Annotated in this window: 115 protein-coding genes and 1 tRNA gene (1 of these 116 only partly in view); 40 read left to right on the top strand and 76 right to left on the bottom strand. The window is 37.8% G+C overall.

Annotation, left to right across the window (positions count from 1 at the left end):
* Positions 1-51: 51 nt before the first annotated feature.
* From nusG to H4J67_RS06000, 3 genes are all read right to left on the bottom strand, one after another.
* Positions 52-648: a transcription termination/antitermination protein NusG gene (gene nusG, locus H4J67_RS06010; RefSeq protein ID WP_220463275.1), complete on the bottom strand. Its 597-nt coding sequence runs from the start codon at positions 646-648 to the stop codon at positions 52-54.
* Positions 649-650: 2 nt separating this feature from the next.
* Positions 651-1031 carry a preprotein translocase subunit SecE gene (secE, locus tag H4J67_RS06005; RefSeq protein ID WP_182173940.1) on the bottom strand — a complete coding sequence of 127 codons (381 nt, stop codon included), beginning with the start codon at positions 1029-1031 and terminating at the stop codon, positions 651-653.
* Positions 1032-1118: 87 nt separating this feature from the next.
* Positions 1119-1195, bottom strand: a tRNA-Trp gene (locus tag H4J67_RS06000).
* 251 nt (positions 1196-1446) lie between these two features.
* Between H4J67_RS06000 and H4J67_RS05995 the strand changes: the two genes are divergently transcribed.
* Positions 1447-1851, top strand: a complete 405-nt coding sequence (locus H4J67_RS05995; RefSeq protein WP_182173943.1) for an OsmC family protein — start codon at positions 1447-1449, stop codon at positions 1849-1851.
* 39 nt (positions 1852-1890) lie between these two features.
* Here the strand turns inward: H4J67_RS05995 and H4J67_RS05990 are convergent, their stop codons facing one another.
* The 37 genes from H4J67_RS05990 to H4J67_RS05810 all read right to left on the bottom strand — a co-directional run bounded on the left by H4J67_RS05990 (position 1891) and on the right by H4J67_RS05810 (position 24213).
* On the bottom strand, positions 1891-2790 hold the full coding sequence (locus H4J67_RS05990; protein WP_070375054.1) for a phosphoribulokinase: 900 nt from the start codon (positions 2788-2790) through the stop codon (positions 1891-1893).
* 151 nt (positions 2791-2941) lie between these two features.
* Positions 2942-3346 carry a 50S ribosomal protein L17 gene (gene rplQ, locus H4J67_RS05985; RefSeq protein ID WP_070375055.1) on the bottom strand — a complete coding sequence of 135 codons (405 nt, stop codon included), beginning with the start codon at positions 3344-3346 and terminating at the stop codon, positions 2942-2944.
* A 42-nt stretch (positions 3347-3388) separates the two neighbouring features.
* On the bottom strand, positions 3389-4378 hold the full coding sequence (locus H4J67_RS05980) for a DNA-directed RNA polymerase subunit alpha (RefSeq protein ID WP_070375056.1): 990 nt from the start codon (positions 4376-4378) through the stop codon (positions 3389-3391).
* 24 nt (positions 4379-4402) lie between these two features.
* On the bottom strand, positions 4403-5023 hold the full coding sequence (gene rpsD / locus H4J67_RS05975; protein WP_070375057.1) for a 30S ribosomal protein S4: 621 nt from the start codon (positions 5021-5023) through the stop codon (positions 4403-4405).
* Between the two features lie 33 nt (positions 5024-5056).
* Positions 5057-5446: a 30S ribosomal protein S11 gene (rpsK, locus tag H4J67_RS05970; protein ID WP_070375058.1), complete on the bottom strand. Its 390-nt coding sequence runs from the start codon at positions 5444-5446 to the stop codon at positions 5057-5059.
* 13 nt (positions 5447-5459) lie between these two features.
* On the bottom strand, positions 5460-5816 hold the full coding sequence (rpsM, locus tag H4J67_RS05965) for a 30S ribosomal protein S13 (RefSeq protein WP_070375059.1): 357 nt from the start codon (positions 5814-5816) through the stop codon (positions 5460-5462).
* Positions 5817-5974: 158 nt separating this feature from the next.
* Positions 5975-6088, bottom strand: a complete 114-nt coding sequence (rpmJ, locus tag H4J67_RS05960; RefSeq protein WP_083277954.1) for a 50S ribosomal protein L36 — start codon at positions 6086-6088, stop codon at positions 5975-5977.
* Positions 6089-6126: 38 nt separating this feature from the next.
* A complete protein-coding gene (gene secY / locus H4J67_RS05955; RefSeq protein ID WP_070375060.1) occupies positions 6127-7455 on the bottom strand; it encodes a preprotein translocase subunit SecY in 1329 nt (442 codons plus the stop codon).
* A 6-nt stretch (positions 7456-7461) separates the two neighbouring features.
* Complete coding sequence (gene rplO / locus H4J67_RS05950; RefSeq protein ID WP_070375061.1) at positions 7462-7896, bottom strand: 50S ribosomal protein L15; 435 nt, start codon at positions 7894-7896, stop codon at positions 7462-7464.
* Positions 7897-7898: 2 nt separating this feature from the next.
* Positions 7899-8078 carry a 50S ribosomal protein L30 gene (gene rpmD, locus H4J67_RS05945; RefSeq protein WP_070375062.1) on the bottom strand — a complete coding sequence of 60 codons (180 nt, stop codon included), beginning with the start codon at positions 8076-8078 and terminating at the stop codon, positions 7899-7901.
* Positions 8079-8084: 6 nt separating this feature from the next.
* On the bottom strand, positions 8085-8594 hold the full coding sequence (rpsE, locus tag H4J67_RS05940; protein ID WP_070375063.1) for a 30S ribosomal protein S5: 510 nt from the start codon (positions 8592-8594) through the stop codon (positions 8085-8087).
* A 9-nt stretch (positions 8595-8603) separates the two neighbouring features.
* Positions 8604-8957 (bottom strand): 50S ribosomal protein L18, encoded by a 354-nt coding sequence (gene rplR, locus H4J67_RS05935; protein ID WP_070375064.1) that lies wholly within the window; start codon positions 8955-8957, stop codon positions 8604-8606.
* A gap of 9 nt (positions 8958-8966) precedes the next feature.
* Positions 8967-9500 carry a 50S ribosomal protein L6 gene (rplF, locus tag H4J67_RS05930; protein WP_070375065.1) on the bottom strand — a complete coding sequence of 178 codons (534 nt, stop codon included), beginning with the start codon at positions 9498-9500 and terminating at the stop codon, positions 8967-8969.
* Positions 9501-9510: 10 nt separating this feature from the next.
* Positions 9511-9900: a 30S ribosomal protein S8 gene (gene rpsH, locus H4J67_RS05925; RefSeq protein WP_146799770.1), complete on the bottom strand. Its 390-nt coding sequence runs from the start codon at positions 9898-9900 to the stop codon at positions 9511-9513.
* A 19-nt stretch (positions 9901-9919) separates the two neighbouring features.
* On the bottom strand, positions 9920-10225 hold the full coding sequence (gene rpsN, locus H4J67_RS05920; RefSeq protein ID WP_070375066.1) for a 30S ribosomal protein S14: 306 nt from the start codon (positions 10223-10225) through the stop codon (positions 9920-9922).
* A 4-nt stretch (positions 10226-10229) separates the two neighbouring features.
* Positions 10230-10775 (bottom strand): 50S ribosomal protein L5, encoded by a 546-nt coding sequence (gene rplE, locus H4J67_RS05915; protein ID WP_070375067.1) that lies wholly within the window; start codon positions 10773-10775, stop codon positions 10230-10232.
* A gap of 15 nt (positions 10776-10790) precedes the next feature.
* Positions 10791-11105 (bottom strand): 50S ribosomal protein L24, encoded by a 315-nt coding sequence (gene rplX, locus H4J67_RS05910; RefSeq protein WP_070375068.1) that lies wholly within the window; start codon positions 11103-11105, stop codon positions 10791-10793.
* Between the two features lie 12 nt (positions 11106-11117).
* On the bottom strand, positions 11118-11486 hold the full coding sequence (rplN, locus tag H4J67_RS05905; RefSeq protein WP_070375069.1) for a 50S ribosomal protein L14: 369 nt from the start codon (positions 11484-11486) through the stop codon (positions 11118-11120).
* Between the two features lie 333 nt (positions 11487-11819).
* Complete coding sequence (rpsQ, locus tag H4J67_RS05900; protein ID WP_070375070.1) at positions 11820-12071, bottom strand: 30S ribosomal protein S17; 252 nt, start codon at positions 12069-12071, stop codon at positions 11820-11822.
* Positions 12071-12262, bottom strand: coding sequence for a 50S ribosomal protein L29 (gene rpmC / locus H4J67_RS05895; RefSeq protein ID WP_070375071.1), 192 nt, complete (start codon positions 12260-12262; stop codon positions 12071-12073). Before rpmC ends, rpsQ begins: the two co-directional genes overlap by 1 nt.
* Positions 12262-12675 (bottom strand): 50S ribosomal protein L16, encoded by a 414-nt coding sequence (rplP, locus tag H4J67_RS05890; protein ID WP_070375072.1) that lies wholly within the window; start codon positions 12673-12675, stop codon positions 12262-12264. The genes rpmC and rplP overlap by 1 nt, the downstream gene beginning before the upstream one ends.
* Before the next feature lie 10 nt (positions 12676-12685).
* Entirely contained in the window at positions 12686-13381 is a 696-nt protein-coding gene (rpsC, locus tag H4J67_RS05885) for a 30S ribosomal protein S3 (protein ID WP_070375073.1), read from the bottom strand.
* Between the two features lie 12 nt (positions 13382-13393).
* Complete coding sequence (gene rplV / locus H4J67_RS05880; protein WP_070375074.1) at positions 13394-13726, bottom strand: 50S ribosomal protein L22; 333 nt, start codon at positions 13724-13726, stop codon at positions 13394-13396.
* Between the two features lie 10 nt (positions 13727-13736).
* Positions 13737-14012: a 30S ribosomal protein S19 gene (rpsS, locus tag H4J67_RS05875; protein WP_070375075.1), complete on the bottom strand. Its 276-nt coding sequence runs from the start codon at positions 14010-14012 to the stop codon at positions 13737-13739.
* Positions 14013-14100: 88 nt separating this feature from the next.
* Positions 14101-14925, bottom strand: coding sequence for a 50S ribosomal protein L2 (rplB, locus tag H4J67_RS05870; RefSeq protein ID WP_070375076.1), 825 nt, complete (start codon positions 14923-14925; stop codon positions 14101-14103).
* A gap of 12 nt (positions 14926-14937) precedes the next feature.
* Positions 14938-15240 (bottom strand): 50S ribosomal protein L23, encoded by a 303-nt coding sequence (rplW, locus tag H4J67_RS05865; RefSeq protein ID WP_070375077.1) that lies wholly within the window; start codon positions 15238-15240, stop codon positions 14938-14940.
* Positions 15237-15842: a 50S ribosomal protein L4 gene (gene rplD / locus H4J67_RS05860; protein WP_070375078.1), complete on the bottom strand. Its 606-nt coding sequence runs from the start codon at positions 15840-15842 to the stop codon at positions 15237-15239. Before rplD ends, rplW begins: the two co-directional genes overlap by 4 nt.
* A 15-nt stretch (positions 15843-15857) precedes the next feature.
* Positions 15858-16496 (bottom strand): 50S ribosomal protein L3, encoded by a 639-nt coding sequence (gene rplC / locus H4J67_RS05855; protein ID WP_070375079.1) that lies wholly within the window; start codon positions 16494-16496, stop codon positions 15858-15860.
* 12 nt (positions 16497-16508) lie between these two features.
* On the bottom strand, positions 16509-16820 hold the full coding sequence (rpsJ, locus tag H4J67_RS05850; RefSeq protein WP_070375080.1) for a 30S ribosomal protein S10: 312 nt from the start codon (positions 16818-16820) through the stop codon (positions 16509-16511).
* A gap of 246 nt (positions 16821-17066) precedes the next feature.
* On the bottom strand, positions 17067-17540 hold the full coding sequence (locus H4J67_RS05845) for a hypothetical protein (protein ID WP_182173949.1): 474 nt from the start codon (positions 17538-17540) through the stop codon (positions 17067-17069).
* Between the two features lie 73 nt (positions 17541-17613).
* Positions 17614-19641 carry a hypothetical protein gene (locus H4J67_RS05840; protein ID WP_182203181.1) on the bottom strand — a complete coding sequence of 676 codons (2028 nt, stop codon included), beginning with the start codon at positions 19639-19641 and terminating at the stop codon, positions 17614-17616.
* Positions 19625-20170, bottom strand: a complete 546-nt coding sequence (locus tag H4J67_RS05835) for a hypothetical protein (RefSeq protein WP_182173955.1) — start codon at positions 20168-20170, stop codon at positions 19625-19627. The genes H4J67_RS05840 and H4J67_RS05835 overlap by 17 nt, the downstream gene beginning before the upstream one ends.
* Positions 20160-20699 (bottom strand): RNA polymerase sigma factor, encoded by a 540-nt coding sequence (locus H4J67_RS05830; RefSeq protein ID WP_182173958.1) that lies wholly within the window; start codon positions 20697-20699, stop codon positions 20160-20162. The genes H4J67_RS05835 and H4J67_RS05830 overlap by 11 nt, the downstream gene beginning before the upstream one ends.
* Before the next feature lie 244 nt (positions 20700-20943).
* On the bottom strand, positions 20944-21375 hold the full coding sequence (locus tag H4J67_RS05825) for a hypothetical protein (RefSeq protein WP_182173961.1): 432 nt from the start codon (positions 21373-21375) through the stop codon (positions 20944-20946).
* A gap of 151 nt (positions 21376-21526) precedes the next feature.
* Entirely contained in the window at positions 21527-23164 is a 1638-nt protein-coding gene (locus H4J67_RS05820) for a PDZ domain-containing protein (protein ID WP_182173964.1), read from the bottom strand.
* On the bottom strand, positions 23148-23669 hold the full coding sequence (locus H4J67_RS05815; RefSeq protein ID WP_182173967.1) for a hypothetical protein: 522 nt from the start codon (positions 23667-23669) through the stop codon (positions 23148-23150). The genes H4J67_RS05820 and H4J67_RS05815 overlap by 17 nt, the downstream gene beginning before the upstream one ends.
* The gene (locus H4J67_RS05810; RefSeq protein ID WP_182203179.1) at positions 23656-24213 is read right to left on the bottom strand and encodes an RNA polymerase sigma factor; all 558 of its coding nucleotides are present in this window, start codon (positions 24211-24213) and stop codon (positions 23656-23658) included. The genes H4J67_RS05815 and H4J67_RS05810 overlap by 14 nt, the downstream gene beginning before the upstream one ends.
* A 256-nt stretch (positions 24214-24469) precedes the next feature.
* Between H4J67_RS05810 and fusA the strand changes: the two genes are divergently transcribed.
* Positions 24470-26575 carry an elongation factor G gene (gene fusA / locus H4J67_RS05805; RefSeq protein ID WP_182173973.1) on the top strand — a complete coding sequence of 702 codons (2106 nt, stop codon included), beginning with the start codon at positions 24470-24472 and terminating at the stop codon, positions 26573-26575.
* Positions 26576-26671: 96 nt separating this feature from the next.
* On the opposite strand, the gene rluF is transcribed toward fusA, so the two are convergent.
* The 4 genes from rluF to metB form a co-directional block, all read right to left on the bottom strand.
* Positions 26672-27487, bottom strand: coding sequence for a 23S rRNA pseudouridine(2604) synthase RluF (gene rluF / locus H4J67_RS05800; RefSeq protein WP_182173976.1), 816 nt, complete (start codon positions 27485-27487; stop codon positions 26672-26674).
* A 191-nt stretch (positions 27488-27678) separates the two neighbouring features.
* Positions 27679-29130, bottom strand: a complete 1452-nt coding sequence (locus tag H4J67_RS05795) for a hypothetical protein (protein ID WP_182173978.1) — start codon at positions 29128-29130, stop codon at positions 27679-27681.
* A gap of 193 nt (positions 29131-29323) precedes the next feature.
* Positions 29324-31774, bottom strand: coding sequence for a bifunctional aspartate kinase/homoserine dehydrogenase II (gene metL / locus H4J67_RS05790; protein WP_182203177.1), 2451 nt, complete (start codon positions 31772-31774; stop codon positions 29324-29326).
* Positions 31775-31814: 40 nt separating this feature from the next.
* Positions 31815-32972, bottom strand: a complete 1158-nt coding sequence (gene metB / locus H4J67_RS05785; RefSeq protein ID WP_182203175.1) for a cystathionine gamma-synthase — start codon at positions 32970-32972, stop codon at positions 31815-31817.
* Between the two features lie 183 nt (positions 32973-33155).
* Here metB and metJ point away from each other — a divergent pair, with 183 nt between their 5' ends.
* The gene (gene metJ, locus H4J67_RS05780; RefSeq protein ID WP_070375088.1) at positions 33156-33485 is read left to right on the top strand and encodes a met regulon transcriptional regulator MetJ; all 330 of its coding nucleotides are present in this window, start codon (positions 33156-33158) and stop codon (positions 33483-33485) included.
* A 22-nt stretch (positions 33486-33507) separates the two neighbouring features.
* On the opposite strand, the gene H4J67_RS05775 is transcribed toward metJ, so the two are convergent.
* From H4J67_RS05775 to H4J67_RS05710, 14 genes are all read right to left on the bottom strand, one after another.
* Complete coding sequence (locus tag H4J67_RS05775) at positions 33508-33861, bottom strand: hypothetical protein (RefSeq protein ID WP_182203173.1); 354 nt, start codon at positions 33859-33861, stop codon at positions 33508-33510.
* A 321-nt stretch (positions 33862-34182) separates the two neighbouring features.
* Positions 34183-35424 (bottom strand): malic enzyme-like NAD(P)-binding protein, encoded by a 1242-nt coding sequence (locus tag H4J67_RS05770; RefSeq protein ID WP_182203171.1) that lies wholly within the window; start codon positions 35422-35424, stop codon positions 34183-34185.
* Positions 35425-35980: 556 nt separating this feature from the next.
* On the bottom strand, positions 35981-37279 hold the full coding sequence (locus tag H4J67_RS05765; RefSeq protein ID WP_182203169.1) for an adenylosuccinate synthase: 1299 nt from the start codon (positions 37277-37279) through the stop codon (positions 35981-35983).
* 144 nt (positions 37280-37423) lie between these two features.
* The gene (locus tag H4J67_RS05760; protein ID WP_182203168.1) at positions 37424-37612 is read right to left on the bottom strand and encodes a DUF2065 domain-containing protein; all 189 of its coding nucleotides are present in this window, start codon (positions 37610-37612) and stop codon (positions 37424-37426) included.
* A 21-nt stretch (positions 37613-37633) separates the two neighbouring features.
* Positions 37634-37783: a DUF2065 domain-containing protein gene (locus H4J67_RS05755; RefSeq protein WP_182203166.1), complete on the bottom strand. Its 150-nt coding sequence runs from the start codon at positions 37781-37783 to the stop codon at positions 37634-37636.
* Between the two features lie 198 nt (positions 37784-37981).
* Entirely contained in the window at positions 37982-38869 is an 888-nt protein-coding gene (gene hflC, locus H4J67_RS05750; RefSeq protein ID WP_182203164.1) for a protease modulator HflC, read from the bottom strand.
* Positions 38870-38872: 3 nt separating this feature from the next.
* The gene (gene hflK / locus H4J67_RS05745; protein ID WP_182203162.1) at positions 38873-40018 is read right to left on the bottom strand and encodes an FtsH protease activity modulator HflK; all 1146 of its coding nucleotides are present in this window, start codon (positions 40016-40018) and stop codon (positions 38873-38875) included.
* A 54-nt stretch (positions 40019-40072) separates the two neighbouring features.
* Positions 40073-41380, bottom strand: a complete 1308-nt coding sequence (hflX, locus tag H4J67_RS05740) for a ribosome rescue GTPase HflX (protein ID WP_182203161.1) — start codon at positions 41378-41380, stop codon at positions 40073-40075.
* 88 nt (positions 41381-41468) lie between these two features.
* Complete coding sequence (gene hfq, locus H4J67_RS05735; protein ID WP_182203159.1) at positions 41469-41726, bottom strand: RNA chaperone Hfq; 258 nt, start codon at positions 41724-41726, stop codon at positions 41469-41471.
* Positions 41727-41828: 102 nt separating this feature from the next.
* Positions 41829-42725 carry a tRNA (adenosine(37)-N6)-dimethylallyltransferase MiaA gene (gene miaA, locus H4J67_RS05730; RefSeq protein WP_259368504.1) on the bottom strand — a complete coding sequence of 299 codons (897 nt, stop codon included), beginning with the start codon at positions 42723-42725 and terminating at the stop codon, positions 41829-41831.
* Between the two features lie 73 nt (positions 42726-42798).
* Positions 42799-44706 carry a DNA mismatch repair endonuclease MutL gene (gene mutL / locus H4J67_RS05725; RefSeq protein WP_182203155.1) on the bottom strand — a complete coding sequence of 636 codons (1908 nt, stop codon included), beginning with the start codon at positions 44704-44706 and terminating at the stop codon, positions 42799-42801.
* A 31-nt stretch (positions 44707-44737) separates the two neighbouring features.
* Positions 44738-46042 (bottom strand): N-acetylmuramoyl-L-alanine amidase, encoded by a 1305-nt coding sequence (locus tag H4J67_RS05720; protein ID WP_182203154.1) that lies wholly within the window; start codon positions 46040-46042, stop codon positions 44738-44740.
* Between the two features lie 38 nt (positions 46043-46080).
* Positions 46081-46554, bottom strand: a complete 474-nt coding sequence (gene tsaE, locus H4J67_RS05715) for a tRNA (adenosine(37)-N6)-threonylcarbamoyltransferase complex ATPase subunit type 1 TsaE (RefSeq protein ID WP_404842778.1) — start codon at positions 46552-46554, stop codon at positions 46081-46083.
* Between the two features lie 19 nt (positions 46555-46573).
* Positions 46574-48196, bottom strand: a complete 1623-nt coding sequence (locus tag H4J67_RS05710; RefSeq protein ID WP_182203152.1) for an NAD(P)H-hydrate dehydratase — start codon at positions 48194-48196, stop codon at positions 46574-46576.
* Between the two features lie 44 nt (positions 48197-48240).
* On the opposite strand from H4J67_RS05710, the gene queG reads away from it, so the two are divergent.
* Positions 48241-49401 carry a tRNA epoxyqueuosine(34) reductase QueG gene (gene queG / locus H4J67_RS05705; RefSeq protein WP_182203150.1) on the top strand — a complete coding sequence of 387 codons (1161 nt, stop codon included), beginning with the start codon at positions 48241-48243 and terminating at the stop codon, positions 49399-49401.
* Here the strand turns inward: queG and H4J67_RS05700 are convergent.
* The 5 genes from H4J67_RS05700 to orn all read right to left on the bottom strand — a co-directional run bounded on the left by H4J67_RS05700 (position 49388) and on the right by orn (position 56207).
* Positions 49388-51052: a response regulator gene (locus H4J67_RS05700; protein ID WP_182203149.1), complete on the bottom strand. Its 1665-nt coding sequence runs from the start codon at positions 51050-51052 to the stop codon at positions 49388-49390. The two genes, queG and H4J67_RS05700, sit on opposite strands and share 14 nt — an antisense overlap.
* A gap of 12 nt (positions 51053-51064) precedes the next feature.
* Positions 51065-51268, bottom strand: a complete 204-nt coding sequence (locus H4J67_RS05695) for a DUF1289 domain-containing protein (protein ID WP_182174030.1) — start codon at positions 51266-51268, stop codon at positions 51065-51067.
* A gap of 205 nt (positions 51269-51473) precedes the next feature.
* On the bottom strand, positions 51474-54827 hold the full coding sequence (locus tag H4J67_RS05690) for a hypothetical protein (RefSeq protein WP_182203147.1): 3354 nt from the start codon (positions 54825-54827) through the stop codon (positions 51474-51476).
* Between the two features lie 176 nt (positions 54828-55003).
* Positions 55004-55489, bottom strand: coding sequence for a DUF4442 domain-containing protein (locus tag H4J67_RS05685; RefSeq protein ID WP_182203145.1), 486 nt, complete (start codon positions 55487-55489; stop codon positions 55004-55006).
* Positions 55490-55661: 172 nt separating this feature from the next.
* Positions 55662-56207 (bottom strand): oligoribonuclease, encoded by a 546-nt coding sequence (orn, locus tag H4J67_RS05680; protein WP_070375104.1) that lies wholly within the window; start codon positions 56205-56207, stop codon positions 55662-55664.
* Between the two features lie 325 nt (positions 56208-56532).
* Here orn and rsgA point away from each other — a divergent pair, with 325 nt between their 5' ends.
* From rsgA to H4J67_RS05660, 4 genes are all read left to right on the top strand, one after another.
* On the top strand, positions 56533-57570 hold the full coding sequence (gene rsgA / locus H4J67_RS05675) for a small ribosomal subunit biogenesis GTPase RsgA (RefSeq protein ID WP_182174039.1): 1038 nt from the start codon (positions 56533-56535) through the stop codon (positions 57568-57570).
* A 68-nt stretch (positions 57571-57638) separates the two neighbouring features.
* Positions 57639-58472: an archaetidylserine decarboxylase gene (gene asd / locus H4J67_RS05670; protein WP_182203185.1), complete on the top strand. Its 834-nt coding sequence runs from the start codon at positions 57639-57641 to the stop codon at positions 58470-58472.
* A gap of 527 nt (positions 58473-58999) precedes the next feature.
* Positions 59000-59380 (top strand): BlaI/MecI/CopY family transcriptional regulator, encoded by a 381-nt coding sequence (locus tag H4J67_RS05665; protein ID WP_070375106.1) that lies wholly within the window; start codon positions 59000-59002, stop codon positions 59378-59380.
* A gap of 71 nt (positions 59381-59451) precedes the next feature.
* Entirely contained in the window at positions 59452-61434 is a 1983-nt protein-coding gene (locus tag H4J67_RS05660; protein ID WP_182203143.1) for a M56 family metallopeptidase, read from the top strand.
* Positions 61435-61439: 5 nt separating this feature from the next.
* On the opposite strand, the gene H4J67_RS05655 is transcribed toward H4J67_RS05660, so the two are convergent.
* A complete protein-coding gene (locus tag H4J67_RS05655; protein ID WP_182203141.1) occupies positions 61440-61937 on the bottom strand; it encodes a Spy/CpxP family protein refolding chaperone in 498 nt (165 codons plus the stop codon).
* A gap of 241 nt (positions 61938-62178) precedes the next feature.
* Here H4J67_RS05655 and H4J67_RS05650 point away from each other — a divergent pair, with 241 nt between their 5' ends.
* The 3 genes from H4J67_RS05650 to H4J67_RS05640 are packed head-to-tail and all read left to right on the top strand — an operon-like array spanning position 62179 to position 65396.
* Positions 62179-62892 (top strand): response regulator transcription factor, encoded by a 714-nt coding sequence (locus H4J67_RS05650; RefSeq protein WP_182174050.1) that lies wholly within the window; start codon positions 62179-62181, stop codon positions 62890-62892.
* Positions 62892-64295, top strand: a complete 1404-nt coding sequence (locus tag H4J67_RS05645) for an ATP-binding protein (RefSeq protein ID WP_182174053.1) — start codon at positions 62892-62894, stop codon at positions 64293-64295. The genes H4J67_RS05650 and H4J67_RS05645 overlap by 1 nt, the downstream gene beginning before the upstream one ends.
* A 60-nt stretch (positions 64296-64355) precedes the next feature.
* Positions 64356-65396 carry an alpha/beta fold hydrolase gene (locus H4J67_RS05640; RefSeq protein WP_182203139.1) on the top strand — a complete coding sequence of 347 codons (1041 nt, stop codon included), beginning with the start codon at positions 64356-64358 and terminating at the stop codon, positions 65394-65396.
* 8 nt (positions 65397-65404) lie between these two features.
* Here H4J67_RS05640 and H4J67_RS05635 read toward each other — a convergent pair whose 3' ends face one another.
* Complete coding sequence (locus H4J67_RS05635; RefSeq protein ID WP_259368501.1) at positions 65405-66337, bottom strand: cation diffusion facilitator family transporter; 933 nt, start codon at positions 66335-66337, stop codon at positions 65405-65407.
* 95 nt (positions 66338-66432) lie between these two features.
* On the opposite strand from H4J67_RS05635, the gene trmL reads away from it, so the two are divergent.
* Positions 66433-66897, top strand: a complete 465-nt coding sequence (trmL, locus tag H4J67_RS05630) for a tRNA (uridine(34)/cytosine(34)/5-carboxymethylaminomethyluridine(34)-2'-O)-methyltransferase TrmL (protein ID WP_182203137.1) — start codon at positions 66433-66435, stop codon at positions 66895-66897.
* Positions 66898-66940: 43 nt separating this feature from the next.
* Here trmL and gpsA read toward each other — a convergent pair whose 3' ends face one another.
* Genes gpsA through H4J67_RS05610 form a run of 4 tightly spaced genes read right to left on the bottom strand, consistent with a single transcriptional unit; the run spans position 66941 to position 69275 of the window.
* The gene (gene gpsA / locus H4J67_RS05625) at positions 66941-67948 is read right to left on the bottom strand and encodes an NAD(P)H-dependent glycerol-3-phosphate dehydrogenase (protein ID WP_182174062.1); all 1008 of its coding nucleotides are present in this window, start codon (positions 67946-67948) and stop codon (positions 66941-66943) included.
* A gap of 55 nt (positions 67949-68003) precedes the next feature.
* Positions 68004-68522 carry a protein-export chaperone SecB gene (gene secB, locus H4J67_RS05620; protein WP_182174064.1) on the bottom strand — a complete coding sequence of 173 codons (519 nt, stop codon included), beginning with the start codon at positions 68520-68522 and terminating at the stop codon, positions 68004-68006.
* Between the two features lie 43 nt (positions 68523-68565).
* Positions 68566-68820 (bottom strand): glutaredoxin 3, encoded by a 255-nt coding sequence (gene grxC / locus H4J67_RS05615; protein WP_182174067.1) that lies wholly within the window; start codon positions 68818-68820, stop codon positions 68566-68568.
* Positions 68821-68846: 26 nt separating this feature from the next.
* A complete protein-coding gene (locus tag H4J67_RS05610; protein WP_182174070.1) occupies positions 68847-69275 on the bottom strand; it encodes a rhodanese-like domain-containing protein in 429 nt (142 codons plus the stop codon).
* 251 nt (positions 69276-69526) lie between these two features.
* Between H4J67_RS05610 and gpmI the strand changes: the two genes are divergently transcribed.
* The 3 genes from gpmI to H4J67_RS05595 all read left to right on the top strand — a co-directional run bounded on the left by gpmI (position 69527) and on the right by H4J67_RS05595 (position 73349).
* On the top strand, positions 69527-71068 hold the full coding sequence (gpmI, locus tag H4J67_RS05605) for a 2,3-bisphosphoglycerate-independent phosphoglycerate mutase (protein WP_182203135.1): 1542 nt from the start codon (positions 69527-69529) through the stop codon (positions 71066-71068).
* 28 nt (positions 71069-71096) lie between these two features.
* Entirely contained in the window at positions 71097-72248 is a 1152-nt protein-coding gene (locus tag H4J67_RS05600) for a peptidoglycan DD-metalloendopeptidase family protein (RefSeq protein ID WP_182203133.1), read from the top strand.
* Between the two features lie 336 nt (positions 72249-72584).
* On the top strand, positions 72585-73349 hold the full coding sequence (locus H4J67_RS05595; protein WP_259368500.1) for a divergent polysaccharide deacetylase family protein: 765 nt from the start codon (positions 72585-72587) through the stop codon (positions 73347-73349).
* Positions 73350-73355: 6 nt separating this feature from the next.
* Here H4J67_RS05595 and H4J67_RS05590 read toward each other — a convergent pair whose 3' ends face one another.
* Positions 73356-74132: a serine protease gene (locus tag H4J67_RS05590; RefSeq protein WP_182203132.1), complete on the bottom strand. Its 777-nt coding sequence runs from the start codon at positions 74130-74132 to the stop codon at positions 73356-73358.
* Between the two features lie 152 nt (positions 74133-74284).
* Here H4J67_RS05590 and H4J67_RS05585 point away from each other — a divergent pair, with 152 nt between their 5' ends.
* The gene (locus H4J67_RS05585; protein WP_182174085.1) at positions 74285-75109 is read left to right on the top strand and encodes a patatin-like phospholipase family protein; all 825 of its coding nucleotides are present in this window, start codon (positions 74285-74287) and stop codon (positions 75107-75109) included.
* Between the two features lie 112 nt (positions 75110-75221).
* Positions 75222-76028: a PEP-CTERM/exosortase system-associated acyltransferase gene (locus tag H4J67_RS05580; protein WP_182203130.1), complete on the top strand. Its 807-nt coding sequence runs from the start codon at positions 75222-75224 to the stop codon at positions 76026-76028.
* Positions 76029-76141: 113 nt separating this feature from the next.
* Here the strand turns inward: H4J67_RS05580 and prsT (H4J67_RS05575) are convergent, their stop codons facing one another.
* The gene (gene prsT, locus H4J67_RS05575; protein ID WP_182203128.1) at positions 76142-78889 is read right to left on the bottom strand and encodes an XrtA/PEP-CTERM system TPR-repeat protein PrsT; all 2748 of its coding nucleotides are present in this window, start codon (positions 78887-78889) and stop codon (positions 76142-76144) included.
* 195 nt (positions 78890-79084) lie between these two features.
* On the opposite strand from prsT (H4J67_RS05575), the gene H4J67_RS05570 reads away from it, so the two are divergent.
* The 18 genes from H4J67_RS05570 to H4J67_RS05485 all read left to right on the top strand — a co-directional run bounded on the left by H4J67_RS05570 (position 79085) and on the right by H4J67_RS05485 (position 103427).
* Positions 79085-79939 (top strand): ThiF family adenylyltransferase, encoded by an 855-nt coding sequence (locus H4J67_RS05570; RefSeq protein ID WP_182174094.1) that lies wholly within the window; start codon positions 79085-79087, stop codon positions 79937-79939.
* Between the two features lie 80 nt (positions 79940-80019).
* On the top strand, positions 80020-82743 hold the full coding sequence (gene prsT / locus H4J67_RS05565) for an XrtA/PEP-CTERM system TPR-repeat protein PrsT (protein ID WP_182174097.1): 2724 nt from the start codon (positions 80020-80022) through the stop codon (positions 82741-82743).
* Between the two features lie 32 nt (positions 82744-82775).
* The gene (gene xrt, locus H4J67_RS05560) at positions 82776-84146 is read left to right on the top strand and encodes an exosortase (protein ID WP_182174100.1); all 1371 of its coding nucleotides are present in this window, start codon (positions 82776-82778) and stop codon (positions 84144-84146) included.
* Positions 84147-84333: 187 nt separating this feature from the next.
* Positions 84334-85347, top strand: a complete 1014-nt coding sequence (locus tag H4J67_RS05555) for a THxN family PEP-CTERM protein (protein ID WP_182174103.1) — start codon at positions 84334-84336, stop codon at positions 85345-85347.
* A gap of 214 nt (positions 85348-85561) precedes the next feature.
* Complete coding sequence (locus tag H4J67_RS05550; RefSeq protein WP_182174106.1) at positions 85562-87907, top strand: hypothetical protein; 2346 nt, start codon at positions 85562-85564, stop codon at positions 87905-87907.
* An 8-nt stretch (positions 87908-87915) separates the two neighbouring features.
* Positions 87916-89025, top strand: coding sequence for a glycosyltransferase (locus tag H4J67_RS05545; RefSeq protein ID WP_182174109.1), 1110 nt, complete (start codon positions 87916-87918; stop codon positions 89023-89025).
* A gap of 79 nt (positions 89026-89104) precedes the next feature.
* A complete protein-coding gene (locus H4J67_RS05540) occupies positions 89105-90301 on the top strand; it encodes a glycosyltransferase (RefSeq protein ID WP_182174112.1) in 1197 nt (398 codons plus the stop codon).
* Positions 90288-90803 carry a serine O-acetyltransferase gene (locus tag H4J67_RS05535; protein ID WP_182174115.1) on the top strand — a complete coding sequence of 172 codons (516 nt, stop codon included), beginning with the start codon at positions 90288-90290 and terminating at the stop codon, positions 90801-90803. The genes H4J67_RS05540 and H4J67_RS05535 overlap by 14 nt, the downstream gene beginning before the upstream one ends.
* On the top strand, positions 90800-91942 hold the full coding sequence (locus H4J67_RS05530; protein ID WP_182174118.1) for a glycosyltransferase family 2 protein: 1143 nt from the start codon (positions 90800-90802) through the stop codon (positions 91940-91942). The genes H4J67_RS05535 and H4J67_RS05530 overlap by 4 nt, the downstream gene beginning before the upstream one ends.
* Positions 91942-93102, top strand: a complete 1161-nt coding sequence (locus tag H4J67_RS05525; protein ID WP_182203126.1) for a hypothetical protein — start codon at positions 91942-91944, stop codon at positions 93100-93102. Before H4J67_RS05530 ends, H4J67_RS05525 begins: the two co-directional genes overlap by 1 nt.
* Before the next feature lie 7 nt (positions 93103-93109).
* Positions 93110-94105: a polysaccharide deacetylase family protein gene (locus H4J67_RS05520; RefSeq protein WP_182174124.1), complete on the top strand. Its 996-nt coding sequence runs from the start codon at positions 93110-93112 to the stop codon at positions 94103-94105.
* Positions 94090-95262 (top strand): hypothetical protein, encoded by a 1173-nt coding sequence (locus tag H4J67_RS05515; protein ID WP_182174127.1) that lies wholly within the window; start codon positions 94090-94092, stop codon positions 95260-95262. Before H4J67_RS05520 ends, H4J67_RS05515 begins: the two co-directional genes overlap by 16 nt.
* A gap of 17 nt (positions 95263-95279) precedes the next feature.
* A complete protein-coding gene (locus H4J67_RS05510; protein ID WP_182174130.1) occupies positions 95280-97004 on the top strand; it encodes an asparagine synthetase B family protein in 1725 nt (574 codons plus the stop codon).
* Positions 96994-98079: a GNAT family N-acetyltransferase gene (locus H4J67_RS05505; RefSeq protein WP_182174133.1), complete on the top strand. Its 1086-nt coding sequence runs from the start codon at positions 96994-96996 to the stop codon at positions 98077-98079. Before H4J67_RS05510 ends, H4J67_RS05505 begins: the two co-directional genes overlap by 11 nt.
* Before the next feature lie 10 nt (positions 98080-98089).
* A complete protein-coding gene (locus tag H4J67_RS05500; protein WP_182174136.1) occupies positions 98090-99034 on the top strand; it encodes a sulfotransferase in 945 nt (314 codons plus the stop codon).
* A 73-nt stretch (positions 99035-99107) separates the two neighbouring features.
* Positions 99108-100133: a glycosyltransferase family 4 protein gene (locus tag H4J67_RS05495; protein WP_182174139.1), complete on the top strand. Its 1026-nt coding sequence runs from the start codon at positions 99108-99110 to the stop codon at positions 100131-100133.
* A 28-nt stretch (positions 100134-100161) separates the two neighbouring features.
* On the top strand, positions 100162-101658 hold the full coding sequence (locus H4J67_RS05490) for a lipopolysaccharide biosynthesis protein (protein ID WP_182203124.1): 1497 nt from the start codon (positions 100162-100164) through the stop codon (positions 101656-101658).
* A 74-nt stretch (positions 101659-101732) separates the two neighbouring features.
* Entirely contained in the window at positions 101733-103427 is a 1695-nt protein-coding gene (locus H4J67_RS05485; protein WP_182174145.1) for a hypothetical protein, read from the top strand.
* Between the two features lie 8 nt (positions 103428-103435).
* On the opposite strand, the gene H4J67_RS05480 is transcribed toward H4J67_RS05485, so the two are convergent.
* The 4 genes from H4J67_RS05480 to H4J67_RS05465 all read right to left on the bottom strand — a co-directional run bounded on the left by H4J67_RS05480 (position 103436) and on the right by H4J67_RS05465 (position 108388).
* Positions 103436-104632 carry an O-antigen ligase gene (locus H4J67_RS05480; RefSeq protein WP_220471616.1) on the bottom strand — a complete coding sequence of 399 codons (1197 nt, stop codon included), beginning with the start codon at positions 104630-104632 and terminating at the stop codon, positions 103436-103438.
* 235 nt (positions 104633-104867) lie between these two features.
* A complete protein-coding gene (locus H4J67_RS05475) occupies positions 104868-105839 on the bottom strand; it encodes an NAD(P)-dependent oxidoreductase (RefSeq protein WP_182174151.1) in 972 nt (323 codons plus the stop codon).
* A complete protein-coding gene (locus tag H4J67_RS05470; protein WP_182174154.1) occupies positions 105836-106903 on the bottom strand; it encodes a Gfo/Idh/MocA family protein in 1068 nt (355 codons plus the stop codon). Before H4J67_RS05470 ends, H4J67_RS05475 begins: the two co-directional genes overlap by 4 nt.
* Positions 106904-106984: 81 nt before the next feature.
* Positions 106985-108388 (bottom strand): TIGR03013 family XrtA/PEP-CTERM system glycosyltransferase, encoded by a 1404-nt coding sequence (locus H4J67_RS05465; protein WP_182174157.1) that lies wholly within the window; start codon positions 108386-108388, stop codon positions 106985-106987.
* 212 nt (positions 108389-108600) lie between these two features.
* Between H4J67_RS05465 and H4J67_RS05460 the strand changes: the two genes are divergently transcribed.
* The 5 genes from H4J67_RS05460 to H4J67_RS05440 all read left to right on the top strand — a co-directional run bounded on the left by H4J67_RS05460 (position 108601) and on the right by H4J67_RS05440 (position 114452).
* The gene (locus tag H4J67_RS05460; RefSeq protein WP_182174160.1) at positions 108601-109236 is read left to right on the top strand and encodes an XrtA/PEP-CTERM system exopolysaccharide export protein; all 636 of its coding nucleotides are present in this window, start codon (positions 108601-108603) and stop codon (positions 109234-109236) included.
* Positions 109237-109297: 61 nt separating this feature from the next.
* Entirely contained in the window at positions 109298-110896 is a 1599-nt protein-coding gene (locus H4J67_RS05455) for an XrtA system polysaccharide chain length determinant (RefSeq protein WP_182174163.1), read from the top strand.
* Positions 110893-111765 carry an XrtA-associated tyrosine autokinase gene (locus H4J67_RS05450; RefSeq protein ID WP_182174166.1) on the top strand — a complete coding sequence of 291 codons (873 nt, stop codon included), beginning with the start codon at positions 110893-110895 and terminating at the stop codon, positions 111763-111765. The genes H4J67_RS05455 and H4J67_RS05450 overlap by 4 nt, the downstream gene beginning before the upstream one ends.
* Positions 111731-113329, top strand: a complete 1599-nt coding sequence (locus H4J67_RS05445) for a TIGR03016 family PEP-CTERM system-associated outer membrane protein (protein ID WP_182203120.1) — start codon at positions 111731-111733, stop codon at positions 113327-113329. Before H4J67_RS05450 ends, H4J67_RS05445 begins: the two co-directional genes overlap by 35 nt.
* Before the next feature lie 4 nt (positions 113330-113333).
* A complete protein-coding gene (locus tag H4J67_RS05440) occupies positions 113334-114452 on the top strand; it encodes an XrtA/PEP-CTERM system-associated ATPase (RefSeq protein ID WP_182174172.1) in 1119 nt (372 codons plus the stop codon).
* A gap of 58 nt (positions 114453-114510) precedes the next feature.
* Here the strand turns inward: H4J67_RS05440 and prsR are convergent, their stop codons facing one another.
* Positions 114511-115343 carry the 3' portion of a PEP-CTERM-box response regulator transcription factor gene (gene prsR / locus H4J67_RS05435; RefSeq protein WP_182174175.1) on the bottom strand. It continues 520 nt past the right edge of the window, so the window shows 833 of its 1353 coding nt (coding positions 521-1353); the start codon falls outside the window, past its right edge; its stop codon occupies positions 114511-114513.

Raw genomic sequence — 115343 nt, 5'->3', positions numbered from 1 at the left:
CTAGAGATTCGCATCTCTAGCCTTTTCAAATTATTATTTGTTATTGAGCGGTTAGCCTTTTTCGACTTGTCCGAACTCTAAATCTACTGGTGTTGAACGACCAAAGATTAATACTGATACTTTAATACGGTTTTTATCGTAATCTAATTCTTCAACAACGCCGTTAAAGTCAGCAAATGGACCATCAATAACACGAACCACTTCGCCGGGCTCAAACAATGTTTTAGGACGAGGCTTATCGGTATCTTCTAGTCTTTGTAAAATACGGTCAGCTTCTTTTTGTGAAATAGGTGCTGGGCGATCACTGGTACCACCGATAAAACCTAAGACACGCGGGACACTTTTAACTAAATGCCAAGCTTCAACATCCATTTCCATTTGTACTAATACATAGCCAGGGAAAAACTTACGTGAACTCTTACGCTTTTGACCAGCACGCATTTCAACGACTTCTTCGGTAGGCACAAGAATTTGACCAAACTTCTCATGCAAACCTTGAATCTCGATATGCTCAACCAAGGTTTTTTGCACGCGTCCTTCATAGCCAGAAAAAGCTTGCACAACATACCAACGTAACTTCGGGTTTGTGTTAATTACTTTTTCTTCGTTTTGTTCATTCTCTTCAGGAGATAAAATTTCTTCAGTCATGATTACACCTTCAAACCTGTAATAAAGCCAACTACCCAAAATAGCGTAGAATCAAGTCCCCACATAACTAAAGACATAATAAAAGTAGCGAACAATACGATACCTGTAGTTTGTATCGCTTCTTGGCGTGTTGGCCAAACAACTTTACGAATTTCAGTACGTGATTCTTTCGCAAATGCAACGGCGTTCTGGCCTTTAACAGTTTGCATGGCGATTACACCAGCAATAACGATACCGACAACGGCACCTATTGCACGGTATAAAACGGATTCATCACCGTAAAAATAATTGGCGAAAACGACTCCGGCTAAAAGCAGGATGACGATCATCCATTTTAGCGAATCAAGAGATCCGTTTGGCTGGCTTTCTGTACTTGCATTCATAATATTGACCTGTAAATATTTGCCTATGGCATGTTAACTTCATCACTGAAGTTACTTCAAAAGTATTAAAAAATACTTTATAAAATATGGCAGGGGTAGAGAGATTCGAACTCCCAACCGTCGGTTTTGGAGACCGCTGTTCTACCAATTGGAACTATACCCCTAGTTTACTTTCCATCTAAGATGAAGAGTTACACTTTTCTGGTGAATCTTAGTTTGTTTGGGAATTTAAAGAGACTCAAGAAGTGAGGCGCCATTATACTAATGATATTACTTTTCTCAAGTGATATTTTCTTTTGTCTGCTGTTTGTTGGCTTGAAGGTTCTTTTTCTGATTATCTAGATGAAGGACTAGTAAATTTCAGCCGATGCACGTTAATATATTACCCGTTAATAAGTAGATATAAGGTCTAATAATGAAAGCAAGTGTAAAATGGATGGGTGAAGAGTTATTCATGGGTACTTCGCAAAATGGTCATACGATTGTTTTGGACGCTAACGCCGGTGCATCTGCACCTAGCCCGCTAGAGAATGTATTGATTTCATTAGGGGCGTGTTCCTCAGTAGATGTTGTCAGTATTCTTGATAAATCTAGGCAAAACGTCAGTGGTTGTAAAGTGGATATTGAAGCTAAGCGTGTAAACTCAGTGCCGAAACTGTTTTCTGATATTCATCTACACTTTGTGATAACAGGTCAGGAAGTTTCAGGAAAACACGTCGAGCGGGCCGTTAAACTCTCTGCTGACAAATACTGCTCAGTAGCATTAATGCTACATAACACTGTACGAATCACCCATGACTTTGAAATAGTCGAAGAGTAAATGCACCATGTGCTGTAATTTACGTTACAGCACAACTTACTACAAATCAGTCATCCAATCTAATTGCTTATTGGCGCGATGCTTTTTCTCCATTAAATCTCTGATCAATGGTGTTAACAGTAATTCCATGGCAAGCCCCATTTTACCACCCGGCACAACTAAGGTATTGATACGTGACATAAAAGCACCGTCAATCATCGATAAATAGTAAGGAAAGTCAACACCCGTAGCTTCGCGAAAGCGTATCACCACAAAACTCTCATCAAGGCTCGGTATGGCTTTAGCACTAAAAGGGTTCGAGGTATCTACTGTCGGTACGCGCTGGAAGTTGATATGTGTCTTTGAAAATTGTGGCGTTATGTAAGAGATATAGTCTTCCATACTGCGCACTATGCTTGCTGTTACCGCTTCTCGACTATGCCCACGTTGATTAGTATCACGTATTATTTTCTGTATCCATTCTAAGTTAACTATCGGTACCATACCAATTAACAAGTCGACATGTTTTGCTACGTCATTTTTTTCGGTAACTACACCGCCATGTAACCCTTCATAGAAGAGTAAGTCAGTGCCATCACCTAGTTTTTCCCAAGGTGTAAACGTTCCCGGCATTTGGTTGTAGGGAACGGCTTCATCAAATGTGTGTAGGTATCGACGCATCTGGCCTTTACCCGTTTCGGAGTAAGTGCTAAAAAGTTTTTCTAAGGCGTCAAAATCGTTAGCTTCATCACCAAAATAACTAATGTTTCTTCTGTCTTCTCTCGCTTTACGCTTTTCGAGGTCCATTTCTTGTCGAGAGTAGCGATGAAAACTGTCTCCCTCAACTGTCGCTGGAGTGATACCCAATGAACGAAATATATGTGCAAACGACTCTATCGTTGTCGATGTACCTGCTCCTGATGATCCGGTTACAGCAATGATAGGATTACGTGATGACATAATTAATTCTCTTAAGAGTGGGGGTAAATGTTATACGGAGAATTTAAAGGTTGGTCAAGTTTACAATATAGTTCATTATCATTATTTTTAAAAACAAAAAACGAAGCCGAAGCTCCGTTTTTAATTTTAAAGTAAATTTAGCTAGGCTAAATTAAGCTTCTGCTGACTCTTCAACTTCTTCTGCAACAACATCTGATGCAGGACGGTCTACTAATTCAACATAAGCCATAGGCGCTTTATCACCAGTACGGAAACCACATTTTAAAATGCGAGTATACCCACCTGGACGTTCTTGGTAACGTGCACCAAGTTCGTTAAATAAAATACCTACTACTTCTTTATCTTGTGTACGAGCAAACGCTAAACGGCGATTTGCAACACTGTCGGTCTTGGCCAATGTAATCAGTGGCTCTACAACGCGACGTAGTTCTTTAGCTTTAGCTACGGTCGTTTTAATAACGCCGTGCTTAACTAGTGAACTTGCCATATTACGGAACATCGCTTGACGATGACTGCTATTACGGTTTAACTGGCGACCGCTTTGACGATGGCGCATAAGTTAATCCTTCTCTCAAACTATTAAAAAACGATAAACGAATTAGTCGTTATCAGCGATGCTTTCAGGCGGCCAATTTTCAAGGCGCATACCTAAAGATAAACCACGAGACGCCAAAACGTCTTTGATTTCTGTTAAAGACTTCTTACCTAAATTAGGTGTTTTAAGAAGCTCTACTTCTGCACGCTGTACTAAATCGCCAATGTATTGAATTGCTTCTGCTTTTAAGCAGTTTGCTGAACGAACTGTTAATTCAAGATCATCAACTGGACGAAGCAAAATAGGGTCAAATAAAGGTTTCTCTTCTTTTGGCTCTACTTCTTTAATATCACGCAATTCTACAAACGCATCTAGCTGTTCAGCTAAAATTGTTGAAGCACGACGAATAGCTTCTTCTGGATCCAATGTACCATTGGTTTCCATATCAAGTACAAGTTTGTCTAAATCAGTACGCTGTTCTACTCGGGCAGAGTCAACATCGTAGGCAATTCTTACAACTGGACTGAACGAAGCATCAACTAACAAACGTCCGATTGCACGATCTTCATCCTCGGCATCGCGTCTAACTGAAGCAGGAACATAACCACGTCCCATTTCAATTTTGATTCGCATGCTGATAGAACCTTCACCTGTTAAATTACAGATTACATGATTAGGATTTGCGATTGTTACATCTCCGTCATGTTGGATATCAGCTGCCGTTACAGGGCCTTCACCGGATTTAGTTAAAGTAATAACAGCTTCGTTTTTACCTTCTAAACTTATAGCTAATCCCTTAAGGTTCAACAATATTTCGATGATGTCTTCTTGCACACCCTCTTTACTACTGTATTCGTGTAGAACGCCGTCAATCTCAACTTCAGTTACAGCACAACCTGGCATTGAAGATAGAAGAATGCGACGTAAAGCATTACCTAAAGTATGACCAAAACCACGCTCTAATGGCTCTAAAGTTACCTTAGCACGAGTCGCGCTAATGGTTTCAATACCAACCAATCGCGGTCTAAGGAATTCGGTTACAGAACCCTGCATATATTTCCTCTCTTAAGTGCTACTTTACTTAGAGTAAAGTTCAACAATTAACTGTTCATTAATTTCGGCAGACAAGTCAGAACGATCAGGAACACGTTTGAAAACGCCTTCAAGTTTCTTGTTATCTACTTCAACCCAGACTGGCTTCTCACGTTGCTCAGCTAATTCTAAAGCAGCGATGATACGCGCTTGAGTTTTAGATTTCTCACGAATAGAAACTGCATCTTCAGCTTTAACATTGAAAGATGGAATATTAACAACTACGCCGTTTACTACGATAGCTTTATGGCTAACTAGTTGACGAGCTTCAGCACGAGTGCTTGCATAGCCCATACGGTATACTACGTTATCAAGACGAATCTCTAAAAGTTGTAACAAGTTTTCACCTGTATTACCTTTCAAACGAGCCGCTTCTTTGTAGTAATTACGGAATTGCTTTTCTAGTACGCCATAAATACGACGAACTTTTTGTTTTTCACGAAGTTGAATACCGTAATCAGACAAACGACCGCGACGTGCGCCGTGCTGACCTGGTATTGTTTCGATTTTACATTTAGTGTCAATTGCTCTAACACCGCTTTTAAGGAACAAATCTGTTCCTTCGCGACGACTAAGCTTTAACTTAGGACCTAAATATCTAGCCATTTTCTTTCTCCAACTATCCTAAAAAAAGTACGATTAAACGCGACGTTTCTTAGGAGGACGACAACCATTATGAGGAATAGGCGTTACGTCAGTAATGTTGGTGATTTTAAAACCAGCAGCATTTAGGGCACGGATTGCAGACTCACGTCCTGGTCCAGGGCCTTTAACGAAAACTTCAATATTCTTCAAACCAAACTCTTTTGCAGCGGCGCCAGCGCGGTCTGCAGCTACCTGAGCAGCAAATGGGGTAGATTTACGTGAACCACGGAAACCTGAACCACCTGCAGTTGCCCAAGATAAAGCATTACCTTGACGATCTGTAAGAGTTACGATTGTGTTGTTGAAAGAGGCGTGGATATGAGCCATGCCATCAGCAACTTGTTTTTTAACGCGTTTACGCGTACGTACAGGTGTTTTAGCCATTGTCTAGTTCCTCTTACTTCTTAATTGGCTTACGAGGACCTTTACGGGTGCGCGCATTAGTTTTAGTGCGTTGACCACGTAATGGAAGACTGCGACGATGGCGTATGCCACGGTAACAACCTAAATCCATAAGACGTTTAATATTCATTGAAACTTCACGGCGTAAATCACCTTCTACGGTGTATTTATCCACTTCAGCACGTAGCAAATCTATTTTTGCTTCGTCTAATTCACTGATCTTCGTTGATTCTGCGATACCTGCTGCTGCACAAATTGCTTTTGCGCGAGTCGCTCCGATACCGAAAATCGCAGTAATGGCGATTACTGCATGCTTACGATCAGGGATGTTAATGCCAGCGATACGGGCCACTAACACATCTCCTATTTAAGGTTAAAATTATCAGGTTGGAAAGCCCGTTAGGATACCCAACCCGTCTTCTTTTCTGCAAATCGAAGCGGCATTATACAGAAATCTCTGCACAATGCTACTTCTAAAAGATATTGCTGTCAGCTTAGATGAATCTAAGCTTAACCTTGTCTTTGTTTGTGCTTTGGTTCTACACAAAGAATGCGTACTACGCCTTTGCGTTTAACCACTTTACAATTACGACAAATCTTTTTTACGGATGCACGTACTTTCATTTTATACTCCGTTTACCTATTGAGTTAAGTCTAACGACCTAACCTTTTAAGTTAGCTTTCTTAAGCACATTGTCATATTGATGAGACATCATATGCGTTTGTACTTGTGCCATAAAGTCCATAATAACCACTACTATAATAAGTAATGATGTACCACCGAAATAGAACTGAACGTCCCATGCGATGATCATGAACTGAGGTACCAAACAGATAAAGGTAATATACAACGCACCCGCTAAGGTTAAGCGTGTCATCACTTTATCTATATATTTAGACGTTTGCTCACCAGGACGAATCCCAGGAATAAACGCACCTGATTTTTTTAGGTTATCTGCTGTTTCACGCGGATTGAAAACAAGAGCCGTGTAGAAGAAACAGAAAAATATTATCGCTGCGGCAAGTAACATAACGTACAACGGCTGACCTGGAGAAATAGCAATAGATACTTCTTGTAGAAAGTCAGCAACTGCACCTTCACCTTGTCCAAACCAACTCGCTAGAGTGCCGGGGAACAAGATAATACTTGATGCAAAGATAGGTGGTATAACACCAGCCATATTAACTTTAAGCGGTAAATGCGTGCTTTGCGCGGCGAAAACCTTACGGCCTTGCTGACGCTTAGCATAGTTAACAACAATACGTCGTTGACCACGTTCTACAAATACTACAAAAAAGGTTACAGCGAATACTATGACACACATCAGCAATAATACTAATAAGTGCAATTCACCTTGACGCGCCATCTCTGCTGTTTGTGCAACAGCTGAAGGCATGCCAGCAACAATACCTGCAAATATTAAGATAGATATACCGTTACCAATACCACGTTCAGTAATTTGTTCACCTAACCACATTAAAAACATGGTACCGGTTACTAAACTTACTACAGCGGCAAAGTAGAAACCAAAACCTGCGTCCATTACTAGACCCGGCATCATTCCTGGTAAACTTCTTGCAATTGCAATTGATTGTACTGTCGCTAGAACTAACGTGCCGTAGCGGGTGTATTGACTGATCTTACGACGTCCAGCTTCACCTTCTTTTTTCAGCTCTGCCATTGCGGGATGAACCACAGTAAGCAATTGCATGATAATTGAAGCTGAGATGTACGGCATAATACCAAGTGCCAATACAGAGGCTCGCTCAAGTGCACCACCAGAGAACATGTTAAACATTTCTACGATGGTGCCCTTTTGTTGTTCAAACAACTGAGCTAATACAGCGGCGTCAATACCAGGGATTGGCACAAATGATCCTAAACGGAACACAATTAGTGCGCCGAGAACAAACCATAATCTTTGCTTGAGCTCAGACATTCCGCCTGCGCCTTTACTACCTTTTGAAGGAGCCATTCCTGGTGTAGCCATGCTGTACTATTCCTCGATTTTTCCGCCAGCAGCTTCAATAGCTGCACGTGCGCCTTTAGTAACACCTAAACCACGAACCGTAATTGGACGGTTAATATCACCAGACAACATAATTTTTGCTGTTTTGATGTTACGTGTGATTAGGTTTGCATCTTTAAGAGCAAAGATATCGACAACATCACCTGTGATGTTGTTTAGTTCATGTAAACGTACTTCAGCGCGAACTAAAGATTTACGTGACGTGAAACCAAACTTAGGTAAACGTTGTTTCAATGGCATTTGACCACCTTCGAAACCTGGACGTACACTACCGCCAGAACGAGACTTCTGACCTTTGTGGCCACGTCCGCCTGTTTTACCAATGCCAGAACCAATACCGCGCCCACAGCGCTTCTTAGCTTTCTTTGCACCTGGTGCAGGAGATAAAGTATTTAAATGCATAATTAATCCTCCACCTTAACCATATAAGATACTGTGTTAATCATACCGCGTACAGATGGAGTGTCTTCTAACTCTACTGTATGACGGATACGACGTAATCCAAGACCTCTTAATGTAGCTCTATGCTTCGGTAAACGACCGATAGAACTTTTCATTTGAGTTACTTTTACTGTTTTAGCCATGCTCAATTACCCCAGTATGTCTGCAACGGTTTTGCCACGCTTAGCTGCAACACCTGCCGGCGATTTCATATTCGCAAGAGCTGAGACAGTAGCACGAACTACGTTGATCGGGTTAGTAGAACCGTATGCTTTTGACAATACGTTCTGAACACCTGCAACTTCTAGTACTGCACGCATCGCGCCACCGGCGATGATACCTGTACCTTCAGAAGCTGGTTGCATGTAAACTTTAGAACCAGAATGCTTGCCAATGATGACATGCTGAAGAGTAGTACCCTTCAAATCTACGGTTACTATGTTACGGCGTGCTTTTTCCATTGCTTTCTGGATTGCAGCAGGCACTTCACGTGCTTTACCGTATCCAAAACCAACGCGTCCAGCACCATCACCAACTACTGTAAGTGCAGTGAAACTGAATATGCGACCACCTTTAACCACTTTTGAAACGCGGTTAACGGCAATTAGCTTTTCAGCCATATCACTTTGTTGTGAGTTTTCTTGATTATGATTAGCCATTATCAACTCCTAGAACTGCAGACCAGCTTCACGAGCTGCTTCTGCTAACGCTTTTACGCGACCATGATAACGGAAACCAGAGCGATCAAAAGCAATGCTAGTGATCCCTTTAGCTACTGCACGTTCAGCAATTGCTGTACCGACTGCAGTTGCTGCGGCAACGTTACCTGTTTTATCTAACTGAGCACTGATTTCTTTGTCTAAAGTAGACGCAGATGCGATTACTTCAGAACCCGTTGGAGCGATCAATTGCGCGTAAATATGGCGAGGAGTACGAAATACAACTAAACGATTCGCACCCAACTCGCTAATTTTTGCACGAGCGCGTTTAGCGCGGCGCAAACGAGATGTTTTCTTATCCATAGTATTATCCTACTTCTTCTTAGCTTCTTTACGACGAACATGCTCGTCACTATAACGTATACCTTTACCTTTATAAGGCTCTGGCTTACGGTAAGAACGAATGTCTGCAGCAACTTGACCAACCAACTGTTTATCAGCACCTTTCAGTATGACTTCAGTTTGACTAGGAGTTTCAACAGTAATCCCATCAGGGATTGCGTGGTTAACTGGGTGTGATAAACCTAAAGATAAGTTTAAAGACTTACCATCAGCTTTTGCACGATAACCAACACCGTTTAATAACAATGTTTTTACATAACCTGTACTTACACCTTCAACCATATTCTGGATTAAAGCACGTGTAGTACCGGCTTGAGCCCAAGCGCCTTTAACATCGGCAACGATATTAGTAATGATGCTATTTTCTTCTTGAGAAATAACAACGTCACTATGGATCGTGCGAGATAATTCGCCCATTGGACCTTTAACTATAATGTCTTGACCTGATAACGTAACAGTAACGCCAGCAGGAACAACGACAGGTGCTTTTGCAACACGAGACATATATTTCTCCTTACGCTACGAAACCGATGATTTCACCGCCGATACCCGCAGAGCGAGCAGCGCGATCAGTCATCAGACCTTTAGAAGTAGATACGATCGCAATACCCATACCTGCAAGAACTTTAGGAAGTTCATCACAGCTTTTGTATATACGAAGACCAGGACGTGAAACACGCTTGATCGTTTCAATTACTTCTTTACCTTCAAAATATTTCAAAGTTACAGATAACTCAGGCTTAACTTCGCCTGATACTGAAAACTCTGATACATAACCTTCTTCTTTAAGCAAGTTTGCGATAGCAACTTTAACTTTAGAAGATGGCATTGTAACTGCAACTTTTGCTGCAGATTGACCGTTGCGAATGCGTGTAAACATATCCGCGATAGGATCAGTCATCATAACAATTTACTCCCGTGAATTACCAACTAGCTTTCTTAAGACCTGGAACTTCACCACGCATCATTGCTTCACGCAATTTGATTCGGCTTAAACCGAATTTACGTAAGAAACCATGAGGACGACCAGTAATGTTACAACGGTTACGTTGACGACTACTTGATGAATCACGAGGTAAACTTTGAAGTTTCAATACAGCATCCCAACGATCTTCTTCAGAAGAATTATCGTTAGAGATGATTGCTTTTAATGCACTACGCTTTTCAGCGTACTGTGCTACTAATTTGGTTCTTTTAGCTTCACGAGCTTTCATTGACGTTTTAGCCATAACTCTACACCTTGTTCTTAAACGGGAAGCTAAAGGCAGACAACAATGCGTGTCCTTCTTCATTATTCTTCGCGCTAGTAGTGATAGTAATATCCATCCCACGAATTTTATCGATTTTATCGTAATCGATTTCAGGGAAGATTATTTGCTCACGTACGCCCATGCTGTAGTTACCACGGCCATCGAATGACTTAGGGTTTAAGCCACGGAAATCGCGGATACGAGGAATAGAGATCGAAATTAAACGCTCTAAAAATTCCCACATACGTTCGCCACGTAGAGTTACTTTTGTACCAATAGGATAACCTTCACGAATCTTAAAGCCCGCAACAGATTTGCGTGCTACAGTCGTAACTGGTTTTTGACCTGAGATTGCAGTAAGATCATTTGTGGCATGGTCTAATACTTTTTTATCAGCAATAGCTTCACCAACACCCATGTTAAGGGTGATCTTTTCAATCCGAGGGACTTGCATGACACTTTTGTATTCGAACTTCTTCTGAAGGTCGTTTACAACAGTATCTTTGTAAAAATCATGCAGTTTCGCCATCGTTTACTCCAATAATTAAACTAGTTCGTTGTTAGATTTGAAGAAACGAACTTTTTTGCCGTCTTCAATTCTAAAGCCTACACGATCTGCTTTACCCGTTTTAGGGTTAACAATCGCTACGTTTGAAACTTGTAAAGAAGCTTCTTTTTCAATAATCCCACCAGGCTGCTGTAACTGAGGTACAGGCTTAGTGTGTTTCTTGATCAAGTTTATGCCTTCTACAAATACTTTGCCGTCATCAACAAGAACTTTAGTGACTTTACCAGTCTTACCCTTGTCTTTGCCAGCTAGTACAATAACTTCATCATCACGACGAATCTTAGATGCCATTATCGTGACTCCTTATAGTACTTCAGGTGCAAGTGAAACGATTTTCATGAACTTTTCATTACGAAGTTCACGCGTCACTGGACCAAAAATACGAGTACCAATTGGTTGTAAGTTAGCATTTAACATTACAGCCGCGTTTTCATCAAAACGGATGGTTGAACCATCTGAACGACGAACACCTTTCTTAGTGCGCACAACTACCGCAGTCAGAACATCACCTTTTTTAACTTTGCCGCGAGGATTTGATTCCTTCACTGCAATTTTAATGATATCACCGATACGCGCGTAGCGACGGTGCGAACCACCAAGAACCTTTATACACTGTACACGTCGAGCGCCGCTGTTATCAGCTACGTTCAGTTGTGATTGCATTTGGATCATTGAGTTTTACTCCGCTATTTATCTAAACAAACTTAGATATAATTTAAGGCCAGAAATTTGACCCGTCACTGCCTTCTACTGCCCTCATAGAAACGTCAGACGAATCTGGAGGGCGCGAGATTATAACACCACCAAAATGAAAGTGATACCTTATTTAGTTAAAAAATAAACAATTGCTAAGCATTCACCCTAGTAAAATATCCTTTAACACCACTGGCATCTCATCATCAAGCCATTAGTTGTCGGCAATATTTTAAGCAAAAAAAAACCCTATCACATTGTGATAGGGTTTTTATTTAACACGTTCGTTAAAACAAATTTACAAAAAGTAAATTATGCTTTAGTAATTACAGCAACTAAAGTCCAGTTTTTAGACTTTGAAATTGGTGCAACTTCACGAATTGTTACTAAATCACCAGCATTACATTGGTTAGTCTCATCATGCACTTTCAACTTAGTTGAACGTGTAAGGTACTTACCGTAAATAGGGTGCTTAACACGACGTTCAATTAATACAGTGATAGACTTATCCATTTTATCACTGACAACACGACCTTGTAGTGTGCGGATTTTAGCTTCGCTCATTACTTACCTGCCTTTTCAGTTATGATAGTCTTTACACGTGCAATATTGCGACGTACCGTTCTTAGCAAATGAGTTTGTGCTAATTGTCCTGTGCTTGCTTGCATGCGATAGTTAAACTGTTCGCGTAATAATGCAAGCATTTCAGTATTTAGCTCTTCAATGCTTTTATCTTTTAATTCACTAGCTTTCATTACATCACCGTTCTAGTTACGAAAGATGTTTTGAACGGAAGTTTAGCCGCTGCTAAAGCAAATGCTTCGCGTGCGATTTCTTCCGATACACCTTCCATTTCATAAAGAACACGGCCAGGTAGAATTTGGCATACCCAATATTCCACTGAACCTTTACCTTTACCCATACGAACCTCAAGAGGCTTTTTAGTAATTGGCTTATCAGGGAATACACGTATCCAGATTTTACCTTGACGCTTTACGTGACGAGTCATTGCTCGACGTGCCGCTTCAATCTGACGCGCAGTCATACGACCACGTTCCATTGATTTTAAACCGAAAGTACCGAAGCTAACTGAGCTACCGACGTGTGCAAGACCACGGTTGCGCATTTTAAATTGCTTACGGAATTTAGTACGTTTTGGTTGTAACATTACTTAGCTCCTACTTAGGCTTGCGGTTGTTTTTTCTTTTAGGTTTAGCCGCTGGTACTTCTGCCTGTAGAGGCATGTTACCAATGATTTCACCTTTAAAGATCCACACTTTGATACCAATAACACCATAAGTTGTGTTACCGCGTGCAATAGCGTAATCGATGTCAGCACGTAAAGTGTGTAGTGGTACACGACCTTCACGATACCATTCAGCACGTGCAATATCTGCACCGCCTAAACGACCACTTACTTGTACTTTAATACCCTTTGCGCCTAGACGCATAGCATTTTGTACAGCACGTTTCATAGCGCGACGAAACATCACACGACGTTCTAATTGACTAGCAATACTGTCAGCAACAAGCTGCGCATCCATTTCTGGCTTACGTACTTCAGCAATGTTGATTTGAGCAGGAACACCAGCAATTTTAGAAACTGCTAAGCGTAGTTTCTCAACATCTTCGCCTTTCTTACCGATAACAACACCCGGACGAGCCGTATGAATTGTTACGCGGATAGATTTAGCTGGACGCTCAATAACTACTTTTGATAATGATGCACGAACAAGCTTCTCTTTCAAATATTCGCGAACCAAATGGTCACCGCGTAAATTTTCAGCGAAGTCTTTGTTACTTGCAAACCACGTAGACGCGAAAGGTTTCGTGATACCTAAGCGAATACCGTTAGGATGAACTTTTTGACCCATACTAATATACTCCTAAGAATCAGACACGATCACAGTAATGTGACTTGTGCGCTTAATTATACGATCCGCGCGGCCTTTTGCACGAGGACGAATACGTTTCATTGTAGGACCATCGTCAACTGTAATAGTTTTTACGATAAGTTCATCAATGTCTGCACCTTCGTTATGTTCAGCGTTAGCAATTGCAGAGTTAAGTACTTTTTTAACTAATTCAGCAGCTGATTTGTTGCTAAAAGTTAAAATTTCAAGTGCTTTCTCTACATGTAAGCCGCGGATTTGATCCACAACTAAACGTGCTTTCTGAGCAGAACCGCGGGCAAATTTATGTATAGCGATAGCTTCCATTCAATTTCCCCTATTTCTTCGCTTTCTTATCAGCGATATGACCGCGATAAGTACGAGTTGGTGCAAATTCTCCTAATTTGTGACCGATCATTTCATCAGTTACAAATACAGGTACGTGTTGACGGCCATTATGGACAGCTATGGTCAATCCGATCATCGTTGGGATGATCATTGAACGACGGGACCAAGTCTTAATTGGCTTTTTATTCCCGCTTTCCAGAGCTTTCTCTACCTTCGTCAGCAAGTGTAGGTCTATAAATGGACCTTTCTTGAGAGAACGTGGCATGGTGAATCCTCTTTATTTACCCTTCATGTTGAACTTAACTTTACCGAAGCAAACCAAGTTCAAACAATCAGAGTATTAATTAAATGTACTATTTAGTACGACGACGCACGATAAATTTATCAGTACGTTTGTTTGAACGAGTCTTGTAACCCTTAGTTGGTACGCCCCAAGGGGATACCGGGTGACGACCGCCAGACGTTTTGCCTTCACCACCACCGTGTGGGTGATCAACTGGGTTCATGGCAACACCACGAACAGTTGGGCGAACACCGCGCCATCTTGAAGCACCAGCTTTACCCAAAGAGCGAAGCATGTGTTCAGAATTGCCGATTTCACCTAAAGTAGCACGACAGTCAGACTCAATTTTACGCATTTCGCCAGAGCGAAGACGTAAAGTGACATATGCACCGTCTTTAGCAACTAGTTGAGCGTAAGTACCAGCAGCACGTGCTATTTGAGCACCTTTACCTGGTTTAAGTTCGATTGCATGCACAACACTACCTAATGGTGTGTTGCGTAAAGCCATAGTATTACCAGCTTTGATTGGAGCGTCAACACCTGACTGGACTGTATCTCCAGCGCTTAAGCCTTTAGGGGCTAGGATGTAACGACGTTCACCATCAGCATATAATACTAGTGCAATATTAGCAGAACGGTTTGGATCATATTCCAAACGTTCAACTTTTGCAGGGATACCATCTTTATTACGTTTAAAATCGATCATGCGGTAATGTTGTTTGTGACCACCACCAATATGACGAACCGTAATACGACCGTTATTATTACGACCACCAGACTTAGACTTAGTGTCTAGTAATGGTGCGTAAGGCTTACCTTTATGCAACTCCGTGTTTACCACTTTAACTACGTGGCGACGACCCGGAGAAGTAGGTTTACATTTAACTATAGCCATTTTCGTAAACTCCTATGATTCCGCGCCGACGAAGTCGATGTCGCTGCCTTCAGCAAGAGTAACGTATGCTTTTTTCCAGTCGCTTCTGCGACCAAAACGAGCACCAGTACGTTTCACTTTACCTTTAACATTTAATGTGCGAACACCGTCTACTGAAACTTCAAAAAGTTTCTCAACAGCAGCTTTGATTTCAGCTTTAGTAGCAGTAGTAACAACTTTGAAAACAACAGTGTTGTTTGCTTCAGATGCCATAGTGCTTTTCTCAGAAATGTTCGGTGCTAAAAGCACTTTTAACAAACGTTCTTCGCTTATCATCCTAACATCTCCTCAAGTTGTTTAACTGCAGTAGCAGTCATCAAAACTTTTTCGAAACCAACCAAGCTAACTGGGTCAATACCGTCTACGTCACGAACGTCAACTTTGTACAAGTTGCGTGCTGATAAGAACAAGTTCTCATCAACTTCTGGAGTGATGATTAATACATCTTTTAACTCCAAGCCGTTTAGTTTAGCTACTAATTCTTTAGTTTTTGGTGTTTCAACAGTAAAGTTTTCTACCACTACTAAGCGATCTTGACGAACAAGCTCAGATAGGATGCTTTTAATCGCACCACGGTACATTTTACGGTTTACTTTCTGGCTGTGGTCTTGAGGTTTAGCAGCGAATGTTACACCACCAGAACGCCAAATTGGACCACGGCTAGTACCAGCACGAGCACGGCCAGTACCTTTTTGACGCCAAGGTTTTGCACCACCGCCACTTACTTCTGAACGAGTCTTTTGAGCACGAGTACCTTGACGAGCGCCAGCTGCATATGCAACTACTACCTGATGTACTAATGCTTCGTTAAACTCAAGTCCAAAAGTTGCTTCAGAAACTTCAAGAGCACCTGCAGCGTCTTTTAATGATAATTCCATCACGAATCTCCTGGACTAAGCTTTAACAGCTGGTTTGATGATTACGTTACCGTTGATAGCACCCGGAACCGCACCTTTAATAAGGAGCAAGTTACGTTCTGCGTCAACGCGAACCAATTCAAGGTTTTGTGTAGTACAGCGCACAGAACCCATGTGACCAGACATTTTTTTGCCTTTGAAAACGCGACCTGGTGTTTGACACTGACCTAACGAACCGTTTGAACGGTGAGAGACAGAGTTACCATGAGTAGCATCTTGCATAGTAAAGTTCCAGCGTTTAATACCGCCTTGGAAGCCTTTACCTTTAGATGTACCGGTTACGTCTACTAATTTAGTGTCATTAAAAATTGAAACAGTGATTTCACCGCCCAATTCTAAACCTTCGCCTTCATTTTCGTTTAAGCGGAATTCCCACAGGCCACGGCCTGCTTGAACGCCAGCTTTAGCGAAATGCCCAGCTGCTGGTTTTGTAACACGGCTAGCCTTACGGCTACCTGTTGTAACTTGAAGCGCCGAGTAACCGTCAGTTTCTAAAGTTTTCACTTGAGAAATACGGTTGGCTTCAACTTCTAGAACGGTTACAGGTGTTGAAACGCCATCTTCAGTGAAGATACGAGTCATGCCTACTTTACGTCCAACTAGACCAATAGTCATTGTTAAAACCCCTTAACCCAAGCTGATTTGAACGTCAACGCCAGCTGCTAGATCTAAACGCATTAATGCGTCTACAGTCTTTTCAGTTGGCTCTACGATATCAATCATGCGTTTGTGAGTACGAATTTCATACTGATCACGCGCATCTTTGTTAACGTGTGGAGAAGTCAAGATAGTAAAACGCTCTTTACGTGTAGGAAGTGGAATTGGACCACGAACCTGAGCACCAGTGCGCTTTGCAGTATCTACGATTTCAGCTGTTGATTGATCAATCAAACGATGATCGAACGCTTTCAAACGAATGCGAATTCTTTGATTTGACATTAATCAAATCCCCATTTTTAAAGAACAACAAAATACATCCCATCACCTTTTATATGTAAAAGGGGGGTGTATCGCTAATAACATTCAACTCCCTATCGGAGCTGCTGTAAACCTTAACCGTAAAGGCTAAAGTGAAAATCCGCACAAAGCGTGAGCGATGTGCGGATGCATATTATACATAACTGATAATATTTATCAAGCCTAAATATTTTTTATCACTAAAGCTCAGATGCGGTGGCGATCAGACTAAATTGATCCCGACTCACATTGCTCAGTTCTCAATGATTTTTCAATAAGCAAGGGTCTAAGGAGTTCAGTGATAATAATTTCTGAAACAATATTTTTAGACTGTTCTTCTTCGATCCAAATGGAAATATTATTATCATCATCAAAAGAGCGGTTCAATTTATAACTCAGGCCTGCTTTTAACGTTACGTCAAATTTAACGAAGGCATTCTTTTCACGAATGCTCATGCCATTTTGGTAAATTTGCGCTTTTACCCATAATTGGTGATTACCTGCTTGATACTGCTTAGGTAGATTCCATTCAATTGGCCTTTTATACAGACACATAAGATGGATATACTCAAATTGCTTACCCCGTTCTTTTTCAAAGTTAACAAAGCGAAATTTACCTTCATCAACATCGGCTTTGATTTGATAAGCGCTACATCCAGCCAGTATTAATGATAACGCGGTTATAATTGTAAATTTATTCATCAGTTGTCTCCGTTATTGATTGTTAATATAGGTTATCTGCTTTTTAGTACAAATGGCTATCCCTATTATCAGCTTAGTTTGAACTGTTTATCCGATCCAAAGCCTGTTGGGCTTGTGCTACAGAGGTCATATCTACTGACAAGAAGAAAGCAGGAAGATCTTTTTCTTGGTAAACCGCAACGAACTCACGTTGTTCATTTTCTCTTAAAATAAGTAATGTATAGACTTCATCCGCTTTTAACTTTGCTATACCGGCTAAAAATTCACTTGGCTTGTTATCAATAAAAATGGTGTTGTTTAAAGCCAATATTTTATCTCCCGCCAACAAACCTGCCCGACTTGCCATGCTATTACTACTGACTTGTTTAACTAACAAGGCATAACCTGCTCGATAATCAGTCATCTTACCAATAAGGCCATACTTATTATCGAGCTTTTTCTCGCGGTAAATATCAACAATACCGGTGTTAATACCACTGACCTGATAATAAGAGGCCACTTCCAACAACAATTGATCTAACTCGTACTGAAGTGAAGGCGTTAAGGTCTGACTATTTATTAAGGACTGCGTTGTTAATGGCGGCGATAAAATTGCCGATAAGACAGTTTCAGCACAATCTATTTCACTTAACGTAGCTGTTGACGTAATTTCATAAATCGACTGTCTAGACTCAGTAGATTCCTGTGCTAGCGTTAATTTATATTGCTTAGCCTGTTCAACATTTAGGGTAACATTCAGTAATGGCCGCCCCACCATTGGCTCAATGATATAATCGTCGACTATCGTACCATTGGTTCTGGCTGAATTACGATCAGTAGGATTACCAAACCAACCATTAATCGAACCTGCTCTTGTACGGATTAAGGTTTTAATACCCGCTTCACCCGCTCGGCTCCCGCCCGATATTCTTGGGGCAATATCAAGGGTACTCCCCATTTGACTATTAATGGCACGAGTAGGTCGAGGAGAAAATACCGCTTGAAATCGATGAACGCCTGGCGACAGGCTTAACCTTGTTGGAGCTGAATTTCCATAAAGCTCACTCAGTGACTGACCATTATGGCTAATTATCTTATAGCCTTTTATCCCCGTGAAGTATCGACTTAACGATGCACATTGCTTATCGTCGAATGAATCTACAATGGCAGTACCATTTATTTTATAGTGGCTTTCAGGCAATATTTTTGGCTGGTAATTACCTTTTAATAGCCGTTCTTTATTATCTCGTCGAACGGTAATCTCTATATCCTCGCCAATAACTAAACGGTTAACATAGTGTTGAAACTTCTGATTGGGTGAAGCTTTTACCGTTAAGTCACTTTTATTGTTTAGATTTACAATCACATCACCACTGGCTAATTTTAAGGTATGGGCGACGGAGAAAGGATGAACGGTTAATACCTTCAGTGTGTCATTGTTGGTATCATTACCTTGGTCAAACGTCAGACCAAAACTCCCCATTAATCTAAGCGGCACTATATTACTTGTTGCTACTGAACCCTTAATACTTGTTGAGTTCTCAAGCGCTAACTTTCCCATTAAATTATATAAGCGTATCTCAAGATCTCCGGGTAAGGAGACCGAATTTATCATCTGGGATGTTAATGGCTGATGCTTAGCTACTAACACGCTGCGAGTGTCTGGATGACAATTTTGCAGATTTTTTTCTAAGACGAGTACACTTCCATCCTCTTCGTTTATCGGTAACAGTTGATAGTTAGCGTCGGCAACCACGGTTATTAATAGCTGGTGGTCAACAGTTTTTTTAATCAATGCCTGCTGTTTATTTACATCAATACCATTGTGGTAACTGAGATAATCGGCTGTCCGCCAAGCCCTCACCTTTAAGCTATGTTGTCCTGGAGCGATAAACACGGCTTGGTAGCTATTATCTAAATAGGCGTTGTTATCAATCGCACTATTGTTATGTGACAACAGCTGGTAGGTTATCGCCTGGCTTTGTTGATTATTAGCGGTCAGCGCTAGCGTTGCACATTCATGCGTTTGTGGCGTTGCGGCGAATAAGGGCTTTGATAAAAGCAGCACTAATAACACACCACTATACTTATTAGTGAATAAGGCCTTAAATACTAAACTCATCGTTACCTCCTTGTTGATACTCGAGCACTTGTTGCATTAATGCGCTCCTGTGTTTTAATATCGCTACCTTAACTTTCAAAGATGGTTCGTTAAGCAGCTTGGCTTCCACCGCAGAGATTTCTTGCAATAGATAGTATTGATTTACTTGTAGCTGGCTATATTCAGCGAGTTGTAATTCCATGCTTTGGTTAGTTTTTAATGCCATAACTAACTGTTGTTGTAATTGATAGTTATACCAACTCAAACCACCTATAAATAAAAATGACAGCGACGCAGCCATAGCGAGTAACGGTTTTTTCTCTGTAAATATATTTATAGATTTACTCTGCCCCCTTGTACGATGAGTTGAAGCGGCTAAACGATGATTAATTTTCTGCCAATTGAGTTCATCGGGTGTTTCTAGCGCTATTTCATCTGCCGACTGTTGCAATGCAGTTATTTCTTTACGTACCGAATCAAGGGTTAAATATGAATCAAGCTGACGCGTTTGCTCAGTTAAGTCATCACCATTTATTTTGCTAATTAGCATACTTTTTTACCTCTGCATTCGCCCTTAACTTTTGTAAACATCGACAGACAACTGATTTGGAATAACTTGGCGTTTTTCCAATAACTTCCGCGATTTCACTATGCTTATATTGCTCTGCTATATATAGCCACATAATCAAACACTCCATTTCGGACAATCGCTCGAACAAGTAAAGTAATAAATTGCGGCTCTCATAGTCGCTTTCAATACTATTTTCCAAAGACACCGCCTCGGGTATATGGTCAGTGCCAATTGTTAAGCGTTTAATTTTTTTTAAAAAATTAAACGTATTATTAAAGGCTATTCTTTTTAGCCAAGCAATAAAAGGTACCTGTTGATGAAAAGAAGCTAAATTGTCAAAAGCATCTACAAAGGTATCTTGTAATAGATCATTAGCATCATGGCGGTTTTTACAAATCTTAAGAATTGCAGTAAAGATAATAGGAGAGAGTAACCGGTAGCATTGCTCGAATGCACCTTGCTCTCCTTCTTTCATTTTATCTACTAGATTTTCATTCCATTTCTGCAAAACATATCCTTTCATTCACTTATTAATAGGTATAACAATTTAGTCATATAAAAGGTCGCAATTATTTTTACTAACGTGTATTCAAAGACAATAATTGGCAACGGCTGTATGGCAAAACCAATCATTATCTAGTTCTCAGGTTAGGTATAACAATTTAGTACTGTATAGGAAAAGGTCGCAATTATTTTTGCGAATGCTGTTATAACCATTTAATGGATATAGTAGGGACAAGTATTTTAAAAATTTAATATCCGAGTGTGCTTCTAGCAACAGCATTACTCCCTTTTACTGGCAGAGTCATTCGTTCCGGTAAATTTCCTTGAAAACTATGCCTAACTCTTTGCTTTAGTATATCTACTTTATTTTCAGATAATGTGGTCAGGTGATAAAAGTGCAACTTCAAAAATAAATGATGGTTACCTTCAGAAGGCATATGCGAGTAATTGCCCTCTTTTATATCTCGATAGTTGAATAAATCGAGTGGAACACCAATGCCATTATCGCCTTTAACCACAACATATTCATTATTTTCAATGTTTTCTTGAGAAAAGTGAATAGCTGCACATTCATTAGCCGTTACTTCATTTGAAATAAACAGGGATAGGCTAATACCTAAAATCAACCAAGTTATTTTATTAACTAGTGTATTTATTGCTCTGTCCTTTTTGCTATTCATATAACATACACCTACATTGAATACCCATTATGTAAGTGCTAATTGATAAAAGTTACGTTTATTCAAAAACGTAACTTGATGACATACCGTTGACCAACACATCGTCTACCTTTGGAGGTGTAGGTTTACATTGGCTTTTACTACTTATCTATCAATGGTCATGTGTCTTCCCTTGCAAGTCTGTATAGCCTTTTTTTTGCGATTTTTTGTCGCTTAATGTTTTTAATGGAATTGTCCCTCCTAGATTTCTAATATAGAACCCGTCCCTGTTTTCTGTACTAGATCTTATTAACGTAGCATTCTCTAATGATAAGGAGTATCTATTCATGGAATACATAAAATCGAGTTTAACCTCAATACTTTGCGGTGAAATAAGTGTTATATCTAGGGTGAATGCAGGAAACGCTCTTGGCTGATAATTATCATTTAACACTGTTACTTGCCGACTTCTACTAACCTTAATTGAATAGTTTTCACCAACGGTTAAGCTGGTCAGAAGACTGCCCAGTTCCTCTATCTTCATGTTAGTCAGTGGCTGGTTATTGATCGCCAACAGTACATCACTCTTTCTTAGTCCTAACTTAGCTGCGGGGCTATACGGTTCTATAGCAAGAATCTCAATCCCTCCTTTTTTGTTAGTCGGGATTAAAACATCAATGCCAAAACTTTTGTCAAAAGATGCTGCTCTAACGAGCGTTATCACACCATCACTCGTTTTTATTCCTTGAATGTAATCGTTTATTGCTAACCTTAATTGTTTATATTGATAATCTAAGGCGGCTGGTAAAGCATAACCATTTATTAACATCCCTTTTTTTATCAAAACTTTGCCTTCTTTACGTTGATTATAGATTTGATAACTCGCTTCTGGAAAAGCCAAAGGTAAGTATTGATGACTTAATTGGATTGATTCATCATTTCTTTTCACCACCATTGTTAATGCATCATTGTGTTTGACCGAATACAGGTATGAAAGTACGATATCTTCGGCAGACGTCCCTTTTAAATCAACCGGCTTACCGCCCATAGCAATAATAATATCACTGCTTACTAATCCTAAAGCATCCGCTAAGGAGTTAGGTAATACAGCTAATAGTTTAATACGTGTATTGTCATCATCTAAAACAATGCCAAAATCGGTATCAACTTCTAACGGAGCTATATTGGCAATAACGGCAACTTTAACTTGATTGTCATGTTTTAAAGTATCGTCAGCGATATCGGCCATCAATCTAGCCAATCGATATTCTAATACTTCGGGTAATTCTGGGTTATTAGCAATTGTTTCATCGTCTAAAAACAGCTGACTTGGCATTAAGTTGCTTGGATTACACTTTTCAGACGATTCGTTAGTTAATTCAAAATTAGCATTTACTCTAGGCCCTGAAAGTGAAAACTGAAGAAATTGGTCTGTAGTTACTGAAACTTTTATTAGCCTAGTTAGTGTAGGCTCAGGTTTAACAGCATCGGGGTGAAAAGCAATCACTCTTTTCCAAGTGCGATACATTCTGCTAAAGTCTTTTTTTAACCAGATGTCCAATATAAGGTTATGATCGCCTGCCGCTAAAATATATCGGTACTCACCTTCGACAATATCTCGATATTTTCCTAGGTCCATGACACTTACACCATTGTCTGCTCTAACAACAACAACATATTGTTGGTCGTTGATAACTTCATTAGAAAAATGGATCGCTCCACATTCAGTGGCAAACACTTTATTTGTTATAAGTATAGATAGAGCGACATATAAGCTCAGTGAAACCATTTTATTAAATACTGTATACATTGCTATTTCCTTTTTGCAAGTTAACTATTTTACTGACGAGTTGTTGGCGCTCTTTTAATAGGGCTAATTTTTCAACGGTTGTTGCCCCGTGTAATCGATATTCTATTTCCCTTACCAGGGTGATTAACTGTGCTTGTTTGAAGGTAGGCATTTTATTTAAAGTTAATTGCAATTCTAAGGATTGATTCACTTGTAACACTAGTTCTAACTGATTTTGCAATTGGTAATTGTTAAACATCAACCAAGTAAAGCTGATGAAACTGGTTGAGGCCGCTACAGCAGCGAAAAAGACCCACTTACGCACTCTTTTTTTACGTTTAACAACAGAAGAGCGAGCTAACTTTTCCCAAACTGCCACTGGTGGCTCAATTAACTCCATGGTATTCACATTATTGTTAAGATCTGTCATTAATTGGTGTTGATATGCGCACTCTTGACACTGCGCTATGTGCACGCGCTCTATATCATTAAGATTTTTCCCTAAACGGTTTTCACATATATGCATCTTTATTCTCCTCAACATCATTGCGTAATGCTTTTAAACAGCGCGATACTATCGATTTAGAATAGCTTGCCGATTGATTCACTAATAAAGCAATTTCATCGTGACTGTATTGCTCAACAATAAATAGCCATAATATTAATCGTTGCCTCTCAGGAATATTTGTTAATAACTTAGTTAATAAATCTTTATCCCCTGCCATACTTGTCATAGATTTAGGCTGTGCTTTTTCAGTATTTGCTATCTGATCGAATAGCTTTAAAGTATTTTTTTGTTTTTTAAGATGATTAAAACTGTTATTAAAGGCAATGCGCTTTAACCAAGGGATAAAGTTATTATCGGTATCAAACTGCGCTATATTTTCAAAAGCGTCTATAAAGGTATCGTGTAACAGATCACAAGCTGTTTCGCGATTTTGGCAAATTTTAAAAATTGCCGTATAAATAGCTGGAGAGTATAATTGATAACATTTTTCAAACGCATTCGGGTCACCTTTTACCATCCCTTTAATTATTTCATTTATTAATTCAGCATTCCTTTGTTCCAACTTTATCTCCTTAAAAATTAATACTGATACTTATATAACAACTGAGCTTATTATATCGTCGCAACACAACTCGATATTTTTCTTAATTTATACCATTAAATATAAGTAATAACGTTAATAAACCACCTTCATTCTTTTATTGTTTATCTTAAATAATTTATATTTTTTTATGTAGATTCACGTTAACCATGGTATACTCGCGCGCAAATTTTCAACAATTCCGCTTTTTTAGTAGCGACTTAAATAGAGTAAAGTAATGGCAGATTTATCTAAATATAGAAATATTGGTATCTTCGCTCACGTTGATGCTGGTAAAACCACAACAACTGAACGTATCCTTAAATTAACCGGTCAGATCCATAAAACTGGTGAAGTACATGATGGTGAATCTACCACTGACTTCATGGAACAAGAAGCTGAGCGCGGTATTACCATACAGTCTGCTGCGGTAAGCTGTTTTTGGAACGATCACCGTTTCAATGTCATCGATACTCCTGGTCACGTTGATTTCACTGTTGAAGTTTACCGTTCACTTAAAGTACTTGATGGTGGTATCGGCGTATTCTGTGGTTCTGGTGGTGTTGAACCACAATCAGAAACTAACTGGCGTTACGCGAACGACTCAAAAGTTGCTCGTATTATCATGATCAACAAACTTGACCGTTTAGGCGCTGATTTCTACCGTGTTTGTAAGCAAGTTAAAAACGTTTTAGGTGCTACGCCACTTATTATGACTTTGCCAATTGGCGAAGAAGATGACTTTGTTGGTGTTGTTGACCTTCTTAGCGAAAAAGCTTACATCTGGGATGACACAGGTCTTCCAGAAAACTTTGAAATTACTGATATTCCAGCGGATATGGTAGAAAAAGCTGCTGAGTACCGTATACAGTTAATCGAAACAGCTTTAGAAGTTGATGAAGATATGTTGATGGAGTTCTTAGAAGGGGAAATGGTTCCTACTGTAGAACAAATCAAAGCGTGTATCCGTGCTGGTACTCGTGATATGACTTTCTTCCCAACTTACGGTGCATCTGCATTTAAAAACAAAGGTATTCAATTAATTCTTGATGCTGTTGTTGATTACTTGCCTTCGCCTACAGATGTTAATCCTCAACCACTTACTGATGAAGAAGGTACGCCTAATGGCGAATTCGCAATCGTTTCTGCAGAAGAAACATTCAAAGCGTTAGCATTCAAAATCACTGATGACCGTTTTGGTACATTAACTTTCGTACGTATCTATTCAGGTACATTGAAGAAAGGCGATACCATTCTTAACGCTGCTACAGGAAAAACTGAGCGTGTTGGACGTATGTGTGAAATGCAAGCTGATGACCGTAACGAACTTACTTCAGCACAAGCTGGTGATATCATCGCGATTGTTGGAATGAAAGGTAATGTTCAGACAGGTCACACATTATGTGATCCTAAACACCCTATCGTTCTAGAAGCTATGGTATTTCCTAAGCCAGTAATTTCAATCTCTGTAACACCAAAAGATAAAGGTTCAACTGAGAAAATGGGTCTAGCTATCGGTAAAATGGTTGCAGAAGATCCAACGTTTATGGTTGAAACTGATATTGATTCAGGTGAAACAATTTTATCTGGTATGGGTGAGCTTCACTTAGATATCAAAGTAGATATCTTAAAACGTAGCTACGGTGTTGAATTAGAAGTTGGTAAGCCACAAGTTGCGTACCGTGAAACAATCACTACCGCAATTGAAGATTCTTACACACATAAGAAACAATCTGGTGGTTCTGGTCAGTTCGGTAAAATTGATTACCGTATTAAGCCCGGCGAACCTGGTTCTGGTTTCGTATTCAGCTCTGTTGTTGTTGGTGGTAACGTTCCTAAGGAATTCTTCCCAGCAATCGAGAAAGGCTTTAAAGGCATGATGGATACTGGTGTTCTTGCTGGTTTCCCTGTACTTGACGTTGAAATTGAATTATACGATGGTGGTTTCCACGCGGTCGATTCATCTGCTGTTGCCTTTGAACTCGCTGCTCGTGGTGCTTTCCGTCAGTCAATTCCAAAAGCTGGTGCTCAGTTAATCGAACCTATCATGAAAGTTGATGTGTTTACGCCTGATGATCACGTTGGTGATGTTATTGGTGATTTAAACCGTCGTCGTGGCATGATCGCAGGTCAAGACGCAGGTGTTTCTGGTGTTCGTATTAAAGCTGACGTACCTCTTTCAGAAATGTTCGGTTACATCGGAACATTACGTACAATGACATCAGGTCGTGGTCAATTCTCAATGGAATTCTCTCATTACATGCCTTGTCCTAACAACGTAGCAGAAGTTGTTATCGCTGAAGTTAAAGCAGCTAAAGCAGCTAAAGATGCCGCTAGAAAATAGTAAGCATTAAAGTAAGAAAACAAAAAAAGGACGCTTAGGCGTCCTTTTTTATTGTCTTAAAAACCAAACGTAATTAACGTTTAGTATGACTAAGCTTTATTTTTTAACATCATTTTCTATGTCTGTTACTGCAATAACGGTTGCCCATGGATCACCCGATTCATCGATTTCTTTTGGTAAAGCTGTTTTCGTCGACGTGGCTACCGCTGCATTAATTTCAACCATTTCCGCTGTGGTTAAATCTCGCCATTGTCCTGGTCGTAAATCACCCAACTCGACACTCATAATACGCGAACGTTTCAGCTGTAAAACTTCGTAATCTAAATATTCACACATCCGGCGAATTTGACGATTTAAACCTTGCGTTAAGATAATACGAAAAACAAATTTACTTTCTACTTTAACAAGACAGGGTTTAGTGATGGTACCCAGTATAGGTACACCTTTTGACATCCGTTGGATAAAGCGCTCACTGATGGGTTTATCAACCGTGACAATATATTCTTTGTCATGGGCATTTTCAGCGCGCAAAATTTTATTAACGATATCACCATCACTGGTCAAGAAAATTAATCCTTCTGAAGGCTTATCTAAGCGCCCTATCGGAAAGATCCTTTCTTTGTGACCAATAGCATCAATAATATTACCTCTAACATGTAGCTCGGTCGTACAGGTAATACCCACTGGCTTGTTATAAGCAATGTAAACCCGGTCAGATTTATTAGCCGGCATAGCACCAATTTGTTTACCATCAACAAAAACCACATCACCCGCTTGTACTTTAGTACCTAACTCAGGGCTTTTACCATTGATCGTAACTCGACTTTCTTCAATCAACTTATCAGCAGCTCGGCGCGAGCAGTAACCTGATTCACTGATAAATTTATTCAGTCTTTTTTCTTGATCGCTCACGAGATATTCCAAAGTTATGCAAAGTAATAAAGGCCATTTTACCTGAACTTTAACAGACAATGAAAAAGCATTATGGTTATTTAGCCTTATTTGACAGTTTTTGATTAATATTTACTGTAAATACCCCTCTTTGGTAACAACAACAGAGTCAGTGTTTTCATTATGGAGTTGTGAAAGCAAAGACTGTAACGTTATTTAGCTTTGTTCCACAGCTTTTGATTAATATTGACTGAAAAAAATTCTCCTGGCTGCCAACAGCGAGGAAGTAGATCTAGTTGTTTACGCTCATGAGAATTTGACACTAACAAATCTAATATTTCATGGAGGCGCTCTTTACTGATAGTAGAGAAACTTTTAGCTGTTTCAGTAAAATATAAATTAGCAGATTTTTTAATGACTATCTCTTGTCCATGACTTATGAAAGCTAAGTTGCGCGTTACCGTTCGGCAAATAGGATAATCAGCATTCTCAGGATAAAGCTGGCTAACGACAGCATATTCATAGCGGTCATTAATATCTTGTTCATACGGAACATAGGTAACACCATAACCTTGTGGAAAATGGCCAGTAATTTTTGTCAGTGCATTAACCACTACTTGACAACAAGCTCCCCGCTCCGCGTTTTGATTAAGAACATGATAAACTTTCGGTAATAATTTGTAGTTATAGCTATCTTTTGTCGACAAGATAATAGAACTGTATATTTGTGGTACTTTAAGAAGGTTGCCAATACCCTTTTTTGGGTTGACGGCACTTTTGAGTAAATGCTTAATGAACAATAGTTTTTTATGCTCAATTACATTGTACTCGTCGCGATCTTTCTTTGAATTACCAATATATATACCGGCGCCAATACCATCAATAAGATACTTAACCGTTTCCCGATAATTTATTTGTAAGAGTGCTTTTCGCTCCTCAATAGGTAGAGTTCGATGGGGATCTTTTTGATAATCTGCACCACGTAAAATGGCTAGCGACTCGGGGTGGTTATTACCGATATCTTGTAATAGCGCCGCCATGACCAGTGGAATTTTTACTTTTTCTACAAAGGCTTGATAGGCCTTGGGGTTATCTTCAGCCAACATTTGATATTGCTCTGCGTTGATATCCCCCAAAGCAATCTTGATATAAGGCTCAACAATATGATGATCCATGCATAGTCGGTCAAATAAACGCAAACATAACACACTTTTATAAAGCGGTTTATGTTGCTCGTTGGTTAAAGCAATTTTATGCCCCTGGGTGGGACTCACTAATTGTATGGTACCTAAAAGCTGGCTAGATTTACGATTACTGTCTTCAAAGCAATCACCCTCAGACAACTTGATGATCTCTTTAGAGAGTTTATAGAGATGTTGATGACGCTCATTGCGTTCAAAGCGTAATTCCTCGTAATAATTGCGTTGTTCACGTTCGAGTCTTACCCGTAAAGTTTTAGCTTTATCCGTGGCTGTTTGCCTACTAACTTTTTCAATATTTTGCTTGAGCTCATCTAACTTATGCTCAATAAAAGATTGTTTTTCATAGTACTCAATCGCACGCTCAAGAACGGAATCATTTAATTGGCTGTGGCCATAAATTCTGCTTAAAAGACTTTTTACTTGGCTGGTAAAATAGCTGTCGCTATAGGTTTTATTTTCCATGTAAATACAACTTGGTGCCTGTGCTAAGTAGCTAATTTTTTTAATTATCTAAATGCTAGTTAATAATGCGATAACAGACAAGTGTTTATTAGTATTGATTGAGAAAAAGCACAACCTACCGGTCGTGCTTTTTCTCATTTAGCGTATTAATGCCTTAGTGCAGTAATAATGATGACAGCTAGATTATGCTCATTTAACTTAGACCTTTGATTTTAACTTGATGTTTTTTACCGGCAAGTTGCTGGCAAATACTCACTAAGTCTGAATGTAGGCCACCCGCAGTAACATCACGACCCGCACCGGGTCCACGAATAATAAGGGGGTTATCTTGATACCAATGGCTCTTAATTAAAAAGATATTATCACCCGGAGTCAAAGAGGCAAAGGGATCATTCTTAGCAAGCGTCGCAAGATAAACCTTAGCGCTCAGTTGGCCTTGTTCGTTGACACAGAACTTTGCAATATAACGAATACAGGCTTGCTGTTTAGATGCGGTAGTCAGTTGTTCAGCAAAGTAACTGTCCAAGTCTGCTGACTTTGCTAAAAATTCTGCCGTTGATAACCCTTGTAAAGATTCTGGCACTAAATTTTCGCATTGAATATCATCAAGTGATAATTCAAAACCTGCCATACGCGCTAAGATCAGTAATTTTCGTTGTACATCCCGTCCAGAAAGATCTTCTCGTGGATCGGGTTCAGTGATCCCTTGTGATAAGGCATCCATTAATAAGGTTGAAAACGGTACACTGGCGTCGTAGGTTTCAAATAACCAAGAAAGCGTGCCTGAAAAAACCCCTGATATTTCTGTTATCTTATCGCCACTTTTCAATAAATCGTTAATGGCAAAATTAACCGGTAACCCAGCGCCAACAGTAGTACTTCCTAACCATAAGCTTTTATTTTCAGCCGCGGTTAATACTAAGTCATTATAGCGAACGGTACTCGCAGAAGCCGCCCATTTATTAGCACCAATAACATGAATACCTTTTTTAAAGAACTCACTGTATAAATCACTAAAATGTTCGCTAGGGGTAATATCGACAACAATTAATTCGTCGTAAGGATGGTTCGTTAACCACGACATCAATAAGGTATTATCACAAGGTGTAGCATCTCTTTCATAGAGCGACATTGCTTGATTAACATCGATACCATCGGTATTAAGCAATGCTTTTTTAGAGGTGACTAAACCCACTAAATGAACGTTCTCTAAAACAGAGACTCTATTGAGTTGCGCGGGTAACAAGTCTAAAAATCGTTGACCTATATTACCAAGCCCTGAAACAACAACACCTATGTGTCGAGCGTCTTTAGTCATATCATAATGAACATTATTAAGTAACTCACCAGTACAACTCTGCTGAAGAATGGCAATAATACTATGCTCACTTAACGAGTTCACCACATGCAGTACATGAGTATGTTTGAGAGCGCGTTTAAAGCGCGCTTGGATATTACCTTGATTTACCACGCTATGACCAACAATCGCTATAATAGACACCGGTGTGAATGACACTTCGGTATCATGACTTGTCAGCCACTGACTGACTAATTTTTGTTGCGTTTGGTGGATAACCATAAAACCTTGCTGAACATCACTACATATCGCAGAAAACTCATTACTGGCTTGTTCACCAAACGAACCGGCTAAACTGGTCGATTTTACCAGTAACAGATCGTTAAGCGAGGTGACCGACAATTCCTGTTTAGCAATTTGACCAAATTTTCCTATCTCTGTACCAGAAATTTCAGGATCAAAGCTACTTGCTACATGAAGGTGTGTGCTGTGGTTAGTAAGCGGCTGTAAGGTTTTTGCATGCAAAACCGGGTTACCTAAGCGCCCCAATTCTTTCGCGACACCATTAGGTAAGCGATGTAATTTACGGGCAAGTGGCACAATACGAGGATCGGCACTATATATGCCATCAACATCAGTCCATAAGGTAACATTCAGCGCGCCCGACAGTGATGCAATAATTGTTGCTGAATAGTCACTACCATTTCGGCCTAAGGTACAGGTTTCACCTTGAGAATTTTTAGTGATATAGCCAGTAATAACCGCCAACTTTCCTTTTTGTAACTTCTGCTGAAAATTTTGACTACTTTGCTGATTGTCGACTGCACAGTCTTTATCATTATTGATAACCAGAAAGTCACGCGCATCAATAGCATAACTTGGACAAACTTTTTCACTTAACACCGCCGATAATAAACGCGCCGACCACAGTTCTCCAAATGCCAGCATATCAGCATGGTGCTGGCTTGGCTGGTCAGATAACCAAGCCGTTAACTGTGTTATATCATCAGACAACCCCTTGATAAGGTCTGCTGCACTGCTAGGGTTCAATAACTCACCAATTAATGTGCTTTGTGATTTCTCTAGTGTTTCAATAGCCAAAAACAGCTCGTCACTTTTTTCAAGTGCGAGTTTATAAATATTGAATAAGTCATCCGTCGTGTTTCCATTTGCCGAAACAACAACTAAATCATTTAGTTGACAGTTTTGACGAATAATATCAACCACACGTTCAATACATTGGGTAGTTGCTAAGCTGCTGCCACCAAATTTATGTACATGAATAGCATGCTTCGCCAGTTGATTTTTCCCTGATGATAATTGTCCTACTGTATTTGACTGTGTCATTTTCACTCGTTAATTTTTCTACTAAAAATAGTCTATAACTTTAAATTTGGCTTGCCGATAAAGCTTGTTCTAAGTCATTAATAATATCACTAACATCTTCAATACCGACAGAAATTCGGATTAAAGATTGAGTGATACCTGCTGCAATTTGTGCTTCAATTTCCATACCTGCATGGGTCATCGTTGATGGATGACTGATTAAACTTTCAACGCCACCTAATGACTGTGCCAAGGTAAAGAGTGATAAGTTGTCAAACAGTACTTTAACCGCTTCAACACCGCCTTTTATTTCGAAACTCATCATAGCGCCAAAATCTGTTTGCTGACGCTTAGCAATTTCGTGTCCCGGGTGATTTTTTAAACCAGGAAAGTATACCGCGTTAATTGCTCGATGATTTTCTAAGTATTTTGCAACAGCATTAGCATTTTCTTGATGCTGTTTCATACGCAGCGGTAGGGTTTTTAAGCCACGTAATGCCAGATAACTGTCGAAAGGTGAACCCGTGATACCAATACAATTTGCCCACCACGCTAGCTCTTCACCCAGTTCTTTTTCTTTTGTTACTAACACTCCACCCACAACATCACTATGACCATTAATATATTTAGTTGTCGAGTGAAAAACAATATCAGCACCTAATAATAGCGGTTGCTGTAACAAGGGAGAAAGAAACGTATTATCTACTGCCACTAAAGCACCAACAGCATGACTGGCTTGAGTAACCTTTTTTATATCAACCAACCGTAATAATGGATTACTGGGTGACTCAATCAAAACTAATCTTGGCTTTTGTTCAAGCGCTTGCGCTAAAGCTAGATCATCGTTTTGATCAACAACAAGCACATTAAATAAGCCACGTTTTGCTAGGTGGGTAAACAAGCGATAACTTCCACCATAGCAATCATGTGGAATAACAACCGTATCTTTTGTTGTCAGTAACTGACAGATTAAGTGCACCGCTGACATTCCTGTGCTGGTAACAATGCCAACAGCACCCTGCTCTAAATCAGCGATAGCTTGTGCAAACGTGCTTCGAGTTGGGTTGCCTGTTCGGGAATAATCAAATTGGCGCTTATTGTTGAAGCCTTTTAAAGCATAAGTACTCGATAAATGAATGGCAGGAACAACCGCACCGTGATGTTCATCACTATTAATGCCGGCTCTAACAGCTAATGTTGCTGGTTTTTTGCTTGTCATTTTTTGCTCCAATCGGGCAGTAAAATCAAATAGATGTTTGGACGTCTATAACTCTAAACACTTTACTTTTGTCGGTCAAGAACTTTAGACTTCTAAACTTCTACACATTCGTTATTGACTCAACGCCAACAACCAGTAAAATCTAACTTATAAAAAGTAATTTAGCTAAACAAAGGTAATTAAATGGCAAAGTGGAATGGCGATTATATAAAACCATACGCCGAACATGGTAAAAAAAGTGAGCAAGTTAAGAAAATCACGGTCTCAATCCCGTTGCGGGTACTGAAAGTGTTAACGGATGAACGTACTCGTCGGCAAGTTAACAACTTACGCCATGCAACTAACAGCGAATTGTTATGTGAAGCTTTTCTGCATGCTTTTACCGGACAGCCTCTTCCTGATGATGGCGATTTAACAAAAGACAATACAGAGATGTTACCTAAAAGTGTGCGCGAAGCGTTAATAGCCAAAGGTATTACCGACTTCAGTCAATTTGAAATTGAAGACGAGTAGCTAAGGGTTTTAATGCACTTACTCAAAAAGACGCTCCGGCGTCTTTTTTTATGCCCATACGATAAGCATCTACAATCGCCAGTACCCAGCAAGTTAATAGCATATAAGTTAATGTACTCATTAGGATAAGGTCAACAATAATGGGATTTCTTGCCATCTCAGCGATCAGTGCTTGGCTATTTAGCGCAACTTCACCTGATTTAACTTTATTGATAAGTGGCTGATATTGCCTCATCACTTCTTCAATATACAAATATGCCGTCACAGAAAAACTTAAAATAAATAACGTAGCCCGTCGATAAGCGTGACAAATTAGTTGGCCAATACCCGGGTAAACAAGTGCTGAGAGTAAAGCGGCTTTCGTTGGAGTTTTCATTGTTATTCGTTCTACTCAATATTGTCACACTTTGAAATCGGTGACATTGCCTGAAGAGGTGCAAGTATTAATGATTTGTCAGGAACATAGATGACGTACAAGAGTAATAATGCAGTTAATACATCGATGCCTTGGAGTCACCATGACCAATCACCCTTAATAACCTACTCTTTACCATCTCGGTAACTGCTGCGTTACCCTACTTTCTACTCCCTACTTCCTGCGTAGATACAGTCACTGGACCATAACATACTATTTGTCATAAATATAAAAAGGAGAGTCGAGCTCTCCTTTTACAGCGTTGTTAATAAATACTACTGATTATGCCATATAGTTTTCAGGTAATTCTAGGGCTGCCACTCCAGACTCAACCGCCGCTTTAGCAACGGCAAGCGCTACTCGACCACACAAACGAGGATCCATTGGCTTAGGAATAATATACTCCTTACCAAAGGTCAAACTTTTCTCACCACTAGCATCTAACACTTCTTGTGAAACCGGTTCCTTTGCTAATTCACGAATAGCATGAACAGCAGCAATTTTCATCTCATCGTTAATCGTTCTAGCGCGAACATCTAAAGCGCCACGAAAAATAAAAGGAAAACATAACACATTATTGACTTGGTTAGGGTAATCAGAGCGACCCGTAGCAATAATAAGATCATCACGAACAGCAAGTGCTAATGAAGGTTTTATTTCAGGGTCTGGGTTTGAACAAGCAAAGATAATTGGATTTGGCGCCATTAATTTTACATGCTCAACAGAAAGCAAATTGGGTCCAGAAACACCAACAAATACATCTGCACCATCGATAACATCTTCAAGGGTACGTTTATCCGTATTATTAGCAAACATCCGCTTATATTCGTTAAGATCATCACGTCGGGTATGAATCACACCTTTAGTATCAAGCATGTAGATTTTTTCGCGCTGAGCGCCACATTTGATTAATAGTTCCATACAAGCAATTGCTGCTGCGCCTGCGCCAAGACAAATAATGTTGGCATCTTTAATACTTTTACCTTGGATTTCCAAGGCATTGATCATCCCAGCAGCAGTAACAATAGCGGTACCATGTTGATCATCATGAAATACCGGTATTTTACAACGTTCAATAAGTGCCTTTTCAATAGCAAAACACTCTGGTGCTTTAATATCTTCTAAGTTAATACCACCAAAACTGTCAGCGATATTGGCGACCGTATTTATAAAGTCTTCAACTGTCTTATGTTTAACTTCGATATCAAATGAATTAATACCGGCAAATCGCTTAAATAATAATGCTTTGCCTTCCATTACCGGCTTAGCAGCCATACCACCTAGATTACCTAACCCTAAAATAGCGGTACCATTGGTAATAACAGCGACGGTATTGCCTTTGCCCGTATATTTGTAAACATCATCGGGATTTGCCGCAATTGCGCGAACGGGTTCAGCAACACCGGGGCTATAGGCGAGTGCTAAATCACGGGTAGTTTCAGCGGCCGTGGTTAATTCAACACTTATTTTTCCAGGTGTTGGGAATTGATGGTAATCAAGAGCTTGTTGGCGAAAGTCAGTCATGATTGATCCTATGCGTTAGGTGAATTTATTGTCTTATATATGCCATTTTTCACGTTTTTTTTTGTTTATATACAGCATAGTTATATAGACTCGTTGTCAATCAAGATACACCTTTGTCTGTGATCTTTAAATAGTAACGGGTATATACTATGGTAATCTTACATTTTGTTCCAACGTTATTCTTATATAAAAAAGTGCTAGAAGCTATAACAAACATACCCTTAGCCCTTTTGTATTGCACATCATAAAACTAAATATTCGCTATACAGCTTAATCTATTCACCCTATTTTATGACCATTTTTATAAACTTCTTTGACTTAAAAAGTTTAGCCGTCGATTTTTCTTTTTTTCAACACACAACAACGAATTTATCGGTGAAGTTATCCAATTAATAATTAATCTTCATCAACGTTGTCACTATCGCTTATAACCTTGATTAATTGCTTTTGCATTTATATTCAATAATGGCCATTGAAATAATTTATTTTAGGTAAAAAAAAACCACCTCAGTGGTGGTTTTATTCGTCTTATTTTAGAAAAAATTATTCGCTGTAATTACTCAGCAAACGGGTTTACTAAAATAATGGTTTCATTACGATCTGGACCTGTTGAAATAATATCAACCGGGACCCCTGTTAATTCTTCAATGCGCTTAATGTAAGCGATCGCATTAGCAGGTAAAGCGTCACGAGAAGTTGCGCCAACAGTAACTTCAGACCAACCTGGCATTTCTTCATAAACAGGTGTAATTCTGTCATAACCTTCAGCAGCTGTAGGCGGTACAGTAATAATATCGCCTGCTTCAGTACGGTAACCTGTGCATATTTTAAGGGTTTTTAAACCGTCTAAAACATCAAGTTTGGTTAAACAAAATCCTGTTACGCTGTTAACTTGAATGGCACGGTGCATAGCAACCGCATCAAACCAACCACATCGACGTTCACGTCCCGTAGTCGCGCCAAATTCATGGCCTACAGTACCTAAATGTTCACCGACTTCGTCATCTAATTCTGTAGGGAAAGGACCAGAGCCAACACGTGTCGTGTATGCTTTAGTAATACCTAAAATATAATCTAAATGGCGAGGTCCAAAACCACAACCGGTAGCAACGCCACCTGCAGTAGTATTTGAAGAAGTTACATAAGGGTAAGTACCGTGATCAATATCAAGTAAAGTCCCTTGAGCACCTTCAAACATAATTGAGTCGCCGTTTTTACGGGCTTGATCAAGAATTTCAGCTACATCGGCAACCATTTTAAGAATAACGTCACGAACTGATAAAGCATCAGCAAGCACAGTGTCATAACAAACTGGCGCAACTTTGTAGTAATGCTCTAAAGAGAAATTATGGTAATCAACAATTTCTTTTAATTTAATCGCAAATGACTCAGCACAAACTAAATCGCCAACACGTAAACCACGGCGAGCAACTTTGTCTTCATAAGCTGGACCAATACCACGTCCTGTCGTACCAATAGGCTTATTACCACGAGCGATTTCTCGCGCAGCATCTAGAGCATTATGATAAGGAAGAATTAACGGACAAGCGTCACTAATAAGTAAACGTTCACGTACAGGAACGCCTTTGGCTTCTAACATTGCGATTTCTGTCATCAAGGCTTTCGGGCATAAAACTACGCCGTTGCCGATTAAACATTTCACATTGTCACGTAATACGCCCGATGGAATTAAATGAAGTACGGTTTTTTCACCGTCTATTACCAAAGTATGACCTGCATTATGGCCTCCTTGATAACGTACGACGTACTTAGCTTTATCTGTGAGTAAATCAACAATCTTACCCTTACCTTCGTCACCCCATTGGGTGCCTAGAACTACGACGTTTTTGCCCATGTTTTCAATTTCGATAAAAAATTAGGCCGAGATTTTATCAAAAATCAAATAGTAGTCCAAGTAATAAATGATGATTTTTAATGCAATTTAAAAATATTCAATTAACTAAAGGGGTTATGAAAAACTTTTATGACATTCTTTAGTCTAATAACTGAGTAACCATAAAATAAATGTGCCAACCACAAGTAAACTAATACCAATATTACGAATAGATAAGCTTGATTGTTGTGCTAACTTTTCCATTGTGTCGCGCCACTTATTCGGAAAAAGTGCCGGAATGAGTCCCTCAATAATCAGTACCAAAGCAAATGCCGTTAATAGTGTTTCTACCATGTTATTACCCCTCAATCACTTCTATAGGTAACTAGCAGATACGAAAAAGCCATAACGAGTCATAGCTTTTTTATCAAAAAAATTGTCGCGCCACTTATTTGGGAAAAGTGCAGAAATGAGTCCATCAGTAATCAGTACCAAAGCAAATGCCGTTAATAGTGTATTTACCATGTTATTACTCCTCAATCACTTCTATAGGTAACTAGCAGATACAAAAAAGTCCAGGAATGAGTCCATCAGTAATCAGTACCAAAGCAAAGGCCATTAATCGTGCCTCTACCATGTTACTCCTCCTCCATCACTTCTATAGGTAACTGGCAGATACGAAAAAGCCATGACAAGTCATGGCTTTTTTATCAAAAAAGTAGGCTACTTTTTAATTTTAGCGCCTTCTTTTAAGTAGTTAAAGAAATCACTATCGGGTTTAACCACCAAGATATCACTTTTACTACTAAAACTTTTTTCATATGCTTCAAGGCTACGGTAAAAACTGAAAAACTCTGGATCTTGTCCATATGAATCAGCATAAACTTTAGCCGCTAACGCATCACCTTCACCACGCATTTCTTGTGCTTCTTTTTGTGCTGTCGCTAACATAACTGTTACTTTAGCATCTATCGTAGCACGGATAATTTCCGCTTGCTCTTGACCTTTAGAACGATGCTCTTTTGCTACAGCTGTTCGCTCTGCTCGCATACGGTCATAGATAGAAGCACTGACTTCAGCAGGTAAGTTAATTGCTTTAATACGTACATCAATAACCTCAATACCTAAGTCTTCACGACTACTTGAGGCACTTGCTAACGCTTTGGCCATAATGCCGTCACGGTCACCTGAAACAATTTCTTTAATGGTGCGCGTACCAAACTCAGTACGTAAACCATTATTTACTTTTTGTTTCAATAACGCACGAGCATTTTCTACTGAGCCAGAAGTACGTAAATAGAACGTTGAGAAGTCCACAATACGCCACTTAACAAATGAGTCGACCATTAAATCTTTTTTCTCAGATGTTACAAAGCGATCAGGGGCTTCATCAAGCGTTTGAATACGAGCATCAAGTCTGCGAACGTTGTTAATAAAGGGTATTTTAAAGTGCAAACCCGGTTCATAAACAATCATTTCACCTGTGTTAGCATCACGTTTAATTTTTGTAAACTGAAAAACGATACCACGTTGTCCTTCAAAAACAATGAAAACAGAAGAGACGGTTAATACTGAAAATAATACAATTAGGGCAATAATAAAGTTTTTCATTGCTTAATTTCTCCCTTCGTTAAATCTGTCTGCACGACCTGATAAATCAGGCGCAGTACTTTGGGTATTAATCGATTGGTTCGCTCGAGTTTGACTCTCAGTTAAAGTACGTTGACCAGAAGACTGATTTTGCATCATTTTATCTAATGGTAAATACATCATGTTATTGCCACCTTCAACATCAACCATAACCTTACTGGTGTTGGCATACACACTTTCCATTGTTGATAAGTACATACGTTGGCGAGTAACTTCTGGAGCGGCAAGGTATTCGGGAAGTAGTTTATTGAATTTAGCAACTTCACCTTCAGAATCTAATACCGTTTGTTGTTTATAGGCGATGGCTTCTTGTTCCATACGTTTCACTCGGCCACGTGCTCTTGGTTCAATACCACGGGCATAGGCTTCCGCTTCACGTAAAAAACGAACTTCATCTTCTTGTGCTGAAATAGCATCATCAAAAGCATCTTTGACTTCTTCAGGAGGACGAGCGTCTTTAAAGTTGACATCGACAACAATTAAACCAAGATTATACGGGGCAATAATGTCATCTAATTCTTTCCAGACATCTTGACGCACTTTTTCACGGCCACTTGTTAAAATATCGTCCATTTTAGAGTCACCAATAACGAAGCGTAAAGCACTGTCTAGTGACTGGCTTAAACTGTCATCGGCATCAGTAACACTGAAAATATAATCACGGGCATCAACAACACGATACTGTATCTGCATTTCAACACGTACCACGTTCTCATCTTTGGTTAGCATAAAACCAGATGCAGGTAAGTCGCGTGTTGTTTGCATATCGACAGGAATAATACGTTCAGCGAATGTCCATTTCCAGCGTAAACCTGGCTCAACTGTGCCATCGTATTGCCCAAAACGTAATACGATACCTTTTTCAGCTTCTTTGATAGTGTAGAAACCACTAAAAGCATACACAAGAATACCCACAATTACCGCAATAGCGATACCAACATTCGATGCGCCTTTCTTGCTGCCATCTTTTGATGATTTTCCACCAAAAATACCGCCAAACTTATTACCAATATCTTTTAGTAAGTCGTCTAAATCTGGTGGCCCTTGATTCTTATCATCTTTCTTTTTCCAGGGGTCTTTATCATTATTCCCCGGTTCATTCCACGCCATGGTCTTCTCCACTAACTATAAATTTAAATAAGTGCTAAAACTACTATTTACCCATTACGGTAATATATCAGTCTGTTTACGTTCAATAAAGCCTTCTATATCAGCTTCACTCAGTTTAATTAATCTATCCCACTCTCTTGCAGGTAATTTAATTTTCAATAAACAATTTCCATCTTCGTCATACCGTTCATCAACAATAGAATTTAATTGATAAAACACACCACGTAATTTACCTTCACTAGGAGGTAAGCATAAGCTATGCTTGACTATTTTCTTTCCGAGTCGTTCAGCTAGCGCTTGAAAAAGTAATTCAATCCCTATGCCTTTTTGTGCAGATAACCATACTCGTATAGGTAGACCTGTGTCGTCTCTGTCGATGCGTGGTTCAATATCGTCCAAAACATCTATTTTATTACAAATTAATAATTGTGGTACATCGCCCGCTTCGATCTCTTTCAAAACCGTTTCAACCTGTTCAATATTTTCAGTTCGCCTATCATCTGAAATATCAATGACGTGCAGTAATAATTCAGCTTCACGAGTTTCAGTCAATGTTGCTTTAAAAGCGGCGACTAAATCATGAGGTAAATGACGAATAAAGCCAACGGTATCAGCTAAAATGGCCCGGCCAACATCCTCAATTTCAATTTTTCGTAATGTGGGATCTAAGGTTGCAAATAATTGATCTGCTGCGTAAACGTCTGCCTGAGTAATAATATTAAACAGCGTCGATTTACCTGCGTTGGTATAACCCACTAAAGAAATTGTTGGTATTTCAGCGCGTGTTCTTGCTCTTCTACCTTGTTGGCGTTGCTTTTCAACACGTTCTAAACGTTTACGTATATTTACCATACGATCGCGAAGTAGACGGCGATCAGTTTCTAGCTGAGTTTCACCAGGTCCTCGCAGACCAATACCACCTTTTTGCCTTTCAAGGTGTGTCCAACCACGGATCAAACGCGTACTCATATGACGTAGTTGAGCAAGTTCTACTTGCATCTTACCTTCATGTGTTCGAGCGCGCTGGGCAAAAATATCTAAGATGAGTGTTGTTCGGTCAACAACGCGGCACTCACATAATGCTTCAATATTTTTTTCTTGTGAAGGAGAAAGTGCATGATTAAAAAGTACCACATTGGCTTGATATAACTTTACCGCCTCGGCAACTTCTTCAGCTTTACCACTACCAACAAAGAATTTAGTATGAGGTGTAGTGCGTTTACCTGTAACAATTGCAAGCGCATTGACGCCCGCAGAGCTAACAAGCATTTCAAATTCTTGTAAGTCTTCGCGCGCATTTTCATCGGGAAAATCGAGGTGAACAAGAATAGCTTGTTCACCTGCTTGATAACGATCAAACAATTGAGTATTACCTATAAACTAAATAGTTAAACCAAAAGAAACTTTTGGACACGTAATATTTGGTGTACGTCCAAACTCAACGAAATCATTAATCTTGCTGTTCCTGACTATAATCACCAGTTTGTGGTGTTGGCATCGTAGAAACTGCCCTTGAAGGAACAACAGTAGAAATGGCGTGTTTATAGACCATTTGACTCACTGTATTTTTAAGTAAAATAACAAATTGATCAAAGGACTCTACTTGCCCTTGTAGTTTAATGCCATTAACTAAATATATTGCTACCGGAATGCGATCACGTCGTAAAGCATTCAAAAATGGGTCTTGTAAAGATTGCCCCTTTGCCATTGTTTGGCCCCTTTTTTGTTATTTTAAATAAATGTATGTAAGAGTTTTTTCTCTAGAAAACTAGTTACTTACTATGCAACTGTTTTTATTATACATCAAGGTTTAAAGTTTGCTTACTGAAGACATAATTAGTTTCAAATTATTTTCGTCTTCCATATGCAACCATTGTAAGTTTGGCCAATTTCTCAACCAGGTTAACTGTCGTTTAGCCAATTGTCGTGTCGCACAAATGCCTTTGAAAACCATTTCATCATGGTCGACTTTACCATCTAAATATTGCCACATCTGTCGATAACCCACACAACGAATAGCCGGTAAATTTTCATGTAAATCGTCACGTTGTTTTAACTTAACAACTTCTGATTCAAAATCTTGTTCAATCATCTGTTCAAACCTAAGCGCAATACGAGCATGCAAGTCTTTACGCTCTTTCGGTGAGATAGCAAATTGTAAAACATCACCACTGAGTCGATCACCCTTAACTTTCGTTAAGTCGGTCATACTTTTGCCCGTTAGGCGGTAAACTTCTAATGCCCGCATTAATCGTTGCGGATCATTTTTGTGAATACGTTCGGCAGAAACAGGGTCTACGCTAGCAAGTTGTTGATGGATGTTTTCCCAGCCAAATTGTTCAGCTTCTTCGGCTATGCCTTGGCGAATTTTTACATCGGCCGCCGGCAAAGGCGAAATACCATCAATCAGGCTTTTAAAATACATCATAGTACCGCCAACCAATAAAGGTATACGGTTATTTGCCCTGATTTTCTCAATTTCTACTAAAGCGTCACAACAAAAGTCAGCGGCAGAGTAACTTTCACTGGCATCAATTAAATTAATTAATCGATGTGGATACTTTGCTAATTCTTCTGCTGTTGGTTTTGCAGTACCAATATCCATATCACGATAAACAAGCGCAGAATCAACACTGATAATATCGCATGGCAAAGCATCATGTAATGCCATTGCTAACGCTGTTTTACCCGATGCAGTAGGCCCCATCAAACAAATGACTGGCGGTAATTTACAGTTTTTACTGTCAATATTGTTTGTTGATAAAGCGTCAGAAATCAATTTAAGTAGCATTCGTTAACGTTCTTACTGATGATGTGAGGTCAATCAATACCGAATTCAAGCGTAGCTGCTGCTCAAAGGAGGATTTTAATTGTTGCTGACTTAAACAGAGTAGGTTTTTAGCTTGTTGGTTATCGTAAGAATCAGCGGATAATAAACTTGCAAAGGCTTGTTGCCAATCACTATTTGTTAATTCTTGCCCATCTTCTAAACACAAAAGTGTTAAGAGGTTATTAACACTTAAATTTACATCTTTATTTCTTAACAAGGCCGGAAACTCTCGTACTTGTATACTGCTCTTGGATAAAACACTCGCAACAATACCTATTTTTTTCAATGCATCAGTCTGCGCTTCAACAAAAGTAACTTGTGCTTGCGTCAACGATATCTTAATCGGCAATAGTAACGGCTGGCTAACAAAATTATGCTGCCATCTGTTTTTTACTTCGAAGTATTTAACCGCTTGCTCTATTTTTTTTAATGCCAATAAACGTAGTTCATTGTCTAAGGTTATCACCGCATATTTTTCATCAATAATCTTGGTTAACACTAAGTGCTCATTTTCATTCACCTCGTGTATTGGCAGAGCGGCACTTTCTTCATCTGACTTTCCACCAGACAAAGGCGTCATCAATGTTTGATAAGCTTGCGCAGCATTTCTGCTCACTTGGTTATTACTGTGTGTATAAGATGAATAATTTTTTTGACTACCTGGCTTGCTACTTTGATAGGGTTCGCTTTGAACATCGGTAACTTTCGTCAATGGCTTAATATAGTCACGCGTTAATTGCTGTCCGGTTTCATGTGATTCAAGCTGATTATCTTGTCTATAATTTACCGCACTATTTTCAGACTGAAGTGGTAAAGTAGCCGTTGGTTGACTTTCTGATCCAGGCAATAAGCCAATATTAGCATTTTCGCTTAACGCGTTATGACAAACCGAATAAATAAAATCATGAATATAACGCCCTTGATGAAACCGTACTTCATGTTTTGCTGGATGAACATTTACATCGACTTCTCGGACATCAAGCACTAGAAACAGCACAAAAGCTGGGTAAGTATCCACAGGTAACAAATGACTGTAAGCTTGACGAATGGCATGATTAATTAACTTGTCTCGCATCATACGGCCATTCACGTAACTAAAGCATAAATCATTTTGGTTACGAGCAAAGCTTGGTAGCCCTACCCAACCTGATAATTTTAAATCGCCATGTTGGCAGTCAATTTCCAGTGAATGCTCAATAAACTTTTGACCACAAATTTGTGCTACCCGTTTTGCGTATAAACTTTTATTATTAACTGATTTAAAATGCTTAATCACTTTCTGATTATGTGACAAAATAAAACTAACATCAAAGCGCGCCAAAGCGATACGCTTAATAACCTCTTCAATATGAGTGAACTCTGTTTTTTCAGTACGAAGGAACTTTCGTCTCGCGGGGGTATTAAAAAACAAGTCGACAACATCAATTGTCGTACCATTGGGGTGTGCAGCGGGTTGTAAGGCTACCGCCATATCTCGCCCTTCGGCAATGGCTTGCCAAGCTGATTCTTGCTCGGCAGGTTTTGACGTCAACGTTAAGCGAGAGACTGAGCTAATACTTGCCAGTGCTTCGCCACGAAACCCTAAACTACAAATACCTTCTAAATCATTTAAATCTTTAATTTTACTGGTGGCATGACGACTTAGCGCTAACGTTAGTTCATCTTTAACAATACCCGAGCCATTATCACTAATACGAATACGTTTAGCGCCACCTTTTTCAATATCTATTTTAATGGTCGTTGCGCCAGCATCTAAGCTGTTTTCAACTAACTCTTTCACGACTGATGAAGGACGTTCTACGACTTCACCGGCAGCAATTTGGTTAGCTAGGCGTGCTGGAAGGATTTCTATGGTCATAAATTTTGATCTGTTAATTATTTATAATAAATTAATCGGCGCGAGGTATGGTTAAGGTTTGACCTATGCGAACAGTATTCGAGGTTAAACTATTCGCCATTTTTAATTCTTGGACTGAAACACTATAGCGTTGTGCAAGAACAGATAACGATTCACCGCGAGTAATTTTATGTTGTTGTGTTTCAATAGAAGCATAATAACTGCCCATAGGTGGTTGAATCATAAAATGGTCTTTAATACCTTTAAAAATACCTTTAGCGAGCTTACGCTGATGAGCACTAGAGTTTAAATTTTGTTCTTCTCTATGGTTAGAAATAAAACCTGTTTCAACTAAAATCGAGGGGATATCTGAAGATTTCAACACACCAAAATTACCATGCTGAGGAACTTTCTTGTGCATTTTAGTAATTTTTTTCAGTTGTTTTAGTACGCTATTCGCCATGCTAATACTAACACCCTGCGAATGCTCTTTATTCATATCTGCTAAGGTTTTTGCCAAGTTGTCATCGCGGGTATTTTTAATAACACCACCGCCACCACCTAAGAGCTCGGAGTTGTTCGAGCGGTTACGCAACCATTTGGCCATTTCTGACTCAACCCGTTTGTGCGACACAATCCAGACTGATGCGCCACTAGGTTGGGATGTTTCAAATGCATCAGCATGAATTGAGACTAAAAAATCAACCTGGTTTTTACGAGCAATTTCACTACGGCGGCTAATAGAAACATAATAATCTCCATCGCGCACCATTACCGCTTTCATGCCTTTTTCATTATTAATATAGGTAGCAAGTTTTTTAGCAATCGCTAACGTAACACGTTTTTCATAGCTGCCTTTACCCCCTATAGAACCCGGGTCCTCACCACCGTGGCCAGCATCAATGGCAATAAGAATATCTCGATGATCATTTTTGGGGGTATGGTCACCTTGGCTGATTTTCTCTTCATCGAATAAATCAATCACTAAACGGTTACCGTATTGTCCAGCTGGTGCAAGCGGAAAAACAGCCAAAGAGTAATTATTCGCTAATTCTAATACTAAACGTGTTGTGCCTTTAATACGCGATTTACTGGTGCGGATCAGTTTTATGCGTTTGTCCTTTTTAAGGATATTATTTAACGAAACATGATTCTTACTGTTGTTAAAGTCTATGACTAAACGCTGAGGATTCTGTAAACTGAAATATTTATAATCAGGCTGTTCACTGAGATCAAAAACAATACGGGTATTTTCTGGGGCTGGCCAGACACGAACGCCATCGATGCTATTACCGTACGCTTCAAAGAAAACACTAACGGTCAATAACATAGCTAATAATAACGATCGAATATTCATTTACTGCTGCCCTTTCCTTTTGCGTCTATTAGCCCACATTAACTAAGCGCATTTACTACGAGCTCACCCAAAGGGGTCTTTGCTTGTATGTTGATGGTTCTTTGCTCATCACTATACGCTAAGTCGATACGCAAATCAGGTGCCTTGATCATACCTAGTCCCTTTTCTGGCCACTCAATAAAGCAACAGCAGTTATCTGCAAAATAATCTCGAATGCCCATATATTCTAGTTCTTCAGGATCTGACAAGCGATATAAATCAAAATGATAAACTAACCAGTCATCTAATTCATAAGGTTCAACTAGGGTATAGGTTGGGCTTTTTACGTGGCCAATATGCCCCATACCTTGTACAAAACCTCGAGTTAAGGTGGTTTTTCCCGCACCTAAATCACCGTAAAGATATACAACGATACCTTGTTTTAGTTCTTTTTTTACAATATCAGCTAGTTTATTACCCATAGCTATAGTTGCTGATTCATCAGCTAAAAAGTAGTTTTTGTTTGTAAGCATTTCTTTCATCGATTATTTTCTAAAATTTATTATTTATAAGCTGCCGTATAATTGGCAATAGGTCACTTGCTAGCATACCAATTTTTCCATGCTTTTGCGCAATAATGTCAGCAGCCTTACCATGAATATAAACGGCCAAGGCTGTAAGCTTTGCAAAATCAGTTCGCACTTGCAATTCCTCCTCTTTTTTTGGCGAGCTTTTTTGCATTAGCAATGCCGCAATAATACCTGATAACACATCGCCCATGCCTCCGCTTGCCATACCTGAATTTCCCGTTGTGTTCACCCAAACCTGTTGGCCATCACTTATCAAACTCCCTGCACCTTTCAATACGCTCACGCATTGATATTGTTGGGCTATTTTTTTTACAGCACTAAAACGATCTCGCTCTATTTCTGTCACAGTGCAATTTAACAGCGCTGCAGCCTCACCAGGATGTGGTGTTAAAACCCAACGGTTACTTTTAATTTTATCCGTCAATAAATTTTGTTGGTAAGCTTGCGCCAACAAACTCAAACCATCGGCGTCAATTACACATAATTTTTTTTGAGCCAGTACTAAATCAAATAATGCCTGACTCCACTCATTTTGACCCAAACCAGGGCCAAGCACATAAGCCTTAGCTTTACTTAATGTCATTGATCCCAAAAGTTGTTCTGCGCAACTAGGCGCTAACATTAATTCTGGGCGGCCATTAAAGACTAATGCTCGATTATTTTTATGACAGCAAATACTCACTAATGCAGCGCCACTGCGCAACGACGCCTCTGCCGACAAACGTATCGCACCAGCAAAACCTTCTCCACCCCCAACTGCCAGTAATAATCCAATATTTCCTTTATGGCTGCTTGCTTTGCGTTTAGGTAAAGCCATAAAAACTTCGTTACCAAAAACCGTGATATTGGTATTCACTTGCTCTGTAAATGCGTGACCTAATGCTAAATCAGCAAAATATATTCCCCCAACATGGTTAATTGCTTGTCCCGTCACTAAACCACACTTTAGAGCAATAAAAGTTACAGTACTGTTAGCAATGATTGCAGTATTTTCAACAACACCTGTAGTTGCACATAAACCTGAGGGCACATCAACACTGATCACTTTTGCCAAATGCTGATTAATAGTAGCAACTAGTATAACCAAAGTTTCTGGTAGGCGTCCTTTAAAACCAATACCAAATAGTGCATCAATAATTAACTTACCTTGAAAATTCGCTACCATATCAACGTTAGCCGTTTTTTGATCAAATATAATCAAGCTATTTTCAACTTTATTAACATTCATGTAAGCTTGATAAGCGCGTAAGGCATCGCTGGATAATTCTTCTGGTTTTGCCGTTAATAGCACAGAAACCTTAAAACCAGCTTGCACAGCTAAACGCGCAATCACAAACCCATCACCACCGTTATTACCTTTTCCACAAATAACTAACAGTCTTTGGGTAGCTATTTTTTGACCTATATCATTTTCATTTTGAAGATATTTTTGCTTGATATGCTGAAAAACAGCCTGACCTGCATTTTTCATCAATGAATACATTTCAATATTTTCTATAGCTGCAACTTTTGCTTCATTAGCTAACACTTGCTTCGCGGAAAAAGCAGCTTGTGGTAAGCTTGCATTCAGTAGTTTTATTTCCATTTCTATCTCCCTTTACCAAATTGTACTGCGATGACATGTTAACTATGACAACACCTAATATTAACTATCAAGAATTAGCTGAAAAAATCAAGCTTTGGGGTCAAGAATTAGGCTTTTCGCAAGTAGGTTTCAGTGATATTGACTTATCAAGTCATGAACAAGCCTTAACAACGTGGCTAGAAAATAATTATCACGGTGAAATGGATTACATGCAAAAGCATGGTTTAATGCGCGCTAGGGCCCAAGAGCTTGTTGAAGGAACAACGCGAGTGATCAGTGTACGTATGGATTATTTACCCCCCGAAGCAAAATTTGCCCGTACGCTCAAAAAGAAAGACCATGCTTATATCAGCCGCTATGCCTTGGGGCGTGACTATCATAAATTAATGCGCAAACGTCTAAAACAACTCGGTGATAAAATTAGTGAGTGCTGTGAAACCTTCAACTTTCGCCCATTTGTTGACTCAGCACCTATCTTAGAGCGACCTTTAGCAGAAAAAGCGGGGTTAGGCTGGGTCGGTAAACATTCGCTATTAATTAACAAAAGTGCCGGCTCATGGTTTTTCTTGGGTGAACTATTGGTTAATATTCCGTTACCGACTGATGATAAAACAGCCAATGAATGTGGTAGTTGTGTTTCTTGTATTAAAATTTGCCCAACCCAAGCGATAGTGGCTCCTTATGTCGTAGACGCTCGCCGTTGTATATCCTATTTAACCATCGAATTACGTGACGCAATTCCAGAAGAGTTTAGGCCGTTAATTGGCAATAGAATTTATGGCTGTGATGATTGCCAACTCATTTGCCCATGGAATAAATTTGCTAACATCAGTCACGAAGGCGACTTTTCCCCTCGCCAAAATCTTGATAATGTTGAATTATTAACCGTATTTAGCTGGGATGAAGTGACCTTTCTCAATAAAACAGAGGGGTCTCCTATTCGCCGTATTGGTTTTAATAGCTGGCAACGAAATATTTCCGTTGCAATCGGTAATGCGCCATATAGTGCAGAAAATGTTAACGCGTTAAGAAATAAGTTAGCAACCGCAGAGCCTATGGTTGCTGAACATATTAATTGGGCATTGCATCAACAAGACAATAAGCGAATCGCTGCAGAACAGCAAAGTGACTTTCCAATAAAAAATCAACGATTAACCGAGCGCTTGATCCGCAGTGTTGAAAAAGGTTTACCTAGAGATGCTTAGCAGGCTCGGCTGATTCAGCTTGCTGCCACTTTATTTTTAACTGCTCTATAGACCCAACACCGCTGCCTTTAATGTTGGCAGACAAGAGTAAAGCAAGCGCTTCATCGCCCAGTTTTTGATGACCTTCATCAAATTCATTACTTTGTTTAATCACCACCAATATTTTTAACATACGCATCGTTAATTTAATATTATGAGGTGTTAATCTTAGAGCTTGCTGAATGGTTTTAAGCGCGGGCTGCAAACGATTTTTTTCGAAATGTTCTATGGCCATATCATTCAGTTGTTTGGGTGAAAAATTAATTTCAGCACGCTCAAGACTTTCTTGCTCAATATATTTATTGATCACTTGGCTCGTTAATGAATCACCTGAGACTTGTTTACTGATAATCTCTAACATTTTTAGCGCTTCTTCGCGCATACCCAATTCGTGAAAGACTTTCACTTTATCTAGGTTGTCTTCAATATGCGGTGACGCAATAAAATTAACATGGTTTTCAACAAGTTTAGTGGCCTTCTCTTTTTGTTCACGAACAATATATAGCCGTGCTTGGATCACTAATAACTGCTGTTTAAACTCATTTGCGTCGCTATATTCATTTTGAAGTTGCTTAATATGCCTGTCTGTTTGCTGTAAAACTTTAAAGGATCGTTCGTCAGTAATAGCCGCCGCTAAATCAATGCCCGAACGAATAACATTTAAAAGCAATTCGGGGGAATCATGAATAGAGTTTTTCGCTTGCTGGGCGATATTTCGTGTCGCTATATATTGTCCTTCATGGTCATGATTGAGTCGTGCTAAATCCCATGATTTTTTATTACGTTCAATATTTCGTGGCGACAACGCAGTTGCTTTTTTTATCTCATCGTAGGCTCTTTCATACTGCTCATGCTCAATATAATATTGCGCCAGCATATCATGAGCCCCAAATCGAGTAGCGGGTTTATTGATTAACTTCTCAATCAGTTCATTAATTTCGTTTATACGCCCTTGCTTTAACAACGACTTTACATAGCCTAAATAAACCCAAGCATAGGTATAGGTTTTCAATAGGCTTTTAAAAAAAGATTCTGCCGTTTCAAATTCTAAAAGACTTAAGTAAGCCTCACCTTTCATCCGCAATATATTGGGATGATATTTGTGTAAACTTTGATTAACAAGATGACGGTCAGCAAAATATATAACTTTCGAAAAACTTTTAATATCAGTCGCTCGATACATGTTGAATAATTGCTTTTTGGTTTGCAAGGTATGAATTAAGCGTTGTTGCACTGTTTTAGGGGCGAGTGGTTTTACCCAAAAGTCATCGGGCTGTAATTCTACAATTGAATTAACAAGAGACTCATTCGTTTCAGTACTGAGAAAAATAAGAACCGTGGTTTTATTAACATGACCTCTGAATTTTAATTCTTCAAGTAAATGAAAACCGTCTTTATCACTATTTACATTGAATGAGCAAATAACAATATGAAAACGTGTTGTTTCACATAACCTTATACCGTAATAAGCACTTTCTGCACATTTTACGTGATTAATGCCGATATCATACAATCCTCTTTTTAGGGTGTCATGAACTAACCGGTTATCGTCTATTATCAGCACGGTAAGTTGTGAAAAATCGTCTAATTCACTTTGTTCAGTAATTTCCATTTAACTTTTACCTTAATCGTGCTTCGCTTGAATCACTATTCGTCTTTGTTGACAGTTATTAATTACCGTTATTTTTTCTTTACTTTTATAGCTTGTCCACGCCAAAATCTCATCAATATGGCGGAAACAACCAAGGCAGACATCATCGGCATTTAAGCAGCAGTTTCTAACACAGGGACTAGCAACATCCATTTCTTTTTCAGCTTTAAAACTCATTTAACTAGTATCCCTGTAAACACATAAAAAAAGCATTTAAAAAAATCCCAACACAAGGACTAGCGACATCTAACTCTTTTTCAACTTTAAAACTCATTTAACTAGTATCCCTGTAAACACATAAAAAAAGTCCAACACAAGGACTAGCAACATCCATTTCTTTTTCAGCTTTAAAACTCATTTAACTAGTATCTCAGTAGTCATATCATATTGCCTCAGCAAACTCATTTAACAGGCGTTGCTGTTCGCTTAATTGACTAAATAACGACATAACTTGTTGATGTTCTATGACCGTATTTGACGTAAGACTAAATAATAGCTGTTGGCTAATATCAATAAAGTCGTTAGCGGTTAATATTTTACTGGTTGTAAACATACTACTCGTTAAACTCATCGCTAATGGATAATTATGCGCCGCTAGTGCCGTTGGTAATTTTTTCATCGCATCATCAATATCAGCAAGGTAGTCACCTAGCATTAACATTGCCAATTCTGCAGAACCCTGATTTTTTGCATAGTGTTCAAGGTTAAAAGGTTCAGGTTGATTTGTTTTCGCAGTAGGTGTTAAATCTAAGTTTGATAATACGTCATCAAGCTTTTCAGTTGTTTTTAACAGTTCAGCGTCAATATTAATATACTCTCTAGTCTTATTACTTTGTGCTTTTACTGTATTAATAGCAACCACTTTAGTTGGCTTTGCTTTTAACCAAGGCTGTAGAAGTAGCACCAAAGCATCGACATCATACAAAGCAGGTAGAATAGAAACAGCCCACTTATCTGCCAATTTTGGTGACTCTTCAGCGAAGAAATTACTTTGATTAAAAGTAAAAATGTCACGACGTACACTTTTTCCAGCAGACATTTTAATAAAAGGTGATTGTTCAAATTCGGTAAATAACAATAAGTATCTTCCAGAGCTCCACAATTGAGTCATCGTTTTAGGCTGACAGACAATTTTCACCTGTAATCCTAGCCATTGTAAAATACGCAGCAAAGTTAACTGTTTACTTGGATTTTCTACCGCAAAGAGCACTTCAACTTGGGTCGATAAATACTGATGTTTATTAAACACACTGGCAGGAAGTTGATGGTTAGTCGTTTGTTCTGTCGTTAAAAAATCAGCTAAGCTTTGCTGAAGTGTGAGTATTTGCAATGGCGTTTCTGTCTGTTCAAACAAGCCGTATCGCTCTAAAGGCGCATTAAGATAGGGTTGCATAACAAAAAGCTTTGGCTGAATATCTATCGATAAACTTGATATCTGTTGCTGTATTTTTTCGAATAACGTTACATAAAGATCACTGGCTAACATAACAACATCAATGCTTTTATCAATTAACTGCGCCGTACTCAGTTGTTCAATAATTTGTTCAGGATCGGCTAAGGTAGTCATTATGCCATTAGCTGAAATAATCGCTTTTTCTGTAATACTGCAAATGTCGTCATCACTTGCTAACAACAAAATATTGGCTTGATTTAAATTAACACGCTCTACCGATATCTCTTGTGCAACATCAGCAAAACCTATCGGCAGAGTAAAGCAGAACTGGTAACCCTTTTCTTGTAACTGTACATTTTTATCTGTGACATTAAGTGAATCAAACAGTAAGCATAAGTAATCAAGGGTATCGTTTGTATGGGCTTTTGCTGACTCAAGGCGTTCGTCTAATAATAAGCTCTCAAAGGCTTTAGGTAGTTTTGCGATTGTTTTTTTGCTGGTCACAGAAAAATCAAAACGAACAATTTGCTGGCCTTCATTTTTATCAATAACAAGGGTACTAATATGTAAATTAGCTTTAAATAAATCAACAAGCAGTAATCGGCATAGGCCACTTAACAGCCGGTGAAATAAGCGTACGTCGACTTTTGCAGCAGTTAACAATTGTGGATCTTGTTGGTAATAGATTTTATTACACTGTAAATGAGCATCGGCAATAATATTAAGTAATGCCGCGTCAATTTCGTTGTGTAAAGCAACATCGCTTAGTGTCATAGGTTTAACCGCAGACAAAAATTCACTGCGAATTTTATCTTGTTGACAGCAATCAAAAATACGCGCGAGTTGTCGATAAACTTGTACCGAAGTAACGCCAGCACCAATAGAGACACTTTGGCTTTGCAACATACTACGCACCACCATATTGGTTAACTTGGCGGTGTTTTCATTGCCTTGTGATTGTCGTTCTAAAATTTGCGTATTATGGGTTAATGCGAGTTGCTGTAGGGACGCTTTTAATTTTTTAATTTCTTCATTTTGTTGATTTATATTGTCGTTAGCGGCTTGCTGCTCACTAAGCTGTTGCTGATACTCTTGCTCACTGTGCTCAGGGTTAATCATTGTTTCGAGCGCAGTTTCAAGCTGTTCGGCAATTTCTTTATTTTCCATCGAATTAAAACAGTCGGGGGTCAGTTTTTCATCACTATCTTTTGTTCTTTTTTCAATGAACTGCCTAAATAATTGCACACTCTCTTGGCCATATTTTTCTATTTTGCTTTTGCTTTTAAATAACATCGCCAATAACAACAGAAATAGTAGTGCTATCAAACTCAGCACAATTGCTTGTAGATCTTGATTGTTTACATTAACGTTTTGCTTTTCTAAAAAATCATTTATCTCAGCAGGCAGCCAATCGATTAATCGTAACTTTTTATCTGCAGATAAACGCCCTGGTGGTATAGATTCAAGCACTAATAGCTGTAATTTTTGTTGTTGTTGCTCAATAAATTCGACATATAAACGAGATAACCGTAAATGACTGCGCCACTTGGCTACCGAGTTCTGTTGTGAAAATAACAATTGCTCTAAGGTATTAAGTTGTAGCGTCAATAACTCACCCTGTTGGCTACCCCTGCTTTCTTCTGGTAAAAAGCTCATTAATACTAGCTTTAGCTCGGTACTAACATCATCAAAATCTAAAATAGAAGACTGTAAATTCAATTGTTGAAAGGCTAATAGTGCACGGATAATGGTTTGTTGTAATCGTTGTAAGTCACTCAATTCTTTAATTTGCTTTACATAGGCCTTAGCGCGGGTTGCGGTGACTTTATCTGTGTATTTATCTGAATTGAGTTGCTGTAACAGCAGACTTTTTTGTCGCTGTTTTTCCTTAATCTGAACCGTTAATTGATCATTAATTAACTGCAGTTGAATAATGGTATTTTGCTTAAGTTGAGTGTTTCTCTGATGATTTTCACTAAGTTTATCAATAACAGCTGAAAATTCTTTATGACCAACATACATCAAATCAAGCTGACCTTTATTATTTTTCACCAGTAAAGATATTTTATTAATTTGCTGTTGGGCGATCTCATAGTCAGTGGATAAATTTTTGGCATCAATACGTTTAGCTAAATTTTCTAATACTAGGTAAGTGATTAAAATTTGTTGTTGTTGTTTATTTTTATTTGTTAACCATGGCAGCTCGTTTTCGACTAACGAGGTTACTTGATTGTCACGAAGAACTAATAGGGCAGTTAAGGCGCTAAAGAGAATAAATGAAAGAAAAGTAATCCGAGAGAATCGTCCTGATAATTGCTGAAAAAAGTAACGAGTAGCGTCCATAGTGATCAATACCTTCAACGGTAAATTTAGTTAAAAATACAGTGTAAGGAATTGTCACTAAGAATCAACGGTTTTTAATAACGATATGAGTAAGCTGTTTTAAAAATAACGCGCCTCACCGCCAACTAAGGTCAAATCAATCAGCGCGTTTACAGGCTCTTTTTATCTTCTCAAACTTAACGTCTTTTGGTTACCCAAGCCCACTCCATTTCACAAACAATAGGCTGTTGATCAGATTCATCGGTAATCTCGACACTAACCATCAAACTGCCTTTATCCGCATTTTCTATTTGTTCTATTTCAGCGAGACTTAATATAGCTACCGCAGACAAATTTCCCTGCATTCGCCTTTGAAAATGAAATGTCATACTTTTCAATAGCGGTACACAAGTGTCGGGAACATTCATCCCAAAAACGATACCTGTCGCCGACTCGGCCAATAATGCCGCAGCAATGGCATGAACACCACCAATATGGTTTTGTACTTTCTTTTTGTTTTCTAACGATAATACCGCTTTGGTATTAGAAACAGAAATCAACTTTATTGATGAAGTACCAGCATACTTTACTGTCGAACAGAAAATTTTAGTCAGTAAAAAAGAGCGCATAAAGCGCGGCATTCTATTAACTTTACTGATTATTTTTCCAAATTTGTTCGCCATAATTTATTTGCCTGCTGTTAATTTTAATTAAGTGTCGCGCAAACTGGTCTGACCTTCAAGTTTTTTTACCCCGTGGCAAACTTATAGTGAGTGTCCAGTTAAAAGTGCCCAGATAAAAGCGTCCATAAAAAAAGCGCCCTAAGCGCTTTGATTTATAGATCATTACTGAGCGTTATAGTTTAAAAAAGTGTTCTTGATAAACTTTCATTTCAGCAATTGACTCTAAAATATCATCAAGCGCTAAATGAGCGCCGGTTTTTACCACTTTATCTAACACTTCAGGTTTCCAGCGACGCGCTAATTCTTTAACAGTACTAACGTCTATATTCCGGTAATGAAAGTAATCTTCAAAATCAGGCATATATTTATTAATAAAACGCCTGTCCTGCCCAATGCTATTACCACACATCGGTGACTTACCTTTTGGCACATATTGTTCAACAAACTTAATCGTCGCCTCAGTAGCGTCGGCTAGCGAGCTAACACTTTCACGACAACGTGTAGTTAAGCCTGATTGACCATGGTGTTCGATACACCACTGACTCATATTGTCTAACACCTCATCACTTTGGTGAATAGCAAAAACAGGTCCTTGAGCTAAAATATTTAACTGACTGTCAGTCACTATGCTGGCAATCTCTAAAATCACATCTGTATTGGGTTCTAGGCCTGTCATTTCTAAATCTAACCAAATTAAATTTGTCTCATTACCTGTCATGCCGCTTCCTTAAAAATGCCAACTGTTTTACTGATACCCATATCATTAAATTATCACTCACTTGTGCCGCCTAAAGTGCGTCAAGGCTAAGTTGCTTTCAATCGCAATAGTTCACTATTATTCAATCAAGCGCCTTATCTGCATTTGTTTTCTTCGCCACAGCAAGGTAACAAACTTAGTGAGACTGATATTACTATTACAAGTATATTAGATGAATGGTGATTTAGTCAGTATAATACGTGACAATGAACTGTGATTAAAACTTTTTGTCGCATTACCCTTTTAAAAGACGAGTGAAACTCCATAATTATCATGATAAAACTCCATGTCTAAGCTAAAAAAACTGACTAAAGGTCAGACAAGGCGCATTAAAGATAATCAAGCTAAAAAACTGCGTAATAAACCAGAGCAAGTGCAATGGCAAGATACTGAGTTGGGAGAGCCTGAAAACGGTACTATTCTCAGTCGCTTTGGCCAGCATGCCGATGTAGAAGCAGAAAATGGTGATTGCATTCGTTGTAATATACGCCGCGGTGTTAAATCTTTGGTCTGTGGTGATAAAGTTTTATGGCGCAGGGGTAAAGAAACACAACACAGTATCTCAGGAGTCATTGAAGCGGTTCATGAGCGAACGTCGGTATTAAGTCGTCCAGATGTTTATGACGGCGTAAAACCGATAGCGGCAAATATCACCCAAATATTAATCGTCTCTTCGGTGTTACCTGCCTTTAACCCTGATATTATCGACCGGTATTTAGTGGCTGCCGAGCAAACAGGCATCACACCCGTGATCTTACTCAATAAAACTGATTTACTTGATAAAGCCAGTAAAGCCGAAATTGAGCAACATCTCGATATTTATCGTGAGATTGGATATCAGGTTATTTATGTCAGTAATGAATCTCAACACGGTATAGAAGAGCTTAAGAAACAACTTAGCGAACATACCAGTATCTTTGTAGGCCAATCTGGCGTGGGTAAGTCAACACTTACCAACACCTTAATGCCTGAACTGGGCTTAATGACAAAAATAGTCTCTGAAAACTCTGGTTTAGGTCAACACACGACGACGGTTGCTCGCTTATACCATTTTAAACAAGGTGGTGATTTAATTGATTCACCCGGTATTCGAGAGTTTGGCTTATGGCATTTAACGCCCGCTGAAGTTTATGGTGGTTTTATTGAATTTGAAGATTACTTAGGTGGTTGCCGATTTAGAGATTGTAAACACCAAAATGATCCTGGTTGTGCATTGATAGCCGCCGGTGAAGAAATGAAAATACATCCAAAACGTTTAGCGAGCTTTCAACGCATTTTAGCCAGCCTAGGCGATAATAAATTAACCTCTCGTTTTAACGACTAAATTAATATTAATAATATAAAGGAAATTCAGTGCTTTTAAATAAATTAAAAATCACCCTTCAATACCTTATGCCTAAACATTTGATTTCGCGTTTAGCTGGAAAATTCGCCGCTGCAGAATGTGGCCGAGTAACCACAAAAGCCATTGAAGCATTTATTAAGCATTACGGCATTAATATGTCAGAAGCAAAGCTTAAGAATGCTAAAGACTTTACCACCTTCAACGATTTTTTTACCCGCGAACTTGAAGATGGCGCGCGCCCTATTGATAATAATGAAACAACACTCTGCTATCCTGTTGACGGCGCTATTAGTCAGCAAGGCGATATTGAAGACGGACGTTTAATACAAGCAAAAGGTTTCGATTATTCACTGGAAACCTTGCTGGGTGGTTCATATAACACGGCAAAGCCTTTTCAAGGCGGAAAGTTTTCTTGTATTTATTTAGCACCAAAAGATTATCATCGTATTCATATGCCGATGGCAGCAACATTACGCGAAATGATCTTTGTACCCGGTGATTTATTTTCTGTTAACCCATTAACTGCTAATAACGTGCCTAACTTATTTTCTCGTAACGAACGTGTGGTCGCTATCTTTGATACAAAATCAGGACCTTTAGCTATGGTCCTTGTTGGCGCAACCATAGTTGCCAGTATAGAAACAACTTGGGCAGGTACGATTACTTCACCTAGAGCCAAAGGAATTTTCAGAGAAACTTACCCTGCTGACGGCGCTGAGGCGATCACTTTTGAAAAAGGTGATGAAATGGGACGTTTTAAGCTTGGCTCTACGGTAGTATCAACGTTTGGTCCTGGCATGATCGAGTTTGATGTTGATGCTCATCCAGGCACAGTGACCCGCTTAGGTGAACTCTACGCCAATATTGTTAACGCTGATTAAACAAAAAGTCATTGCTCATTAAAGGGTCAGTAGTGTATTTCCTGAATATGCTATTGGCTTTTTGCTAGATTTTGGTAGATTTTGGTAGATTTTGGTAAATGTTATGGAGCTTGACGTTCAGTACGACCAGCAATCAGGGCAATAAGTCTTGCTCGACGATGCCTTCGTGACCAATAACATCGCTAACCACTCTGTTTTGATATCCTTTCTAGAGCGGAATATCACGATTACCGATAAGTACACCGCACCCTTTAATCACAGAGCTCAGCCAAACACCATCGAAAATCACCGGGCAATGTTTAATTAATATCACACTAAAAGTCGCTGCCATTTTCACTAACTACCTCGCTCGTACTACATTAAACCTTGAGTAATTCAAAAATAAATTTAATTTAAAAACCTTTGTTATCATAGTGATGTTTTAAAACAAAGCCACTAACAACAAAAGGTGTTGCTCATTTTATCAACACAAGATACGATTGCATTCGTATATAACTTATAATTATTCATAGTATTAAGGATTTTAGATGGCTCGAGATAATACAAATATCAAGCCTACAGAAGCAGAGTTAACTTTGCTTAATGTTCTCTGGAAAGTCGGTCCAGCAACAGTTCGTCAGGTACATGATGTTGTCAGTAAAACGCAAAAAACAGGTTACACCACTGTTTTGAAGATTTTACAAATTATGCATGAAAAAACCTTGGTCATTCGAGACGAAAGTAATCGTGCCCATGTCTATGCACCATCAAATAGTGAAACTTTTACACAATCTTCATTATTAAAAGACCTAGCTTCAAAGGCTTTTGGTGGCTCAACGTCAAAATTAGTGATGCGAGCTTTAGATGAATCAACCAGTAAAGAAGAAATTGCCGACATTCGTCAATTACTTAATGAGCTAGAAAAGTAAAAACTGCTACACTTGTTATAGTACAATTTAAAAAGTGCTATAACATGGAAGGATGTTGTCAGATTAATTTAATGAGTAGTCCATTTTTATACAATTTATCGTTAACCCTTATCCATTTTATTTGGCAAGGGATCTTCGTTGCGCTTGCGCTAAAGTTGGCATTAACGTTTACTTCTTATAAAAAACCACAATGGCGTTATGCGATGGCGTCATTGGCTATGGTGGCTAATTTATTATTGCCTTTTTTCACTTTCTATATTATCTCTCAAGCTGACTTTCAACAATTTGGTCCTTTATTAAATAACAGCATATTGCTGGGTGATATCATAAATAATGACGCCCAAAATACTGCTGTCTGGTACTCCAATGCGGTTGAATTCTTACCCTACTTATCATTAACATGGGTAACAATAAGCTTTGCCTTAGCGCTAAAGCTGTTCATCGAATTATATAATGTTAACCAACTACCCAAAATAGGCACCTCGCCGGCAAATGCTGAACTTGAAGCCAGGTTTCAGCAATTAGTAGAACAAGTAAAATTAACCTGCTCTCCTCGACTATTAATCTCGCTTAAAAATGATGTCCCTATGGCAATAGGTTGGTTAAAACCGATAGTACTTGTCCCCGTTACTATGCTGACAGGTTTAACACCCGCACAACTTGATATGTTGATATTACACGAACTGGCACATATTCGCCGACATGACTATCTAGTTAACTTCATTCAGACCTTGGTAGAAATCTTTTTATTCTTCCATCCTGCTGTGCGCTGGGTGTCAAAGCAAATGCGTAATGAACGTGAATATTGTAGTGATGATATTGCTGTGCAGCATTGTGGTAACCCTGTTGCTTATGCGCACACTCTGGCAGATACCGCTTCAATATGTGACAGCCACCGTCATCATTCTATTCCCGCTATGGCAATGGCGGCATCGGGTGGTGATTTAAAGCAACGCGTTCTGCGTTTAGTTGACCACGACCAACACTGCTCAACAACGACTCACTCAGGAAAATGGTTAGCGTCTATCGTCATTATTTTCTCAATTATTGCTGTGGGCAGTAATAAATATATCCAAATTCCTAGCTTAGATATAGGCACTGATACCATTCCTTTATACCGCAGCGCCGATGATGGCTTCAAAACATACACAGATAGTGGCGATGAAATAGCGTTACCTTCTTTGGCGCAGCAATTATTACACCGAGGCAATGAAAGTAATGCCTTAGAAAACAAACTACCCGCAAAGATGATAGCGCCATTTTTTCCTAAAAAGACCAATGAAAATCCAGTAAATGCTGAGCTCATAGTCGCGCAAGCTTACTTTGTGAGCAACGATACTACTGAAAACACGGATATTGCCATCAATCCCCAAGAAAAGAACACAGTCGATACCTTAACGGCAGTCGTAAACAATAAATTAGTCGAACTAAAAAAGGCTCAATCTGAACCTTCAAGTCATTTCACTGAGTCTTTGACAGTTAAAAAAAATCAAGCTGAACAGCCTACTACCCAAATAAAGATAAAAAAATCTTTAGCTCAATTGGCATTAAGCCAAACGGTTACTATGGGTAAATCGCCAGCAGAATTAGCCTTTGAGCGCACTGACTCAACAAAAAAAGCTTCATTATTAAAAAACCCATATGCGGCGCAAATAGCTGATTTGACTCAGCAGCCATTAGCAATAAATTCACACTTAGCTTTACCAACGACTCGTCGCTCACCGATGATAGAGCAAGTGCTTTCCTCGACAAGTGAATCGACAACTAACTACATGCCACAGCGCGCACCCGCGCAATTACTGACATCGACATACCCGAAATACCCTGCCAATGCTAAGCGAAAAGGTATTGAAACGGATGTAGAAGTTACATTCACCATAGATAAAAATGGCTATGTACGTGATATTCAATACGATGGTGAAGGCAGATTCAGTTATTTTCGCAACACTATTCGTTCATCATTAGAAAAATGGCGTTTCACCCCGGCGAGTTATAATGACCAACCGGTAGAAAGCACCATGTCTAAAATATTTTCTTTCAGTATTGCTAGATAACAATATTACTCAGCAAGATGCTTTCTTCTGCCATCATGCTTTTGGTGTGACTGCATTTTTTCTTTTTGTCCCTCCGTTAATATCATCATAAAACTGTGCTCTTTCTTTGCTTTAATTAAGGCTTTTTGTGCAATAATATCTTGGTATTGACTTTGTAAATCAATAAAAGTTTGTTCATTAAAGTGCTCCTCCTTCAGTAACGCTTTACGTTGTTGATGAAAACCTTGCATACTCTCTTTTAATGCTGAACGACTTGTTTTTGCTGTTTTATTTAACGCCTTTGCCTGCTCACGTTGTTCGTCAGTAAGCGCTAAATACTTTGCCATTCTTTTAAAGTCACCTTTCATGCCACGCTTTGATTTGTGCTGATGGTTACCGGTATGCTTGGCATCATGACGGTCATTGTTAACGACATCACCGTTATTAATCGCCAACGCTGCGGTACTTGCTAAGGATAAGGTTAATAATGCACTGGTTAATAAAACTGAACGTTTACTTTTCATAAGATTTACCTCTGGGTTAAATAGATAATAATATTGATTAAGTGAATGAATCGATTACTGAGCGAGCCCGTTGAATCGATTCATTCTTCTAAGTGAGGTAACTATAAACCTTGCAACGCAAAGAAACGCAAGGCAGTGTAAAGTTTTTGTAAAGGCAACAACAAAGTCAGTTTTCTAATAACAGTTAAGTTAATATTAAGATACGCCAAATACCACCACTAACAAAAGATAACAAAACCTCATGAGCAAACAGAAAATATTAATCATCGATGACGACAAAGAACTCACTGAGCTATTAACTGAGTATTTGTCGTATGAAGGATTTGAATTAGAAGCCTGCCATGATGGTGTTAGTGGTCTGGCACGTGCTTATGATGAAAAATTTTCACTGATATTGCTTGATGTTATGATGCCCAAACTAAATGGCTTTGAAGTATTAAAAGCCTTAGGTGGCCAGCATAAAACGCCAATTTTAATGTTAACGGCTAAAGGTGATAACGACGACAGAATATTAGGCTTGGAGCTAGGCGCCGATGACTATTTAGCGAAACCTTTTCAGCATCGTGAATTACTGGCACGTATTAAAGCTATTTTACGGCGTATTAAAATAGTTAAGTCCAATGAAAGTACTATCAGCCATCAACAAATTAATGAGGTCAGGCTTGAACATAGCACTCGTCAGGCTTTTTGCCATCAACAGTTAGTTGAATTAACCGGTACCGAGTTTCAAATATTGGCTTTGCTGATGAATAATGCCAGTCAAATCGTCAGTAAAAATGAAATATCAGAACAAATATTGAAACGAAAATTAAGTGCTTTTGATCGCAGTATCGACATGCACATCAGTAATATTCGCCGAAAGTTACTCGAGTTTTCTGCAAGTGATAAATTAAAAACCATTCGCGGCGCGGGTTATATCTTCCTCACAGGAGAGAGCTCGGGAATAAATGACTAATGCTCAATAAAATTAGACAGTCACTTTCATCGATTGGCTTTAAGATATTTTTATGGTTTTGGCTGTTCGCCTTGAGCTCTATTATAGCAACACGATTTATCTCAGCGCAGTTAGCACAGAACAGTATTGTTTTGCCTGCGCACCATGGCGACTTAAAAAAATTGAACCGTATCGCTAAACGTATTGAAAGAAATAATATGTCAGCCGATGGTCTTTTGCGATATCGAGGAAAATCGCCTAATGAGGCTATTATTATCAGAAATATTGATAGTGGTCAGCTCACCACTGATAGTAGCCGTTTTTTAAAAGACTTGGTTAGCTACCTAGAAAAAAATCGCTTTTCAGCCATTACCTCCATTCAATTTCCAAGATCTCGTATTACTGGCCCTAAAAATATCATCTTAGATAATCAACCCGTCGAACTATATTTAGCCATTAAAGGTCAGTCTCGACATTTTGATTCTTTTATTATGCAACTGCCTAATTGGTTGAAACTTGCCATCCCCATAGCGGTCAGTGCTCTATTAGCCTGGTTATTAGCACGAACATTAATTAAGCCAATATTGGCAATACGACGTGCGGCAACCGATATTGGTAACGGCCAGCTTGATGCCCGTATCGAACATGCCAATAAAAGAAAAGACGAACTGGGTTCACTTGCCATCAGCTTTAATACGATGGCCGACAAGTTATCATTAAATCTAACCGCTAATCAGCGATTATTAGCTGATGTTTCCCATGAGCTTCGTTCCCCGATGACTCGCTTACAACTTGCGGTTGGTCTAGCTCAGCAAGCGATTAACAAACCCGAGTTACAAAAAAAACATCTCGCGCGCTGTGAACTAGAAGTCAGCCGTTTAAATGAAATGATAAGCGATGTGCTTTCTCTTTCTCGATTAGAAAACACCTTTCAAAAAATTAATTTGCAAACCGTTCATCTCGATGAATTATTAGCCGATATTTGTCAAGACTGCCAGTACCTTGCTGACGAAAAACATATCTTAATTACTATGAAGCACTTTTTCTCTTTGGATTTACCCGGAGATCAAAATTTATTAAGCAGTGCTTTTAGCAATGTCATTATTAACGCCATTAAATATAGCCCAAAGCACAGTGAAGTCGTCATTTCTATGGCGAGTGTTATTCTCAATCAACAAGACAGTATTAAGATTATCATTAGCGATAGCGGTAATGGCGTTCCTCAAAGTACCATCGAAAAACTTTTTCAGCCTTTTTATCGAGTCGATGAAGCCCGAGATAGAAAAACGGGTGGCACCGGCTTAGGCTTAGCCATAGCACAGCAAGCAGTATTAGCACATAATGGTGCGATAAGTGCTAAAAACAACGACTCTGGTGGCTTATCTGTAACCATTATTTTGCCAATAAGCACAACACTGACATAAAACTGATGGACATAAGTGAATTATCACCGCTAATGTCATGCGACCTTAGGATTAAACAACATGGCTTTAGCGAAAATCAATAGTAACGACTATGGCAAAGAAAGTGAGCTTAGTGCTCGCTTATCAACTGAAATAAAACAGTTTTGGCAACAAGGTTACTTCTCATCTTTTAGTGGCGTCGATAAAATAAGAGTAAATTACGCAACCTTTACTCACAGTAAAAACCAAGAAAATCTTGTACTGGTTACTGGACGGTCTGAAAGTTATCTAAAATATCAAGAGCTCGCCTTTGACTTGTATCAGCAAGGTTATAATATATTTATCGTCGACCACCGTGGTCAAGGTTTGTCACAACGATTATTGAATGATGGCCAAAAAGGCTATGTAAAAGAATTTGATGACTACGCCGAAGATCTTAAAAAATTTATTGATGATGTTGTTTTAGAAAGTGCCACAAATATTCCCAGTAAAACACGTCCTAAAAAACCCCATCTATTAGCACATTCCATGGGGGGAGCCATTGCTGTGCGCATGATGCAGTTATACCCACTGTCAGTAAAGTCTGCGGTGTTAACCTCGCCAATGATTGCAGTTAACAACGGCAATATCGCTAACTGGCTTGCCAAAGGAATTATTTATTTAGGTGATTTCTTTAACGCTTGCTTTAGTGCTGAAGCTAATTTTTTTATGGGACAAACCCCCTTTAAACACACACCTTTTGCTAAAAATGAACTTAGTCAATCGACTGTTCGCTACCAAACTTTTGTGGAACTTTATCAGAAAAATAAAGAGATACAATTGGGCGGCGTCACCACTCATTGGCTCAAAGAAGCCATTATCGCTAAGAAAAATATTTTTGCAGATTTAGCTAAATTGACTTCACCTATCTTAGTCATGCAGTCAGGTAACGACACGATCGTTTGTAATAAAGCGCAAAACACTTTCTGTCAGCAATTACACCAATACCACCAACAGTCTTGCCCTGAAGGCAAACCTTTCACTATCGACAATGCGCGGCACGAGCTTATGTTCGAGCAAGACCAGTACCGCAGCCCCGCCTTAAAAAAAGCACTGCAGTGGTTTGATACACATTCAACTTAATGTTATTTCTATTGCAGTTCTTGGTCGATATTAACCGTTTTAATTGCTACCACTGAAGTGGGGTCATGATGAATAAACACTTCGCAAGGCGAGAATTTCGCTTCAATTTCTTCTTCTATCGCTTCACCAATATCGTGAGCTTCCAGTAAAGACAGCCGGTCATCGAGTTCTAAATGAAATTGAATAAAGCGATGTGGGCCTGATTGTCGGGTTCTCAAGTCATGAACACCTAAGGTCGAATCATGAGCAATCACAATAGCGGTAATTTCAGTCTGCTCTTCTTCACTCAGTTCATGATCCATTAAGTTGTGCACACTTAAGTAAATAATTTTTAAAGCGCCACTCAATAACAACACTCCCACAAGACAAGTAAATATCCCATCTGCATATAAAGAATAGCCACTGCTTAAAATCAACGCCGCTAATACGCCCAGGTTTAATAATAAATCTGACTGGTAATGCAAAGCATCGGCACTAATGGCAACAGAACGGGTTTTGGCAATCACAAAACGTTGCAACACCACTAGTAACAGTGTCATCACGATAGCTATAATCGTCACCACTATGCCTATTTCTGTTTTAACAACCAGTTTGGGGTGAATAATTCGGTCAAAGCCATGAAAGATCAATAACAAGGCAGAACCGGTCACAAAAGCGGCTTGTACCAAACCGGCTAAACTCTCGGCTTTACCGTGACCAAATTTGTGCTTTTCATCGGCGGGTGCCAATGCATAATGAAGAATAACCACATTCATCAACGAAGCAAATAAATCCAACATCGAATCAGTGGCCGAAGCCAGCATTGAGCTAGCATCTGTTACCACCCAAGCATATAGTTTCAAAAGAAAAAGTAATAAGGCCGTTCCAGTAGCAGCGAAAGCAGCTACTCTTACCCAAAAACTGTAGTCATTTTTTTTTGATAAAGCTTCACTCATAGTCATTACTTTTCCATGATTGCTACTTAAGCGCTAATTTGTACAATATAGTAATTCGTTTGGTATAATACCTTATCATCTTCGAATTTAAGTACATTTTTATGTTAGACGTTGTTTTGTTTCAGCCACAAATCCCACCGAATACCGGTAATATTATCCGCCTCTGTGCGAATACAGGCTTTAGATTACACCTTATTGAACCCTTTGGCTTTGATCTAGACGATAAAAAGCTTCGCCGCGCGGGTTTAGATTACCATGAGTTTGCCGCCATTAAGCGCCATAAAGATTATCAAGCTTTTATCGAAAGTGAACAACCTGAACGAGTTTTAGCGGTGACCACTAAAACAACCAATTACTATGGTGATATTGCCTTTAAACCTGGGGACTATTTACTTTTTGGCTCAGAGACCAGTGGTTTGCCAGAAGAAGTAAGACAGCAAATACCCGATAAAGATAAAATTCGTATCCCTATGCTAAAAGACAGCCGGAGTATGAATTTATCGAATGCCACCGCAGTAATTATTTTTGAAGCTTGGCGACAAATGGGCTTTGAAGGCTCAGTTTAACTTCACAATAGTAAAGATAAACTGAGCCAAACAAAGTGTAAAATTATTCGACAGTACGGTCGCGAGAAAGTAAATCAGCAGCGGCTAGCTTTGCTGATTTGCCACAATAAAGTACCTGATAGACTTGCTCGACTATCGGCATTTCTACGCCCATACGTTGTGCTAACATATAAACTTCTTTGGTATTACGATAGCCCTCAACAACTTGGCCAATATCAGCCATCGCTTTTTCAACATCAACGCCGCTGCCAAGTGCTAAGCCAAATCGACGATTACGTGATTGATTATCAGTACAGGTTAAGACTAAATCACCTAATCCAGCCATCCCCATAAAAGTACTTGCCTCGGCATTAAGTGCACAGCCTAAACGTGTCATTTCAACTAAACCACGGGTAATTAACGCAGTACGAGCATTGGCACCAAAGCCAATACCGTCAGCGATGCCAGCACCAATAGCGATAACATTTTTAACCGCACCACCGAGTTGTACACCAATAAAGTCTTTATTTGCGTAGACCCGAAAGGTTTTGCCACAATGTAATAGATCAGAAATTTCAGTGACAAAATCATCATCAGTTGACGATAATGAAATAGCCGTTGGTAAGCCAGCAGCCATCTCTTTTGCAAAGGTTGGCCCAGAAAGTACGGCCAATGAAATATCATCCCCCAGAATATCACGGGCAACATCTTGCAGTAATCGACCTGTTTTATGATCTAAACCTTTAGTTGCCCAAGCTATTTTAGCCTTTGATAATAAGTAGGGTTTAATTTGGCTGAGCATTTCGCCGAAGGCATGGCTGGGGACAACCACTAAAATGTTTTCACTCGCTTGAACAGCACTTTCAAGATCGTTAGTCGTTGTTAGTGAGGGTGGAAACTCACTACCCGGTAAATATTTCTCATTCGAGTGAGATGCTTGCATTTGCGCAATGTGTTGAGGATCTCGTCCCCATAATACGGTTTTGTGACCATTTCGAGCGAGACAAATAGCAAGGGCAGAGCCATAAGACCCTGCCCCCAAAACCGTGATTTTTGCCGTTAATTTCGACATGTCATCACTTCCATTTTATTGTTACTACTAGCCGATTTTGAAGAAAAACCGTTAATTAGTGAGTTTCACTGCTCGCAGGTATCTGCTCAGTTTGTGCTTGTGCGGCACGTTGTTGAACATATGAAGCAAATAGTGCTTCAAAGTTTACTGGTGCTAAATTAATTTGTGGAAATGAACCACGACTCACTAAATTCGCCACTGACTCACGTGCATACGGAAATAATGTTGTTGGGCAGAATGCACCAATAGTATGAGCAAGTTGTGCTTCAGGTAAATTACCAATAGAAAAGATACCAGCTTGTTGGACTTCAGCTAAAAAGGCCGTTTGCCCTTCAACAGTCGCGGTAACGGTTACCGAAAGAACAACTTCATAAGTATCTTCAGCCAATTTATTTGATTTAGTATCTAAATCTAATTGAATTTCAGGCTTCCAATCTTTTTGGAAAATAGCAGGAGAATTTGGCGTTTCAAAAGAGATATCTTTTGTATAAATACGTTGAATAGCAAATTGCGGTGCGGCTTGTTCAGTAGCGGCTTCTGGCGCATCAGCGTTATTGGTGTTCTCATCAGACATAGTTTTTTCCTATTGTATTTATTATTTTATATAATGATGACTTTTAATCTCTTGCTAAAAGTTCATCTAATTTATTAGCGGCGTGAAGTGCGAATAGTTCATCGCAGCCCCCGACATAATGATCACCAATAAAGATTTGTGGCACAGTTACACCGCCACTACGCTTGATCATGGCATTGCGCAATTCTGTATTATTGTCAATTTTAATTTCATTAAAGCTTACTTGTTTCTCTTCGAGTAAAGCTTTTGCTCGCATACAGTAAAAACAAGTTACTTTAGTATAAATATCAACTGTCATATCAAACCTTTATTAGTTATTAGCTATTATTTTTTAACCAGTGGTAAACCGGCATTAACCCAAGAATTCATACCACCCTTTAACAAACTTACTTTAGTAAAGCCTGCTTTAAGTAATTGATTAGCAACCGGGGTAGCAGTAATTCCTGCGGTACATACAACTATGATGGGTTTATCTTTATAGTTTTCAAGGGTAGCAAAATCATTATTTGATACTTTCTCTTTCACTAAATTTTTTGAATCGATGATACGACTCGCTTTAAATTCTTTTTCGGTACGAATATCAACGACTACACCTTCTTCACGGTTTACTAAAAAAGTAAGTTCCTGTGTAGATATTTGCTTAATAGGAGACATTTGAATACGAATAGTCGTCACAATAATAAGAACGACAATAGCTGCCCAAGCAGCGCTTAGCACTGGATGATTACCAGCAAAAATAATTAATTGATCCATAAAAATAATAAATATTGGTTGAATAAAAAGTTAACGATAGTATACAGAATTACCAAGCAAACCCAAAAAGAACTTTACGTGATAAGTGATTAAATCAATGAAAAGGTTTTTTTTGTTGATACAACCGACCGATAACGAATAAAAGCACACAATCCATTTGAAATGTTTTGTCTAATACCACACAAGCAATTCTTGATTTGCCTTGGTATACTGGTGAATAATTAGCTAATTTCACCGTTATGGAAACTAAAATGCCAAATAAAAAACCTACCGTATTACTGATTTTAGATGGTTGGGGATACCGAGAATCTACAGAATCTAATGCTATTTTTCATGCAAGAACGCCGGTACTCGACGATTTAAATGCTCGCTATCCACATATGTTAATTGGCACCTCAGGCATGGCAGTAGGTTTACCTGACGGACAAATGGGCAACTCAGAAGTGGGTCACGTTAATTTAGGCGCTGGTCGTATTGTTTATCAAGACTTCACTCGTATTACCAAATCGATAAAAGATAAAGAATTTAACAGCAACAAAGCACTTAATGATGCGGTTGATAAAGCCGTTAAAAATGATAAAGCCGTACATATTTTTGGTTTATTATCACCAGGTGGCGTTCATAGCCATGAAGATCATATTTTTTCAATGCTCGAACTGGCTAAAGAAAAAGGTACCCGTAAAATTTACTTACACGCTTTTCTAGACGGTCGTGATACACCACCACGTAGCGCAGAAGCGTCATTAATTAAAGCACAAGAAAAATTCAAACAGCTAGGCTGTGGCCAGATAGCTTCGGTAATTGGTCGTTATTATGCCATGGACCGTGACCAACGTTGGGATCGTGTCGAATTAGCCTACAACTTAATGGTTAGTGGTGAAGCGCAGTATAAATATTCAAGCGCAACTGAGGCATTAGCCGCCGCTTATGCCCGTGATGAAAATGACGAGTTTGTTGCTGCTTCCACGATTGTAGACGAGAACAACCAAGCCATAGAAATTGATGATGGTGACTCCTTAATTTTTATGAATTTTAGAGCTGACCGTGCCCGTCAATTTACTCGCTGCTTTACTGAACAAGACTTTTCTGGCTTTAAGCGTAAGAAGTGTCCTGCTATTGCTGACTTTGTCATGCTCACCGAATATGCCGGTGACATAAAAGCCAATATCGCTTTTCCTAAAGTAGCACTTGAGAACGTACTGGGTGAATGGTTAGAGAAAAACAACAAAACGCAATTACGTATTTCAGAAACAGAAAAATATGCGCACGTTACCTTCTTCTTCAGCGGTGGTAAAGAAAGTGAATTTGTTGGCGAACAGCGTATTTTAGTACCTTCTCCACAAGTTGCCACCTACGACTTGCAGCCAGAAATGAATTCAGCGTTACTCACTGATAAATTAGTCGCCGCCATTGAAAGCGGTGAACACGACTTTATCGTTTGTAATTATCCAAATGGTGATATGGTGGGTCATACTGGAAAGTTTGATGCTGCCGTAGCTGCTTGTGAAGCGGTTGATAGCAGTATTGGCCGTGTTGTTGCCGCCTTAGAAAAAGTGGGTGGAGAGTGTTTAATTACCGCTGACCATGGCAATGCTGAGCAAATGGTTGATAACAATTCAGGGCAAGCACACACAGCGCATACCTGTGAACCTGTGCCGCTAATTTATATTGGCCGACCTGCTCAACCAGCAGAAAATGGCGCGTTGAGTGATATTGCGCCAACAATATTACAGCTGATGGATATAGAGCAACCCAAGCAAATGACCGGTCATTCGTTAATGAAGTTTATTTAAGAAAATTATTATTAAAATGAAATTTACCGTGAAAAAAATATCTTTATTTGCATCAATATTCAGCCTTAGCTGCGTATTGATGTCGGTGAACGCCACTGAACAGACGTCGAATAATGGTGATACGACCAATAAAACCAATCAAGCATTGTCGAAAGTTCAGCAGCAAATAGTTGAGCAAGAAAAATCGATTAAACAAACGAGTAATAAACGCTCATCTTTAGAAAATCAATTAAGAAATGACGATATTTCAATCGCTAAAATAGTAAAGGCGATGATTAAAACCCAAGATGATTTTGAAGATACTCAGCAAACATTAAAAGAACTCGCGCAAGAAAAAATAACCTTAACGCACAAGAAACAGCAACAAGAAAAAGTGTTAGCCCAACAATTAAGAGCCGCTTATACATCGGGACATCACGACTATATTAAATTATTACTTAACCAGCAAAGCCCTGCTAGCGTAGAGCGTACCGTTACCTATTATAAATATTTGAACGATGCTCGCATCAAAGAAATTGACCAATTTCAGATTGTCTTAAGTGATTTGCTCGCCGTAACGACACAACACCAAGAGCAAGCCAAAAAGTTAAACACTATAAAACAACAACAAGCCGAACAGAAAATCGTATTTCAAAACACTAAGCAAGAACGAAAGAATACTATTCGCGCATTAAATAAAGAGCTGCTTGGTAGCAAACAGCTGTTAGCTCAATTAGTGGCAGAAGAACAAAATTTAGTGGTGGCATTACAACGAATCGCAGCATTAGCAAAACAAAGTACAGAATTAGTTGGCCTAAAAAAACTTAAAAGAAAACTTTCTTGGCCGGTTAAAGGCAAAATTAGCCACAGTTTTGGCTCTCGCAAACAAGGCTACTTAAAATGGAAAGGTATTTTGTTAGCCGCTCCTGTTGGTAAACAAGTTAAAGCCATTCATAACGGCACGATATTATTTTCAGATTGGTTAAAAGGTTATGGTTTAGTCACCGTGTTAGATCATGGCGCCGGCTATATGAGCCTATATGGCTATAACCAAGCGTTATTAAAATCGGTAGGTGACCGCGTAGAAACCGGTGAACCGATAGCACTTGTTGGACAAAGTGGTGGGCAGAGTCAATCTGGATTATATTTCGAAATACGCAGCGATGGTCAGGCAGTAAACCCTAAAGCTTGGTTTAAATAAAGTGAAAATATAGCGCCTATTGAGTCTTATTATTTCTGCTAATAAAAACAGTCAATCTGCTGTAATTATTTCGAAATACGCAGCGATGGTCAGGCAGTTAACCCTAAAGCTTGGTTTAAATAAAGTAAAAATATATATTGCCTACTGAGGCTTATTTTTTCTAATAAATAAAAACAGTCAATCCGCTGTAATTATTTCGAAATACACAGCGATGCGTCAGGCAGTAACCCCTACAGTGTGGTTTAAATGAAGATAAAAAGTTAACTTCTCCTCGATTTTAACTTTTTCTACTGATAATCTTGGTCAATAATGATGTATTCCAAATTAAGAGTTCTTTTGCCTTTATTCCCACAACTAATTATTTTATTGACGTTACTAAGTATAACGCCTTTAGCAACCGCTAAAAACGCACAAGTTGCCATTATTATTGACGATATTGGTTACCGAAAAAGTGATGCTGCCGTGCTTACCTTACCCGGCGCAATAACCTTCGCTATTCTCCCCCATACGCCTTATGGTAAAAGACTGGCTTTAGAAGGCTATCATAAAAATAACGAAATTATTTTGCATATCCCAATGGAAGCAGAAAATGGTAAAAAGCTAGGGCCTGGCGCACTAACCGTCAAAATGAATGAAGAGTCAATCCGCGATCAGTTAGCACTTGCTTTCGCTGAGATACCTTTTGCTATTGGCATCAACAACCACATGGGGAGTAAACTAACCAAACTTTATAATCCAATGATGTGGACCATGCGTTTTTTAAAAGAGCGAGATTTAATTTTTATCGACAGTGTTACTACCAACAAAACCAAAGCAGAACATATTGCCCTTCAGGTAGGCGTTCCAACAACCCACCGACAAATATTTTTAGATAACGAATTAACCACTGACTATATTGATCAACAATTTATGCAGCTTATTGAGCACGCCCAGCAATATAAATCAGTGGTGGCTATTGCGCACCCTCACCCTGAAACGATCGCTGCACTCAATCGTTTAATACCGTTACTTGCAGCCCTTGATATTGACTTAGTGCCCGTTTCATCCTTAATAGACTCACCCAAAATCCTGCAAGACCTTACTGTCATAACTGAAGACTAAAAATTACTAATTAGTACCGAGATAATCAATGTTATCTTTTTTTAGTAAGGCTAATAAATATTTAACCGGAATCGCGTATGTTATGCCACTAGGATTAGTAATAACCGCTTCCTTTGACTCCTGCACAAACACCTTATTAATAATACCAATCACTTCTCCTGAATCAACATCATATAAAGCACTGCCACTATTGCCAGGGTAAGCGGTAGCATCAAGTTGATAAACTAAATAAGGATTACGTAACATTTTCAACATTTTAATACTAATTTGTTGAGCATTATCCACCGGGATTATCGTTGGCGTAATACTGGCAATAATACCGCGGTGGGTCACAGGGTATAGGCCTAAAACAGCGCCAATAGGAAAGCCCGTAAAAGCAACATAGCTGCCCTCTCGACTAAACGCTTTACTTGCAAGTTGCATCGCGGGCAGTGGCGCGCCATGGATTTTTAGTACGGCGATATCGTGCAACTGCGAACTAGCAACAATATCAGCGGTTCGCACTTTCGCCGCTTTCCCAGAGCCAGTAAACACCGCCATCTGTTGAAGAATATTTGCATCAAGTTCTTTGGGTAAAACGTGAAAATTAGTGACCACATAGCGGCCATTACCGATAACAAAGCCACTGCCGTTCAAACTATTTTGCTGGCGACCCGATGGCGTATGAACACCAATACCCACTACTGACGGTTTTATTTTTTCAACGGTATCCGCTAAATCGGCTAGTACTGAGCTGGTATAAAAAATTAAATAAACACTTAATATTATTTTCAAATAACGCATCTTAAACCCTCCATTCATTATAAATATTATTTATCGTCAATAAGTTTACTGCGTTTTACTCGCAAAAACAGCTATGATTACTCATAATTAAAATAATCATAACAATATGTTATATCCCTGTAGGCAGCTATTTCTTAAGGTCGTTAAACAATATGACAAAAAAAACGGTAGTTCCTATCTTCGCTGGCGGCGGCACGCGACTGCCTGCACACGTTGGTATCTTACATGCGTTACAAGCTTATGACATCGACTTCAATCACTTAGTAGGAGTTTCGGGTGGCAGTATTGTTAGCAGCTTATTTGCAGCTGGCTTAAGCCCTGCTGAAATTAAAGATATCGCGTTAAATACTAATTATAACAAGTTCCGAGAATTTTCATTATTAAAATTAATTCGCAACGGTGGTTTAAGTTCAGGTGACCGTTTTGAACAATGGATGGATGGCCTACTCGGTGGAAAAACATTTGCCGAGCTCGATTATAACTTACATATTGTTGCCACAGATGTCGCTAAAGGTACCCCCGTTATATTCAACAAAGAGCTCACCCCTGATGTAAAAGTATCGCTGGCGGTACGATTCTCGATGTCCATTCCCTTAATATTTAGTTTCAAGACTTTTGGCGAACAGGTCATGGTTGACGGCAGTATTTTATCTGAAGACGCCCTCCATCGAGACTGGGCAAAAGACGGTACACCGGTACTATGTTTTCGCCTTAAAGGTGAGCATGAAAATAATGAAGTTAATATAAAAGGTTTTTTCCCAATTTATATGTACGTGACCCTGCTTATTCGTACCTTTATGACCACGATCTCGCGCGAATATATTAATGAAGCCTTCTGGCACAATACCGTAGTAGTTAATATTGGCAATTACTCTGCCGTAGACTTTTCCATGACGACAGAGCAAAAACAAAGCTTATTTGATATTGGCTTTAAAACAGCAGAGGAAATATTACCGATAAAACTGGGAAAAAAATAAAATTTTTAACAGTTAATAGTAATATTTCTCAGATATTAGGTTATATTAATAGTATGTCTCGTGACGTAATGACTTCTATCACGAAATAACATGAAGACAAATGGATGAGAAAATGAGTCTAAGCAAATTAATATTAAATTCCCCTATCATTGGCGATGTCGCAAAAAAAGTGGCGTCGTTTAAGGTCAATCATGATGCCGGAAATATTGCTGAGCATTTTACCAAGTTTCTCAAGCCACAATACGCCTCTACTAATAGCCTACGTAACGAAGTATTTAAAATTCGTCACAATGTTTATTGTGACGAATTAGCCTTCGAAAACCAAAAAGACGATGGCATGGAAATGGATGATTTTGATTCTCACTCTATTTTTGCTCTAATTCAGCACAAACCAACCAATAATTACACCAGTTGCGTACGTATAGTTCGCTCAAGCAATGAAGATGAATTGTTACCGATTGAAAAATTTTGTTATGGCGCGATTCAAAACAAAGACTACGATCCTAAAAGATTCAAACGTGAAGAAATTGGTGAGATTTCTCGCTTGGCCGTAAAAGCTGACTTCAGACGTCGTAAATCAGATCGTTTTAAGGGTTCTGCCATTGGTGCCATTAGTGAAAGTTCATATTCTGAATCAGAACTGCGATGTTTTCCATTTATTGCGATTGGTTTATATATGGTTGCTGGCACTTTAGCTATCGATACTGGTATAAAACATGCCTATGTAATGATGGAGCCACGTTTAGCCCGTAGTATGAAGTTTGTTGGCATTAAATTTGTACAAATTGGTGAGCCCATTGAATATCATGGCTTACGTGCTCCCTATTATATTAATGCTGAAATATTTTTAGAAAACCTAACAAGTGGCTTTAAGAGCTTGTATAAAGAAATACAAAAAGATATCCGTAGCCAGTTTTAATTAACTATTTCGAATATTCACTGGTCATAATATCATCATAGAAAATACTGATAACAGTAGCGAAAATAAAATGTACTTCTTCTCTTTTCGCTACTAATACAACAAACCTTCAACTATTCAGACAATTTCCTTTTTTTCTCTATTTGCTCCGCTGATACCACCGTTATTACGCTTAATATACGTTGGGCTTCTACTCTATTATTATTTACTAATAACGTTTTTACGTAGTTTAAAGCAATATCAGTATCTTTCCCTTTAGACAAATCATAAGCTGCTTTTGCTTTTGCTAATGCTTCTACTTTATTATCTAACTTTAATAAGACCTGAGCGTAAGTATCAACGACATTCGGTATTGTAGAATTAATAGCATAGGCTTGTTTCGAATATTTCAGGGCCTGTAAATATTTTTTGTCTTCCATATACAGCCATGATAAATTATTTAAGGCCACAATATTGTTCGGGCTAGCTTTAATAAGTCGTTCATATTCAATAATAGCTTTATCTTTATGTTCAGCTAAATACATATTTGCTAAACTCAGGCTAACGCGATGATCAATTTTATTTTCTATGTTTTCCTTATCAGAAAACTGCTCTAACAGCTCAATAGCTTGCGATTTTTGATTATTTCCTTCCAAAGCAAAAGCTAAAAACGACGCATTATTACTAGTAGCTCTGGCCTTATACTGCTGCTGAAGTTTAGGTATTGCATCAATAAAATTTCTTTCCAGTAAGAAAATCCTACCTTCTATTCCTGCTTTTAAATCTTCATTAACATCAAATTGGTCTAATGACTTAAACAAATCTTTCGCATCCGCTATGCCACCACTGTCTAATAAAACCTGCATTTTCACCAAATTAATCATTAGATTGTTAGGATGCTTTTTAGAGGCTTCATCTAATACACCCAATGCTCTGTCAGGAGATTTTTTACTCGTCCAATAATTTGCTAATAAAAAGGCAGGTTCAATATGATAAGGATTATTCTTAAACCACTTATCTAAGATTGAATAGACATCTTTAGCATCTGGCTGTTTAGCATTAGCCATAAGTACTAACTGCCAATAACGTTTTGGCGTTCTTCCACTTAATTGGTAACCATTCAACATCGTACTAGCTTGCCTAAATTGATCTAACTGTATAAGAACTTCGGCTAATAGCATTCCATGTTTGACATTATCGGCATTACTTTTTTGAGCCTGAGCAATCACCTCTAAGCCTTCTTCATTTTTGTGAAACTCAAAGTATAGGCGAAGAACTTCAACATTATTCGGATATGCTTTAAGTGCCTGCTCTGTCAATAACGTAGCTTGTTTGGTATCTTTTTGATAAGCAACCAACTTTACAATTTCTGTTAATGCATACACATTATTAGGCTCTAATGCTAGACTTTTCTCTAATGCAGCCTTTCCTTCCTCAAATTTATTGTTTTTGAATAAAATTGTCGCCTGTAGATTATGTCCCCCTGCTTTATTTGGGTATAACTCCAACCACTTGTCTGCAATTTTAGTTGCTCTAGCCAAGTTTCCAGACTGAATTGAAGCAAAGGCCAGTGCAAGCTCTGCTGAAATCAATTCAGGGTCTTGCTGTAAAGCTAATTCTAATTTTTCAATGCCAGAAGGGTCGTTCATCATCAGTTTCAAAATACCCGCTCTTGCAACTTCTTTAGCCGTCATATTCTCTGCACTAGAGGCATAATTAGCCATTTCTTGTGCTTTTTCGTAAGCCCCTACTTCTAGTAACCCATAACTTAATGTAGATAAAAACTGTGCGTTTTCTTTATTATTTGAGTCGTAACCATTTAGTGTTTCGCTAATATCATCAATCAAACCTAACTGTAATTGACTTAACGCAAGCATTCTTTTGACCGGGTGTTCTGCGGGTAAATATGAAGTCAAATCTTTCAGATGAAGATGGCTTTGCTCATAGTTTTGCAAATAAAAAGCACTTGCCCCGGCAACTAATTTCAAGCTAAAAGAATTAAACCCTGAACTTAACGATTGATTAGCAAGAACGTTTGCCGTTTTGTAGTCTTTATTTTCAAAGCGTGCTATCGCCTTAATATATTGTAAAAAAGGTTGAGTCGGAATTCTTGCTAAAATAACATCGGCAATAGCTTCAGCCTCATCATACTGGCCATTTTTGATTAACGAATCAGCGATAAAAAATTGCACTTTACCTGAATTTGGTTGCATTTTTTGATATTGCTTAAAGCTAACAACAGCTAAAGCATAGTTTTTTTCAACCGTCGCAATCTGACCTTGCAACATAAGTGCATCAGCATTGTTTGGCATTGTCGTTAAAATTTGCTTCACAAGTGAACTTGCATGATCAATATTTTGTGTTGAAAAGGCTAAATAGGCATTCGCTAACAGGCTGTAGCCATCGGATCCAAATAGAGAAAGTGCTTCATCAACTATTGCCTGTGCAAGATCATTTTTTCCAGATCTCAATGCTGCTAAAGTTTTATAGGCGAGGTATTGAGTATTTGGTATTGATAAAGACTTTTCGTGTATTTCAAGCGCTAAAACATCATCATCAGATTCTGTCAATATATAGGCACGAGCTAATAAAGGTAGCACTTTATCAAGGTCATATTTTAATGTATTAGCACGCTCTAACTCTTTTACTGCATTTTCAGCATCTCCTGCGCCAAGATATAACTGGCCTAATAAGAATCTAGCATATGCATTTTTACCATCAACTTTAAGGGCATTTTTTAATGAAATAATTGCGGCGTTGTTTTTCTCTGCTAAAATTGAACTCTCTGCTTTAGCGATATATGTTTGTGCCGACTCATTGTCAGAACATGCAGATAAAACCAAAACAACACTTATACACATTATCGACTTTAAAAATCTCATTAAACTTCCTGTATCTTTTGTTGGATTAAATACTTACATATAATAGTAAAGCATTAAGTCATCTTATTATATGAAATATAAATCATCACAACATATACAAAGTATAATAAGGTTGGACATTTGTAACATGACTTACTGGGTACAATTTAATTTCTTCGGCTATTCACATAATTACAAATTTTAAAGGTATATAGAATGTTTAACTATGAAAAAGCTTTTTCTAGAAACATTGGTTGGGTTACTGAAGATGAGCAACAAATTCTTCGTGGGAAAAACGTAGCTATAGCTGGCGCTGGTGGCGTAGGCGGAGTACATCTTCTGACTTTAGCCAGACTGGGTGTTGGAAATTTTCACATTTCTGATTTCGATGATTTTGAAGTACATAATTTTAATCGTCAATCGGGCGCTTTCATGTCAACTTTAGGAGAACAAAAAGTTGATGTAATGGAACGAATGACCCTCGACATCAACCCTGAAGCACAGATAAAGTCTTTTCCGGAAGGTGTTTTTGAGCATAATGTAGATGAATTTCTAGAAGGTATTGATTTATATGTTGATGCATTAGATTTTTTTGCCTTAGAAGCTCGAAAAACAGTGTTTAAAAAATGTTATGAAAAAAACATCCCCGTAATTACAGCTGCGCCTCTTGGAATGGGAGCTGCTTTCTTATGCTTTCTGCCTGGAAAAATGACTTATGAAGAGTATTTTCGTTTTGAAGACAAACAAACTGAAGACGATCAACTCATTCAATTTTTAATCGGTTTATCTCCCGCCATGTTACAGCGCTCATACCTAGTAGATGAAAGCCGAGTTAGTTTTAAAGAAAAACGCGGCCCTTCTACACCTATGGCAGTTAACCTTTGTGCTGGCATAGCAGAAACTTATGCACTTAAAATATTATTGGGTCGTGGAGAAATAATTGCTGCACCACACGGTCTTCATTTCGATGCTTATCGCAATAAATTCAAAAAAACATGGCGACCATTTGGTAATGCAGGCTTAATACCAAGAATCATGTTTCATATTGCTAAAAGGATTGTGTGTAAGTAGACTAGAGGTAATAAAACTAAAACATTATAATCATAATTCAACCTCTATAGTCTTGGGGTGGGTATGTAAAAGGACTTCAAATGAATAACCGTTGCCGAAATATTCTCTTCCCTACACTGCTTTTAACTCTTATTTCTTGTTCATCTCCAAAAGATAACGAACAACTTTTGATCGAAGCAAAAACATTAATTTCGCAAAATGAAAAATCTGAAGCGGCTATCAATTTAAAAAACATTCTACAAAAAGAACCCGAACATAGCGAGGCTCGTTACTTACTAGGTAAAATTTACCTTAGTGCCGACAATTATTTGAGTGCAGAAAAGGAGTTTAAGCGAGCTATAGCTAACAATCCTCAAAATTATCAGGCAATTTTAATGTTGGCAAAAACGCAACTCTCATTAAGTCAATTTGACAATGTTATTAATACATTGAACCTTATAGATTTCAAAAACCTTGAAGATCAAATTTATTCACTATTACTTACATCACAAGCTTACTTAAGTACTGACAAAATAGACTTAGCAAAAGAGAATATTAATAAGGCGAATAATCTTAACAGTGACTCTCTACAAAGTATTTTGGGGAACGCATTAATTGCTGCCTATGAAAATAACACTGATGAAGCCTTGTCGCTTTTAAAGCATTTACTTGAGAAAGATAGTACATTTCAAGAAGCCTTATTATTGAAAGGTAGTATTCTCAGTAATAACGAACAATACCAAGAAGCTGCGGAAGCCTACTCAGCTTACTATAAATTGAAGCCAGCAAACTTTGGTATTAGGACACTTGTCGCTCATAACTATATTAAAGCAGGTAACTTCGACGCAGCAAAACCACATATAGAAGCGCTTCTTCAGATTAATGATAACCATCCAACAATCAATCTATTAGCTGCACAAGTAAAATATTCAGATGAAGATTACCAAGCAGCAAAAGAGCTAGCAGATAAAGTCGTTAATAGTACCAATAATGCACTTGCTCAGATGATTTCAGGACTAAGTAGTTATCAATTAAAAAGCTATAATCAGGCTTATTATCAACTTAATGCCATTGCCGACTTATTACCTAAAGACCATAGAGTACATAAAGTTCTTGCGTTATTACAAGTGAAATTAGGCTACACCGAAGAGCTTAATGAAACACTAGCCCAATTCTCAAACTTAACGGCTGACGACGCTTCACTTTATGTCAATATAGGCAGAGAGTTAGCTAATAAGGGTGACAAGAAAGCGGCACAAGAAATGTTCAGTATGGCTAATAATTTGGCTCCTGATAATGCGACTATAAAAGCTCAACTTGGTATAATAAAGCTACTTAATACAGATAAATCTGGCTTAGATGAACTAAAAAAGGCGATTAAATTAGACCCTGATTTTAAAGCAGCAAATATTGCTTTAGCAATGAATTACCTGAAAGATAATAAAATATTAGAAGCAGAAAAAATTGCCGACAAATGGCTAAAAACAAACCCTAGTAACACTGCCGCAATAATCCTTCGTGGAAATATTGCAATGAAGTCAGGGAATATTAGTGATGCTAAAAAATACTTTAATCAGGCCCTTACAATTAAACCTGAGAGCATAATTTCATTCTTTAATTTGGCAGTAATCACTGCTGACGAAAAAAAATATAGTGAATCAAATGCCTACTTAGATAAGCTATTTTCGATTGATTTAGAATACCCATACGCTTACCGCTTAGCGATAAGCAACTCATTGAAAGAAAATACACCTCAGTTTTTAGAAGCAAAAATATTAAAATTCATAAAAGAGTCGCCTAACGCTATATGGCCTAAAGTGATAATGTCTAGACGTTTAATCATTAAAAAAGACTACCCACAAGCTATATCGATTTTAGAAACATTAACCGATTACAACGTGTTACCTAATTTCTATTTTTTAGCTCTCTCTAATGCTTTACTAGCTAATAATAATGATGAAAAATTAGCTGATATGTATAAAAAATGGCAAAATGCGCAGCCAAACAATTCAGCTGCTTTTTTGAGTTATATAGATATATTAGATCAAAAGAAACAATACAAACTCGCATTATATGTAACAAAGGAAGCATTATCACAAGAGAAATTACATAATCATTTTCAACTACAAGTACTAGAAGGCTATTATCTGTTAGCGACGAATCAAATTGAAACTGCTAATAAAAAAATTACACGCTTATCAACAATTGAGCCAAACCATGCCTTTCTATTAAGAGTTCAAGGACAGCTTGCGCTAGCACAGTCGAACTTCCCTCGTGCTATAGATTACTTATCTCGCTCTTTAAAGTTAAACAAAAGAACATCTACAGGACTTTTTTTAGCAACGGCATATAGGGATAATGGACAGGTGGATGAAGCGATAAATTTTCTTGAAACTGAATTAAAAATAGCACCAAACACACCTTTATTCAGTAGATTACTTGCTGAATTGTATGTAAAGAATTCTCCCGTGGATGCGATAAATAGCTATAAAAAGATGATAGAAAAAAATCCTAATGATGTTGTCGCCCTAAATAATATTGCTTGGACATATTTAGAGCAAAACAGTTTAGAACAAGCATATTATTTTTCTGCAAAAGCTATAGAATTAGCGCCTAACCACCCACAAATACTTGATACTTACGGTATAATTTTGACTAAAACCAACCGATTACCGAAAGCACTTAAAGTACTCACCCTTGCATATGAGTTATCACCTAGTAACACCGAAATCATCGTTCACTTAGCTGATGCTTATAAGGCAGACAATCAACTCGATAAAGCAAAAGAGTTATTAAAAGAAAATAACTTGGACGTAAAAGAGTAGTGATATAAACTAATCTAACGAAAGGTGCTCAATTGGGCGCCTTTATTTCTAATTACAATTTGTTTAAAAGGCTAGCTGTGTTCTATATTAAACAATATTTTCCTCTCGTTATTCTCACTCTAATTTACTTATTTATTGCTCTTACGCAGCTACCTATTATTGAGAATATTTGGATATATAGCTTCGATGATGGAACATATTCTCACGCATACCTTATTCCAATAATTAGCATCTATTTATACTGGATATTATTTAACGAGGGGAAGCTGCAGTTCAGCAATAAGTTAAATCCACTATGCATTGTCATTACCATTGTTTGCGCTTATGCATTATCCACTTTTAGTTTAGCGCAATTTCCATTTGGCTATAGAACCACATTAGTACTCTTTCTTACTTCTATAATTGCTATTATCTTTAAACCAACGCTTAAAGTGCTTTTCCCTTCATTATTTTTAATATTTCTTATTCCCGTATGGGGAGCTTTAACATCTACTCTGCAAAATATTTCGACAGATGCGGTTACTATTATTATGGGCTATACCGGCATTCCCACTTATGTTGAAGGTAATATTATAACTATCCCTCCCGGTGTATTTGAAATAGCAGGAGGCTGTAGTGGTTTACGGTATTTATTGGTTTCACTTGCCATATCAAGTTTATTTATTTTTCTTAATATAAAAAAGGCATCGCATGGTGCATTATTTTTATGCATTGCTGTTCTAGGGGCATTGCTAACAAACTGGATAAGAATCACAGGCCTTATAGTTATCGGTAATTATACCAACATGGAAAGTAGCTTAATGGCAGACCATAATTCTTTTGGCTGGTATTTATATATACCATTTATGGTTTCGCTATTTTATTTTGGTCAGAGATTCGTCACGGTTGGTGAAACTAACGCTAAGAAACAGAACCCGCAAAGCGATCGAGTAAATACAACAGCAATAATTTTCTCTGCATTGCTTGTACTAGTAATTTCCGATTTTGTAAAAAAAGCTATTCCAAGTGTGGCTTTTTCAAAAAACAATATCTGTCACGAAATCACTACTTCTATACCTCTTCCCCAATTACATAATCAGTATCAAGTTTGTCAAAACAAAATAAATGACCAAGAATTCATCATCACATATAGCTTCGATTCAAAAGGGCTCGAAAACTCAGTTGATTTTTATTTAAATGAGTTTATTCCAGAAAATTGGCAAGTACTCAAGAGCAATGAAACTGTAAACTGGAATTATATGCAAGTTATCAAAAATGGTAGCAGCTATGATATCGCTTATAAGTTTCAAGCCCACATGTTCGAAACAGTAAGTTTAACTAAATTGAAGAAAGTAAAACTAGTGAATGCACTGCTGGGAAAAAGCGGAACTAAATTAATATGGAAAATTCAACAAATAAATTAAATACGATTTTAAACTCTTATGTGTTGCAAATAAGGTGTCAGTATATTTTACAACTAAGATTATTTCTGTTATTCGAAAAAAATTAAGTTACTGTTAAGAAAGAAGTTTAAAGTATTGGCATGGACAGTGCATTTCATGGTCAGACAACGAATTTAATCAATTTTAATAAACAGCACAAGGATATAGCATGAATACGAAACTTAAAGTCTGCGCAACTATACTAGCAGCAACATTAGCAAACGCAGCAAACGCTGGTGTAGTTACAGAATGGACTTATAACAACCAAGCAGGTTTCGCTACTTGGACTAGTGAAGGTGCTACAACAACTACTGCTGATGATGTTGTTGCTTCAGGTAACTCTTCAACTGGTGATAATAGTGCATTAACTGTAAATGGTGATAACATTTTAGATACGAACGGCAATATCATCGTTGATGGTACTGACAATGCATTGCACACAACCTTAACTTGGGGTACTCCTGCAGCAGGCGCGAATAGTGGCGACCCTCAGAGTAGCTTATACATTGATAGCCCTATTGAAGGCAGTATTTCAACTAATGATTTGAACTGGGCTCAAGGTACTTCGATGACTCATGAAAACTGGGTTATTACGGGTGATTCTTTAGTTTCTGGTAGCTTATTTGATGGTTTAACATTAACACCAACATCATGGGTTGCACTGCCTGGCGAAAGCGACCCTACAGCTGATGCACCTTACTTTGCTCCTCAACTTCAATTTGCAATGACATTTACAGAAACACCAAATAAAGGTGTAGATGTTAATGGCCTTTGTCCTAACGGTGTGGAAAATTACGTTGACGATAACGCTAACGGTTGTGGTGATATATTCGCACTAACTATCCCCACAATAGCTCAAGATTTCGTAACATTTGGTGATAACTTTTTAGAATTTACCGTTCCATTTGTACTTTTAACAGCAACAGGCCAACCAATTCCAGGTTGGAGCGACACTTTATACTACGTAACAACTCGTTTATCTGGTCTAACAACATTAGCACCTGAACAATGTGGTATTAATGGTGCTGACTTATGTGCTGGTTTCGTAACTAAAGAACAACAATCAAACGAACTTATTGCACAATTTAAAGTACGTACAGTTCCAGAGCCAACAGCTATCGCATTATTTGGTTTAGGTCTAATTGCTACAGGCTTTGCTGGTAGAAGAAAACGTAACGTATAATTGCAAAAGTAATATTATAAAAACTGGCTTTTAATAAGTCGGTTTTTTTTTCATTAAATTATGATAAAAATCTTAAACTTAGTTATATTTCACCGTCGAATCATTAATTTTTCCCCATAATTAAAAATATTTAACTACAATTAATCAAACTAAAACATTTTTCTTATTGGATTTTTGTTAATTTTCAATAAAGGTTTGCGTTAAGGATATAGCTATGATTTCAATAAAACTAAACTTCAGTATACCCATTCTACTTTTCACTTCTTTTTTTACATTCGCAGACACCTATAAGGTTGGGCCTAACCAACCATATGAAAATTTAAATACAGTCCCATGGTTAGAACTTATAGCTGGCGACACCGTATTAATTCATTATCGAGAAGAACCTTACAGAACAAAAATAGGTTTACGTAGCATAGGTACTAAAGACAAACCAGTCACCATATCTGGAGTCGCCAATTTTGAGGGTAAACTACCTATTATTTCGGGAGAGAATGCAACAACCCCTGATAGCCTTATCAGTTTTTTTAGTGAGCAATGGGATGAAGCAAATGGACTTATCCTAATTAAAAGAGATCGGAGCATGCGTTGGGGATTAAAACCATCCCACATCATCATCAAAAACTTAATTCTCACTGGCGCCTCAACTACGAACCAATTTACCGACCAATTTGGTCAAGAGAGAAATTATGCCCAAAGTTCTGCTGCAATATGGGCCAGTTTGGTAGACACTTTAACCGTAAAAAACTGTCAGATTATTGATAATGGTAATGGTATCTTTGTTCTCTCAAAAAATAGTGAAGAAGAGATTTCACGTGATATTATTATTGAAGGCAATACATTTTCGGATAATGGTGTAAAAAACAGTTTTAGGCAGCATAATATCTATACGCAAGCAGCAGGGATTATCATACAGTACAACAAAATAAATTCTCTTAGACCTTTATCGAAAGGTGCCGCAATTAAAGACCGTTCATCTGGCACTGTTATCCGATATAACAAAATTTTTGCAGGTGCATATGCGATTGACCTCGTCGACCCTGAAGACAGTTACAAGATACTCACCCAAGAACCTAATTTTCATGATACATGGGTTTACGGGAACACAATAATTAGTGCAGCTAATCACGAAAATAGAGTTTATGCTTCACGTTTAATTCATTATGGTGGAGATACAGGGGTTACTGATATATATCGTAAAGGCACATTACACTTTTTCCACAACACCGTTTTCTTAGATATTTATTCGACACATGATTCTTTGCCCTTAAGCTGGCGAACAAGACTATTTATCATGGACACTAATGATGAGTCAGTAGAAGCTTCAAATAATATATTTTATTCGCATGGTGACACCAATGTTAGTTGGCTATCTGGTTTTGGTCACCTCACGCTCTCTGGTACCAATTGGGTAAGTACAAATACGGCAGTCAATGCTGATAACATAGAATTTTCAGGAAGTTATACTAACAACAGTAAGATGATACTTGGTAAAACGATTGGATTTACCGACATCGACAGTTATAACTTTAAACTAAGAAATGGCTCTTCTGCACTTGACAGCGCTACCTTATCGGATAAAAACTCTAGCGATCTGCATCCTTTAACGTCCCAATATAATGAAAATACTATGACCTCTCCTAGAACAATTGAGGGAGCATATCCAGATTTAGGCGCATTTGAAGGAAAGACTATTGGTGATGGTCCTTTCGATTCGAAAGATAACATTATTATTGATCCTGAGGCTATAGATAGCTGGCCATTAGCTACTGCAGGCCCATTCATTGAAAGTGTCACTGGGATCACAAGCGTATACCCTGCTCCTCTAACAAAAGTATCATTGCTCGATAAGCTTGAAATACAATTTTCCAGTGTCACTGTATACGAATGGACAAGTGACCGTAAATTAAAGCTCTATGATAATAATGCTAACCTCCTTGCCGATATAGATTTAGAACCTGGAAGTCCAAATGAAGGAGAGCATAGTATTTCATTTTTACTCTCAGATCTTGGTATTAAAAACGTAGGTATCTATTATATAACTATTGACTCTGGCTTTGCAAAATTTCAAAGTACGCCTTGGAAAACAGCAAAAGTAAGTCATAGTCAATGGATTTTTGCAGTTGTCGATAACATTAACCAAACAGTGCCAGTTGATCCGGACAACTCTGCAACTTGGCCAATAGCATATAAAGGGCCCCTTACGGAGCCTGTTGCAGGTATTACAGAAATATACCCCGCCCCTATCACAAAGGTACTAAAAACTGATAATTTAGAAATAAGCTTTTCCAGTGCGGCAACATTTGAATGGACCTCTGGTAGAAAGTTGTCAGTATACGACGAGTATTCTACATTGATTTCAACACTTGATTTGAAAGAAGGTGATATAAATGAAGGCAACTCTAAACTATCATATTCTTTAAATGAATTAGGTATTTCTAATACTGGGGTATATAACCTTGTTTTAGATTATGGCTTTGTTAAGCTAGCACAATTCCCTTGGAGAAATTCTCTAATTGATTATGGTCAATGGAAATTTATTGTCGTTGAGAGTTATTAAAGAATAAAATGAATAAAAAAAAGAATTTACTCGTTGTAACAAATGTTTACCCACTTCCATGGCAACCTACACGAGGGACTTATAATAAAATTCAGCTTGATTTATTAGCAAAGGACTTCAATATTAATATTGTTGTTCCTATCGCATTTCCTGAATGGATAAAAAATGATACTAAATCAACCGAAAATATTAAGTATGCTTGGCAGTTTTATATTCCTATTATAGGCTCCCCTATTAATGGGATATTACTATTTTTATCATTATGGCTAAACTCTTTTAGCTGGATCAAGCGGACATCTCCAGACCTACTATTAACATGTTGGGCATATCCCGATGGTGTAGCAGGTTATTTATTGTCGAAGCTACTCAAGATCCCTTTTTTCTTAAAAGTCCACGGCAGTGATATAAATATTCATACCAATTATGCAGCGAGGCGAAAGCAAATTTCCTGGGTAGGAAATAAAGCCCAAAAGATCATTTGTGTTAGCAGCGCACTCAGTGACAAATTAATTTCCATTGGCGTCGACAAAGATAGGCCAACAGTTATATACAATGGTGTGAATTCAGTACTCTTTAGTCCTACAAATACACCAGCAAAAGAACAAATTTTATTTGTTGGTAACATAAAAAGAAGTAAAGGAGCCTTTGAAGCATTAGCAGGCTTTCACCTGATTTTACCAAAGCATCCCTCTTATCAACTCATTTATATTGGCAACGGACCTGATTTAGCTGAATTAAAACAGGAAGCTACAAAAAAAGGTATACTGGGAAATATTCAGTTTTTGGGGGCTAAAAGCCACCAAGAAATAGCAAGTATTTTGAAAGAGTCAAAACTTTTATTATTGCCGAGTCACGCTGAAGGTGTACCAAATGTTGTTTTAGAGGCCATGAGCTGTGGCATCCCTTCTGTTGCGACTGCTGTTGGCGGGATACCAGAAATATTAGTCAATGGTGTTAATGGCTATTTAGTTAATGGTATAGACAACAAAAAAGTTGCTGATGCACTTGAATTAGCACTATCTCATGAATGGAATAAAACCGATATTATTAAGAGTGCAGAACAGTTTAATTGGGAAAAAAATGTAAATTTATTTAAAGGTGCGTTAGAAGAAGTTTGAATATTTTAGCGTTGATTTAATTAAAACTTAATCGAGAAAACTAAGTTTATATATAAAAAAAATGGAGAAAATTACATACATGAACATATTATACCATCACAGAACGCGAGGAAAAGGAGCAGAAGGCGTTCATATATTAGGTATTGTAACTGCATTACGAAAACTTGGTCATTGCGTTAATATTCTGTCATTTCCAGGCTCAGATCCTGAAAAAGACAACAATAGTTCCGAAGTTACTAAAAATCAGGCAAAAGTAGTTAAAAGCTCCCCTTTCACTTTTTTGGCCAAAATTACTAAATACTTTCCAGAATTTGTTTTTGAACTCTTTGAACTCGCTTACAATCTAATTATTTTGTTTCGCTTACCTAAATCTTTAGCGCACAAAAAAACGCAGCTCATTTATGAACGCTATTCTCTTTTTATGTTTCTTGGGATCAAAATTGCCCAACGACGTAATATTCCTTTCATTCTTGAAATTAATGATTCGGTATTAGTAGAACGGGTAAGGCCAATATTTTTACGCTCTTTAGCCAAATATATTGAAGAATGGTGTTTTACTAATGCTACCGGACTCGTATTCATTTCTACTTATTTTCAAAAACTATCTCAGACTCACTATAGTAATATAGCCCCATCAATCGTTTGCCCTAATGCCGCAGATCCTGAGTACTTTGATCCAAGTAAATATGAAAAAGAGAGTGTTAAATCTACACTTGGGTTAACTGATAAAATAGTGTGTGGTTATGTTGGTGCTTTTGTAAAATGGCACGGAATTGTTTGGTTTATCGAAGAAATCGCTCCACAACTAAAAAAAAATCCTCATTTGTCCATACTATTGGTGGGTGATGGCGTTTGTTATCCTGATATCATCGCATTAGTAGAAAAATATGACCTACAAGATCAGATAGTACTTACCGGTAAAGTAGAACATAAAGATGTTCCAAAATATGTTTCTGCAATGGATTTTGGTATTTTACCTGATTCTAATTTATATGGGTCATCGATGAAGCATTTTGAGTTTATGTCAATGGCTTGTGGTATGGTCGTGCCAGCATTTGAGCCTATGAAAGAAGTAGTCACTGATAAAGAGAATAGCTGGCTTTTTGAAATAGGCAATAAGCAACAATGTGTTGATGCTGTTTTATCACTATCTCAAGATGTAGAGCACCTAACTGCAGTAGGTATAAATGCTCGAAATTATATAATTAACGAAAGACAATGGTTACATAACGCAAAAAGTATTTTAGGCTTGGCATTTAACAATGAAAATATTTAACGATTTAAAAAGTAAACAACGCCTATTTATTGACGACGGTGCTAATATTAGTTTATTACGGGTCATTTTCACAGATGGTACTGGCGCTAATATTTTATATCGATTAACATCTTATCTCACAAAATTTAAACTATTATTTCCTTTAGTTTTGGTAATACAATGGATAAATAAGGTGCTTTATGGCTGTGTAATAGGAGCAAAAGCAGAATTTGGTGATGGCTTTGTCTTAGTTCATCCCATCGGTGTAGTGATCAACTCAAAAGTTAGAGGTGGTAAAAATGTCATTATTGAAAGTGGCGTTGTTATCGGTGATGAAAAAGGAAAATCGCCCGTATTAGGTAATAATGTTTTTATTGGGGCGGGTGCAAAAGTTATCGGAAATGTAATGATTGGCAATAATACCAAAATTGGTGCAAATGCAGTTATTGTAAAAGATGTTCCAGATGGGGCAACCGCAGTTGGTATACCCGGTAGAATATTAAATAAAGGAACTGATAAATGATAACTTTATTCTGGCTAGCATTATTTTTGATTATTTATTCGTACCTACTCTACCCTTTGCTTCTTAAGGTATTTGTTACGCCAAAAGAAATTAAAATGGAAATGCCGACAGACCTACCAAGTGTAGATGTGATTATCGCGGCTTATAATGAAGAGTCTTGCATTAAAGAACGTATAGAGAATGCATTGGCTCAAGATTACCCTGGAAAAGTTCAGGTTTTAGTAGCTTCTGATGGCAGTGAAGATAATACAGGAAAAATTATTGAGTCATTCTCAGATCCTAGGGTTATCGCTTTTAACTATGAAGTAAATCGTGGAAAAATATCAGTATTAAATGATTTAATTGCAAAATCTAAAGCGAAAATATTAGTATTTACCGATGCTAACACAGATTTTAATACTGATGCTATTTCAGTATTAGTCTCAAGCTTTAACAATAATATTGGAGCTGTATCTGGTGAGTTAATTTTAGAAACAGATGATGGCAATCAAAATTTAGATGGCTTTTATTGGAAATATGAACAATTCCTTAAAAAAGCAGAATCTCAACTTGGTTCATTATTAGGTGCCAACGGTGCAATTTACGCACTTTATAGAGATCTTTATATTCCCTTATCTACAGATACCATTGTCGATGACTTCTGCATTGTCATGAATGTTAAAAAGCAAGGCTATGATGTTGTTTACAATAATAAAGCAATTGCGAAAGAAGAAGTAGCACCGTCAATGCAAGATGAATTTGGCCGCCGTGTACGTATTGGTATCGGCAACTATAAAGCATTCTTCGCCAATCTTTGGGCACTTTCACCAATGTTAGGTATTATGAGTTGGTGCTACTGGTCACATAAAGTTTTGCGATGGTTTGCTCCTCATTTAATGCTTATTTTATTTATCGCTAATGCTAGTTTACTAGGAAACGATTTTTTTAATCTTATTTTAGCCCTGCAAATAGCTTTTTATGGTACTGGCCTTATTGGTTTGAAAAGAATTAATCAACAAAAACACGTAAATAAACCCGTTGCAATTATTAGCTTTTTTGTATCAATGAATATTGCGTTAGCCCAAGGTTTTTTACGTTTTTGTAAAGGTCATAAGAGTGGTGGTTGGAAAAGAACCGCCCGTCAAGGAGAGAATTCTTAATGTTGTACATTGTTATTGGTTTAATCATTTTATCAGCTATCGTTTTTTGGCGAGTATTGAAGTTGAAAGAAATGCATATGTGGTTTGTGCCATATATCAAACAAATTATTTCACGTCCAAAAGTTGATGGGACAACCCATGTTCTTTTCTGCTTTGTTGATCATTATGAACCGCAATGGAGAAATGACGATATTGAAGTAGAGCGAGCACGCGTAGATCGTTGGTTCAATGAATATCCTGAAATGGCTAAGCAGCATAAGGATGCTGATGGACATATGCCAAAGCATTGTTTCTTCTATCCAGAAGAGGAATATCGATATGAACATTTGGCCAAACTTTCTGACATGTGTTACCACGGTTTTGGTGAAATAGAGATTCATTTACACCATGAAGATGACACTGCTGAGAACTTTACTAAGACCATTGAGAGTTTCGCGAAAACACTAAATGAAGATCACGGAGCTTTATCGATACACCCTGATACGGGACAAATAATGTATGCATTTATCCATGGAAATTGGGCATTAGATAACTCATTACCCGGTGGTGCTCATTGCGGTATCAATAATGAACTTAGCTTATTAAAAGCAACGGGATGCTATGTTGATATGACATTGCCATCATCTCCGAGCCCAAGCCAAACAAGCAAAGTAAATGCTATTTATTATGCAACGGGTAGAGATGGCCATTGCAAAGGGCATGATACCGGTATTGATGTTAGAGTGAACCAAACACAGCAAGGTGACTTAATGATGATTCAAGGCCCAATAGGCTTGAATTTCAAATGGAGAACAGCTAAAGGTTTACCTCACATCGAAAATGCCGATGTACGTAAAAAAGTCCCACCACTTCGCTCTCGAATAGATCAATGGGTTAGTTCACACATACATGTAAAAGGACGTCCGGAGTGGGTTTTTATTAAAGTTCACACCCATGGTACTCAAGAACCTGATATGGATACACTTCTCGGTCAAGATCGTCATGATATGCATAGCTATTTAGAAACAAAATACAATGATGGCGAAAAATACTCACTGCATTATACATCTGCACGTGAGATGTATAATATAGCGAAAGCAGCAGAGGCAGGGGAAACAGGTAACCCTCACCTTTACCGTGATTTCATCCTCCCAAAACCAGCATTTAAAAAATTATCTTAAGGGTCTTATGGGGTTTCGCTTAAAAAAAGGATTAAGAAAGTTATTAGAGCTATCTGGCATTCTTCATGCTAGGTGGCGAAACCTGCCTAACGGTGTATATGTATTCAATTATCATAGAGTTGGTGATAAATACACAACCATTTTTGATAGAGCTATTTACTCATGCTCGACAAAAGCATTTAATGATCATGTTATAGCCATCAAAGATAACTTCACCATTATAAATACTAAACAATTGCATGAGCTTAGCAAAGATAATCAAGTCATATCCCAACGATATGCGATTATAACTTTTGATGATGGTTATATTGATAACTATACTGACGCATACCCAATTCTTAAAGCACATAATGTTTCAGCTACTTTCTATTTAGTCACTGACTTTATCGATTCGTGCCATATTCCTTGGTGGGACGAAATTGCATACTTGTTAAGAAACTCTGTTGGTCAATATTACCGTTTACCAAACAGTTCAAAAAAATATGACTTAAGACCTCAAGATATAGATAAAACTATTTACCGTATTATGCGCCACGCAAAAGAAAGTAATACTGTCAGTATTGATGATATTTTAGCGGATATTAAAATAAAATTCCCCCAGGCTTACCAGAAACTAACTACGCAACAGCATCAGCTTTTTATTAATTGGCAACAAGCACAAGAAATGGTGAATAATGGGATGGAAATTGGTTCTCATACGATGAATCATAAAATATTATCACAGTTAGATGACCTTAGCCAATTACACGAAATAACCCACTCTAAAAAAGTATTAGAAGAAAAATTAAAACAATCGATATACTCAATCGCTTACCCTGTAGGGCGCCAAAATTGCTATAATCAAAAGACACTCGACTATAGTAAACAAGCAGGCTACCTCATTGGATTTAACAATATTCCAGGGAGAAATATAGCTATTAATGATCCTTTCGATTTAGTTCGTTTTTGTGTTGAACAAGATGATTTAGCCATTATAAAGTTTAATAGTTGTTTTCAAAAGTGAGTTTAGATAGCCAAGCCATCATTCTTGCCGCTGGACCTAATGGTTTAGGTGCAATAAGAAGCCTTAATTTAGAAGGTATTTCACTTGATGTTATTGCAGCAACTCCTGATGACGTAGTGTTATCTTCAAGACTGCCTATACGTAAAGTTGCATTACAAAAAAACAAGAATGAACAAGAACTTTTAAGCATATTACTTAATTGGCCTAAGAGTAACCTAGTACTGATCCCAACATCAGACTGGTACGTTAACTTCCTGTCAAAAAATCAGCAGATACTTACAGAGAAATTTTCATTTGTTATTCCTAATGGTGATCTTTCTTATCAACTCATTGATAAGCAAAAAGAAGTAGAACTGGTAAAAAATCTTGTTACTTTACCAAAATCACTACTGATACTACCAGATTCTGCAGAGCAACTTTTAGCCAATATTTCGCTACCCATTATAATTAAACCCCGCTCGAATGAAATGAATTATATTGGTCAAAAAAATATACAAATATATAACGATATAGAGTTAGATAGCTTTTATCAAACGTTTGCTGACAAGCTACAATACTGCATTGCTCAAGAAATTATTGTTGGTGACGATGCTAATTTATGGGTATGCAACTGTACATTCGATTTGAAAGGAAAGTTGATTAATGCCTTTACCTTTCAGCGCTTACAACTTACCCCTCCTCATTTTGGTGTGACTAGCTATGCAATAAGTCGACCTAACCCAGAAATCATTGAACAAGTAGCAAAGCTCGGACAAGGTTTGAATTATGTAGGTCCTGCCATGGTTGAATTTAAACTTGATGACCGTGATGGACAATATAAGTATATTGAAATAAACCCAAGGTTAGGACTATGCAATTACTTTGACACTAGTTGCGGTAAAAATAATGTATATGCCAGCTTCTGTGTGGCAAAATCATTACCATTCACCGAAAAAGAACAAATAAATCAACGTATGTTTTTAAGTTTATACGAGGATTTATTTTCTCGTCATAAAGATAAGCAAGATAGTTTATCTATTTTCAAAACATACTTTAGCAACTTGCTAAAATCCCATACATTTATCTATTTTTCTTGGTGTGATCCTAAACCTGCATTTTATATGTTCACTAAACAATTCAAAGCAACGATTACCTCTCTCAAAAGAAAAATAACTTAATAATAAGCAGCATTATCATGAATGGATTTTTAATCTCAAGAACTCTTAGAGATACAAATGAAAGCAGAGGCGGCACTACAACTAATCTCTTTACCATAGGTGATTATAGTTATCGTATTTCACATAAAAATTGCCAAATCGTTCACTTAACTGACATGGTATTATTAGTTGATGGTTACTTCTTTCCTTCGACCTTGAATAAACTTAAAGAAACGATTACTTTGCAGAATTTTCATGAACTTATTCATGAGAAAGGACATTTTTGTGGTGTATTAATAACAAGTGGTGGCATGACTTTTTTTAACGATGTTTTCGGTGCCAAAACTATCTACTGGCAACAACAAGGTAATAAGTTACTGATTAGCTCTAGAGCACAATTAATGCCCATTTATGATCTAGTAATAGATCCTTTAGCAAAATTTGAAATACTACTCTATCGCTATACAACCAGCTCAAATACCTTACTTTCGGCAATATCAAAATTAAAGCCTAAGCATACAGTTAAAATAACAGGTGAAGAAATTCATCAACAACAGCAATATTGGGTCCTACCGAAACCAAAGTATTCTGCTGTTCCCCTGACAGAGAAAATAAAAAAGACTAAAATTGCATTGCAAAATAATTTGAAAGTCGCGAGTAAACACTACAAAAAAGTCGCCATTTTTTTAAGTGGCGGGGTAGATTCTTCATTATTAGCCGCCCTTAGTAAGGACATATTTGAAGAATGCTGCTTAATAACACCTGTTTTTAAAGATGAAGAAAATCCTGAATTAGCCACAGCCAAAGAATTTGCTAAAATATTAGGAATGAAACATTATCTTGTTGAAATTTCAAATGAAAGTTTACTTAATGACTTACAACAACTTATCAAGCTTAACAGAGAACCCCTTAGGCATTATAGTTCTTTAGCAATGACAGCGATGATGAGAGAAATTCCACAAGCTTACCAAGCCGTTATTTATGGTGAAGCGGCAGATACGCTGTTTGGTTCTAACGGTATTAAGCGACTTGAAACACATCTGCGTTGGAAAAAACAGTGCTCATATATCCCTATAAGCTTACTTTCTCTAGGTGAAAAGTTTCTCCCTGGTCGTGTAAAAGTACTTAAAAATTTAAAAAGTACATCCTTACAAATCTTATTTTTAAACTTATTCAGAATACATTATACCTCCACGGAACAAGAGATTATTGATAAGCTTCAAGATAATAATTGTTATACCGTAGATAGTTGGTCTTCAATCAAAAATGGTTCTTTATCTGATATTCGTTATCAAGCACAAAATTTATTTATTGATTGTGATATGCCCATACATTTTAAAGAAGCTGAATTAATTGCTGGGCTACATGATAAGCATTTTATCTCGCCTTTTTTTGATGCTGAGGTCATGGAAGTATCATCAACATTATCTAATGATGATTTCTATGGCAGTGACTACGTAAAACCTGTACTTAGAGAACTTGCCTGTGAATACTTTCCTCGTGAACTAATTTATCAAAAAAAGCATGGTTTTCCTGTTCCTTTTATTTCATGGCTCAATAATCCTTTTCGAGCAATGATCAAAGAAGCAGTTGCCGAGCAATTTCTTTTTAGTAAAGAACAAATAGGAAAGCTAACTGTTGAGCATAATTATGAAAGCTATTGGCTACTGCTTAATTGGCACTTAGCGCAAAAGAATAACAAAGATTGCTTAGAAAAAAATCAGCAAACGGCAACTAATAATATTGATCGTCATGTCATTTAAATTAGTAAGACTCAATCCATTTACGAATGCCATAGCAGTAAAGAAAGTGTGGACACTTCTTGAACAGGAAGCAGAAGTTAGCTTTTTTAATTCATGGGGCTGGATTTCTACTTGGCTCAACTGCCTACCTGACACAACTCAACTTGAATTGATTATTAACTATATTGATAATCAGCCGGTCTGTTGCTTTTTTCTTGGTGTGAAAAAAGGTGTTGAACATAAAATCTTTAACAAAAAACGTGGTTATTTCAATAATACCGGTCATGAAGAATATGATGACTTAGTCGTTGAATACAACTCTATTCTTTGCAATAAAAATATCCGTGACCGACAATTGACCTTAGCAATAAACCATCTAGAAGATATTAACGAATTTAGATTACTAATTTCGACAAACTTTAGTGCCTTTAATAGCTCTGCTTTTCTTGTGAGAACAATATCTCAACCTTCATATTGGATCAATTTAACTCAGTTCGAGCAACCAGCAAGTTACCTAGCTCATTTAAGTAAAAATAAAAGATCACAAATCAAACGTTCTTTAAAGGAATATGAAACTCAAGGGGGCGCTAGAATTCAATTTGCTAAAACCGCTGACGAAGCAAAATTAATGTTTAATAAGTTAGAGGTCCTTCACCAACAAGAATGGATAAAACGAGGGAAAGAAGGAGCTTTCGCTAAGCCATTCTTTAAAGAATTTCATCTGAGCCTCATTAAGGCTCGATTTGAAGCGGGTGAAATTCAACTCGTCAGGATATATACCGACTCGGAAGATATTGGCTACCTTTATAATTTCATATTTAATCATGAAGTATTATTTTATCAATCAGGCTTTAGTTATAAACAAAGTAATCATTGTCGTCCTGGTTTGATTTCACATTACCTCACTGTTTTATCTTGTATAACGGCCAAGTATAAAAAATATAACTTTCTCGTGGGAAGTACACTGTATAAGAAAAGCCTGTCGACTGATGCAGACCAACTTGACACAATAATTATTGCCAGAAAATCGTTTCAATCCTATATTGAGCTATTTCTTAGAAACATAAAGACAAAATTTCACCCGAGTAAAAAATAGAGATCCTATTATGAGTGATACAAACACCTTAATAACACCCGTATTTATTTTTGGTTCATATCGCAGTGGCACAACAATGCTAGCTTCACAATTAGCGGCAAATAGTAACGCAATAGCACTGCCTGAAATGCCATTCATTCAAATGTTGATTACTTCGACTGCTTCCACAATGGATGAGATTACGACGCTTTATCATAGAATGACAGCAACGTTTCACTTTCGAGCTTCGGGGATAGACATTGACTTACCTACTTTCTCGCAGCCTTTCTTAGTTAAGGCGGAGCCAGCAGAGCGTGTTTATAACTTACTTCGACACCACTTTCAGCTCAATGAAAATAAGCCAAAAACTTGGATCGAGCATACCCCACATAACCGTGAGCGAGTAGACTTGTATAAGGCGATTTTTCCACAAGCAAAATTCATCCATATAGTTAGAGACCCAAGAGCTGTTTATGCCTCAATGCATAATTTATTACGATGGAATTCACATGATCCAATAGCTTTTGCCAGCAATTGGAATATCGCAACAACGTATAGCTTTACCGCTAAAGCACGTCAATCTCATTGTAGTTACGAGCTTCGATACGAAGATTACATTCTTGATCAAGAAACTAAACTGATTGAATTATGTGGTTTTATTGGAATGACGAACGAAGAATGTATGAAAAATGGTGGTGGAATATCACTACCGCACTACACTAAAAAGCAACATAGCTTAGTGGGTAAACAAGTTGATAAAACTAGAATTAATGCTTGGCAAAGCAGTATTTCATTACGTGAAGCACAGTTAATCACATGGCGCTGTTTACCTTGGATGTTACATTATAATTACTGTAATAAAAATGAGGCTATACACCCCCCCCGCTCATTAGAGGCTTTAAAGTATAAAATAAAACAAAAATTACTTTCTCCATTATCTAAGATAAAGCGTATTAAAGATAATCTATCAACGTAAAGTATCCATTTAAGATTTATAAAACAAAATAAAATGATAGAATCTGCAAGATATAAAATTAAAAGGAACATTAATGCGAGTATTACACGTAGTCAGTAGTCTCAATGTCGGTGGGGCAGAAAGATTTGTCATTGATCTCGCATCAGAACAGCTAGCTAATCAAAAGTTATCTGTTGGGATTTTAAGCATGGGCCTGCAAGGTGAGCCTCTTGAGACAGAAATTGCGAAAGAAGAGTTCCGTCTTCATTTTGCTACAAGCATATCAAAAATAAGAGCTATTCTAAAAAACTATGATCTAGTACATGTTCATAGTAGCCATTCTTTACTAAGAATATTGTTAGCATCTTTTTTTACCCACATTAGAGTTGTTTATACACGTCATAATGAGCGTGTACACCAAAGCTTAAAATGGAAGTTTATTTATTTTCTTGCCAGATTAAAACTAGATAAAATGATTTTCGTCGCAGAAAAGGCACTAAAAAACTACTTATCTGTTTATCCGCAATTTGCGAAAAAATCAGTAACGATACTTAATGGTGTATTACCAATATCTCCGATTAAAAGCGCGAGTACAAAGCTCAGATTGAGCCATGTAGGTCGTTTCGTACCATTAAAAGCACAGCACTACCTTATAGAAGCCGTTGCAAAACTTTCTCCTGATATCCAGCAACAGCTCTCTTTATCATTCTTCGGCACAGGAGAGTTGATGGCTTATAACCAGCAACTTGCGACTGATCTGATACCAAATGTTGAGGTTACATTTCACGGTTTTGTTACCGACCGAGATATTATCTACCAGCAAACTGATGTTTTGATTGTCACGTCTGAAACAGAGGGGCTTTCTTTGGCTATATTAGAAGCACTCGCCAGTGGTACACCGACCATCGCCTCTAATGTTGGAGGTAATCCCGAACTAGTGAAGCATCGACACAATGGGTTATTATATTCTTACGCAGATGCAGCAGGCCTAGCTGAACAAATAAGTCTATTTTTAGAAGACCAGTCCCTTTTAAAAGAGTACAGCCAACGTTGTATTGATATTTATCAAGCCGGTTTCTCAATGCAGCAGTGTGCAAAGACCTATCGATCACATTATTAGCACATAACCAGAAGATTAATAACTCACAATGAAAACATCTTTACAAGCAGCAATGGCTGCCATTAATTTATACAGTGAATACTTTTTAGGCTTAATTGTATCGATGACAATTGCTCGACACTTATCGACCGAAGACTATGGTATTTACTCGAGTATTATTTGGCTTGCTGCCTTAATGACTCTAGCTATTAATGCCGGAGTATCATTAAATGTCACTAAATTTATAGCTGAATTTAAGCATAAAAATAGTGACGCATTACCTGCTGTCATTGCTTATTTCTGGCGAATTCAATATAGCAGGTTACTGATCGTTGCCCTGATTGTCTTTACTATCCTGTTTTTTGATTTGGCTGATAGTAATATTGAAAAATGGTTACTAATATTGTTGTTTTTTAGTGTCGCAATCAAAGCAGATTATATGTTTAGAGTATCAATATTTAAAGGGATAAAGCGCTTTGATATCATTGCAAAAACAAGTTTAATAGCGAACCCTTTCAACATTGTTGCCGTATTATTATGTGCTTTTATTTCTCCAAAAGTTGAAAGTTTTATTATAGTTTATTGTTCTGCTTGTATTGTTTATGGGATGAGTACTCGATTTTTCAATAAGCAATTACCCTTACAGAAATACAACAATGAGCATATTGCAGAACACAAGCAGCGCATGATGTTCCAAGTAATATCAGCAACGATTATCGTATTACTTGGTGCCTTAATTTTCAGACAAAGCCAAGTATTTGTTTTAGAAGAAAATAACTTTCTGTCTGAGGCAGGTTTTTTTAATATTGCCTTCTTACTTTCTACAGCAGCGATTACTTTAGTACCGGGAATATATCAAGAGATTTTACTCCCCAAGATTACTGAGGCAGTTCAAGACGGCAATGTAAAATCACAAGTGGCTCAAGCTGAACGATATTTACTTACTTTATCATTACTTGTAGTTGTTCCTGTAGTGCTATATGCCGATGTAATTATTGAACTTTTATTTGGTTCACGCTACTTACCTGCCGTTTTCCCTCTACAAATGATGATGATTTTCAAAACTATTATAACCTTGAATCAAGGCGCAAATTTAACCTTGATCAGTAATGACAAACAAGTAAGTATGGCAATGGTTCATGTTGCTCTATTCATTTTTGCTTGCGCTATTAGCTTTTTCATTGTTCCACAATGGGGTTTAGATGGTTCTGTTGCAATTTTTGGGCTGTTAGTGGTCATAATGCTATTTAGTTATAAGAGTCTCGCTACGAGGGTTGGCTATCAAATGATTTCTTTTATGATCGCTTCAAGATTGGTTTCTGCCGCGGCCATATCTGCGATCCCAGCAATAATCATTGATCAATACCTCGATGGAATTCTTTCAGCCATTATTGGCTCCATTGTTTTTGCACTATCTTACATCAACCTGCTATTTATTTTTAAAGGTTTTGATCAGTCTGTTCTGTATATTTTGAAAAAAATAGTTTCTACAACACCAAAGCCAATCAAAGCATATTTGTCTTGGGGTATAAAATGTTTATCCTGATCAGCAGTATATTTAAAATTTTTTTAGAAAAAAAATCATAGCCGTAATTGACATGCCACTTAGGACAAAAAACATTGTTTAAGCAATTAATTTTTATCTTAATGTTACTCTCTTATCAATCTTATTCTAGCGATATGACGAGTTCGCTTTCTCCCTCAGATGAAACCTGTAGAACTGTTGATATCGGATTCAAATGGGAAAAACGTAAACGTGCTGCTTTTGCAACTTCACTTGCACAGCAGCCAAATAGCTTAGTGCAATCAAATTGCCTGTTATTCACGGGGATCAGCCCGTTTATCACCTTAACTAATGAATCCAATATTGAAGTATCAATTGATGGCGGGGATTATCGTCCTATGCCTGCAATCATTTTCTCAGGAAATACTGTCCGCTTACGCAAAGCAGCAAGAAATCTGTTCGGTGATAATAAAATATACTCCATATATATTTTAGGTGATGGAAAAAATAATCATAATATGCAAACAGGACGTATTGAATGGACCATCCAAACTCATGGTGTCTATAGAGAGAAAAAGATATGGAATGTAGGGCCAAATGAACCCGCTAAACAACTTAAAGACATTACAAATCTTCTAGCGCCAGGTGACGAAATACACTTAATGGGTGACGCAATTTATGACCCGATAGACATACGCGGTATATCAGGAACAAGAGCTTTGCCCATAACATTAAAGGGCATCAGTAAAAATGGAAAACGACCGACGTTAAGAGGTGGCACAGAACGTTTCAACTGGACATTAGCTCTAAGAAACTCTCATTTTTGGCATATTGATAACATTATTTTGGAGCGTGGTGGTATCTGCTACCGGCATGAGTCAGCGTACATAAAGCTTTCAAAAGTTCTAATCCGTCACTGTGGTAACGGTATATTAGGCACGGATTATAACTCGGGTTCATTACATATTTCTCAACTCGAGTTAACACGTTCGGGTGGAAAACCAGAAAAGAAAAACTGGCGACACGGCATTTATATGGCAACAGATAGAGATAGGTTTCCTGAGAGTATTTTTACTATCGAAAAAAGTTTTTTACATAACAATAAAGGTAATTCAATAAAGTCGAGAGCTGAGCGCACAGAGGTTTATGGGAATTGGCTAGAAAACACGACCAATCAACAATCTATATATGCCCTTGAATTAATTGGTTATGATGGATATGAAACCCTAGAACCTATAAATCATGACGTTGTGGGTAATGTTATTGCTATTAACAGCATTAAATATGGTGTCCGTGTGGGTGGCGATGGGACAGGTTCTTCAAATGGTCCTAGCCGTTTTTCAGAGAATATTTTCTTAATGCCAAAAGACTTCAAAGGTTATATTTTTCGATTATTAGGCCATCTCCAATTCCTAGATATCACAAACAATATGTTTTTATCACAAAATCAAGGCAGTAAAAGTATAACCTTAATTAAAGATTATATCCCAAGTGCACAATGGTTTTATCAAATGCCACACATAAGGGTTTCAGGAAATACATTTACTTCCAATATTAATTTTTATCATAGCGAAGAGAGTGGAAAGGTTACCAATTATGAAGGAATCTATAAATATATTGATGTTAATAATAATGAAACATTACAGCTTGATTTTTTAACAAATGGATCTATACACAATATTATCTTTGAGAAATTAAGCCTAAAAAAAGCATACATTAATACGAAAGTTACTCATCCGAAGTTCTTTAAAAAGTTATATAACCCAAAACTTAACCAACGGCCACATGCTGGTGGTATTCCTTTTCAATAAAGCTATATTTACAATAAGAACTTTAGTGATAAGTTAATTCCAATTAATACACAAAAAGCAATAAGGCATAGCTTTTTAAAAAGTTGACCTGTAAATTTTATAGGCTTATCTATAAAAAGGTTCATTTGCTGCATAAGACCTACGGAAACAGCACAAAACATATAAAGAGGTACAAAAGTCAGCCTACTCAGAAAAACCACCCCGATTGCATACCCACATAAACTATAAAACATTACTTTGGACATCAGTAAATAGCGATTAAATTCAAATTCAGTAATACCTTTTTTTACATTCAACTTTTCTTTTGAAAATTGAAGTTCTGAAAAACTTATTTTGTGTAGTATAAAAATAATTGAAAAAAGAAAAGAGAACCAAACTAAGAACCCCGCGACACCTAACTCACTCCAACATAACACATAGGTATTATGAGCAGTTAAATGATGATTATCTAAAAACCCGCCTAATCCTGTACCAAAAAGTGGGTTACTTTTAAGCATTTGTGAACCTGCATACCATGCATCTAAACGCCCATGAGCAGATTCTTCGCTAGCACTTATTGAGCGAAAGCCACTAAAAACTAACAATAAAACTGGGATAGCGGAAATAACCAAGACATTAGCCACAATTTTCCCATAGCGTTTATAAAGGTATAAAACGATTAAGACCAAAACACCCAGTAATGTTCCTCTTGAGTTAGTTAAGTATATTCCATAGAAGATAGCGACAAGGCTCAAAACAGATATTTGTCTAACGAGCCAATTTTGTGTTTCGCGAAAGTAGAATATGAGAGGTATAGTCATTAAAAACAGTAAACCTACATCATTTGGATCACTAAAAATCCCAACAAACTTAATTCTTAAATCACCATGTTGGTCAAGTATTTCTGCACCACTCCAACCAATCCCAGAAGGTAATGTGACTTGTTGATAGCCGTTATATACTATAGCTACCGCAGCAAAAATAATTGTCGCAAAAATAAATTCTTTAGACTTTCGAGTAAAAGCTAAACCTAAAATAACAATGAAAGGCAAAGCTGTTGAAAATAACAACTTGGTTAGTGCAGCTATTGCCCCTACAAAATAAAAATTGAAAACCTCAGAAATAAATCCAATCAAACATAGCGTAAAAAGTAACATCGTATGATGATTAGTGATCACATTTTTTTTCGTAACCGCAAAAATGGCTCCTAGCATGCCAACCACCATCACAACAGGAGTCCCTTCAAGTGGGGACCACCAATCTTGAGGGCGGATGAAGACTAAAATAGTAAATAATGATGCTATTAAGGCACTCATAAATAGGCTCCTGATGTAGGTATTACATAAAATAATAAGTAATAATCAAGAGATTTCATATGAAGCCTTTTTATGACGTACGAAGTTAACAGAGGGTTAGAATGTAAAAGAAGATATAAGCCATAAGACCTTTATCTTCTTCATTTTACTTTTCTTTTAATGTCTCTTCTAGAGTAGTTACCGGTTGCCATTTCAATACATTGACTAGTTTGTCATTACTAAATTCAAGCGGTGTATACATAGTTTTAGCGCGATATGCACTAAAGATATTTGGAAAATTTCCTTTTGATGCTTTATGAATTTTTTCAGCAAACTTACAAATGGTTAAATAAAGCCAAAGTGGTAAGGTAATTTTTCTTGGTATTTTATTTTGAAACTTTTCATACAAAGCAATAAATTCTTTTTGCGTAGGTGTTTCATCAACAAGATTAAATATTTCACCATTGGCCGCATCACTAATCACCGATAGTGCTACACCTAATCCACAATTTTTCACATGTACGAAAGGAATTTTTGATTTTCCTCCAACAATAATAAAAAATGGAATTTTGGGTAATGCTAAACCTACACGTGGGGAAAGTATATTATGCTCTTTACTATAGATGACACCCGGTCGATGTATAACTAGCTCAATGCCTAAGGTTTTACAACGCTCAATACAAAGCTTTTCTTGATAGAATTTAACCCAAGAATAACTATCACGTAATTCTGGATTAGGCTCAACTGGAGTTTTTTCATCTACCGTTTGTTTTGCAGATAATAGCGATGTCCCATAAAGCGAAAATGAACTGACAAAAACAAATTTTTTCACTTGAGATGCTTCTATAGCATCAAAAAGTATTTCGGTCGCAACGACGGTTTCTGTGAACATCCCCATCGGACTACCAGATTTTGAGGCCGCTAGATGTACAACAGTATCTAAACCCACTAAAGCATCTTGAACATTTTTTTCACTATTTAAGCTACCGCGAGAGACTTCAATATCGAGTTCACTTAATCCATTAAGAGAACTACCAGGACGCACCAAACAGCGAATGTCATTAACTCCTAAGTCGACCAAAGCTTTAACAACTTCAACGCCTAAAAATCCGTTGGCTCCAGTTACTAATATACTCATGATTTTCCTCCTGGCGAGCTAATTTGTTGACAGATTTTATCAATAATATTTGAAGTCCGTTGAATTTCATTATATGGAATAGGCGCATCCGTTTTGGTCTCAATCGATTGATAAAATTCTTCTACCAGTCGTTTCATATCAGAAAAAAATGTTTCTCTGCCTAACCAAAAAGCTTTAAAATTTGTCCAGTATTGTGTCTTTAATTTTTTGGCTCTAGCTCTTATGTTTAGACTTAATCCTAAACCACCCGGAAATGTTGGTGCCGTATCTTCCATCCAAAAATGTTCTGTTAAATTTAAGTTAATTGTAGATTTAGAACCGAAATAACGTACAACAAATTGCACAGGTAAAGCGTTTGAAGTAAATAGTATGGAACAAGTGACTTTGTTTTTTCTATCAAAAATCTGCACTCTTAATTCGTCATTAACGACGCCATTATTGCTTCGATCAAAAGCAAATGAAGTGATCTCTAAATCATCACTTAAAAATGGTGTCAGCATTGCTATGGGATGAGAAATATTATTTTGAAAAAGTTGTCCTGGGAGCTTTGCAATCCAATGGTCTGGGTTTGATGTCACTAACTTCCCGAAAATACCATTCAAATTATAGCCAAAGACTGCATCCATGTGGATCATTTCACCGAAACGACTTTCCTCATTTATTGCTTTAAAAACTTCAATAGTCTCAAATGAACGTAATCTATGTGTACCGGGGCATAATTTCAGGTTGCTATCTTTTGCAACCGCAATTAACTTTTCTGACTCTTCTGCAGTTAGCGTTACAGGCTTCTCTATATAAACACTACTACCGCCTTGCAATATTTTCAAGGCAAGAAAAAAGTGTGAACCGGGAGGAGTCGTGATATGAACAACATCAGGTTTTGCAACTTCTAGCATCTCATCAATAGAAATATATGACGCGGCAATGTTATATTTATCAGCAAGCGCTTGCGCAGGAGTTTTTCTTAAATCGCACAAGCCCACAATGGTTGCGCCTTTTATTTTCTGAACTTCTTCAATGTGAGCTTCGGCTATTTGCCCTGCTCCGACAATACATACTTTCAACCTAATTCTCCAAAATATACTAATTCTGTCTTTCCAAATTTACTTTATTCTTTCTGTTTTAAAACGTTATTAATCGTGTGATTAACGACCTTTACCAAACAAAACAATTTCAACGGTTCTAATTAAAATTAATAAGTCCAACATAAAGCTACGGTGCTTAATATAATACAAGTCATATTTAAGCTTCTCTAATGAATCTTCTTCTGTTGAACCATAAGGGTACTTTAATTGTGCCCAGCCTGTTAAGCCTGGCTTAACATTATGACGTTCATTGTAGTAAGGTAGGTTTTTAATAAGTTGCTGAACAAATTCAGGACGTTCTGGACGCGGGCCAACAAACCCCATGTCGCCACGAATAACATTTAAAATTTGTGGTAATTCGTCGACACGATATTTACGAATAAATTTACCAATACTCGTGGTGCGATCATCATTTTCAGAGGCCATTTGAGCACCATTTTTCTCGGCATCGATTCGCATACTTCTAAATTTATAAATATTAAAAGCTTGGCCGTCAAGACCAACGCGCTCTTGGAGATAAAAAATAGGGGCTTTCATGCCTTCGTCTAATTTAATAAGAATGGCTGTTATTAACATAACTGGCCAAGTAACTAAGGTTAAAGCTATAGCAATAGCAGCGTTAAAAACCCAATCTAAGGTATTGCGTAAATGGTTACCTGAAGCAAAACCATTTGAATAGATAACCCAACTTGGATAAATAAGGTTTACCGCTATTTGGCCAGTTTCTCGTTCTATAAAGTCGAGTATTTCGGTAATTTCTACGCCACGTATTTTACAGGCAAAAAGTTCATCAACTGGTAAATTATCACGACGTTCGTCGCTTGCCACAACTATTTCGTCGATACCATGCTCTAGTGCATAATTAACCAGAGAACCTTCTAATGCAATACGGTTTTCGTTAACTATGCCGGTTTCGGTGTCACCTGGCATAATAACAAAGCCGTGCATGTAAAACCCTTGCCTATCGACATCTCGGCGCATACGTTTTTCGATAATAGAGGCTCGGTCACCGGCGCCAAGTACTAATACTACCCGCTTACTAAAGCCAAAGAAGTCCACTTGCAGGGTAAAATAACGAAAAGCACTATCAATAATAAGACTAAATAATGCCGCCAGTGCAAGTAATTCAATTTTTAAAGCATGTTGACCATATAAGGGATTAATTAAGGTAACAATAAAGAAGCCAATCGCTACTGAAACAAGCAAACGCCTGACAATACCACGATAATTTTCACGCAGCTTCGAGTTATATAAACCTAGAGCTAATAACGATAGTTGTACCATTAGAGCGAAAACAATCGCGCAAATAGCCAATAAATTAGTAGGTATATTTTGATGCTCGACAAATAAAAACAAGCTATTTAAATAGACGGTCAATAATAACGAACCAGCGAAAAAAATCAGTTCAATAATAACTAAAGATTTACTACCCGAAGATAGATCTCGAAACTTTGGGCTAGACATATGAATTAATTATTCCCTTTATTATTAATAGATTCAACTTGCTCATTTATTATTTTTAGTAAAAACACCCAAAACATAAGCGTGTAAGATAATAGCAATAATCATAAGTTTTTTACACCTATTAAATGTTGTGCAACCTTTGTAAAAATCACATACAATCAAATAGCTTAGTATCAATTTAATAAATTCGATGTATAAAGAAGGTTATAACCATGGAAAAGAATATGCTCGGTCAACTAAAAACAGCAATACTACTAACTATAGCTTATGTTATTTCAGGTTGTAGTACATTAACCTTACCACCCGCAACCATACACCAATCGAATACGGTTGATGTTAGCTCTTATAAATATTTAATTGGTGCCGGTGATGTTGTTAATATATTCGTATGGCGTAACCCTGAAGTTTCAGGCACATTTGTTGTGCGTCCCGACGGAATGATAACCACCTCTTTAGTTGAAGATATCCCTGTATCAGGCAAAACACCAACCGAACTCGCTCGAACTATTGAAGAAATTCTAGCAACTTACCTCAGAGAACCCGTAGTTACCGTAACCGTAAATAATTTTGTTGGCCCATTCAGTGAACAGATCCGTGTTATTGGTGAAGCTGCAGAGCCTAAGTCAATCAATTATATTCAGCAAATGACGTTGCTCGACGTAATGATTCAGGTTGGTGGCTTAACTGAATTTGCTGATGGTAATGATGCTGTTTTAGTAAGAGTGGAAAATGGCGAGCAGAAACAATATGAAATTTATATTGAAGACTTAATTAAGAATGGCGAGATAGCGGCTAACGTTGACGTTTTGCCAGGTGATATAATTGTTATCCCTGAAACTTGGTTTTAGTTTTAGTTACATAAGATAACAATCGCCTATTTTATTAATCGCCTGTATTTAGAGGTCAGGAATGCAAGAAATACTTGAACAAATTTTAGATTATTTAAAGGGTATGTGGATAAAACGCCGCTACCTTATGATTGCTACTTGGCTTATTTGCCCTTTAGGTTGGTTTGGCGTTTCACAGCTACAAGATAGTTATGAATCAGAAGCGCGGGTATTTGCCGATACTCAATCTATTTTAGGCCCTTTGTTAAAAGGGATGACGGTTGAGTCGAATCCTGATGAACAAATCAGCTTGATGGTAAAAACATTGCTCAACCGCCCAAATTTAGAGCGTATTGCTCGGATGACCGATCTAGATGTTCAAGCGAATACCCCACAAGAATTTAATGACTTAATTGAACGATTAACTAAGGATATTTCAATTAAAAAGACTGGCGGCATGAGGCAAAATATTTTCAATATCACCTTTTCTGATAAAGAGCCCGTAATGGCACGCGATGTTGTGCAAGCGGTTATTACGGTGTTTATTGAAACGACTCGAGGTGAGAATCGTCGAGATTCTGATTCTGCACAAAAATTTCTTGATAGCCAAATTAATGAATACGAAAATCGCTTATTAAAAGACGAAGCAAGGTTAACTAATTTTAAACAAAAATACAGTGAAGTGCTGCCTAACCAGTACGGTGGTTATTACCAAAAGCTAAATAACTCAAAAGAACAATTAAAAACTATTGAACTGATTTTGCTAGAAACAAAAACACAATTAGCTGGTTCAAAAGCTAAATTAACGCAATCTTCAACGTCAGAATCTAATCAGCAAAATAATATTGTTGATTCGAACAGCATAAAAACGACTTTTGATGACCGTATTGCCGAATTAGAAGGACAATTAGATTCACTTCAGCTTAGATATACCGAACAGCATCCTGATGTGAAAGAAGTTCAACGTCGCCTTGAGCATTTATCAAAGAAAAGAGATGATGAAATTGAACAGTATCTAACAAGCAGTAATGAAGCAGGTAATGACTACACGCCAATAAGTCAGAACCCGGTAATCCAAGATGTTCAAATTCAAGTGAATCAACTTGAAGGACAAGTTGCTTCGATGGAAGTAAGAGCTAATAACTACAGAAATACTGTTAGAGATCTTGAAAATAAAATTCATACATTACCTGAAATCGAAGCAGAATTAGTGGCGCTTAATCGCGGCTACAATATTACTAAAAAACAATATGAAGACTTGCTTGAACGTAAAGAGAAAGCACAAATAGGTCAGTCTGCTAACGAAACGACCAGTAAAATAAATTTTAAAGTGATTGACCCTCCTCGTGCACCTTTACAACCTACAGGTCCTAAAAGGTATCTGTTTTATGTAGTGGTTACCTTTTTAGGGGTAGGTGTTGGATTGGGACTTTCCTTTTTATTCAGCCAAATTAACCCAGTTGTAACTTCGAGCAGCCAAGTAGCTCGGGCAACGGGCATTCCTATTTTTGGTATTGTTTCGGCGACTGAAAATATAGGTCTACAAAGTAAAGATAAACGTAAAACGATACTGTTTTTTGTCTCTAACAGCTTATTAATTTTAATATTATGCTTTTTTATCGCTTATTCGTTATTTCCGGATGCAATACAAGCGCCAATACATAGGATTTTTAATTTATGAGTACCATAGAAAAAGCACTCGCTAAACAAAAGATGGCTCAACAAGACAAAACACCGGTTGTTACTGAAAGTGTAACGATTGATAAACCAACTAAAGCTGTTGAAAGCTCGACAGCCTCAGTAACTTATGAAAATAATGATGTTTTAGTGCTTAACAAAAGTGATCTTGAAAGTCGTGGTTTCTTAATCGATAACGGTACCAGAAAAAGTATTAAAGATGAGTTTCGTCAAATTAAACGTAAGCTCTTAAACAATGCCTTTGGCTCAGGCTCTAAAACGCTTAAAAACAGTAATTTGGTTATGATAAGTAGCTCTAAACCAAATGAAGGTAAAACTTTTATTTCAATTAACTTAGCGCTCAGTATTGCTTTAGAACAAGATAAAACAGTATTGCTAATTGACGCCGATGTTCTTCGCCCAAGCATAAATAGAGAATTAGGCTTTAAGCAAGTCCCTGGCTTGATTGAATACTTACTGGGTGATAAGCAGGATATTTCTGAAATAATGTACAGTACCAATATTGATAAGCTTAAAATAATACCTGCAGGTGAACCTCATCATCTTTCTAATGAATTACTCGCCAGTGACCGTATGGAGTCTTTAGCTAAAGAACTTGCAGAGCGCTACCCTGACCGTATTGTAATATTTGACTGTCCACCGTTAATTGGCGTTACAGAAACGATGGTCTTAGCCAACTTAATGGGCCAAGCGCTTGTCGTAGTTGAAGAATCAAAAACGCTCTTAGCAGATATTGAAAAAGCGACAGAAAACCTCAACGAAGATTTAGCACTGGGTTTAGTGCTAAACAAAGCAATCAGATCTCACAAGGATATGTATGGCTATTATGGTTATGGATACGGCACTAAATAAGACAGTATTAGCTGCAGCAATCTTTGCCATTTTACCTGCAGATACTTTTGCAGGGGAATGGCAGTTTACACCACAATTGATTATTGATGAAACCTATACTGATAATGTTAATTCATCTGTTAATGAAAAAGCATCAAGTTTAGTTAGTCAAACAGGTGTTAAATTAAGTACACTATTTTCATCAAAAAAATTAAATTTTACCTTTGATGCAAAAAGTCTTTATGCAATGTACACCCATGACCATGATACCGATGATGACTATCATACATTGGACAGTTCTTTTCGCTTAAAGTTAGGTCCTAAAGGACTTGCTTTAATTGGTAGTGCTGCAATATCAAACCAATCACGCAATAATTCCCGTAATGCGCTTGCAGATATTGTCTCTGGTGACACCATTAGAGTTGAAAATTATTCAGGTGGTTTACAATACACGATTAATAATAGTGATTTCATTGTTGGTACGGGAATTCAATACCAAACAACTAAATCACAGGACGGTATAGGTGAACGAGAAGGCTATGCGATAAAGTTTTTGAGTGAAAATGGCTCTGCTGCTCGAAATGTATATTGGGATGCGTCATCTGAATATTCTGATGCGACTAATCAAGGCAGAGACGGACAGTTATTCAAAGGCGAAGTCAAAATCGGTTTAATTACGGGTTATAAGATAACCCCGTTTATACGATATTATGATGAAACTAATGAAGGTGATCTTGTTAATAATAGTTCATCACTTGAGTCAGACTCTTATGGCGGCGGCTTACGCTGGTTAATAAGCCCTAGGCTCTTATTAGACCTATCTTATAACACGCCTACTGGTACTCAGCTAGACCTCGACGGTAAAGAACAACAAGACTATGCTGCGGCCACAATTCGCTGGGAGCCTAGTCAAAGAACAACCTTAATAATTGATTACGGCCAGCGCTTTTACGGTGAAAGTTATGGGTTTGACTTTGTACATAAAAACAAGCGTTTAACCAATACCATTTCTTATGTTGAAGAGGTTAAAGCATTTACCCGTAATAATTATGAAAGTGTTGCCTTAGGTAGCTTTTGGTGTCCACAAGGTGACATAGCTGACTCTTCAAATTGTTTTGTCAATAATAATGATAATATCGATTTTGATAATTATCAGCTAGTCAACTTAAATGATTTTGTTTTAGTGGAAGATTTGGGCCTTTCATTAAACAAAGAGTTACTGTGGTCTTCAGAATTAGCACTACCGCGAACCACTTTCAGCGTTGAGCTATCAAAATTGACCCGCGAAAATTTAAATACCCGTACCCAAGATGAAAATAAAAAGGCATCGTTTGCGATTAAACGCAAAGTGAGTGGTAAATCAAATATAAATTTCATGCTTGAATATACTGACACCCACTTTTTACTTGGGCAAGAAAGTGGCCGTCAAGACCGCTACCGACGTTATAGTCTTGAGTATGACAAATCCTTAAATAGTAAACTAACTGTTAAATTAGGTGTAAGCCATCTTAACCGCAGTTCTACTACACAATCATTCAATTATGAGGAAGACAGAATCACCCTCAAATTCAGTAAAGGTTTTTAGCAGTATGTACGAAAATTATTATGGTTTTAAAGAGCGTCCTTTTCAGTTAAGTCCCGACCCACGTTTCTTTTTCGCGTCAAGCAACCACCAAAGAGCAATGTCTTATTTACAATATGGTTTAGATCAAGGCGAAGGCTTTATCGTAGTTACTGGGCCTATAGGCACGGGTAAAACAACAATAGCGCGTAATCTTTTAAACAATATTGCTGACGATTCAATTGTTGCCGCTCAACTTGTCACGACTAAGCTCGACCCGCAGGAATTACTTGAGCTTGTCGCCTTTGAATTTAAGATTACCGTTAAAGGTAAAAGTAAAGCTGAGCTATTACAGTCAATAGAACAGTTTCTTATTGATTTGAATCGCCAAGGTAAACGGGCTTTGTTGATTGTTGACGAAGCACAAAACTTACCGATAGAAACGGTTGAAGAACTCCGCATGTTATCTAATTTTCAGCTGGATAATAAGCCATTGATACAAAGTTTTCTTCTCGGGCAAGAAGAGCTTAAAGATATTATTCAAGCGCCTAATATGGAGCAATTTCGTCAACGTATTATTGCATCTGCGCATTTAAAGCCACTGACTGGTGACGAAGTTAAAGAATATATTAATCATAGATTGCAGCAAGCAGGTTGTATTAAAGAGGCACTCTTCTCAGATGAAGGCTTTAACGTTATTCATGAAAAAACGTTAGGCGTTCCAAGAAAAATCAATATTTTTGTTGACCGTTTATTATTGTTTGGGTTTTTAGAAGAACTAGCTTGTATCGATGTTGACGCAATTAACGAAGTCGCGTTAGAGATGCAAGTAGAGTTAACCGGTTCACTGCATAAAGTACAATTAACCAGTAATGAACCTAGCCAGGCAAGCGCACAGCTCATCGTGAATTCAACTGAGAATGTTGAAAACATGAAAGAAATATTAAGGGAAGTAGAAGAGATATTAGAGTCGTCGATTAAGCAGAAAATTAAAATGGCGCGTTATGTTGATAAACTCCTTAAGCAGAAGAGTCGTTTATATGCTGAAAGTAATATCGATGAAAGTATTGAAGCCAACTCAGAGCTAACGGCTGATACAATTGCCGATACTAACTCTGAACGAAGTAATGAAAACGATAAGAGTTAACATCATTAATTAGTGGAGAAGATTTTATTACAAAACCTTCTCTATATCTTCACATCAGCTAGGTTTCGTTAATTATTAGCCCATATTTTTCAATTAATGAATACAATGTTGGTCTAGTTACACCCAGTAATTCTGCAGCTTTTGACATATTGCCTTCGGCTAACGCATAAGCTTTTTGAATAGCCAGTGACTCTGCTTTTTCTCGCACCGAACGTAAATTCAAAGACAACTCAAATTCAGTACTCGTATGATCAAAAAAGCCTAAGTCAAAGGCAGTCACTTGTGTACCAGTCGTCATAATTACCGAACTTTTTACTTTATTTTGTAACTCACGAATATTACCCGGCCATTTATGAGCCTTAATAGCACTTAAACCGTCTTCTGAAAAACTTTTTACATTACGTTTATATTCAAGTGCGTACATCTGTAAAAAATATTGAGCTAGAATTAATACGTCTTCATCTCGGTCACGTAGTGGGGGTATATTTAAGGTTATTTCACTAACGCGGTAAAATAAGTCTTCACGGAAAGTTTTATCTTTAACCATTTGTTCTAAGTTTTGATTGGTTGCACAAACCACTCGAACATCAACATTAATTTCTTGTCGACCACCAAGGCGTTCAATTGTTTTTTCTTGTAAGAAGCGCAATAGTTTTGCTTGCAAGCTAAAGGGCATATCACCAATTTCATCAAGAAATAATGTTCCGCCTTCTGCACACTCTATTTTGCCTTTAGTCGCACGATGAGCCCCGGTAAAAGCTCCTTTTTCAAAACCAAATAATTCACTTTCTAATAAGTTTTCAGGGATAGAAGCACAGTTGATGGCAACAAAGGGCTTATTACTGCGCTCACTGGCAATATGCACGGCATTGGCTGTTACTTCTTTACCTG

The organism is Colwellia sp. BRX10-4 (assembly GCF_014077465.1).
Classification (GTDB): domain Bacteria; phylum Pseudomonadota; class Gammaproteobacteria; order Enterobacterales; family Alteromonadaceae; genus Colwellia_A.
Note: the sequence above shows the minus strand (reverse complement) of the source record. Positions and strands in the feature narration are given on the sequence as shown.

Excerpts from the sequence above, each read along its gene's own strand:
- nusG (WP_220463275.1), bottom strand. The coding sequence starts at position 648 with ATGACTGAAGAAATTTTATCTCCTGAAGAGAATGAACAAAACGAAGAA.
- secE (WP_182173940.1), bottom strand. The coding sequence starts at position 1,031 with ATGAATGCAAGTACAGAAAGCCAGCCAAACGGATCTCTTGATTCGCTA.
- H4J67_RS05995 (WP_182173943.1), top strand. The coding sequence starts at position 1,447 with ATGAAAGCAAGTGTAAAATGGATGGGTGAAGAGTTATTCATGGGTACT.
- H4J67_RS05990 (WP_070375054.1), bottom strand. The coding sequence starts at position 2,790 with ATGTCATCACGTAATCCTATCATTGCTGTAACCGGATCATCAGGAGCA.
- rplQ (WP_070375055.1), bottom strand. The coding sequence starts at position 3,346 with ATGCGCCATCGTCAAAGCGGTCGCCAGTTAAACCGTAATAGCAGTCAT.
- H4J67_RS05980 (WP_070375056.1), bottom strand. The coding sequence starts at position 4,378 with ATGCAGGGTTCTGTAACCGAATTCCTTAGACCGCGATTGGTTGGTATT.
- rpsD (WP_070375057.1), bottom strand. The coding sequence starts at position 5,023 with ATGGCTAGATATTTAGGTCCTAAGTTAAAGCTTAGTCGTCGCGAAGGA.
- rpsK (WP_070375058.1), bottom strand. The coding sequence starts at position 5,446 with ATGGCTAAAACACCTGTACGTACGCGTAAACGCGTTAAAAAACAAGTT.
- rpmJ (WP_083277954.1), bottom strand. The coding sequence starts at position 6,088 with ATGAAAGTACGTGCATCCGTAAAAAAGATTTGTCGTAATTGTAAAGTG.
- secY (WP_070375060.1), bottom strand. The coding sequence starts at position 7,455 with ATGGCTACACCAGGAATGGCTCCTTCAAAAGGTAGTAAAGGCGCAGGC.
- rplO (WP_070375061.1), bottom strand. The coding sequence starts at position 7,896 with ATGCATTTAAATACTTTATCTCCTGCACCAGGTGCAAAGAAAGCTAAG.
- rpmD (WP_070375062.1), bottom strand. The coding sequence starts at position 8,078 with ATGGCTAAAACAGTAAAAGTAACTCAAATGAAAAGTTCTATCGGTCGT.
- rpsE (WP_070375063.1), bottom strand. The coding sequence starts at position 8,594 with ATGGCTAATCATAATCAAGAAAACTCACAACAAAGTGATATGGCTGAA.
- rplR (WP_070375064.1), bottom strand. The coding sequence starts at position 8,957 with ATGGATAAGAAAACATCTCGTTTGCGCCGCGCTAAACGCGCTCGTGCA.
- rplF (WP_070375065.1), bottom strand. The coding sequence starts at position 9,500 with ATGTCTCGTGTTGCAAAAGCACCTGTCGTTGTTCCTGCTGGCGTTACT.
- rpsH (WP_146799770.1), bottom strand. The coding sequence starts at position 9,900 with ATGATGACTGATCCTATCGCGGATATGTTTACACGCATTCGCAACGGT.
- rpsN (WP_070375066.1), bottom strand. The coding sequence starts at position 10,225 with ATGGCTAAAACGTCAATGAAAGCTCGTGAAGCTAAAAGAACCAAATTA.
- rplE (WP_070375067.1), bottom strand. The coding sequence starts at position 10,775 with ATGGCGAAACTGCATGATTTTTACAAAGATACTGTTGTAAACGACCTT.
- rplX (WP_070375068.1), bottom strand. The coding sequence starts at position 11,105 with ATGGCATCTAAGATTCGTCGTGATGATGAAGTTATTGTACTAGCTGGC.
- rplN (WP_070375069.1), bottom strand. The coding sequence starts at position 11,486 with ATGATCCAAATGCAATCACAACTGAACGTAGCTGATAACAGCGGCGCT.
- rpsQ (WP_070375070.1), bottom strand. The coding sequence starts at position 12,071 with ATGAGCGAAGCTAAAATCCGCACACTACAAGGTCGTGTTGTCAGTGAT.
- rpmC (WP_070375071.1), bottom strand. The coding sequence starts at position 12,262 with ATGAAAGCTAGTGAATTAAAAGATAAAAGCATTGAAGAGCTAAATACT.
- rplP (WP_070375072.1), bottom strand. The coding sequence starts at position 12,675 with ATGTTACAACCAAAACGTACTAAATTCCGTAAGCAATTTAAAATGCGC.
- rpsC (WP_070375073.1), bottom strand. The coding sequence starts at position 13,381 with ATGGGTCAAAAAGTTCATCCTAACGGTATTCGCTTAGGTATCACGAAA.
- rplV (WP_070375074.1), bottom strand. The coding sequence starts at position 13,726 with ATGGAAGCTATCGCTATACATAAATTTGCCCGCGGTTCTGCTCAGAAA.
- rpsS (WP_070375075.1), bottom strand. The coding sequence starts at position 14,012 with ATGCCACGTTCTCTCAAGAAAGGTCCATTTATAGACCTACACTTGCTG.
- rplB (WP_070375076.1), bottom strand. The coding sequence starts at position 14,925 with ATGGCTATAGTTAAATGTAAACCTACTTCTCCGGGTCGTCGCCACGTA.
- rplW (WP_070375077.1), bottom strand. The coding sequence starts at position 15,240 with ATGATAAGCGAAGAACGTTTGTTAAAAGTGCTTTTAGCACCGAACATT.
- rplD (WP_070375078.1), bottom strand. The coding sequence starts at position 15,842 with ATGGAATTATCATTAAAAGACGCTGCAGGTGCTCTTGAAGTTTCTGAA.
- rplC (WP_070375079.1), bottom strand. The coding sequence starts at position 16,496 with ATGACTATTGGTCTAGTTGGACGTAAAGTAGGCATGACTCGTATCTTC.
- rpsJ (WP_070375080.1), bottom strand. The coding sequence starts at position 16,820 with ATGTCAAATCAAAGAATTCGCATTCGTTTGAAAGCGTTCGATCATCGT.
- H4J67_RS05845 (WP_182173949.1), bottom strand. The coding sequence starts at position 17,540 with ATGAATAAATTTACAATTATAACCGCGTTATCATTAATACTGGCTGGA.
- H4J67_RS05840 (WP_182203181.1), bottom strand. The coding sequence starts at position 19,641 with ATGAGTTTAGTATTTAAGGCCTTATTCACTAATAAGTATAGTGGTGTG.
- H4J67_RS05835 (WP_182173955.1), bottom strand. The coding sequence starts at position 20,170 with ATGCTAATTAGCAAAATAAATGGTGATGACTTAACTGAGCAAACGCGT.
- H4J67_RS05825 (WP_182173961.1), bottom strand. The coding sequence starts at position 21,375 with ATGAATAGCAAAAAGGACAGAGCAATAAATACACTAGTTAATAAAATA.
- H4J67_RS05820 (WP_182173964.1), bottom strand. The coding sequence starts at position 23,164 with ATGTATACAGTATTTAATAAAATGGTTTCACTGAGCTTATATGTCGCT.
- H4J67_RS05815 (WP_182173967.1), bottom strand. The coding sequence starts at position 23,669 with ATGCATATATGTGAAAACCGTTTAGGGAAAAATCTTAATGATATAGAG.
- fusA (WP_182173973.1), top strand. The coding sequence starts at position 24,470 with ATGGCAGATTTATCTAAATATAGAAATATTGGTATCTTCGCTCACGTT.
- H4J67_RS05795 (WP_182173978.1), bottom strand. The coding sequence starts at position 29,130 with ATGGAAAATAAAACCTATAGCGACAGCTATTTTACCAGCCAAGTAAAA.
- metL (WP_182203177.1), bottom strand. The coding sequence starts at position 31,774 with ATGACACAGTCAAATACAGTAGGACAATTATCATCAGGGAAAAATCAA.
- metB (WP_182203175.1), bottom strand. The coding sequence starts at position 32,972 with ATGACAAGCAAAAAACCAGCAACATTAGCTGTTAGAGCCGGCATTAAT.
- metJ (WP_070375088.1), top strand. The coding sequence starts at position 33,156 with ATGGCAAAGTGGAATGGCGATTATATAAAACCATACGCCGAACATGGT.
- H4J67_RS05775 (WP_182203173.1), bottom strand. The coding sequence starts at position 33,861 with ATGAAAACTCCAACGAAAGCCGCTTTACTCTCAGCACTTGTTTACCCG.
- H4J67_RS05770 (WP_182203171.1), bottom strand. The coding sequence starts at position 35,424 with ATGACTGACTTTCGCCAACAAGCTCTTGATTACCATCAATTCCCAACA.
- H4J67_RS05765 (WP_182203169.1), bottom strand. The coding sequence starts at position 37,279 with ATGGGCAAAAACGTCGTAGTTCTAGGCACCCAATGGGGTGACGAAGGT.
- H4J67_RS05760 (WP_182203168.1), bottom strand. The coding sequence starts at position 37,612 with ATGGTAGAAACACTATTAACGGCATTTGCTTTGGTACTGATTATTGAG.
- H4J67_RS05755 (WP_182203166.1), bottom strand. The coding sequence starts at position 37,783 with ATGGTAAATACACTATTAACGGCATTTGCTTTGGTACTGATTACTGAT.
- hflC (WP_182203164.1), bottom strand. The coding sequence starts at position 38,869 with ATGAAAAACTTTATTATTGCCCTAATTGTATTATTTTCAGTATTAACC.
- hflK (WP_182203162.1), bottom strand. The coding sequence starts at position 40,018 with ATGGCGTGGAATGAACCGGGGAATAATGATAAAGACCCCTGGAAAAAG.
- hfq (WP_182203159.1), bottom strand. The coding sequence starts at position 41,726 with ATGGCAAAGGGGCAATCTTTACAAGACCCATTTTTGAATGCTTTACGA.
- miaA (WP_259368504.1), bottom strand. The coding sequence starts at position 42,725 with ATGGGGCCTACTGCATCGGGTAAAACAGCGTTAGCAATGGCATTACAT.
- mutL (WP_182203155.1), bottom strand. The coding sequence starts at position 44,706 with ATGACCATAGAAATCCTTCCAGCACGCCTAGCTAACCAAATTGCTGCC.
- H4J67_RS05720 (WP_182203154.1), bottom strand. The coding sequence starts at position 46,042 with ATGAATATTCGATCGTTATTATTAGCTATGTTATTGACCGTTAGTGTT.
- tsaE (WP_404842778.1), bottom strand. The coding sequence starts at position 46,554 with ATGCTTACAAACAAAAACTACTTTTTAGCTGATGAATCAGCAACTATA.
- H4J67_RS05710 (WP_182203152.1), bottom strand. The coding sequence starts at position 48,196 with ATGGAAATAAAACTACTGAATGCAAGCTTACCACAAGCTGCTTTTTCC.
- queG (WP_182203150.1), top strand. The coding sequence starts at position 48,241 with ATGACAACACCTAATATTAACTATCAAGAATTAGCTGAAAAAATCAAG.
- H4J67_RS05700 (WP_182203149.1), bottom strand. The coding sequence starts at position 51,052 with ATGGAAATTACTGAACAAAGTGAATTAGACGATTTTTCACAACTTACC.
- H4J67_RS05695 (WP_182174030.1), bottom strand. The coding sequence starts at position 51,268 with ATGAGTTTTAAAGCTGAAAAAGAAATGGATGTTGCTAGTCCCTGTGTT.
- H4J67_RS05690 (WP_182203147.1), bottom strand. The coding sequence starts at position 54,827 with ATGGACGCTACTCGTTACTTTTTTCAGCAATTATCAGGACGATTCTCT.
- H4J67_RS05685 (WP_182203145.1), bottom strand. The coding sequence starts at position 55,489 with ATGGCGAACAAATTTGGAAAAATAATCAGTAAAGTTAATAGAATGCCG.
- orn (WP_070375104.1), bottom strand. The coding sequence starts at position 56,207 with ATGACAGGTAATGAGACAAATTTAATTTGGTTAGATTTAGAAATGACA.
- rsgA (WP_182174039.1), top strand. The coding sequence starts at position 56,533 with ATGTCTAAGCTAAAAAAACTGACTAAAGGTCAGACAAGGCGCATTAAA.
- asd (WP_182203185.1), top strand. The coding sequence starts at position 57,639 with ATGCCTAAACATTTGATTTCGCGTTTAGCTGGAAAATTCGCCGCTGCA.
- H4J67_RS05665 (WP_070375106.1), top strand. The coding sequence starts at position 59,000 with ATGGCTCGAGATAATACAAATATCAAGCCTACAGAAGCAGAGTTAACT.
- H4J67_RS05660 (WP_182203143.1), top strand. The coding sequence starts at position 59,452 with ATGAGTAGTCCATTTTTATACAATTTATCGTTAACCCTTATCCATTTT.
- H4J67_RS05655 (WP_182203141.1), bottom strand. The coding sequence starts at position 61,937 with ATGAAAAGTAAACGTTCAGTTTTATTAACCAGTGCATTATTAACCTTA.
- H4J67_RS05650 (WP_182174050.1), top strand. The coding sequence starts at position 62,179 with ATGAGCAAACAGAAAATATTAATCATCGATGACGACAAAGAACTCACT.
- H4J67_RS05645 (WP_182174053.1), top strand. The coding sequence starts at position 62,892 with ATGCTCAATAAAATTAGACAGTCACTTTCATCGATTGGCTTTAAGATA.
- H4J67_RS05640 (WP_182203139.1), top strand. The coding sequence starts at position 64,356 with ATGGCTTTAGCGAAAATCAATAGTAACGACTATGGCAAAGAAAGTGAG.
- H4J67_RS05635 (WP_259368501.1), bottom strand. The coding sequence starts at position 66,337 with ATGACTATGAGTGAAGCTTTATCAAAAAAAAATGACTACAGTTTTTGG.
- trmL (WP_182203137.1), top strand. The coding sequence starts at position 66,433 with ATGTTAGACGTTGTTTTGTTTCAGCCACAAATCCCACCGAATACCGGT.
- gpsA (WP_182174062.1), bottom strand. The coding sequence starts at position 67,948 with ATGTCGAAATTAACGGCAAAAATCACGGTTTTGGGGGCAGGGTCTTAT.
- secB (WP_182174064.1), bottom strand. The coding sequence starts at position 68,522 with ATGTCTGATGAGAACACCAATAACGCTGATGCGCCAGAAGCCGCTACT.
- grxC (WP_182174067.1), bottom strand. The coding sequence starts at position 68,820 with ATGACAGTTGATATTTATACTAAAGTAACTTGTTTTTACTGTATGCGA.
- H4J67_RS05610 (WP_182174070.1), bottom strand. The coding sequence starts at position 69,275 with ATGGATCAATTAATTATTTTTGCTGGTAATCATCCAGTGCTAAGCGCT.
- gpmI (WP_182203135.1), top strand. The coding sequence starts at position 69,527 with ATGCCAAATAAAAAACCTACCGTATTACTGATTTTAGATGGTTGGGGA.
- H4J67_RS05590 (WP_182203132.1), bottom strand. The coding sequence starts at position 74,132 with ATGCGTTATTTGAAAATAATATTAAGTGTTTATTTAATTTTTTATACC.
- H4J67_RS05585 (WP_182174085.1), top strand. The coding sequence starts at position 74,285 with ATGACAAAAAAAACGGTAGTTCCTATCTTCGCTGGCGGCGGCACGCGA.
- H4J67_RS05580 (WP_182203130.1), top strand. The coding sequence starts at position 75,222 with ATGAGTCTAAGCAAATTAATATTAAATTCCCCTATCATTGGCGATGTC.
- prsT (WP_182203128.1), bottom strand. The coding sequence starts at position 78,889 with ATGAGATTTTTAAAGTCGATAATGTGTATAAGTGTTGTTTTGGTTTTA.
- H4J67_RS05570 (WP_182174094.1), top strand. The coding sequence starts at position 79,085 with ATGTTTAACTATGAAAAAGCTTTTTCTAGAAACATTGGTTGGGTTACT.
- prsT (WP_182174097.1), top strand. The coding sequence starts at position 80,020 with ATGAATAACCGTTGCCGAAATATTCTCTTCCCTACACTGCTTTTAACT.
- H4J67_RS05555 (WP_182174103.1), top strand. The coding sequence starts at position 84,334 with ATGAATACGAAACTTAAAGTCTGCGCAACTATACTAGCAGCAACATTA.
- H4J67_RS05550 (WP_182174106.1), top strand. The coding sequence starts at position 85,562 with ATGATTTCAATAAAACTAAACTTCAGTATACCCATTCTACTTTTCACT.
- H4J67_RS05545 (WP_182174109.1), top strand. The coding sequence starts at position 87,916 with ATGAATAAAAAAAAGAATTTACTCGTTGTAACAAATGTTTACCCACTT.
- H4J67_RS05540 (WP_182174112.1), top strand. The coding sequence starts at position 89,105 with ATGAACATATTATACCATCACAGAACGCGAGGAAAAGGAGCAGAAGGC.
- H4J67_RS05535 (WP_182174115.1), top strand. The coding sequence starts at position 90,288 with ATGAAAATATTTAACGATTTAAAAAGTAAACAACGCCTATTTATTGAC.
- H4J67_RS05530 (WP_182174118.1), top strand. The coding sequence starts at position 90,800 with ATGATAACTTTATTCTGGCTAGCATTATTTTTGATTATTTATTCGTAC.
- H4J67_RS05525 (WP_182203126.1), top strand. The coding sequence starts at position 91,942 with ATGTTGTACATTGTTATTGGTTTAATCATTTTATCAGCTATCGTTTTT.
- H4J67_RS05520 (WP_182174124.1), top strand. The coding sequence starts at position 93,110 with ATGGGGTTTCGCTTAAAAAAAGGATTAAGAAAGTTATTAGAGCTATCT.
- H4J67_RS05510 (WP_182174130.1), top strand. The coding sequence starts at position 95,280 with ATGAATGGATTTTTAATCTCAAGAACTCTTAGAGATACAAATGAAAGC.
- H4J67_RS05505 (WP_182174133.1), top strand. The coding sequence starts at position 96,994 with ATGTCATTTAAATTAGTAAGACTCAATCCATTTACGAATGCCATAGCA.
- H4J67_RS05500 (WP_182174136.1), top strand. The coding sequence starts at position 98,090 with ATGAGTGATACAAACACCTTAATAACACCCGTATTTATTTTTGGTTCA.
- H4J67_RS05495 (WP_182174139.1), top strand. The coding sequence starts at position 99,108 with ATGCGAGTATTACACGTAGTCAGTAGTCTCAATGTCGGTGGGGCAGAA.
- H4J67_RS05490 (WP_182203124.1), top strand. The coding sequence starts at position 100,162 with ATGAAAACATCTTTACAAGCAGCAATGGCTGCCATTAATTTATACAGT.
- H4J67_RS05480 (WP_220471616.1), bottom strand. The coding sequence starts at position 104,632 with ATGGTGGTTGGCATGCTAGGAGCCATTTTTGCGGTTACGAAAAAAAAT.
- H4J67_RS05475 (WP_182174151.1), bottom strand. The coding sequence starts at position 105,839 with ATGAGTATATTAGTAACTGGAGCCAACGGATTTTTAGGCGTTGAAGTT.
- H4J67_RS05465 (WP_182174157.1), bottom strand. The coding sequence starts at position 108,388 with ATGTCTAGCCCAAAGTTTCGAGATCTATCTTCGGGTAGTAAATCTTTA.
- H4J67_RS05460 (WP_182174160.1), top strand. The coding sequence starts at position 108,601 with ATGGAAAAGAATATGCTCGGTCAACTAAAAACAGCAATACTACTAACT.
- H4J67_RS05455 (WP_182174163.1), top strand. The coding sequence starts at position 109,298 with ATGCAAGAAATACTTGAACAAATTTTAGATTATTTAAAGGGTATGTGG.
- H4J67_RS05450 (WP_182174166.1), top strand. The coding sequence starts at position 110,893 with ATGAGTACCATAGAAAAAGCACTCGCTAAACAAAAGATGGCTCAACAA.
- H4J67_RS05445 (WP_182203120.1), top strand. The coding sequence starts at position 111,731 with ATGGCTATTATGGTTATGGATACGGCACTAAATAAGACAGTATTAGCT.
- H4J67_RS05440 (WP_182174172.1), top strand. The coding sequence starts at position 113,334 with ATGTACGAAAATTATTATGGTTTTAAAGAGCGTCCTTTTCAGTTAAGT.